Genomic DNA, 115,343 nt, shown 5'->3' on the forward strand with positions numbered 1-115,343 from the left:
AATCCTTTGGTAAATAAAAACCTAATTCACCAGCATGCAGACTGATCCGTTCACGATACTTGATTGGTGCAGGCGATCCCATCACGCAGGCGGCCACATTGATTTCAGGGTGCTGCGTCAATAGCATGCAGGTCGTAATCCCACCCATTGAGATACCGCCGACACCGACTTTTCCCATCACCAAACCAAGGTTCTCGAAATAGTCGACTAGATAGCCAAACTCATATAAATTCGTTTGGATACTATCCCAAAACGTCAGCGAAGGTATCTCTGACGTTTTCGTCTTGCGTTCGCCATGATTGGCCGCATCCGGCAGCAACACTCGAAAATTTTTCGACGCCAGTTTTCGACCTTGCGTCAACACTAATTCCTTGGCCGTTTGCCAGCCATGATAATAAATGATCAACGGCAGCGGTTCATACACTTTATCCTCTGCGACGACCTCCAGCAATGGAATATTGCCCATCGTACGCTTGCGTACAACAACTTTCATTTTTGACCTCCCGTAGTTAACTATTTATCCCTATTATACCGAACAATCCCTGAATACATCTGACTCGCACCTTACTGACGCATTTTTTACTTTAAATTCCATGCAAAAAACCGCCCCTCATAATTGAAGGACGGTTTCCAAAAAGATCTATTTTGCAATAATTGTTTCTAAGCCGACATACATCATGTCTTTGAATGTGTTTTGACGTTCTTCTGAAGTCGTTTCTTCTCCAGTGATCATGTGGTCGCTGACCGTCATAATACCTAATGTTTGAACATTGAATTTTGCGCCTAAATAATACAAAATCGCCGCTTCCATCTCAACGCCCATCACACCATATTCAGCTAATTTGAAGGTTGGTGCTAGATCATCTTTATAGAAAGTGTCTTCTGACAGCACATTTCCCACATGAGTCGTGAAGCCTTTTTCTTTCGCAACTGCATAAGCTTTCATCATCAAATCAAAATCAGCGATCGGTGCAAAATGGAAATCAGGGAAATGTTTTTTCACCATCGATGAGCTAGTCACTGCACCTTGAGCGATGATCAGGTCACGTACATGAACATCCTTCGACAACGCTCCGCACGTTCCCACACGAACCAATTTTTTTACGCCGTAGGATTGGATCAATTCTTGGGCATAGATCCCAGCAGATGGCATCCCCATCCCAGTTCCTTGTACGGAAACACGCTCGCCTTTATAAGTTCCAGTGTATCCCAACATTCCTCGTACATTGTTGTAGCATTTCGCATCTTCTAAAAAGTTCTCCGCGATAAATTTTGCCCGTAATGGATCTCCCGGTAACAAAATCTTATCTGCGATCTCCCCTTGTTTCGCTTCAATATGAACGCTCATTGTATTCCTCCTTATTCCTATTAAAATACTTACTAGATGATTATAACACCGCTAATGTTTCCTTGATCAGTTTCTTGAAGTCTTCTTTGACACGTTCAGTCGTTTCCACCACTTCAGCGTGATTCAAGTTGGCTTGCATACCAGCCGCTAAGTTGGTAATACAAGATATCCCTAAAACTTTTAGCCCACTGTGCGCCGCCACGATAACTTCCGGTACCGTCGACATACCAACAGCATCCGCACCGATCGTCCGTACCATCCGAATTTCCGCAGGTGTCTCATAAGTCGGACCAGTCATGCCAAGATACACGCCTTCTTGTAAGCCAATCGCTAATTTATTCGCAACTTCTCGTGCTTTCTCTTGATATTCTTTCGTATAAGCCGCACTCATATCTGGGAAGCGCGGACCCATATTTTCATCATTTGGTCCAATCAATGGATTGGTTCCCATGAAATTGATATGGTCCGTGATCAACATCAAGTTTCCTGGTTGGAAGCCTTCGTTTACGCCGCCAGCCGCATTCGTTACAACAACTGAATGAATACCCAAGGCAGCCATTACACGAACAGGATAGGTTACAGTTTCCATTGTATTCCCTTCATAATAATGGAAGCGTCCTTGCATCGCTAATACTTTTTTTCCAGCTAGGCTTCCATAAACTAATTGTCCAGCATGCCCAACCACTGTTGATACGGGGAAATGAGGAATCTCATTGTACGGGATCACTACAGGGTTTTCGATTTCTTCAGCTAGTTCGCCAAGGCCTGATCCTAAAATCAATCCAAAAGCGACATCCGCCACCCCTTTGTCTTGGATGTAACTAGCTGTTTGCTGAATTTTGTCTTGTAAGTCTGTCATAAAATCCTCCTATTTTGTATTTTTGAGTATTTACTTTTTTCTTACTTCAAAAGCTTTAAGAAACTTTCGCCATTTTCCGTTGCTGGGACATCAAAGTTTTCCGCAATCGTTGCAGAAATATCTGAATAGTAGCCTTGCGGTAATTTACCTTGTTCAGTCATTTTTTTGCTGTAAACCAAGAAAGGTACATACTCACGAGTATGATCTGTTCCGGTAAAGGTTGGATCGTTTCCGTGGTCGGCAGTGATCATCAATAGATCATCGTCTTGCATCGCGGCCAAAATCTCAGGAATTCGTAAATCAAACTCTTCGATCGCATGCGCATAGCCGACAACATCACGACGATGTCCAAACAATGCATCGAAATCAACTAAGTTCGTGAAGCTCAAACCAGTGAAATCATTCTTCATCACATCTAATAATTTATCAACGCCATCCATGTTGCTCTTCGTGCGAACAGCATCTGTAATTCCTTGTCCGTTGAAAATGTCGTTGATCTTGCCAACTGCAATTACATCTTTCCCATTGTCTTTCAATGAATCCAAGACTGTTTTGCCAAATGGATCAAGGGCATAGTCGTGGCGATTACTTGTACGAGTAAAGTTGCCTGGTTCCCCAAGATAAGGACGAGCAATGATTCGGCCGATCATGTAAGGATCATCTTTGGTAATATCACGAACATACTGACAAATCTTATAAAGTTCTTCTAACGGAATGATCTCTTCATGTGCTGCGATCTGCAATACAGGGTCAGCAGAAGTGTAGATGATCAAATCGCCGGTCTTCATTTGTTCTTCGCCGAAATCTTTGATGACTTCCGTCCCGCTATATGGTTTATTAGCACCCAAGATAATACCGCGGCCAGAAAATTCTGAGATTTGGTCTAGCAAATCTTGCGGAAATCCTTCTGGGAAAACACGGAAAGGTGTTTGGATATTCAATCCAGCAATTTCCCAATGACCAGTCATCGTATCCTTACCAACAGAAACTTCTTCTAATTTTGTGGCATAGCCATCATGATCCGCTACGTCCTTAACACCTTTTAACGGACGAATTGATCCAAGACCAAGTTGTTCCAAATGCGGAATATTCAATCCAGCTTTTTCAGCAATGTGTCCTAACGTATCTGAACCAACATCTCCAAATTTATCAGCATCTGGTGCTTCTCCGATACCAACTGAATCCATTACGACTAAGTGAATGCGCTTAAACATTTCTATTCCCTCTTTCTATTTATTTATATCAAAATAAGTAAGACGAATCCCACTTACATATTTAACAAACTGACTGTCTTGCAAAAATCATCAACTCAGCTCCAGTATATTGGGTTCTTAGTGTTCCGTAAACTGAAAGCCATTATGCCAAATTTAACTCGACGGTAGAGCTCAATGCTAACTCCGTTTAATCAAAATCATTTTTTGTATGCATACGATTACGTTACTCATAATATGTTTGAACAATTGATTCGCAGCTAATTCGTATTAATGGGCTAACTTTTTCAAAAAACGAAAAAGTTAGTCTAATCCTCATTACGCATACCATCCAACTAAACCTCGCGTATTTCTATAAGGTTTAAAGATTTTATTTTTTGCCAGTCTGACTTTGAGCATTGCGAAAAGTTGGACTGGCAGCTAACTCAATATATTAGGAGCTTTTTTCAAAGACCGAAAAAAGCTTTATCTTCGTACGCATACCATTTTTCTAATTATGCTAAAGCATAAAGAAAAACTGGCAAAAAAGGGCGTGACTAAGAACATTGTCCCATAGCCCCACCCTTTAAAAACAAAAGAATTATTTTGATTTGATGTAGTTGACACCATCGGCTTTTGGCGCTGCTGATTTTCCTAAGAAGAGAACCAGTACGACGATAGTCAATACGTATGGTGCTGATTGTAGATACACATCTGGAATTTGTGAGATGATCGGCAGATTTGAACCTGCGATACTCAAGTTTTGGGCGAAGCCGAAGAAGATCGCGGCTCCCATCGCACCTAGCGGATTCCATTTACCGAAGATCATGGCCGCTAATGAGATAAACCCTTGTCCAGCAATAGTTGTTGCTGCAAAACGTCCAGCGATTGATTGCGCGAATACCGCACCACCCATTCCGCCTAAGAAGCCGGAAAGTAAAACACCTGAGTAACGCAACGCGTAAACATTGATCCCTAACGTATCTGCCGCTTGTGGATTTTCACCCACAGAACGCAAGCGTAAACCAAAACGTGTTTTGAAAAGAACAAACCAAGAAATCACAGCGACTAAAATCGCGAAGTACGCTGGTAAACTAGTGTTTTTGAAGAACAGCTCGCCTAATACTGGAATCTTGCTTAGTCCTGGAAAATCAAAATACCCAAATTGTTGTTGGATCGTATCTGTTTGACCTTTTCCGTAAATAACTTTGATCAAAAAGATCGCCAACGGAGGAGCCAACAAGTTCATTACAGTACCACTAATAATATGGTCTGCACGGAAATTGACCGTCGCTACTGCATGCAATAGTGAAAAAGCCATCCCTGCTAAACCGCCGACTAAAACACCTAGCCATGGAGTCATTGCTCCAAACTGATGAGCAAAAGCCAAATTGAAAACAACCGAACTGAAGGCACCGGCGACCATGATTCCTTCTAAACCAACGTTAACAATCCCGCTGCGTTCAGAAAAGACCCCGCCAAGAGCGGTTAATATCAATGGTGCTGAATACACGAGTGTCTGAGCAATAATTGAAGCTAATAAATCCATATTCATTAGACTTTGCCCCCTTTTTCAGATTCATCGTTCGGAGCACTTTCCACTTCTTGAACCTTCGCGATCTCTTTTTTGCCGCCCATAACTTTCGCAAGTCCGACCCGTACGATATAGTTGATCGCTACGAAGAAGATAATCAATGGAATAACACTATTGGCTAACTCACTAGGAATTCCTGAGAACTGCATTCCTTGTCCGCCAAGTTTTAAAATACTGAACAACAGTGCTGACAATAAGATTCCGACCGAGCTGCCGTTTCCTAGCAGCGAAACCGCCATCCCGTCAAACCCGATGCTGACTGAGGAACCTTGAACGAAGTAGTTCATAAATGTTCCAAGTCCGTAAACCACACCGCCAAGTCCAGCCAACGTACCTGAAATGATCATTGAGATGACGATCGTACGCTTACTGCTCATCCCTGCATATTCTGATGCAAAAGGATTCAAACCAACGGAACGGATTTCAAATCCGAGAGTTGTCCGCTTCATCAAGAACCAAACAATCACTAAGAACACAATCGCTAAAATAATCCCCATATTGACCCGTGAACCACCGAATAAATTGGTCAGCCAAGGTTCTCTCAAGGAAGCATTCAAGCCGACACCTTTTGTCACCCCTTTGTTTGAGATGATGTCCGGCGACATTACATGGTTCACGATATGATTGGCTACATACAAGATCACGTAGTTCATCATGATTGTTACGATAACTTCACTTGTTCCAAAGAAGGCCCGCAATAAACCTGGAATTGCAGCAGCTGCTGCTCCAGCCAAAGCTCCGGCAATAATTGCTAATGGTAAAACAACGAATTTTGGTGAATCCGGCATGCTTAAAGCAACCCAGATACTTGCTACCCAACCGCAGAGTGCTTGTCCCGAAAGCCCGACGTTAAAGAAGCCCGCCGAGTTGGCAACAGAGAACCCTAGTGCGGTGAAGATCAATGGCCCTGCACCAACCAAAATTTCTCCGATAGACATTTTGCTTTGGAAAGCCGAGCTGAACATCGCGTTATATCCTTCGATCGGATTAAAACCAAACACGAGCATCAAAACGGCACCAAGAATAAATCCTAAAACAACCGAAATAACCGGTACTAAAATATTTCTAATTTTCTCTGAGCGATCATTCATTTGTCTCACCAGCCTTTGCTAATTCTGCCCGTGCCTCTTCTAAACTATAGCCGGCCATTAATAGCCCAAGCTCATTTTCAGAAGTTTCTTTCGGATCCACGATCCCAACGATCTCGCCCGCGTGAATAACCGCGATACGATCAGAGACATTCAAAATTTCATCTAACTCAAAACTTACTAACAGCACACCTTTTTGTTTGTCACGCTGTTCGACTAAACGCTTATGAATATATTCAATCGCTCCTACATCGAGTCCGCGTGTCGGTTGTGAAACAATTAATAGATCTGGATCACGATCAACTTCTCGTGCGATAATCGCTTTTTGCTGGTTACCACCGGAAAGTGAAGCGGCCGGCGCTTTTTCACTAGTCGTCCGCACATCGTATTCTTCGATCAAACGTTTCGCATAGCGATCAATCTCACCATAATTCAAGATTCCGTTCTTGCTGAACGGCGCATGATAATAAGACTGTAAAGCAATATTTTCTGATAAAGGCAATGGTAGAATCAATCCATATTTATGGCGATCCTCCGGTACATGTCCGACACCAGATTCTGTGATTTGACGCGGCGCATGGCCCGTCACATCCTTGCCGTTAATCGTTACTGTTCCGCTTTCGACCTTGCGTAATCCCGTCAAGGCTTGGATCAATTCCGACTGACCGTTTCCGTCAATGCCGGCGATTCCGACTACTTCACCACGATGAACATCCAGTGTTAAACTCTTAACAGCTTCTAAGCCGCGGCTTTCTTTTACAACTAAATCTTTGATTGATAGAACGACTTCACCTGGCGTTGCTGGTATTTTATCTGTTTTAAATGAAACAGAACGTCCAACCATCATATCGGCTAATTGTTGAGAGCTGACATCTTTCACATCAACTGTCCCAATATATTGTCCGCGTCGAATAACGGAACAACGATCCGCAACTTTTTTGATCTCGTCTAATTTATGAGTGATCAGGATAATTGATTTACCCTCGTTGATCAACCCTTCCATGATCATGATCAATTCGTCGATTTCCTGCGGGGTTAATACGGCAGTCGGTTCATCAAAAATCAGTACATTCGCACCACGGTACAACGTTTTTAGAATTTCAACCCGTTGCTGCATTCCTACTGAGATATCCCGAATATAGGCATCCGGATCAACTTTTAGTCCGTACTCTTGTGATAAACGCTCGATTTCGGCTTTCGCTTTCTTTTGATCCAGCATGCCGCTTTTCTTTGGTTCGCTACCTAAAATAATGTTTTCTGTAACGGTAAAGGCATCAACTAACATGAAATGCTGATGGACCATTCCGATTCCTAATTGATTGGCTCTAGTTGGACTTGAGATATCAACCTTTTGACCGTCCATCAAAATCTCACCAGACGTTGGCTGCAATAAACCTGACAAAACATTCATCAGTGTCGATTTACCGGCACCATTTTCTCCCAAAAGGGCATGAATCTCACCTTTTCGAACTTGTAAATTGATGTTGTCATTCGCTTTAAACGTACCAAATTGCTTGGTGATATTGCGCATCTCAATGACATTTTGTTCTTCTGCCACTTTCTTTTCACATCCTATCGCTTTATAAACCTGACAAAACACTGCAACGCTAAGGGCGTTCTTCCCTTAGGCAAATCGAGCACCGGCTGCGACTTGTCTAAAAAAAGAAAGCTCCTTTTTTTAAAAGAGGACCATAGCCTCTCATTTTAGAGGCTATGGTCACCTGAATTATTTTTTCTCAGGAGTTTCTGGAACTTTGATGTCGCCGTCAGAAACTTGTGTTTTCGCTTCTTTAACAGCTGCTTTTGCATCGTCAGAAAGGAAACCGTCAGTTAGAGAAACACCGCCGTCTTTCAAACCGTAAGATAAGTGTTCGCCACCAGGGAATTTATCTTCTAATGCACGAGTAGAGATATCTTGAACCGCTGCGCCTACACCTTTAAGTGTTGAAGTTAAACAGAAGTTGCTGTCTTTACCGTCTTTAGATTTGTATTTACCTTCTTTTTGTTGGTCGCTATCTACACCGATAACCCAAACTTTGTCTGCTTCATCCGCTTTTTCGTTACGAGCTTTAGCTTCTGAGAAGACCCCTTGACCAGTACCGCCTGAAGCATGATAGATAATGTCGATTCCACCATTGTACATGTTGGCAGCTAGCGCTTTACCTTTGGCTGGATCACCAAATGAAGCCGCATATTGTACATCTACAGAAATGTCTTTGTCTAATTTTTTAGCAGTATCTGCTACGCCTTTTTCAAAACCAGCTTGGAAACGGTCGATTACGGCACCTTCTTCACCACCAACGAAACCTAATTTGTTAGATTTAGTTGTTTCAGCTGCTGCTACACCTGCTAGGTAAGCTGCTTCTTGGTCTTTAAATGTTGCTGAAGCGACATTCTTTTTACCGTCAATAACTGAATCGATGATTACGAAGTTTGTGTCTGCATTTTGATCAGCTGCTGCTGAGATTGGGTCAGCTAATAAGTAACCAATCCCGAAGACTGTCTTAAATCCGTTAGTAACAGCTTGTGAGATATTTTGTTCATATTCAGAAGCATCGTTTGATTGGATATAGTTGTATCCGCCATTGCCTTTTTTGATGTCGTGTTTTTTACCCCAAGCTTGAAGACCTTCCCAAGCTGATTGGTTAAATGAACGGTCATCCACGCCACCAATGTCTGTTACGATTGCAACGCTGTGTTTTGAATCTTCTTTAGCCTCGCCACCTGAAGAATCAGTTGAACCGCCGCCTCCGCCGCAAGCTCCTAATGCTAGCAATGCTGCCATTGCCACGGTACCTAGGCCAAATAATTTTGCTTTTTTCATTTCTGTAAAGCCCCCTAAATATGTTTTTTTCAACAGTCCTGCGACTGAATGAACATGGTTTATAAATCTTTATCAGTGAATGTATATGGCAGTAATCCTTCAACGGTCATCTCTTTGACTACACCGTTGTCACCGACTAAGGTTACTGGCATCGCTGGGTCGCAAAATTCTGCCATGACTTGGCGGCAGGCGCCGCATGGAGAAATTGGTTCGGGTGTATGACCGGCGATTACTAAATGTTTAAAGTCTCTTTCGCCTTCTGAAACAGCTTTGAAAAAGGCTGTGCGTTCCGCACAATTCGTCAAGCCGTAAGAAGCATTTTCAATATTGATGCCTTGATAAGTTTTTCCTTCTTTTGTCACGAGACACGCGCCTACGGGAAAGTTTGAATATGGGACATACGCTTTGTCGAGCGCTTCGACTGCGATATCGATCCATTCTTGTTTATTCAATTAAAGCGCCTCCTGCTTCATGCAAACTTGTCATTTTTTTGACAGATCAGTTTAATAGCCTGTTCCGGAAAGTCCGTTCATAATAGCAACACCTGAGCTGGCACCTAAACGAGTGGCTCCTGCTTCGATCATTGCTTCTGCTTCTTTCGCGTTGTGGATACCGCCGGAAGCTTTAACGCCCATTTCTGGTCCGACTGTTTGACGCATCAAGCGTACGTCATCAACAGTAGCTCCGCCAGTAGAAAAACCAGTTGAAGTTTTAACAAAATCTGCACCGGCTGCTTTCGCAAGTTCACAGGCTTTGATTTTTTCTTCATTCGTTAATAACGATGTTTCGATGATAACTTTAACTAACGCTTTGTCTTTCGCAGCTGCTACGACTGCTTCGATGTCTTTTTGAACCTTTTCGTTATTACCATCTTTTAGTTCACCGATATTGATGACCATATCGACTTCATCCGCACCATTTTGAATCGCGTTCGCTGCTTCAAAAGCTTTCGTTTCAGTTGTATTTGCCCCAAGCGGGAAACCGATAACGGTACACACTGCCACAGGCTCGCCTTGTAATTCTTTTGCTGCCAACGCCACCCAAGTAGGATTTAGGCAAACCGAGTAGAAACGATATTTTTTCGCTTCCTCAATAATTTTCATCACGTCTGCTAATTTCGCATCTGCTTTTAAAATTGTGTGGTCAATCATTCGATTGATTTCCATTCTTTATTCCCCATTTCTTCTATTATAATATATTCTTTCTTGTTATAAAAAAGTTTTAATTACTTATTCTGTAATAACATCGTGGATCAAAATAGGCTCTTCTGGTCTGTCACCAATCGAAATATTTTGATAAAGTAAGTCCTTTACCTCATCAATTTCGTTAGAATTCGCATAAATCGTTAGTAATGACTCGCCTTCCGTTACTTCATCCCCGATTTTCTTGTGGAGCTTGATGCCGACCGCATGATCGATATCATCATCCTTCGTTTTACGACCCGCGCCCAGCAGCATTGCCGCAATGCCGATTTCATTAGCAACTAGTTTTGTTACATGCCCAGAGGCTTTCGCTGGCAGCTCGATTTCATATTTAGCAGTCAAGATTTTATCCGTTTGATCGATCACAGCAGGATCACCGCCTTGGTCTTTGACCATCTCACGGAATTTTTCTAATGCTTTCCCTGAATGCAGAGCTTCTTCCAGCATTGCTCTAGCATCGTCTAATGTGTCAGCTTTTCCAGCTAATACCACCATTTGACTGCCCAGCACATAGCACATTTCAGTTAAATCCGCTGGTCCATTGCCTTTTAACGTATCAATCGCCTCAACGATTTCTAAGCTGTTCCCGATCGCTTCGCCTAAAGGCTCAGACATATCCGAAATGACGGCCATCGTTTGACGGCCTGCAAGTTTTCCGATGCGTACCATTGTTTTGGCTAAACGTTTTGCGTCCTCAATGTCCTTCATAAAGGCACCATCGCCAGTTGTAACATCAAGTACGATCGCATCTGCGCCAGCCGCAATTTTTTTACTCATGATCGAACTAGCAATCAATGGAATCGAATCCACCGTCGCTGTCACATCTCGTAACGCGTAAAGTTTCTTATCTGCTGGAGCCAGATTTCCTGATTGTCCAATCACAGCGACTTTACTCTTGTTCACGATATCGATGAATTCTTGATCAGATAATTCAATTTTAAAGCCGGGGATCGATTCAAATTTATCTAAGGTACCGCCAGTAAATCCAAGTCCACGTCCAGACATTTTTGCTACAGGTACGCCCACACTCGCAACGAGGGGCGCTAAAACCAAAGTCGTCGTATCGCCGACACCGCCAGTTGAATGTTTGTCCACCTTGATTCCATCAATGGAAGATAAATCAATGATGTCTCCTGAATTTGCCATTGCCAAAGTTAAGTGAGAAATCTCTTCATCTGTCATGTCCTGATAAAAAATTGCCATCAACAATGCACTCATTTGATAATCCGGAATACTGTTGGCTGTGTAGCCTTCAATAATAAAATCAATTTCTTCTTTTGATAGGGTTTTTCCATCTCTTTTTTTCTCTATCAAATCTACCATTCTCATAGGTTTTCCTCCAAGCTTCAAAAGATATTATACAATAAAAATGCGAAAGGTAAACCACTTTAGTAAAACAGTTTACTAATCGGAGAAGCGCTTTCTGTTATCGCTGCCATTGTTACTATAACGGGAAGATATCCCGTTGTCAACCCTGACCTGTTTTTTTCACACTCTCACGAATAATTAATTTAGTTTGGAAGATTTTATTCGGAATTCGCTGAGAAGGGAAATTGATCGCATCAACTAAGAATTTTGCAGCAGAAAAACCAATTTCAGTACTTGGCTGAAAGACTGTCGTCAACGGCGGAACCATGTATTTACTGACCTCTAACCCATCAAATCCAACGACCGAAATATCCTCAGGAATTTTTAAACCGGCTTCATAGATTGCTTGATAGCAGCCAATGGCCATCTCGTCATTCCCGCAGAAAATCGCGGTAATTTTTTCATTCTTCAATACTTCCTTCGCGGCGTGGTAGCCGCCGGCAATCGTTAGATCACCAGAACAAATATAACTTTCTTCAAAGGGCAATTGATATTCAAAAATGACTTGCCGATAGGCCTTAACCCGTTCCGTTAATTGGTAATAGCCTTGGCTCTCTTTCAGCATGCCGATATGCCGATGGCCCTTATCTACCAGCATCCGCAGAACCTCTTGTGCCCCTGCATATTCTTCAACCAGCAGTTGTCCCCAGTCACGATCATTCAAGCCGCGGTCAATCAACACGATCGGGTGTTTTCGGTAGAACTCGCTGCCCAGCTTGTGTTCTTCATCTAAATGGTTTGGTGTCGCTAATAGGATTCCGTCAACTGAACGGTGTGACAATTCATTTAAATAACGTTTTTCTTGCTCGATATCATGACGTGAGTTGCACAAAATAATCATATAGCCCAATGGGTTTAAATAACTCTCTACCCCTTCAATTACTTTTGAGAAGAAAAAGTCTGTCACATCCGGCACGATCATCCCGATCGTTTTCGAATGCCGATTGATCAAATTTGCCGCGAAAAAATCCGGTTTATACTGATATTCTTCAACGATCGCTAAGACCTTTTTACGTGTCTGTTCGCTGAAGCGACTGCCCTTATTGTTTAAAATCTGCGATACAGTCGTTACTGAAACACCTGCCATTTCAGCGATTTCTTTGATGGTGATCTTCATCATGGACCCTCTCTCTGCATTTTTTTTAAGTGTAGCAAAGGAAAAATTAGAAAGAAAGCCTTTTTCATCAAAAGGCAAGACTTCTTGCTTGCTCTGTATAAAAAAGAGCGTAGATTATGAGTATACGAACCACAAGGCAGGTGAGAAAAATGCTTGACGTTTTAGGAGCGATCAAAAATCTAACATGGACGACCGAACATCACTTTTTGCATATCAAAAATCAACACGAATTTATACGTATCTGGGCGATTCAATTCGAATTAGCCTACACTGACTTCCGCGTGATTCAAATGGCGTTGCAATTGGATTCTCAAACGGAGCTGCTTCAACGTTTTACGAAAGCTTATGATGCAGTTTATCAATATGAATACGCCTTCGTAAAAGGTGGATTAGATGAATTCAATCAACAATTCGGAGATCAACTAGACAGCTACGACGAAGCTCATCAGACACTATTAACTGTTTTAGACGAGCTGATGAAGCAACAACCCAAATCTACCAAAGAAAATGAATTGATTTAAAGGATTTTTGAAAGAGGAGCGAAAAAGCATGATCAAAGATTATGTGTATGATGAAAAAAATCAATTAGCATTAGACCTTTATGAACCAGAAAAAACCGAGGCGGCCATCATCCTGATCCATGGAGGCGGCTGGTTCCGCGGCGATAAAAATAAGGAAACAGCTTTAGCAGAACGTTTATCAGCGGATGGCTTTCTCGTTGTCGTCCCTAACTATCGCTTAGCTCCAGATCATATTTTTCCAGCTGCAATGGATGATTTACTGAAGGTTTATGATTGGCTGACAGCAAGCGACTATCCATTAAACGGAAAAATCACCGCTCTTGGTTCTTCTGCCGGCGGAAATTTATCGATTGAACTGGCTCTGCAAAAAGGTATTCCAGCAGCTTCTTGGTCGGGTATCATCGATCTTTACGATTGGGTGCAGAAGCATCCAGAAGTCGTTCCTGCTATGAACCAAAAACCTGATTTTGATAAGCAAGCTAGTGGGAAAATCGATCAGGACGGCAGTAATGATGCCTTTTATAAATGGTTTATCCTGAACTATGTAAATCAAGACACAGAACTTTTGAAAAAGGCAGATCCTTTATCCCGTGTCTCAAATAACAGTGGGCCGCTTTTCATCGCCAACTCGCTAAATGAATTGGTCCCTTTATCAGGTATTTATAAATTACAATCCGCTCTAGCCGAAAAAGGCGTACCTAGTGAAACCAAATTGATCACTGGTACTGTTCATGGAGAAGGCTATTCGGATATTGCTTATCAAGCAACCGTTCAATTTTTGAAGGATAATCTATAAAAGATCACCGCAGAAAGTGAATACTTTTCTGCGGTGATCCTTTTTAATAATCTGGTCATTTCCACGCTAAAACACGAACATTAAAAATTTGAAAAAAGACGAAAAAGCAGAAATTTCATTTACTTAATATAATATTAAATATTTGGGTAATATTTTAAGACATAGTTTTCAGCTTTTTGACTCCAAATACCATCCGTTTCCGCTAAGATTTTCCCTAGTTCAGATTGTGCATCCATTTCCGATAATTTTTTCAATTCTGATTGCTTGTGGGTATAGACTAATTTTTTTCCTCCGCCAATCGCTGGTTGATTTAATGTGGTTTCGCCTACCGCATCTAAACCTAGTATGTGAGTAACAACATTCGCTACTTTTACTTGTTTGTCTTCGATTAGTTTGACTGCTTTTCGCATGTCTTCAGTATTCCCACCGGATGTTCCGACAAAATGAGTAAATGAGTAATGGACATCATAAAAGTTTACGTTAGCCGAAAACTCTTTGTCTTGCGGACCTGCGAAGAAATTCAGACACCCGTCCGGATTCAACATTGCTGCCGCATCACTTACCACTGAACCAACAGGAATCATAACGAAGATATCATCGAACCCGCCGTCGACTGTTTCTTTTAACAAACGAACTTGATCTTTCACATCCGCAACATTTATATAAGAAACTTCGATCCCGTTTTGACTTGGATACAGTTTTTCCGCGCGAGCCAATTTTTCTGCATCACGATCTGTTACTACTAATTTCTTCGGTTTGACCGGACCGTGCAAAGCATAATCGATCGCCAATAATCCCATCGGACCAGTACCGCCCATAATTAACAGATTTCCATCTGCTTTGATTCCCATTTTATGTTCATAAGATCCATCTTTCAGATGATAATTTGCTTCAAAGGCACCAATCACACAAGACAATGGTTCGATCAATGAACCTTCAAAATAAGTTTCACCTTTATAAGGAATCAAACAGTCCTGATTCATGACATCTTCCGAGATCACGATGTAAGTCGCATCGCCGCCTGTATAAGGATAGGAATAGCCTGGACAATCCGGACGATCCGGCAATTGCAGATTCGCCTGCAGGACATAACGCTCGCCCTTTTTATATTTGTGCGCCCATTTTCCGCCCACTTCTAACAGCTCGCCACAAAACTCATGACCGATGATGATGGGATTTTCCGCAAGATCGTTTGGCGCTTTTTTGTGGTCCGCTCCTTGATTGGCTAGTTTCCAAGTCGACATACAAATACTGTCGGTAATCACGGATGCTAAAATTTCATTTTCTTTGATCTCAGGTAATTCAAATTCCTCCAAGCGCAAATCTTTCTTACCATATAAACGCACTGCTTTCGTCTTCACTACTACTCCTCCTAAAATATGACTCTATTATTAAGCCAAAATTCCTAACCAATAACCGATGATCCCTACTGCGAACAATACGAAGATCAACACGATTGGGCTGACTTTTTTCTTCAACAAATACATCATCAACAAGGTCAAGCCTAACGCTGGCAATCCTGGTACTAAATCATCCAAAACATTTTGGACTGTTGTGATCACATCTTTGCCGTCTGTGCCGGGTGTTTTTGACACAATCAGCGGAATGTTGATGGTCGTCCATTTGGTAACTAAGACCCCCATAATGAACAAGCCTAAAATCGTCGCGCCCTCGGTCAATTTTTGCAACAAATTACCGGATAGATCTTTGACGATATCCATCCCTTTACTGAACCCATACGTTAAACCAAACCATTTCATCGATAATCGGATCGCGTTGAAGGCCACGAAAAACAAAATCGGTCCCATCACATTGCCAGATAAAGCCAACGATGCTCCTAAGGCCGCAGTTATCGGTCGTAAAGTTCCCCAAACTAACGGATCCCCAACACCTGCCAACGGTCCCATCAATCCAACCTTCAAACTATTGATTGTTCCATCATCGATATCCGCGCCGCTTGCCCGCGCTTCTTCCATCGCCATCGTTACGCCGATCACCGGACCACAAACTGCCGGCGTCGTATTAAAAAAGGTCAAGTGACGCTTCAACGCTTCAGATTGCTCTTCTTTTGTTTTATAAACACGGCGAATCGTTGGGATCATATCCACACAAAACGCCAAAGCATGAATTCGTTCAAAGTTGAAAGATGCTTGCTGGAAATTCGAAAAGACAAATGTCGTCATCAAATCTTTTTTAGTTAATTGCGATTGCGCATAGATATCTTTTTTAGTCTCTACTATTGAAGTATTTTCCATTTACGCTGTCCTCCTAATCTTCTAATTCGTCATCGGCTAATTCGCCGGCAACAACTGCCGCCACATGATTGCTTTGGATTTCATTCTTCTTGAAATTCGGATTCAGCTGCACGTATAACAATGCTGTAATCAAACCAACGATCCCGAAAGCCAGCAAACTGAAATCTAAGTAACCGCCCATGACGAAGCCCAGATAGAAGAACGGCATCAAGTACGCAACACTCATCATATTTAAAACCATCGCATATCCGACCACAACGATGAATCCGCCGGCTACCGCCAAACCACCAGTGATCACATCTGGGATCATGTTCAACATGTTCGTCACCATCTCCGCACTGACGAAAGCGGCCACGATTGTTGCTGGAATCGCAACACGTAATGCTTGGATAAACAAAGCACTAAAATGCAGGAAGATAATTTTATTGAAATTCGCTTTCTCTGCTTCACGATCCGCCGCATGTTGGAACGCGACCGTGATCGTTCGAGCAATAACCGTCAATACTTGCCCAGCTGCTGCAACGGGCAAAGCAATTGCGATACCTGATTGAATATCCTGTTGACCAACCACCACTAAAATCGTTGAGATCACACTTGCCAAAGCCGAATCCGGCGACTGTGCCGCGCCGATATTCATCCAGCCCAATGCGATCAGCTCCAAAGTTCCACCTAAAATAATTCCCGTCTGCACGTCTCCTAAAATCAAGCCGACCATCGTACACGCGATCAACGGTCGATGCGTTTGAAATTCATCCAACACACTGCCCATCCCACACACACATGAAAAAAGAAAAATAAGTACAATCTGTAAAACTGATAATTCCATTTTTGTGTCCTCCTATTTCATATTAAGGTAATCATTTTTAAAAAAAATGAGTTCGATTTTCAAGCCGTATACCATTCCACCATGTTCTTTAACACTTTCTAATGACTTATCTTGTCGTCGTGTTTTTTCACATAATCCAACTGTAAAAAGTGGAACTGCCATCCTATTTCATATTAAGGTAATCATTTTTTGAAAAAATGAGTTCGATCTTCAAGCCGTATGCCATTCCACTAACTTGCTAAAGCAAGAAGTAAATCTGCCATCCAATATTTAAAACCCTGCTTCTTTTAGTTTTTCTTCAAAGTTGCCTTTCGGATCGGTTGCAACGACTCGCAAGTCCAATTCCACTCCTGCAGATTCTAAGTTGCGAAAAGCTTCTGCTTCTGTTTGATCGACTGAGACAGCTTTCGTAATTTGTGTTCGTCCGGTTTTGAATTGCATCCCGCCAATATTGATGGATTTGATCGGTACGTTTAATTGCACCAATTCCAAAACTTCCATTGGGTTGGTGAATAGGTAGAAGACCGTTTCATCCGCATATTTCGGATTGTTATAGACCTTCACCGCTTTTTCTGGGTCGACGATATTCACTTTAATTCCTGGAGGTGCAGCTTGTTTTACTAATGTTTTTCGAATGTCATCATTCGCGACTTCTTTGCTGACGACAATGATTCGTTTCGCGCCAGCTTCCTTCGCCCAAACCGTCGCTACTTGTCCGTGAATCAATCGATCATCCACTCGTGCTAATTTGATTTGCATCTTAAAAATCCTCCTCTTCTTCAATCACTTGCTGTTTAAACGCTTTCACTGTATCGCATGGAATAATTGTTGCATGATTCACAATATCTTGCAGACCACTTCCTAACATACTCGCTACCTCTAAGACGATCGGCAGCGACATTCCCGACACGACCTCGATCTCGCGTTCGGGATTTTTCATAGCGACGGCACAACTAGCATTGTATGGGGTGCCGCAAAACAAATCGGTCAATACAAGATAGGATGCCGTATCGTCATCCATTGCCGCGGTGATTTTTTCCTGGATCGTGTCCAAGCCTTCCTCCTTCAAAAATTCGACGGATTCAAAATCAGGCAGCGCGCCAAAAATCATCTCAGCTGAATTCTTCATCTCATGGGCCAACTTGCCATGAGCCACTAAAATTACTTTGTTCATAAAAACCTCCTAGTTCTTATTAATAAACCGATATCCTACCCTCGGGTTTTACCACCTGCCACATTGACGGTGACGCCATCCACATAACTCGATCGGCCAGAAACAAAATAAGCAACAAGATCAGCGACTTCCCTTAATTTACCGTCACGTCCTAAAGGAATAGTTTTCGTATTGCTGTAGCCAGCACGTAATTGTTCAACAGAGATCCCCCGTGTATAAGCGAGTGCTGTTTCATATTCGATCGTGCGTAAACCCGTTTCTTCCATGATGCCGGGCGCGATTCCTACTACGCGAACCCCTTTTTTTCCTAATTCTTTGGCCCACGAACGGGTAAAACTATTGACCGCGGCTTTGGTTGCCGCATAAACACTCTGACCTTCCGAACCTTCCAAACCGCATTCCGATGACATATTGATGATGACGCCGTATCCCTGTTTGACCATCACACGACCGACCGCTTGTCCCATCAGATAGACACCTTTTTGATTGATCGCGATCATTTTATTAAAAATGTGTTCGTTGATTTGGAACTTGCCTTCTTCTGTCATTTCTTCATCAACGAGTAAAGCTGGTATATTGATCCCCGCGTTATTGACCACGGCATCAATCGTTTGAAATTTCGTAACGGCAGTTTCTACCGTTTGTTCAACTGATTCGGGAGAAGTAACATCTGTTTGACTGAAGAACAAATTTTCGTGAGTAAATGATCCGGCTCTCAAATCTGCATTCACAACATTGATCCCCAAATCGCATAATTCTTTGACAATAGCTGCTCCAATTCCTGATGAGCCTCCTGTAACAATGACCGTTTTCCCTTCTACATCTAACCAATCCATTGCAAACGCTCCTTTTAACATTTGTGATTTTATTTTAACATTTGTTGCACCTTTATATTAACTGCGCAAGAAAACGTTGTCAATAACTTTTTCAACTTTTTTAAAACGAAATCACAAAAGTGCGTAAAATTGACGGACGCAACAAAATTGAATGCCCCCGTTTTTGTTACAAGAATTACTCAAGTAAATAATGAGCTGGCTCCTAATTAAGATCAGCTTGCAGGCCGATCCAATTAGATTTCATTCCCTTTTATTTTGTCGACACGCAAAAAAGGACAAGCTTTTCAACTTGTCCCGCTCACGCTATTTCAGTTTATTCGTAGACTAACTCCATAATTGTTTCTTGCTGTTCTTCTGGAATTTCTTCGTCGCTCAAATAATACTCATAAGAGATTCCGCTGAACTTCCCGCCGATTTTTCTGATCTCTTCCATCATCGCAAAATACGGCTCCGTCATATCGTCGTACTTGCCGACATACAGATTAGACAATGCTTTGTAGGAAGGTAGAAAATAGCAGTCGCTATCTACTTCCGCAGCATTCTTCACTTCTTCCGCGACTGGGAAGCCAACCTCCATTTGAATCGCTTGTTCATCGAGTCCGCCATTTTCATCCATGTTTTTAAAGGATACAAATGGGGTACTTAAAATATTGATATTTTGTGCCTGAATAAATCCTCCTAATTTCATAAAGGTTGGTCCAATCACTTGTGGGATCTCCTCTACTTTGACAGTAAAACTTTGGGAAAGAATCCATTGATCAGGTTTCACGATTTGTTCAAATTGCATGCGTATCTCCTCCTCTTTTCTTTATTCTAACGAACCAAGGTGCCAGAACATGTCATATTAAAAATGATTTTCGTAAAAAGCTGACACATAATTCAATACTTTTTCCCGAATCCAGCTAGGCCCTAAGATTTCAACATTTTTTCCCAAAGGCAATAAAAAGCGATACAAATCATCAAATTCCGCGAAGGTTAATGACGCATCAAAACTACTATCCGCATTGTCTTTCCAATCGAAATCCGCAAACTCCGCATATTTTTTATAGGCGATTCTTTTGCTGAAACGTAATTGGACGGTTAGTTGAGGGAATGTTAACACTTCTTCCGGCAATGGGTAGTCGATTGATTTCTTTAAAAGAACGTCTCTGATTTGTTTGATTGGAAGCAGCGACCACGCTTCTTTTGTCGGTTCCCAAGCTAATAAATACCAGGTTTGATACTTGTACAATATGCGTTTGGGGGCCAATGACAAAAGGCGTGTCTGACCATATTCCGTATGGTAAACGCATGTAATCTCACGATGATTGAATAACGCGTCTTTGATCTGATCGAAGGTCTGGCTGGCAATCTCCGTTTGACTTAGATCGACCTCTAACCATTCGCTCCAATCATAAACCGTCCCCATCTTTTTCAATAAGTCCTCTGTGTCTGCCAAGCCGACGGACTGCAATAGATGCAGCGCTAAAAATAGATCATCCTGCTCCTCTTTTTCAATCAAAGCATTACTAACGTGATAGGATTCATCTAAAAAGATTCCACCGTTTCGTCCCTTATTCGCGTAAACAGGAATCCCCGCCAAACTCAATACATCCACATCTCGATAAATCGTGCGAACAGAAACGTGAAACCGTTCAGCTAATTCTTTGGCGGTCACTTGCTTGCGGCTTAATAGAATCAAAATCGTTTGAAGCAAACGAATAACTTGCATAGCTCCTCCTTCTACAATGAACGGATAAAAAAAGATAGGACGAGCCTATCTTTTCAACACTTCTTGAGCAGTTTCTTCTGTTGTGACCAGCACATTGATGTAACGGCCTTTTAACGCACTAGCGATCGCGTCCGCTTTATCGACGGCTTCCGCTACACCGATTCGGTAAGGTGTCCGTTTCAAATCAGCGATATCGATCCCGATCAAACGATCATCCAAGGTATTGTCGATGTGTTCGCCAGCAATATTGTAAAAGCGCGACACCACGTCTCCCACTACTTTTTTCCCTTCTAAATAAGCCAAAACATCTTCGCCATAGAACTGTTTCCAGCTCTCGCTTGCCTTCAAATTGGGAGAGCCGATCCCTAAGACAGCGATATCGATTTTACGCCAATAATCGATCAATTCTTGATTGAACTCATTTTCCATCAGGGCTTTCTTCAACGCCACTGTTTCAGGAAAGGCAGGCGAATCAATCAGCAACGCTCGGCCATTCAATTTCTTCGATGCTTCATAGGTAATCGTGTTTACATGATAATCACTGATCAACCGACCAGAAGGCCCGCCGATCATCGGTACGCATAAAATATTGTCCACGTCATACTGGGCCAGACCTTCTGGAATCGCGGACATCGTTTCACCCCATGAGAAACCAAAGATCATGTCATCCTTGATAATTTCCGTAAGGTATTCACCGACTCCTTGAGCCAATAATTTATCCTTTTGTGTACGGCTCAAATCCGTTCCGGCTTGAACAATGATCGCTTTTTCTAAATCAAATTTCTCCTGCAGCTCTTTTTCAATGCTGTAGGTTCCCGCCTTATCATAATTGATCGAAATATTGACGATTCCTTCGTTCCGCGAACGCTTCAACAACCGGCTGATCGTGCTGCGATGGATATTTAATTCTTTTGAGATCTGACTTTGATTTTTATCTTCTTGATAATACATCTCGGCAATTCGAACCAATAATTTATCTTCTTCTTTTTGCATAGGTTTGTCCCCTTATTTCTGCTGATGTGCTTATCTTTTCCGCGAGAAAAAATAAGTCGGATGTTCGTACCCTTCAACACAGTTATATCACATTTGTGAAAATTGTGAGTCAATGTGATTATAGCGTTTCTTTGACTCCGCTTGCAAGCCTTTTCGCTTATAAAAAAATCCCAAAAGTTCCAACAGGATACTCTTGGGATAAATCTCTTATTCTTTAATACTGCGGATAATGTAGTAGCCCTTGTCCTTCGCCACGATCTCAGCGTTGCCGAAGACTTCTTCCATCCGGCTTTTCGCGCTGGGAGCGCCTTGTTTCTTTTGAATCACGATAGTCAAAGAACCGCCGACTTTCAATAGAGGTTCCGCCTCGATCAAGATTTGATGCACGACTTTTTTCCCCGCACGAATCGGCGGATTGCTGATGATCGCCGCATACGTCTCTTGATGCAAAGTTTCGTAAATATTCGATTGGTGGATATCTGCTTCGATGCCGTTGCGTTCAGCATTTTCTTGCGCCAATTCTACCGCACGATTATTCACATCGATCATTTCTACTGGACGCTGTGTTTGATGAGCCAATGCCAAGCCAATCGGACCATAGCCGCAACCGACATCTAACAAGGTTCCGTCGGGTAAGTCCTCTGCTTCAAAATGCTCGATCAATACACGCGAGCCGTAATCGACTGTGCCGCGAGAAAAGACTCCGCTATCTGTTACGAATTGAAAATTTTTCCCTGCCAATTCAAACGACCACTGATGAAGATCGTGAGCCGTCTCAGGATTTTCCGAATAATAATGATTTGCCATAAACTTACCCTTCTGCTAATAATTTTTCTTTGATGTCCCGTGCGATCAAAGCCCCTAAGAAATGGTACCCCTCCTCTGAAGGATGGATGCCATCGGCCTTTTGCACGAACTCATTTGGTTTTGGATAGACCGTCATGTGATGGTAAAGATCGATCACATTGACCCCAACTTCGTCCGCGATCTGTTTCGCTTTTTCAGCATAAAGCTGTTGCCGCTCGTTGTCGCCGCTCGGTAAAATTTCTGTATTGATATAGCCTGTCGTCAGCAGGATCACTTTTGACGCGTCAAAGGACTCGATGATTTCTCTGATATTCTCGCCAAAATCTTCAAGCGTATTTTTCTGTTTCAATGAATCATTGGTTCCAAAAGAAATTACCACAAAATCGCCTTCTGCTTCCACTGCATCATCGATTCGAGCCAATCCCTCAGAAGAAGATTCGCCGCGTTTTCCTAACTTCACTAGTCCATAACCGGGAAAATCCATTCCGGTCAGTTCATTGATGATATGCTTATCTAAAATATCACTAGTCTCACCATTCATGACACCAGCCAGCAAGCTGTCGCCAAATAAAACGATTTTTTTCATAGTTATCGCTGCCTCCTCATGCAAAGTTCCCCTCTATCATAGCACGAAATGTCCGATTTATTCAGTCAAATAGCGTGTGCCAAATTCGGCTCGGGCTTTTTGACTGTACCTCTGGACAAATTCTGTTTTTGCATTTGTATAAGCATCTCGGTCGTGTTCATACTTTTCTTTTAGCGACAGTTTCAGAGCCTCGTATTCCCGCGCGACTTCTGGATATTTTCGCAAATAATCTCTAAAGTAGAGTTCATCCCAGTCCCCCAACGGCCTTACATGAAGATGATACACTTTTTCCGCAAATCCAGTAGGCAAATAGCCCTTATTCAAATCCATCGTTTGTTTTACATCATCCTTGATCATTAAAGTCCAGCCCGCTTGCTGCAGCATTATCGAAACTCGATCATGTTCATAACCAGCAGGAAATTCCAGCAAGATGTCCACGATTGGTTTAGCAATCAGTCCTTCTACCGACGTGCTGCCGATATGGCTGATAACTAAAATCTCAAACTCAGAAAACAGCTCTTCTAAATTATGTTTTTCCTCTTCATACCATTCAACATAAACGGGGCTGTGCTCCTTCAAAATGATTGGAAATAATTGCCATAACTCTTCCAAACTCATCTCTTTTAGTTTTTTCATTTTAGCACCTGCTTTTTTGATTTTATCTATCTCTATCATAGACTGTTTCACAGCAAAAAGAAGCAATTTGTTTACAAATTAATCTCTATGAATTTTCTTCGTTCTTAACTTATCTGTGAATATAAAAAGACCATCCTCCAGATTTTTTTCTGTGAAGATGGTCTTGTTTTACTTTATTCGATTTCAACCTTGAATGCTTCCGCTAACTCTCGAACTTGTTCGTGGGTGATTCCTTCGTTCACAGCATTGCGAGTCTCCATGAAAACATGAGCATTCTTTTCAATTGTTTCGATTAGTCCTACGACTTCATCAAAATCATTTCCCGATGCAAACATCCCATGATATGGCCAGATAACGATACGATGATTGCGCATTTTCTTTGCTGTTTCCTCACCGATCGCGCCGTCGCCGCAAACCATCCAAGGAAGCAAGCCAATACCATCTGGAAAAACTAAAACACATTCAGAATTCAAACGCCACAATGTTTCAGTAAAATCCTTTTCGATCAACGGATGCATAAAGGTCATCATAATCGTATATGTTGGATGACAATGAAGTACCAATCGATTATTCTCGTTAGAAGCTAGTCGTTGGCTATGACATTGCAAATGGGCAGATAATTCGCTTGTTGGCAATTTATCTTTCTCAAAGCCCCATAATATTTCTAACTCTGTATCTTTGATACGTACGATTCCAAAGTCTTCTAGTGGATTACGTAAAATTTTGCGAAATACAGCACCGCTTCGAGTGACTAAAAAAGTTCGACCAACCAATCCCTGTGTTGAAAAAGCGATAGGTATCGTACGTTTAACTTGAAAATCTTCTGCATATTCAGCAAGTTGTTTTTCATCTAACAAATAGCTTAAATTTCCAGCATGACATTCACCCCAACCAGACTGCCAAAAATAATGACAGGTTTCCATTGCTTCCTTCAAGAGACTAGAATCCATAAATTTACTCATTTACATTTCTCCATTCAAATGACTTAGATATTCGTGCCCATAATTGAAGATCAGATAAACCGAGGTTGCCCCTGCATCACAAAATCCTAACGAGCGTTCACCTAAAAATTTTGCACGACCAAATGCTGCAGCATATTCTTTAGTCTTTTCAACGCCATCTTTGGCCGCCAGCCGCATTCGTTCAAAAGCAATTGTCAGATCTTCCTCTTCATAAGAATTTAACGCCGCAACAGCAGGTTCAAAAGCATCAATCATAGTTTTGTCACCCAGTTTCGCACCGCCTTTTTGCTTGATTCGTACTAACCCATTAGCCAAATATCGCTTTAGGTTCACCACTGTCAATTGTTCAGCGGCGTCTTCTGTCATAGCTCCTAAAAACATGGCAGAAAAAATAATTCCTGAGGCACCACCCATTGAATTCATCATCGCCATTCCAGCGTTAGTGAACAAGGTTTGAACATTATCTTGCTCTTTTTCCATTTCACTTAATACGCTTTGAAAGCCACGGGCAATTCCAATCCCATGATCACCATCACCTATCTTTCCATCTAGCTCACAAAGATAGCTTTCCTTTTCAATCATTTGTTCAGCGATATAACTGAGCAATCCTTTTGTCTCTGCTAATGATAATTCCTTCATTTACCGACGCCTCCAATATAACGAGAGTAAAAAGGAGTTGCGGCGGGAACATCATACAAGGTTTTTCTTTCATCATCTAACGTCATCAGACTTATTGATGCCCCTGCCATTTCTAATGAAGTACAATACTTCCCTACTACGTTATCGTATACAGTAATTTTTTTATTCGCTAAGTACTCGCGGACTTCTTGATTAATCAAGAACAACTCTAGACTAGTCGTTGCCGCCATTCCATTGACTAAAACAACAACTTCTTCACTTTGTAGCTTTTCCAACCCAAACTCTTCAATCAGATCGTCCATCATATCTTGAACAATTGATTTAGCATCCTTGAAGACCTCCGATTTGATTCCAGGTTCTCCATGAATTCCCATACCATATTCAAACTCATCTTCTGCGATCATAAAATTTCGAGGTTTTCCTGGAATGCTGCAGGCACTCAACGCAATTCCAATCGTTTTAGTATTATCTGTGGCTGCTTGTGCCAACGCCTTAACACTTGCTAAATCATCTCCACGATCTGCCGCAGCGCCCGCGATTTTTGCTATCAATAGAATCCCCGCGACACCTCGTCGTTCCTCTGCCCTCTCTTTCGGTGCAGAAGCAATGTCATCATTAATAATGACCGTGTCGACTTTCAAGCCTTTCATCTCGGCAAATTCAGCTGCGGTATCAAAATTCATTCGATCGCCAGCATAATTCCATACAAGATTTAAAATCCCAGCATCAGAATTTACGCTTTCCATCGCTGCTAGAATTGTTTGAGGATCTGGTGAGGCAAAAACATTTCCCAAAGCCGCTCCAGATAACATTCGATCACCAATCAGTCCAGCTACCATCGGTTCATGACCACTTCCTCCACCTGATACAAGCGAGACCTTTTGTTGGTCAGGTGAACGAAATAGAACGGTCTTATCCGAATGCTTTTGATAATAATTCGGATAGGCCAGCAACATTCCTTCAATACTTTCTTTCACAATTGTATTTGGGTCATTCATTAATTTTTTCACATCAGGCACTCTTATCGCTCCTTATCTCCTTACGACTCACTCGAATGTAGCTTCCCGTCTCTAAAAATCTAGTCAGTGAGCAGGCGATGATCAATGCACACGCCCCAAGGTAAAGATTCCAAGAAACCACACTGACAATTAGGAAAACTACCGATAAAATTGCTAAACCAATAAAACTGATTTTTTTAAGCATTTTCTCATCCCCGCTTTTCTTTATTTTCCTGCTACTTCATAACCTAATTCTTTAGCAATCGCTAAATCCTCTTTTCTGATTGATTTGAAATAGTAGAACGCTAACGGAATAGTTACGACCAATAAAACAATCGCGATCATATTTCCCTCTGAAGAAGCAGCAAAGATCCAACGCAATTCCGAAATATCCATTCCTAACCAACCAAGCATTTGTCCTTTTGGTACAGTTGCTCCACCAGTCGTTTCAGCTAACTTCGTAAAATGAGGAGCAAAATAAGAAGCTACGTATAAATGAACGGGTAAGCCTAATAATGTGCCAATCGCCATCTTCACCATATTCCCCATCGTTAAGTAGAATAACGGCACGATCAAACAAATTTCCATTAAACCTCCAAAAGGTAAAACAATATTTCCTGGTAAAAAGATTGCATAAACAAAAATTACCGGAATCGCCAAGATCATCAGCAACCAATGTTCAGAACGTCCTGCCATAATCGGCCAGTCCAATCCGATGGTAAACTCACGACCTGAAAAACGTTTCTTCATGAACTCTGTCGCACCTTCACTGATTGGAGTCAATGAAGTAGTAAATAACTTAGCTACCATTGGGAACAATGTCAACGCAGTTCCTGCTTGAACGCCTAAGGTCAGAACCTCCGATACATTGTATCCACCAAAAATCCCAATAAAACAACCAACGATAAAGCCCATGATATGATTTTCGCCAAAAATCCCGATCTTATCGCGAATCTTTTGCGCATCAATGTTCACATTTTCTGGTAACAGAATATCCATTAAATGAGTGAACGGATAAAACCAAATACCTGATAAAAACATCGGATGAGGCATTGAGACTCCTGGAATCCCTGTCAGCTTTTCCAAACGGTAACGCGTGAAATCAGCGTTTTTAAATTCCAGAATACATTGAATAATGGCGAAGCCAAATCCAAGAAAAGCATTTCCGCTAACGTATGTTACTAAGAATGCCGTACAAACTTTATTTCCGACATTCCACATATCCACATTTAGACAACTGGTCAATTTGAAAGCCAACATGATAATGTTGATAATTATTTGAATTGGAAACATCAGAAAGGCATATTCCCAAGTCCAAACTAATCCTAAAGCCGGTGCCCAGCCCATATCTAAAGCTTTCAATTGCACCCCTGTATTTTCAACGAACTCTTGAGCCGCCGCGCCAACATTCGCGGTCATGAAATCCATGACCATTCCCATACCAACTAATGCAACCCCTAAAATCAATCCGGCAGAAAAAGCTTTTGGCAGTTTCATGCCCAGAATCACGCCAATGATGGTCAAAATAATGGGTAAAAATACGGGTGCCCCTAAATTGATAATCGTTTGAAATATATCTTTAATGATCTCCATTGGTTCGCTCCTTTTATGCTATTTTTTTAGTTGCTGAATGATCTTCTCCAGCTCTTCTTTCGCGCCCATTCCAGTCAAGAATGGGACTCCGCTGAAAGTCGGCAATGAATACTGCTTTTCTCCAATTGGCGAAATCGAAACATAAAGATCAGCTACTTTTTCATAAGAAGGCAGCGAATTAATATTGATTGCTTCAATTGTGAATTCACCTCTACTGATTCCGGCATCTTCCAACATATTTCCTAATTTCACTGCGACCGTTTGAGAAGTGGCGATCCCACCTCCGCAAGCTACGATGATTGTTTTCATTGTTCATTCTCCTTTTTAATATTAATGACTAAGCCGTCCCATCTAGATATCTAACTATGCTTTTTTATACGTTTAAAAAGAGACCTCTGTCGTACGTACTAATTATTGATTACATGATCAAACACTTCATAAATCTCATTACAAGTATTCGCATTATCCAGCTGGTCCAAAAGTACATCATCCCCCATAATAGAGACAATTTTTTGTAGGGTGTTCAAATGTCGGTTACCATCATTGATTGCCAACATTACGACCATGTCCACCGAAATTGGCGAATCATTTTTACCCATCTCATTGAAAACCACGGGTTTTGCTAATTTGGTCACAACGATACACGGTTTGTTGACGTATTGAGGCTCCGTATGAGGGATCGCGATTTTTAATCGACTTGTCTGCAAGCCTGTAGGAAATTTTTCTTCTCGTTGTCTCAATGCATCGACATAGTTGGGTTTCGCAAAACCATCAGCGATCAACATTTGACCCAATTCTTCAAATAAGGCATCTTGATCTTCATACGTTTTATCTACAAAAATATATTTTTTCGATATTAGCTCCTGCATCCCTTACACTCCTAATCCTCGTATACGATGCAATTCTTGATCACTTTTCCTTCAGCGTGTTCGCGAATTGCGGCTTCAGTTTCTTCAATCGTGTATTCATGTTCAACAAAATCATCAGCAGAAATGGCGCCCATTTTTAATAACTCAAAAGCAGCATTCACATGAATCGGCGTCGTATGGAACACACCTTTGACTGTGATTTGCTCATAGTGCATTCTGGTACAATCGAAAGTCACTTTGGTACCAGATTTTGTGCCGCCGAAGCAAAGAACCTGCCCGCCTGCACGTACCTGATTGAAGGCAATTTCCCAAACCGCTGGCAACCCTGCCGCTTCGATCGCCACATCCACTCCGCGAGAATCTTCTACTAAATCACGAACGGCTTGGACTTGATCAACCTTGGTTATATCAATTAAGTGCCGAGCACCCATTTTTTGTGCTAGTTCCAAACGATTTGGTTTACTATCACAAGCAATCACACGGGCACCCTTTAAATATGCTAATCGGATAAACATCAGACCGATGGGTCCACAGCCATTAACTACAACACTGTCACCTTGTTCAATGTCTACTTGGTCAATTCCATAAACTGCACAAGACAAGGGTTCAGTCAAAGCTGCCTGCTTGTACGCCATTTCATCGGGAAGTAAGAAAGTATTTTCTTCAACAATATTTTTTGGAATCAATTGGTATTCCGCATAAGAACCCAAATTGGATGGTAAATCCACACACATTGACGACTGCCCTTTTTTACACCAGTAGCATTTATGACACGGTGCTGTGTTATGTGCTACCACTCGATCACCTAATTTGAATCTTGTTACACCTTCACCAATTGCCACAATATCTCCGGCAGCCTCATGGCCAATCAAATGTGGTGGATCATAACGATAACCGCGCATAAACATTTTGCAATCTGTTCCGCAAGTCAGCGTTACTTTATTTTTTACAACAATCTCACCATGTCCTGGTTGAGGAACCTCAACTTCTTTTAATCGAATATCTTGCACACCGTAATAAACAATTTGTTTCATCTGATAAAAACCTCCAAAAATTTTGAATTTATTTTTCGAATCGTCATTCGAATAAACTAGCTAGTTATTAACAGATTAGTGGTACTTCCGCAAAATCGAATGAATATCTTCTGTCGTTTTTGCCGTAATAATTTGCTGAACATCAGCATCATTCGCTGATAAGTCCAACAGTTGCAGCATTGCTGATAAATGTGAATTCTTATCTGGCGTTGCTAACAGTAAAATAAGATGAACAAATTGATGTTCAGTGAAACGCACACCCTCTTCGACAATCAATAGGCACATTCCTAATTGATGAACCGCCTGTTCAAAGTTTGCATGAGGAATAGCAACTTCTTTTCCAAATACGATGTGCGGAATATTTTCATGATAATTTGCGATGATCTTAGCCGGATACTCTGGCGAAATACCGCCACTTTCAATCATTGGTGTTGCAGCTAGATTGATCGCTTCTTCCCAGTCAGCTACTCGCTTGATTTTTTTGATGTATTTCTCTGTAACTAATTCCGCTAAGGTCGGATTTTCTTTGGACACCGTTCCTTGTGAGAACTTCTTTTCTGGTTCTTCATAAATATACTGCGTCAAATTCGACAGCAACTGACGTTCATCCAAAACATCCGAATGCTGTTTGATGATATCCATGATTCGTTCGACGCTTAAATGATTGCTATTGATTCCATAAAGCTGGTTCAATATTTTTTCACGGATTTTATTCCGGTTATTTCGTGTGATCACTGGATCAATCGTAATCAATTTCTTATTAGTTTCGACATAAAATGGCGAGATGATCAGATCGTACTCAGTCTCATCCACTCGTTTAAGCTCTCTGATAGACATCGGACTCAAAAAAGTTAGTTCAGGAATCATTTCAGACAACGTGAGGTAGAGAATTCTTGATACCGAAATTCCTTCTGAACAAACGACTGCCGCTCGAAAACGCCTTCGTTTTTCTTCCTTCTTCTTTTTCATTTCACTAGCAAAAATCAAAGTCAGCAAGTACCGCTCATTTTTCGGCAATGGACTGCCAAAGACGTGTTCTATCGGTTCGACACAAGCGGTTACTATTTGATAAATCTCTTTAAATTCTTTATCCGCAGCTTCTTGCAGCAGTGCTTCATCCACTCGCTTCGGCAAATTCAAAGAGTATTTCACGCGATAATAGGCTGGCTTAAGATGCTGAACCAGCATTTTAAGTAAGAATGCCCGATCAAGAAAAACAATACACGCCTGCTTTTCAAATAAATCGATCATTTGATCTAATGCTCTGCGAAATCCTGGGATTTCAGAAGGAATCGTTTCTTCAACAGTTGAGATATCCATTGAGAGAATATTCAGCGTTAAGTAAACCAGTTCCTCTTTAGGGATTTTTTGGTCTTCATCAAACCACTGACAAATTTCTTCGTATTCTTGAGTACTGGTGATTTCTTGCATCTCAGCATTTATTTTTTTGATCTGATGACCGTCATTTATTCTACGTAGAAAGATCGCTATCAATAATGCGATCACGTAATGACGATCCTCTGAATAAACAAAACCTAATTTCCGTTCAATCTGAATTATTTTTTTCGTTATGACTTGAACCTCGTCTTCAATCGCAAGTAAAGCCAAGAGATAAGCCTTTTTCCATTCATCTTCTAATAGTTTGGTCACTGAATCTCTGATCAGCAAACGAATCTTGCTTTCCTGACCTTGAACCACATATCCCTCATTCCGTGAGTAAACCAAATGCATTTTTTTCTTTGCTAAATATTGCTTCAAATTTTTGATATTTTTCAATGCGGTATTTTTACTGATATCTAAATCCACCATGAAATCTTGTAATGACAGCGGCTGTCTTTTGCCAATAATCATCAATAAACTAATCACCAAACGTTCAGATTCAGAAGGAACATAGATTCTTCTGCTTTCCTTTCGAAGCAGGAGCAGAACCTCTGAACAATCAAAATCAGCGATCAACTCACCATTGGATTTCAATACTCGGCTGAACCCATTGTGTTCTAAGTAATCATTCAGCTTCGTTAAGGAATAATCTATTTGACGAGCATTCAAAGGATACTTTTCACTGATTGTTTTAATGAACACTCGACCTTGGTACGAAGATAATTCTTCTAAAATCAAACTGCTTCTAGAATCAAGAAACATTTGCGCTCGCCTCCTTTGTTAACCTCATTATATGATAACGCTTTCCCTAAAGACATCAGCATTGGGCTCAAAAAATAGCGGTACCGGTACAAGAAATGGGCTGATGTCGGATAAAAAGAACAGATCAGATCCTTCAAAGCCCTTATGACTCATAGAAAAATGAATCTTTTTATCAGGATCGAAAAAGGTTGAAATCCATTTTTTTCTGTTTTCTCTTTTTAAATCAACCGTTTTAGATACCCATTCTTTAGAAAACAAAAGTATTTTGCTGCTAAATCTAAGAAATAGATGAAACTGCTCTCCTTATAATGGCTTTTCACCATTTTTTTCGGCTAAAATGATAGATAACGTTTTTTGTCAGGAAATTATTCGGATTTCTTGGGAAGGAAGCACTTTCTAGTCTGTTTTTTATGGTAGAATAAGCGCAGTTATCAAAGGCTGTCCGCTCTTCTTTGCGCAGATTATTTTAAGCCTAGAGGAAGACTATATGGCATGAAAAATGACTACTTAAGTTGAATAAGGAGGTTATCATGAACGAAAGAGGGAACTATTTTCGGATTGCCCGTGACCAGTGGCAAGATTTCTACACACCGGGAAACACACCGTTGACGCAAGCAGAGCTTGATAATATCAAAAGTTTGAATGACCAAATCTCGATGAAAGATGTGGCCGATGTTTATGTACCTTTATGTCACCTGATCCATCTTTATATGAAGGATTTTGAATCGCTAACTTTGAGCAAAGGGTTGTTTCTGCATCGCTATGTAAAGATGCCGCCGTTTATTATCGGGATCGCCGGAAGTGTGGCTGTCGGAAAAAGTACCACCGCTCGTTTATTGCAAACCTTATTGGACCGCTTATTTAAACACCAAACTGTCCAATTGATCACTACTGATGGTTTCTTGTATCCAAATGCTGTTTTAGAAGAACGCGGAATCATGGACCGCAAAGGATTTCCTGAAAGCTATGACATGGAGCACTTGATCGATGTCTTGAATGAAGTGAAATCCGGCAAAGAAAATATTCCGATTCCAAAATATTCGCATGATGTCTATGATATCGTGGATGGCGAATACGAACTGATCGATTCTCCGGATATCTTGATCGTGGAAGGAATCAATACGTTGCAGCTGCCAGCCAATCAGCAAATCTACGTCAGCGACTTCTTTGACCTGTCGATTTTTGTGGACGCTGATCCAAAGCTCGTCGAAAGATGGTATTTGGAACGGTTTGAATCCCTATTGGATACTGCCTTTAAAGATCCGGATAACTACTATTATGACTATGCTGTCGGCGACCGCACAAAGGCGCTGTCTATGGCGGAAGATGTCTGGAAAAATGTCAACTTGAAGAATTTGGAAGAGTATATCTTGCCAACGAGAGGCCGAGCTGATATTATCTTGCACAAGGCAAAACATCATATCATTGATGAAATCTATTTGCGTAAATACTAGCTTATAAAGAAAGCTTGCTTTCTTTTATAATAAAACTTGAAAAGGGGTAATAATTGTGACAAACGTTTCTACCGAAATGACCAACGTAGAAAAAATCATTGTACTTGATTATGGTAGTCAGTATAACCAATTAATCACTCGTCGTATCCGTGAATTCGGTGTTTTCTCAGAACTTATGAGCCACCGCATCACTGCTGAAGAAGTCAAAGCCATGAATCCAAAAGGGATCATCCTATCAGGTGGCCCAAACAGTGTTTATGACGAAGGAGCCTTCTCCATCGATCCTAAAATCTTTGAATTAGGTATTCCAGTCTTAGGTATCTGTTACGGCATGCAGCTGATCACATATAACTTAGGCGGAAAAGTTGAACCTGCGACAAACCGTGAATACGGTCAAGCAACCTTAGAAGTTCTTTCTGACGATGCTGTTCTATTCGCCGGTACTCCAAAAGAACAAACAGTTTGGATGAGTCATGGCGACTTGGTTACACAAGTTCCTGATGGCTTCGAAAGAGTCGGCACCAGCAAAGACTGCCCGATCGCAGCGATCCAAGACACTAACCGCAACTTCTACGGAATCCAATTCCACGCAGAAGTGCGTAACTCAGAATACGGCAATGAACTATTACGTCACTTTGCCCTAGATGTGTGTCAATGCAAAGGCGACTGGAGTATGGATAACTTTATCGATATGCAAGTCGCAAAAATCCGTGAACAAGTCGGCGACAAAAAAGTTTTACTAGGCCTATCAGGCGGCGTGGACTCAAGTGTTGTTGGCGTACTTTTGCAAAAAGCAATTGGCGATCAATTAACTTCGATCTTCGTAGACCACGGTCTTTTACGTAAAAACGAAGGCGAACAAGTGATGGATGCTCTAGGCGGAAAATTCGGCTTGAACATTATTAGAGTCGATGCTAAAGACCGTTTCTTAGATAAATTAGCAGGCGTTTCTGATCCAGAACAAAAACGTAAAATCATCGGAAACGAATTCGTTTACCTATTCGACGATGAAGCTACTAAACTTGCTGGTAAAGAAGGTATCTCATTCTTAGCTCAAGGAACGCTTTATACCGATGTGATCGAATCTGGAACTGAAACAGCCCAAACCATCAAATCACACCATAACGTAGGTGGATTACCAGAAGATATGCAGTTCGAATTGATCGAACCGTTAAATACCCTATTCAAAGATGAAGTTCGCGAATTAGGAACTCAGCTTGGCATGCCTGACTCAATCGTTTGGCGCCAACCATTTCCAGGACCAGGTTTAGGTATCCGCGTCCTTGGTGAAATCACTGAAGAAAAACTTGAGATCGTTCGCGAATCAGATGCGATCTTACGTGAAGAAATCGCCAACGCCGGTCTTGACCGCGATATCTGGCAATACTTCACTGTCTTACCAGGCATCCGTTCAGTCGGTGTTATGGGAGACGGCCGTACTTATGACTACACAGTCGGTATCCGCGCAGTCACTTCAATCGATGGTATGACCGCAGACTTTGCTCGTATCCCATGGGATGTCTTGCAAAAAATCTCAGTCCGTATCGTAAATGAAGTCGCTCATGTTAATCGGATCGTGTACGATATTACGTCTAAGCCACCAGCAACTGTTGAGTGGGAATAAAGAGCCACTATAAATTGAAGTGAGAAAGCCTATTTTACAGCGTTTCTTGGAATGTAAAACGGACAAAAAACACTAAAATTCAAATAGTTCCCTGCCAAAAACCCTGCCAAGAATTTTCTGGCAGGGTTTGGTTGTTTTTATATAAAAAATCGCTATTATGTTAGAAACTTGAATCAGGCGAAAATAAGGAGTTAATACATATAAACCATATTATAAATGATTCCTTAGATTGCAAAAAAACAACAGTAATCAAAAGCGGAATTAGCCGTTTAGGATTCATTTAAATAATTCTAACTGTGGCATACAATTTTTTAGGCGCTCAGTTGCAAGTTTCACATAATCCTCCACTAATTCAATCCCTATATAGTTTCTATTATGTTTCAATGCAACAACTCCGGTAGTTCCTGATCCAAAAAAAGGATCAAGAACTGTATCCCCTTCTTTTGTTGCAGCGAGTAGGCAAGTTTCGACTAATTTTTCTGGAAATACCGCAAAATGAGCTCCTTTATATTTCCCTAATGGTATACTCCATACTGTACGTTTATTTCTTCCAAGAGGATGAAATGCCTGATCCCATCTTCCATCATGCAAATTAGAATTACCAGCATTTTTCCCATTCTCTGGCGTCCCGCCTTTTTTCCCTAAGTGATTTCTTCCGCCTTTCATTTTTGATTTTTCAGTAAATGTCACGTGCTCTTCTCTTATAGCATCTGCATCATAAAAGTAATTCTTTTCGCTTAACGTAAACATAAAAATATACTCATGATCTGTGGTAGGTCGATTTTTCACTGATGACGGCATAGCATTTGGCTTATGCCAAATGACATCACTTCTTAATATCCATCCTTTATTTTGCATTGCAATTGCAAATCTCCACGGTACGCCTTGGAGATTTCCTTTCACATAAGAGTCCCCTAGGTTAACCCAAACTATTCCATCCTTTTTCAGAGCAGGCTTCAAATGTTCAAACACCTGCACTAGATGATTAATATATGAATCAACTTCTTTCTCTCGACCTATCTCGCTTTCCTTTTCCGATAAACTTTTACCATATTTTCTTAAGCCGAAATAAGGTGGACTGGTAATAATAGTCTGGATTGACTCTTTTTCTAAGTTCATTGAATTTTTTATTACATCTCCATGAATAATTCTATTATATTTCACCTTTCAAAACCTTCTCTATATATATATTTATTTGTCGTTGTGAATCGTCATCCAATATAGTCAACTCATTTGGATTCATATCAAAGTGAAAAACAATATCAATATCTTTCAAAATCGATTCAATTTCGGAATTGGCCCAATTTGTAGCTACTATTACAACAGCAATATGTGCATCCGGTACATTTGACTTTATATTTTGTACAGCTGTAATTATGTCTCTAGAAAACAAGTGGGAATGTCCTCCACCTTCAGTTTCCCGAGATTTCACAGGAATAAATAAATTTTTAATTTTATCATCTTTTATAAGATCCGCTGAGACATCAATTGTATCAGACCCAACTGAAATTTGCTTATTCTTAATTTCTACCTTATCATAAATACCATAATCAATATTAATTGAATAGAAATTTTGAAACGCTGTGGCTAGAGCTGCCCGTATATTCGCTTCTAACACATGCCCGCTGATGCTTCTTCTCGACCCTTCCAATCTATCAATAACTACTTCACGAATAGACTCCCATTTGAAATATTTAGCATTCTGCCTATATTCAATAAAAAGAGCTGCTAACGCATCAATTTCTGCTTGAATCTTTTTCAAATCTTTATCTTGCTTTTTCATCCTTGAAATTAATGGAGCTAGTCTTTGTTGTGGTGCGTCTCTTATAATCCAAGCAAAAAAATAGAAACATGCTTTATTATGGGGATAATTTCTTCCTACTCCATCAAAAAGCAAAGGGACTTTTTCCGGATCATCAAAATAGCAATCTTCAATAAGTTGGGAAAGTTGTTTTTTGTCCATAACCATTATATTGTCTTCCAACATTAATGAATTCTTCATCACGTTTTTGGCTCTTCTTTCTATCCAATCGTAGAAAGGCTTTGCCTGATCAGCTAATTTGGACAGTTCAACTAATCGAACATGAGAGATATCTACTTTGTGAACCATTATTTTCTTATTTTTACTTTGAATTACATTTATGGATTTTGTCAATTTTTGACCTCCTTAAAAAAGCTTAAACTACATTGAAGTTATCACTGTTTTCTAATTCTAACAAAGGATTATATCACAATCTAAATATATAGAAAACAATATCTTATACTCCCTCAAGTACACCTAACCGTTATCCTTGAATCAAAGATGCTCACAATGAACCGCTAATTTCCTATTTCTCAAACCAATCATACAACTCATCCCTACTCTTCTCCGCATACAACTTCATCAAAGCCGGACGCATTGCTTGAAAAATCTCAATCAACTCTTTCCCACCAAAAAGCGGCGAAAAAGCTTTCCCTGTAAGATTCAACGACAAAGTTGAAATGATCCTTGCCGTCTCAGCATCATCATCAAGAATATTCACTAACCTTCCAACCAAATATTCTTCTGAAAATTCGATTTTTCCTCTTTTCGCCAGATTACTGATCGAATCTTCAACCAATCTAATAACCTTCTCCTCTTCCCCATACTTAACTTCGCCGCTCATTTCAACATAATCCATTACTTCTTGATAGACAAAAGCTACGGCTTCTCCCTTTTCCTTATCTGATAAGTTTTTCAACTTCTCCGATTCATCAATCTGCTGCGTAACAATTTTACCAATATAGCGATCTAAAATACTTGGAGAGAAATCCGAGAAACAATCATCGATGAATTCTTCCATTGGATAGCCAACTTCATTTTCCCAGCCCGGATTTTTAAAGTCCCCAGTAAAGAATTCTTCCTTGATCTGCTTCACAATATCCGGATATTCCTTAACTAACTCTCCTTGTCCCGTGAGAGTCAGATAGTCCGCAATATATTCTTCTGTCTCCCCAAAGTAAAACCAGCCAACAGACCTCCCGCTGATCTTAGCCACCTTCTCGATCACATCAAGCGGTGCTAAATTATATCCTTGGACATAAGAACTGATTGTCGGCTTCTTCAATCCAAGTCGACTACCAAACTCTGTAAAAGAGATATTCATTTCATCCTTGATCAGCTTTAGTCGTCTCCCGACTTTTTCTTTATTTGGTTGTAACAATCCAAACATTTCTGATCCCTCCTATATGATTTCATATACAGCATACCACACGTATATCGTTTCGTATATATTTTTCCGCAAAAACTATTGACACCGTATTTAAAACCGTATATGATGTAAATGTAGAGGTACCACTACATTTTTTTAAATCGAACGTATATCAAATCGTATATTAGAAAGGAAGAAAAAATATGCCGATCAAAATCAGTGATTTAACCTTACCAAAAGAAAAGTTAGAAAAAGAGTATCAAGTCGTTAGTGTCTCACGATGGCAAAAAGATGGAGAAATTTTGGGATGGAGCTACGAGTGTATCTTACCCAAGCTGCGTTTTGAAAAGATGAGTGTAAAAATTGGAAGCGCTGAACCAGTCGTAACGCTGGATGAACTTGAGAAAAATGGGATCGCGACGGTCACTTTTAACAATCTTTCGATAAAACCTTGGGGACGGGCAAATGGTCAGTTTGTCAGCTATGGATTATCTGCGACGGCAGACTCAGCAGTTTTACTGACAAAACAACCAACAGAGAATCCTAGCAATCATTCAAAAGAGTCACGCAACTAATATCCCTGATCGTTTGTTGGGTGTTTTCGGAATGGGCGGCTGGCGTCAGCCAAAAGCCGTTCATTCCGAAAAAAACCGCACAACAAATGAGCAGTCTAGCAGGGCTGCGTAGCAGTTCTGCTCCTTTACTTGATTTATAGGACAACATCTGTCGAAAAAAGTTGTTCTCGTTCATTGAAAACTAAATAACCTTGAAGTATGTCAGGAGCGATGATGATTGCTAAAAGCTTACAATCAAAAAATCATTGAAACTCCTACGTATACAGAAATTTGGGAATACGAAAAACCGATTGTTTACAAAGTGGATGAAAAGAAAAATGAAGAATATGAACATCAAACACCTGAATGGATCAACAACTTAAATGAGCCCAATAAAAAATATGACGAGCTAACAGCAGAAAAACAATATGACAGCTTAAAAAGAAAACAAAAACACTATAAAAATATGCGCTTTGAAATTGCTCGCTTGATTGATATGAATTTCGACGACAACACAAAATTTCTCACACTCACCTTTAAAGAGAACATTCAAAACATTGAAACCACGAATGATGAATTCAAAAAATTTATTAAACGATTAAACTACCAAACTTATAAAACGAAAAAATCCCAGATCAAGTATTTGGCCACGTGGGAAAAGCAGAAACGCGGTGCTATCCATTACCACATTGTCTTGTTCTCCTTCCCTTTCGTCCCTCATGAACGACTGATGAAAATTTGGGGGCATGGATTGGTTTGGATCAATAAGATCGATGTAGATGCGGTGGAAAATCGCGGAAGATACCTCAGCAAGTATTTTGACAAAGATTTGGACCTCAAAGAGCATAAGAAAAAGGCCTTCTTCAAATCGCAAAATCTCAAAATACCGAAAGAAACAAAAAGACTGACCGAACAAGAATACGATACAAATGGTCAAGAAGTTCTCCACACGAAAAATTATATCCGGCGATCACCAAAATTTTCTGAGGAACTTAATGAATCGGGTGCCCTTGAACAGGTCGTCGAATTTGAAGAGAGTAACGTGAAATATACAAAAATAAAGAAAGATAAGAACACAGAAACTCATTGAATTCATCATTCGTGGTTTCAATGTTCTTGTATTTGAGAGGTGAGTGTTATGAAGTCAACAATATGTAAGGATGATCTATTAAGTTTAGGCTACAAACCTCATACTGCTAAGATGATCGTTCGACAAGCAAAACAGATTATGGTACAAAAAGGGTATCCGTTTTACAACAATAAACGATTGGGCTATGTTCCAAGAGAGGTTGTAGAAGAAATCATAGGCGTTTCTCTTGAAGGAGAGAATCACAGTGCCTAAAACAAAATATGTAGGTGTCTATCGGGATAAAAACGGGAAATATTTTTACCAACTGGAATTGGGAATCGACAAAGCAACTGGCAAGCGAATTCAGAAAAAAGGACGCAAAGATCAAAATGGAAAGCCATTTGAGTCTGCCAGAGAAGCCTATAAAGAGCTAACTCGATTGAAAAATGATTTTATGCTCCAAAATGGTTACATCAATTACAAACTGACTTATGCCCAATTCATGGAACAAAAATATATTCCCTACTATCGGTCAAGTGTTGAACGCAGCACATGGAATTCAAGACAAACTGGTTTGGAACAAATCAAACAGCGTTTTGGAGATATGAAGCTTCGAGAAATCACTGTTGAGGATTGCGAGAATTATCGAATCTGGCTATTGAACGACAGTGGTTACTCTCAATCTTATTGCTCCCTAATGTACGGAATGTTTCGTAAAACATTGGACTATGCAGTGACGTTGAATTTCATGAACGAAAATATTTCCAAACGAACCAAAGCCATATCTAAAGGTAAATCCATTGTTCCTTATTGGACCAAAGAAGAATTTCAAAAAGTTCTAGCAACAATCTTCATTGATGATTTTTACGAACACATGAGCTTCGTGCTAATCTGGTTGTATTATATGACTGGAATTCGTGTCAGTGAAGGTCTAGCACTCCATTGGACTGATGTAGATTTGAAGAGAAAAAAACTGCGTATCCATCATACACTCGACATGAAAAATCAAAACGACTTTATCAGAAAGCCTTATACCAAAACAGAAAGCGGTATGCGCACAATCTCACTGGATGATGATACGGTCAGAATTTTGAAACGCTGGAAAAGCGTCCAAAAGAAACATGGTGTCGAACATTTTATCCTAAGTTACACCGACTTACCTTTATATCGTTCCACCGTTCAGCGAATCATTGAGAGATACGCAAAACTAGCTAACGTTCCTGCCATTCAAGGCAAAGGATTGCGCCACTCTCACGTAAGCTATTTGATCAACGAATTTAACGCAGATATTTTAGTCGTATCACAACGATTGGGCCATTCCAGCCCAGAGATCACTTTGAAACACTACGCTCACCTGTGGAGTAGAAATGATGAAAGTATCGCCGATCAGATGGCTGGCAACATCATTTTCAACTTTGCAAAGGAGTCAAAAGTTGATTTCAATGGTAATCAGGCAGTAAAAATATAACACTGCCAAATCCCTGCCAAGATGGATGTTATCTTTTATGGATGTTGTTAAATCAACGTTTATGGAGGGTTGACTTACATCGAGTGGGAATAAAGTAGTAACCTCACTTGGTTGCAAAATGTTGATTTAACAGCTTTTTAGTTCACTTAGAATGGATAAAAAAGATCTATTTTGATTAGGTTCCCCGCCAAAATCCCGCCAGAGAACTCTGACGGGATTTTTAATTTAGGCTTTCTTTGGTGGAGGTTCCTGTCAAAAAAATCAAGCTAAAAAACATATTTTAGCCTTTGACACATTTTTTATTACACAAAAACATTCACATAACCACTTGAATATTAATTAGAATGTGGCTGAAAACTCTATCAAAATATTATATCCTCTAAAAAACAAATGGAGTGAAAGTCTCGATAACACCAACTCGATAATACGAACTTACCGATGAACAATGGGACCAGATGCACAGGCTCTTTCTAAGTTACCGAACAGGGTAACCTCCTAAGTTAGATAACCACACAGCCTTCAATGTACTTCTTTGAATCGCTCTGAGTGGTACAGTGCCGAAGGAGCGCTAGGGTTCTTGAAAAACGATCTATACTCACTTTTGTAATTGGCGTGACAGCGGAGTACTATTGACTATCTTTCAAGTTCTTCAGATCGAGCTAGGCTTTTAAAACATTAGTATCGATTCATCTTAAATAAAAGCGCATCAACATAGTGCCGGTGCTAAAAAACGCCGTACTAAGCGGAGTAAACCAACGCATAGATATTACCACGGTGGCAAAACAACCAAAATCCATAATTTGGTGCATGGACTAGAAAACCCTCTTGTCTTTCTTTTAACTGAAGGACAAACTCATGATGCAGTTTCAGCAATCAAGCTATTGAAAAACTTTGATCTTTCGAGGATCAACATTCTAGTCGACAAAGCATACGCCACGAAGGGTATTCACCTAAAGAGAACCCTAAGGAACCTTGGGATATCGATTGGAATCTTTAAAAGGAACGTCACCTTGTAGAATGTTTTTACAACAAGATCAAACATTTTCGTCGTATCGCTACACGATATGATAAGTTGGCAAAATCACTTTTGTCTTTTGTTTATGCGGAAGCTATTTTTAAATTGACTCAACAATAAGTTTCTAGACACACCCTAAATAGCCTCAAAAGTTGAACTGTAAATTTAACTTTTGAGGCTATTTAAATTTATATAACTTTTTTTGAAACATTGTGTGTAGAACAATCTAATCAGCAGTTATTTTAAACTATATTTTTTTCGTAAAATGGTTACTGAACCAAAACCTAATAAAATAATCCCTCCAATAACACTAAAAATAGTTGACTTACTTTCTCCTGTCTTAGGAAGAGTATCACCATTATGAGATTTAGTAGCTTTTACAGTATTTTTTTCTATTAAATTATTGTTCACTTTATTACTTAATGAGGTTATTCTAGTTTGATTTTCTGCTACGTTCATTTTACTTGGTGTTTCCGGTGTTTCCGGTGTTTCCGGTGTTTCCGGTGTTTCCGGTGTTTCCGGTGTTTCCGGATCAATTGGAATAGGACATACTTCGTTTTGCCAAATTATTGAAGGTTCTGTTTTAGAAGATTTTATATATTTTGAATCAGCATTCAATTCATCTGACTTCCAAGTTCCTATTACTCTTGCCGATGTTACTTTTAAGTCTTTACTAAAATCCTGCGGAACATCAAATGTTTTACTAAAAATCATACCAAAAGCACTGTAACCTACTATATTTCCAAAATTAATTGTAGCAACATTACCATTAAAAGAAATGTCTAGTGGAACTAAGTAATTAGTATATATATTGTTATTATTTGTTACAGCCGGATAGTATCGATTAATAACCCAGTCCGTTACATTTGTCACTGAGACATTATCATATGGCAAAGTTACAGTTAATACAGCATTATTAATTGCATAGTCTGTTGCAAATACAACTCTCCAATTTTGAGTTTTAGTAGCGTCGTTAGGACCGTTTTGCCAATGCTGAACTTCTAAATTACCTGGTCCATACAAATCTTCATCAGTATTAGAGCTATCAGTACTAGGGTGGTTGTTAGGATTTTTGACTTTTTCAAGATATCCATTGTTAGAATAATCATCTAAGTTAGTATCCATAACACTTTTTGCATTTAAATCAACTTCATCAGTATAAGACTTCGTTATTTTATCACCTATACATTCACCATTACCTCTTGGAATATTTTTTTCGATAATCTCATCAATTTTAGGAACATATCCATTAACCTCTTTGAAGTATGTTAATTTCCCATCATTATCCGTATCTTTATTGATATTGCTATCATTAGTAGGTTCTGAATTCATCTGAACATTCTCATATTTTTTTTCAGCATACGACTTCTGACTTATTTCATTAGAAGTTGCTGCTTCTGAAGTTGCTGCTTCTGAAGTTGCCGTTTCTAAAGTTGCCGTTTCTGAAGTTGCTGCTTCTGAAGTTGCCGTTTCTAAAGTTGCCGTTTCTGAAGTTGCCGTTTCTGAAGTTGCCGTTTCTGAAGTTGCCGTTTCTGAAGTTGCCGTTTCTGAAGCAAAAACTTGTGAAGAAAATAAATTACCTGACATAAGTGATATTAAAAGAACCGCACTGAAACACTGAACTCTTTTAACTTTCATTTTATCCATCCTTTCAAATTTTCTTCATTATATCATAAACCTGTACATCAATTCTAGCTTCCTTCTAGTTCTAAATAAAACGCATTTAGTTAACCCTCTTTTTCTCTTGAAACATTTCTAATGATTTTTTAGTTATGAATTATATTTTGCTTGTATAGACGTAATCTATTCATTTCAACCTGTAAGAAAGCCTTTTATAAATATTAATAAAATACTCATTATTTTTCACTAATGTTTGACTTGCTTCTTTTGCCGTAATCAATTGTGATAAGTTATTGTTGAAATTATCAGGAAAGATAAGCGTACCGCCAAATTTCGATAGTTAAATTTATTCAGAATTTCATACTTATTATTTCCATAATCCTAGGATAGGTGTTTCTTTCGATACTATTTTTTCTTTTAAATTTTGCATGATTTTCTTTAGGATACGGCTGAAAACTCTATCAAAATATGATATTCTCTGAAAAAAATGGAATGAAAGTTTCGATAACACCAACTCGACGATACGAACTTACCGATGAATAATGGGGCCAGATGCATGGGCTCTTTCTAAGCTACCGAACAGAGTAACCTCCTAATGCAATCTGTAACTCTTCCCTATCGTTTTTTGTAGATTAGCTAGTGTCATCTGATGCTTTGTAAAAACATCACAATTATTTTTAATCTGAAGGTGACGAATGAAAATTGTTCCTTCAGTATCAATTGCAACCAATCTGTGTTTATACTTTGTGACATCAATTCCAACATATATCATCGATCTGCACTCCTCTTTGCTTAAAATTACACTATGTTTCACTTACTCTTTTCCTGTGTAACCTTGTGATCACTCAAGCGTCATGAACGTATATCATACACTAACAAACTTATTACCCATTAGACGGCCAGAGTCTAAACAAAACAGTAATCCAGTAAATTCTGGTGGATATCATACTAGTCCACAGTGCTTAACTCAATTATAGTTAAAATAACTTCAGATTAGAATAGAACAACTGAACAATTGAGTACCTTAAATATACAAAAATTGTTATCATTTAGTCACTTCTTTAGACAAAATACTATCGCGTTAGTAACACGGGGGTACCAAACTCATTGAAAATCCCTTTGAGGGTTGCTACGAAAGGCTTCACGAGCACTCTTTAAAGATTTGTTTTTTGTCAAAATTAACTAAATAGTAAACCAAAAGACGTGTGAACGAACCGGCTTTCAGCGGAAGAGCCGAGTTCGTTTACACGTCTTTTTTGTGTTTTCTCAAAAATGAAACTTTTCCGAAATGAGTTGATTGAGATTCAAATAGTTTAAGAATCTCTTACAAGTTAAATTAATTACCTGTGGTTTCGAAAAATTCCTCTACTCAGATTGTAGTAGTAATGGAAGGGTAATCACCCACAAAGAAAATTATGAGAATTTCCACATTTTAGGGACATTGTGACAATTCAAATTGTTCTTATTAGTGAAAGGATGGAAAAAACGTGTGCTTAATTCGCGCCCCTACTCTATTTTGTTTCAACCAACTGAAATAAAAAACTAAATTAAAACCAAAGGAGAAATACACATGTCAAAAAAATTAATGATTCAAAAAGAAACTAGTATCTCACTCAATGATTCAGAAACAATCAATCTGGCTAGTCTACGTTTCGACCTCAAACAATTCAAACTCCCTCAACGTTTTGTTGTAGCCAAAAGCGATATTCAAATGCGGATGGAACGTGAACAAAACCACGTTGGCGAACGTGTGGAAACCGGGTTAATGACACTCACCTTCAAAGTCTATGATCGGGCTTTTGTCGAACTGGTTCTAAATAACGGCGGAACAGAACTGGGCTCCCCGATAACGATTGTGGTTGAGCATCAAGAAGAATTACCAATTTTAGATAACTATGAGGACGGCGAATTAATTCCCATTCGCTTTAATGGCTTAAATATCTATCCCCGAAAAATTCAGAAAAAGTCATTTGTGGGAGAAGGTCAGCCGATGATTGATACGTGGCAATTTGCAGCGTTGAAAATCAGCGCCGATTCCTATCAACTAGGAGAAGTAAATGAACCAAATACTCCGGCAAAGTAATGAATGTCTGATTGATTTTCTACGCTTTTCATTACCGGATGCTTCAATGGAAAAAGTTGCGGACCTATTGGGAATTTCCCTTTCAGACTTCACTTCGGAAAAGAAAGGGAGTCCTTTTCCCACTTATGATTCTCACTATTCCTTTGCAGATATTATCATTCACCAAAGTGACCACCACAACAATCTGTTAGTAAACTTATCTGGTCAAGGTTGTCGCCAATATGAAGAATATATGTCTAGTGTGGAAGGTTGGCATTGGCAGAAGTTCTTAGTCACCATTCTAAAAGCCAAAGGAACCGTTACTCGTGTCGACTTGGCAATGGATTTATTTGATGGCTCCTCTCCTCCTGTGGCTATGCTTCAAAAATACGTGAAGAATGGCCAACTTAGCTCTCAAATTCGCTACTTTCGAGAAGTGAACAGCGGGCAATTACAGAAAGGTGTTCTGACTGGTCATACCCTCTATATTGGCGCTCAACCTCAACTACTGCGGATTTATGATAAAAAGCAAGAAATCCGCGATAAAACGGGTGAAATCGCCCAAGTCAACGAATGGGTCCGCTGGGAATTGGAATTAACCGATCATAAGGCTCGGCAAGCCGTAGAAAAGATTGCAAAGGGAACGCCACTAAACACGGTAATCCGTGGCATTTTTGCTTCCCATTACAGCTTCAAGACCAAACCCAAAGGACCCGTCAATTATCACAACAAAGCTCGCTGGCCGAATATGAAGTGGTGGGACAAATTTGTGGGAAGCATTCCAAAAATCCCCTTACGCGTGGTTCGTGAAAAACCAACTTTTTCCAAAAAGAAATCATGGCTAGAAAATGCCACCTCGAAATCTCTCGCCATGGTCTATGAAGCTTTTCTTCAAGCCTATGGATCTGATCAAGCAGAAGTCTATTTGAGAGAATTATTAGCCAAAGGAAAAGAGAAATTTACGGAAACAGATCAGACCTTTATCGAACAAAAAATACTGGAATTGGAGAATGAAGATTCTTACTAAAGGACGTGAAATTGATGGCACCATTTATCGATAAAAATGAACTAATGGAACAGGGATATCCGAAACATACGGCACAAAATATCATTAGACAATCAAAAGAAATCATGGTACAACGAGGATATCCATTCTATATGAACAAGCGCGTTGGACGTGTGCCAAAAGAAGTTGTTGAATCAATTCTAGGTTGTGAACTAGAGTCGGAGGAAAATAGCAATGGCTAAAACGAAGTATGCAGGAGTTTATGTAGATAAAGAAAATCAGTTTTACTATGAAACAGAGCTAGGTACCGATCGTATAACAGGAAAAAGACTGCGTAAAAAAGGCAGAACGGACCAATCTGGAAAAAAGTTCACGACTGCCCATGCAGCCTACAAAGAATTGATTAGGATAAAGAGAGAATATCATCAAGTCCAAAAATATGCAAACTACCATCTAACCTATGGTGAGTTCATGGATAAGGTCTATATCCCGGCATACAAAACAGATGTTGAAGAAAGTACTTTTTCAGTCCGAAAAAAGACCTTAGAAAATATTCGTGACCGCTTTTCAGACAAACCTTTACGCGAAATCAACATGGAAGATGTACAATCCTATCGAACCTGGCTACTAACTGAAAAGAATTCAGGTGGTGCAGATTATTCACAAAGCTATGCTAGTCTGATTTTCAGTATGTTCAGAAAAAGCTTAGATATGGCTGTGACTATGCAATATCTTGAGAGTAATATTTCAAAACGTGTGAAGGCTATCCCAAAAGGAAAATGCAATGTTGCTTATTGGACAAAAGATGAATTCGAAAAAGTGATTGCAACTATTTGCATCGATGATTTTTACGAGCATTTGTGTTTTGTCATGCTATGGGTGTATTACATGACAGGAGTGCGTGTAAATGAAGGCACGGCTTTGTGGTGGGATGACATTGATTTTAGGAACAAACGTCTTAGAGTCCACCATATGCTAGTTACACGAAGTCGCACAGATTGGGATCGTAATGATTACACGAAGACAGATGATGGCAAGCGCACAATTGTCTTAGATGATGATACTCTTGCAATTCTATCAGCTTGGAAAAAGCGCCAAAGCCAAGTAGGGATTCATGATTTTGTCTTCTCGTATGATGGATTTCCAATGATTAAGTCCACTATTGGAAGAATCATTAAGCGTTATGCAAACTTTGCCGGTGTTCACAAAATCCAAGCAAAGGGATTACGGCATTCTCATGCTTCATTCCTAATCAATGAGTTCAATGTTTCAGTACTAGTCCTTTCCAAACGAATGGGTCATTCAAGCCCAGAAATCACACTAAAGCATTATTCACATATGTGGTCAGGTGCAGATGAAGGTATCGCAAAGGAAATGTCCGGTAGCATCAAGATTCAAACTGCTAAAAAGACAAAGATTGCATTTAACGGGAATCAAACCATAAAAAAATAAGAATAATCTAGTTTCCCGCCAGAATCCCCGCCAAGAAGTATACAAAGTGCTTGAAATAATGATTTAACAGTGTTTCAAGTTCACCTGTGACATTGGAGTGGGAATAGATTAAAAAATCAAATTGAGTGTAGACATATTTTGTTGCGATAAACACTTAAATGCAATGAACCCCACCAAGAATTTTTTTGGTGGGGTTCATTTGTTTATTTTAGTGGTGCTTTTTCTATTCGGAAAAGCTAAGAATTTACGATATTCCTTCCTAATTGGAACCAGAGATTACCCTCTCAGACTGCTACATGTCAATTTTCTTTTAACCCAACGTGATATACTGTATTTCACATTTTTCAAAAAGCGTCTAAGGTTTTCCTGAAATTTTTTTGAAATAATAATTTAGTATTTGCTTGACTTTTCATTTTTAGGGGAGTAATCTAGCAACAATCAATCGAACAACAAAAAGCAAAGATAAGGACATGATTCCATTAGTATCGACTTTCAGAGAGTGAAGCCTTGGCTGCGAGCTTCTAGTGAGATTTTTTGGAATTACTACCTTTGAGAAATCAGCAAAAAACTGATCGCACGATATACGTTATAATATCGCAATGAGCCAAGAAAATACGTAAGATAGATGTGTTTCTTGGGAACATGGGTGGTAACACGTTAACTAAACACGTCCCTTTTTAGGGGCGTGTTTTTTTATATATTTTTTTAACTAAAATAGAGAATGGAGTTGAACAAGTATGTCAAACAATGAAGTTGAAATCGTATTTCCAAATGGAAGCAAAAAAATGGTGGTGGCAGGAACTACATTGTATGAAGTAGCAAAAGAAATAGATGCTGATGCAGTCATTGGAAGTATTGACGGTACTTTGTCAGACTTGCTTTCTCAAATTGATAAACCCAGTCACGTTGCGTTCTATGGAAAAGATAGCCAAGAAGGTCTAGCAGCAATACGCAGGAGTATCGGTTTGGTTTTCAGTCAGGCGATCAAAGAACGTTATAAAAAAGTGTCCATTTCTGAAATACAGCTCGACGAAAATGGCTTTTTTGTCGATATGCGTCTAGATCAATCACTGAGTATTTTAGAATTTAAAGAGATCGAACAAGGCATGAAGAAAATTCAAAAAAACAGCGGACTGATCAAAAAACAGGAAGTGATTGTTCGTGAAGCTAAGGAGATTTTTGCAGACAACGACTTACAAGTAGAACTCTTGAATGCTCTACCAGCAGACGATCAAGTAGCTATTTACCAACTGGGAGACGTGTTCACTTTTTCAAAAGAACCATTTGCACTAGATGTACATCACATAAAGGACTTCAAGCTGTTAAAAGTTTCCGGCGCTTACTGGCAAGGAAATTCAGACAACGAGATGTTGCAGCGAGTGAATGGTGCAGTATTTTCTTCTAAGGAAGATCTAGCTGAATATCTGCATTTCTTAGATGAATCCGAAAAACGCAGTCATCAAAAATTAGGAAAAGAATTGAAGCTGTTTATGTTTTCCGAAGAGGCTCCTGGGATGCCCTTCTATCTATCGAATGGACAAACTGTTCGCAACGAGTTAGAGAAATTCTTGCGGGAATTGCAAACAAGATATGATTACGATGAGGTCAAGACTCCTTTAATAATGAATGAGCGCTTATGGAGACGTTCCGGACATTGGGATCATTATAAGGACAATATGTACTTTACGAAAGTGGATGATCAAGATTACGCGTTGAAGCCAATGAATTGCCCTGGTCACTGCATGATTTATAAAGATGCGGTTCGTTCATATCGTGATTTACCGATTCGAATGGCAGAATTTGGTCAAGTTCATCGCCATGAATTCAGCAGTGCGTTAAATGGTTTGCTTCGAGTTCGTACATTCTGCCAAGATGATGCGCATATCTTCGTTAGTCCCGATCAAATTAAATCCGAAATTTCATTGGCATTAAAAATAATCGATGAAGTTTATAAGGTCTTTGGATTTGAATATTCGGTTGAATTGTCTACTCGTCCCGATGATTTCATGGGAGAGATCGCAATGTGGGATAAAGCGGAAGATTCATTGAAAGAAGTCTTAGACAGCTTGGGCTATAAATACGCGATCAATGAAGGCGACGGTGCTTTCTACGGTCCTAAAATCGATATCCATATCAAGGACGCGTTAAATCGCAGCCATCAATGCGCAACTGTTCAATTGGATTTCCAAATGCCAGAAAAATTCGACCTAAGTTTCATTGATCAAAACAATGAAAAACAACGTCCAGTTATGATTCACCGTGCGGTATTCGGTTCTTTAGATCGTTTCTTTGGTATCTTAATTGAACATTATGCCGGAGCGTTTCCTGTTTGGTTAGCACCAAAACAAGTAGAATTATTATCCGTCGCAGAGAAGCACGGAGACTATGTCGATTCGCTTTATCATGAATTTCAAGAAAAAGGAATTCGAGTATCAAAGGATGTCCGTAATGAAAAATTAGGCAAAAAAATCCGTGAAGCCGAACTACGAAAAGCTCCATATATCTTAGTCATAGGCGATCATGAAATGGATGGAAACGAGTTCTCTGTTAGAAAACGCGGTTCACAACAAATCCAAAAAATGAGCAAAGAAGCCTTCTTCGACCTAGTTGGCAAACAGATAGCTGAAAAAGTGCATAATTTTTAGAGTCTAGCAACAATACAATAGATAATATGTTCGGATTCGACTGAAGAATCTGCCAAGAAAACTCTTGGCAGATTTTTTAGTTATCTAAAGGAAAAAAGAAGTTCTGCTCTTTTTTAGTTTTCGTCTCCCCTCTAACAAAGTATTATTCTTAAAAATTTAGACTTTAGACTTGAATAATTGGCTAGAATACGAAAATATGATTATAGAAAACTTTCCGCGCTCTATGATAGAACCAGGAGAAATCTACAGGAGGTGAGCTTTTTGGGTACCGCGAAAGAGTCATCTAAACAAAGCTATCAGCGTTTAATCAACAAAACCGAGGACTACATCGAGCAGCATCTTGCAGATCCTATATCTTTAAGCGACTTAGCAAAAAATGCTCACTTTTCAGAGTTTCATTTCCATCGGATCTTTAAAAAATATTCTTCAGAGACGTTGAAGGAATTTGTGACAAGATTTAAGTTGGAACGTGCCGCGATCTTTTTATGTGTCACGTCTTCCCTTTCGTTAACCGAGATTGCTTTAAATTATGGTTATACTGATGCGAGTTCTTTTAGTCGCGCGTTTAGAAAGCACTTCGGTCTTAGTCCTTCGAAGTATCGGAAACAGCAAGAAATGACAAGAAACTTTAAAAGGGACATGGAATAATAGAGTCATTCTTAAAGAAGACGGAGGACGTACCAATGATTGAGCCTAAGAGTATTACAACAGAAAATTTGGAAGACTTGAGAATCATCTATATTCGTTTTAGAGGAAGCTATGCAGCATTTAGGAAACAGAGTCGAAAGCTGTTCAACGAACTGTTTGAATTTGCGACAAAGAATGATCTCATCGTCGAAAATGAAACTAAGATGTTAACCATTTACGATGATAATCCATTTATTACGGATGATAAGAATTTGCGCACCAGTGTCGCAATGACTATTCCAAATGATCGACCCGTACAAGAAACTGGCAACATCTGCCTGTCTAGTATTTCAGGAAGATTTGGCGTTGGTCACTTTGAACTATCTGCGAAAGAGTACGGAGATGCTTGGCAGTATATGTATCAAGAATGGCTCTTTAAGGATGATCAGAAAGCGCGCGATGCCGTGCCTTTTGAATTATTCGTTACTGAGCCGCCGAAAAATTTCAAAGACAAAAGCCTCACCGACATTTATATTCCAATAAACTGAAAGGTTCTTTCATCAAAAACCCTGCTAAAAAAATCTTAGCGGGGTTCGTTATTAGTTAAAAAACTTCATCGTAATCCCATTCGGATCAACGACTATCAAGCTGCCATCTTCGGCCTTGGTGTAATCTATCTGTGTTTCCCAATGCTTTTCTAGACGGTCCAGCTCTGCTTGATTTGGTACGGAGAAGCTGAAATAATCCAATCCTAAATCATTTTCTGTCATCGCAGGAATATTTTTTCCTAACCAGACATTGGACCCGATATGGTGATGGTAATCGCCGGTGGCGAAAAATTTGGCTTGATCGCCAAAATTATTTTTCAAAGACAGGCCTAAAACTTCTGTAAAAAATTCCTCTGTTTGCATCAGATCAGCTACTTTTAAGTGGACGTGACCAACAGTCGTTCCCATCGGAAATCCAGTCCACACGCCATCACCAGCAGCGATCACAGCCTCGGCATCCATCTCTAGTGTCACGCCAACGATCTCACCATCTGCACGGATGTCCCACTCACTTTGGGGCTTATCACGGTATACTTCGATGCCATTGCCTTCTGGATCATTTAAATACAGCGCTTCGCTATATCCATGATCACTGGCACCGATCAAGGGAGCTTCAACCTGTAAATAATGGAGCAACGCATTGCCTAAATCTTTTCGACTAGGCAACAGAAAAGCCACATGAAACAACCCTGTTTTTGGTGTTATAGGTAAAGGATTCTGCACTTTATTCAATTCCAATAATACCGTATCCCCAATACCTAGAATACTTTGGGTTGCGCCTTGCTCTAAAACTTGTAACCCAATCACTTCTTGGTAAAAATTGGTCATCTTTTCTAAATTCGCTACTTTCAAAGCTACCTGTCCAATGTGAGCGGCGGCATTTAATTGAAATGCGGGAATAATAACTGTCATGGTAAAACCTCCTGAATGATCTCGATTAATTAATCTCACTATATTACCTTACTATTTGTAAGTAAAATTCCCTGCTTATCTTTTACTGGAATTCTGATTAAATGCTATCGCTTGTTTAATCTATTTTTCGAAAAAGTCACTTAACTTGTCTAAAAAACAATTCTCTCTTATACTTATCAAAAGTAAGTAAAAGAAGGTGCACTCATGGCAGCATTTCACCACATTTCATTATTAACCAAAGATCGGCATGAAAATGTCCGTTTTTATACAGAGATTTTGGGTCTGCGTTTTGTTAAGAATTCGGTCAATCAAGAAAATCATCGGATGCTTCATTACTATTATGGAGATTATCAGGGATCGCCAGGCAGTGTCGTGACTTTTTTTATGGTGCCCTATTTAGGGAATCGCTATGACAACCAGCAGTTTATCTCGACGATCGGTCTGAAGCTTCCGCAGGATAGTTTGGCTTATTGGCAAGATCGCTTAGATCACTATGACATTTCTTATACCACGAATGATCGGCAGTTGCGCTTCTATGATTCAGATCAAGTATCAGTTGTTTTGACTGAGACGGATCTGCCGCCATTGCCATTGGAGCAGCAAATCAAAAATGAGATTCCAGCGGAGAAGCAGATTTTAGGCTTGAACTCTAGTCAGATCCACGTTGGCGATCCAGCTGCGACCAGTGAATTTTTTGAAAAACTTCTCGGCTGGACTACGGTGGATCAGCGTATTCAATTGAATGCGACGGACTTTCTTGATATTTTGCCGACGAAATCAGAGGAAGATAGTCGGATGGGACGAGGCAGTGTGGATCACATTGCGTTTGCTGTTGATAATGATGCAGAGCTGGAAAAGCTGCATCAAAGAGCGAAAGAACAAGGTTGGAACATCGAAAAGCTGGTTTCGCGCGGTTACTTTAAGAGTCTCTACATTCGCGAACCTGGCGGGAATCGGATGGAGTTCGCCACTCTTACACCCGGCTTTACGATCGATGAACCTTTAGAAAGTTTAGGCGAAAGCTTTGCCCTGCCGCCATTCTTGGCTGATCAACGGGCGGAGATCGAAGCCCAGCTTTATCCAGAAAGTTAAACACAAAAGACTTTGCAAACTTGCTTTGAAGCGGCTTCGCAAAGTCTTTTTATGTTATCCAAGAAAAATCAGTACTTCGATGGCAACAAAAATCCCAATCAGCAAGACTTTTCCTAATGGATGATAGGGATTGATCGCCCAGCCGACCCCAAAGGATTTCGGAATGATCAATGGTGCATATTTTCCGCTGACCTTATCATCTTTTGGGATGACTACAAAGAAGCGTATGATCGAAAAGCTGAACACGATGCCTACGATCAGCATCCCCCATAGCTTCTGATTCGGTAAATCCGGTGCCCGACTCACTATAAAAGCGAACAGAACCGTCAGCGAAAGCAGGACTATAAACACCCCATCAAAAATTTTTCTTCGGTTGGTTCGTTTAACAAGTTCTGCATCCTTCTTCATCTTGTCCATGAATCGTTCATCTCCCTTCAACAAATCGTCCAAGGAAATGTTGTAGTAATCGCTGATCGAAAGAATCATCGGAATATCCGGGAAATTTCTCCCTACCTCCCAATTCGAGATCGTCTGTCGTGAGACGTGCAGATGGTCCGCGACCTCCTGTTGGGTCAATCCTAATGACATTCGTTGGGCTTTTAATTTTTCTCCTAGCAATTGAACATTCCCCCTAAATCAAAACTACTTGTTGAAAAGATAAGTTACAAGCAACGTACCAAAGCACCGTCAAAAAGACAAGCTAGATTTACAAGCATCGTTGATTTAACAGCGATACTTGCGGTTAAAAAGCTGTTGCTGTTTTGATTAGTATAACAAGAAATCATTTTATCTCTTGTTCTCTTAAGAGTTCTTTTTGAATCGCTAGAAGCTCTTTGATCCTCTTTTCCTCTGTCAGTTTTCTTTTTACCTTCATTGCTTCTGTGACCTTTTTATTGGGCAGCACCCACATTAAAGGGACGATGGAACCAATGTAGATGAACAAGATCGGAAAGAAAAAGGTCCCGATAATTACCAACACATTGACGGCCAATGCCGCATATATTTTTCTGTCTTTTCCCCATACGGAATAAAAGAGCGTGCCTTCTCTATGGATACTTAATAGGGACATGAAGATTAAATAATACCCAAAATTAAAAATAAAGAACTCAAAAGCGAAAAAAACAGACGGAAATCGTTCTCCCCAGTGATCCCCTAACCAAGAGGCAGCGAAGGGATTAAGTGTGATACCAAAAATCATAAAGACATTTGCCCAAAGGACTTTAAAATCCACATGTTCTGCCAACCTGAATAACTGGTGGTGACTGACCCATGTGACAGCCAATATGAAGAAGCTGACCGTATAAACGAAAAATTTGTCTTCCATCCCCGCTAACGCATGAAGACTGCCGCTGGCTGGCGCATTTAAATCTAAAACCAACAGTGTCATGACAATCGCGATACACGCATCATAAAATGCTTCTACCCTCGATTTTGACATCAGCGTTCCTCCTTTCAAAATAAAAATGACGCATAGCAATTGGAATGGTCCGCCCAATCACTACGCGTCTTACGAATGATTTTCTAAATCTGAGATAGACCGCCATCCATTACTAGATCTGTTCCTGTAATGTAGCTTGAATTGTCACTCAATAGGAACAATGCTCCCTGAGCGATTTCATTCGTCTCGCCGATACGGCCTAGAGGAATCTTATTCGTGATAATGTCTTTTAACCCTTCATCGACTTCACCCGTCTCAACGTTAGATGTCATCGATGTCCGTGTAACCCCCGGACTTAGCGTATTCACCCGAACACCTTTGTCCAAAACGATCTTCTCTCCCCCGATACTGCGGGCTAGACTGCGGATTCCCGCTTTCGTCGCTAGATATAATGGGGTTCCGGGATGACCCAGCGCTTGCGCGGCGGATGAAGTCATCACGATCGAACTACGAGGATTCATCAACGGAAGCAATTTTTGAATTAGAAAGAACGGTGCTTTTATATTTACATTAAATAATTTATCAAAATCAGCAGGTTCAACATCCGAAAGCTCAGGCGATTCGTAAATACCCGCATTCGCAAAGATGCCGTCGATGGTGAGGTTCCGCTCACCCAATTTATCTCCGATGGTCAAAAGCTCTTCGGTATTTTCCATATCCATAAGTACCGTCTGAATTTGTTTAGCAAACTGCGGAAAATCAGCAACCAACTGTTGAAGTTTCTTTTCGCTGCGTCCGATGACGACCACATTCGCGCCATTTTCTAAAAACAATTTAACAGAATCATACCCGATCCCACTTGTTCCTCCAGTAACAACGATAGTCTTATTGCTTAGCATACTGCTCACTCCAATGTAGATCATATTTTTGAAACGAGAGAATAATAACATAGGTTATCCTTCGCGCAAAACGAAATGCTTCTGATTTATCTGTCTAAAATGCCAGCTTTGCGTATGCGCTTTTTTATATCTAAATAACGAAAAACAACTCCTATTGGTTGATGATTTTTTGCATCAAAATCAAGAAATACAAAAAAAGCCAACTTGAAAAAAACAAGTCAGCCTGCATTCTATTCATCATTTTCTGTTCAAGAACTATAGTACATCGAAAATTTCCACGCTTACTTCCTCGTGTTTATTCTCTGGTGAGAACCAAATCTCGTTCCATTTCGCCAGACTCCGCTCAAACCTAGTTCTTTCTTCATAATCCTCACGGGAATGATAGTAAATATCTAAAACAATATATACATCTTCGCCGTCGATTCTTTGAAACATCTCGATTTTATCATTGGTAACCTCTGACTGAAATTCCGGTTCGCTTGCTGACTGAGCAAACTTATCCATCAATTCAGCGAGATCTTCTTTTTTCGTTTTATACGTGAACACTACTTTAATCATAATAGCCCTCTCTCAATCCATTCGATTCTTAATCGGCAAAAACAATACTCCATTCATCGCGGTCAGCTAAAAATTCTGCCGCCAATGCTTGTGCGCCCTCTAAAGTATGACTCGCTGCCCAGCCGCATTGGATCGGATTACTTGCGGGAACCTCGGTGGCGGTCAACACATCTTTCATGGTCAACTCTACCACATCCATGATTTCAGCGATATTATCATGATTTAAAACCGTTAAGTAAAAACCTGTTTGGCAGCCCATCGGCGACCAGTCCACCACATAATCCGCATGGTTACGGATCAATTCAGCCGTTAAATGTTCTAAAGAGTGCAACGGTGCCATTTCCATATGTGCTTGATTCGGTTGCTTTAAGCGAACATCGTATTTCACGATCAAGTCTCCGTTCGCCCCGGTCTTTCTATCAGCTACTCGAATATAAGGTGCTTTCACCTTCGTGTGGTCCAAATTAAAACTCTCAACGTTCATTTTCATCTATACAACCTCCAGATTTTTTGCGTCCACGATCCAAACAAAGCCATTCATCTAGTGATACCTTATTTGAAAGTCCTTCGCGCTACCTATTCTATTAACTCAGTTATCAGGGATATCTTCCTAACAATAATCAATCCAAGCAAATTCACTCTGCGAATAGTTCCTTTCTTTCTAGCTATCCACTTCAGTCATAAAAGCTGGCATTTCCGTCAAACACTCACACCTCCCAAACCTGCTGTTCACCGAACAGTTCGCTCTTTGCCAAGTCATAATGTCCATGACTTAGCAAATCTGAAAAATAGACAGCGACACTTGCTGATTCGCTTCTAAATCTCAGCTCAATACTCTTCCCGCGAATAAATATCCTTTGATAAGTAGCGATCACCCGCATCGGGAAAAATCGTTACGACCCGACTTCCGACCGGCAGCTTCACAACCTCCGCTAGTGCGGCCACCATCGCAGCGCCTGACGAACTGCCGATCAAAGTCCCATGTTCCCGAGCCAGTTTCCGAGTCATAGCAAATCCATCCCCATCACTGATCGTAGCGAATCCGCTAATCGGCAAGCCTTCAAGAAATGCGGGAATAAACTCGACACCGATCCCTTCGATCTCATGACCATGACTCTCACCACCATTAAGGATCGAGCCTTCAGGTTCCACGCCAATCAAGCGAATAGAAGGATCACGTTCCAACAGATAACGAGCGACACCGCTGAAAGTTCCGCCGCTGCCGATTCCTGCAACAAAACTTGTGATATCTCCTCCAAGATCCTCCATTAACTCAGGTGCCAATGACTGATAATAAGCCGCTGGATTGGCAGGATTTTCAAACTGCAAAGGCAAATAGCTGTCAGAAATTTCAGCATGAAGCCTTTTCGCCTCAGCAATCGCACCGCTGATGCCCTCAGATGTTGGTGTGTGTACGATCTTCGCTCCTAGAGCTGTCATCAATGCCTGCTTCTCCAAACTAAACTTTTCCGGTACCACAAAAATAGTCGACAGCCCAGCTTCTAATGCGGCCAAAGCAACACCGATCCCTGTATTGCCAGCAGTCGGTTCAATAATGGTTGTCCCCTCTTTGATCTTGCCCTGAGCCATCCCTTCCTTAATCAAGTAAGTTCCTAAACGATCTTTGATACTGCCTCCCGGATTCAAATATTCCAGCTTGGCGTAAATCGCTGAACCCTCGGGAATTTCCGTAAAATGGTGATGAGTAAAACGCAGCATCGGTGTATGCCCAATGGCCGCCTGAATAGAATCAATGATCATAGTTACGCTCCTCATACGAAAGAATTTATATTTTGAAAAACAAAAAAAGGCGCTGACTATTAATCAGCACCTTGAGATTCCGCTATATCAATACCAAAAATCCCTAAAACTAGGGTATACAGGTATCAAAAACAATCGAAATTTGGGCAGTTAATAGACATGACAAAACGGTATGCTGCTTTTTAGCACCATACAATAACAGCAAGATTCAGTTGAAAATAGTTTGCTGAATGTCATGACTATACCTCCAAAAAATTTTAGAACTAGTACAATGTTTAAAAAAAATTACCATAGATAAAATTCACTGTCAAAGGAAAGACTCCTTGGCATTTGAATAAGAGATAGATCGACATATCGCGATTACGAGAAAAAATGGAAAATTGAATTCCTATTTTTTTCTAATAGTCGTTTTACTGAAAAAAGAAAGGTAAGGCTTCTCCTAAGATTTTAAATACTCAAGTTGCATATTGTAATTTTTTGTCCGTTTTCCTAACTGCTTGTATTTGTATTGAATTAGTCTACTTTTATCATCTTCATGCGTAGATAAAACTAATTGTGTATCTGAAAATTCTTCAGCAAGAATATCTGCGAAAGAATGAGCACTTAGTTCATCAATTGACTGGAGTGGATCATCTATTAAAATCAACTCCAACTGATTTTCTTTTGAATAGACTTTTCGAATAGCTAGTAATAATGATAGAACAACTCCATTCAATTGTCCCATACTTAATATATTAAAAATATCTGTGTCTTTATCCGCTACTTTAAAATAGACTTGAGTATCATTGACCTCTACATCAACCCCTAAACCCAATTGATAATTTTGAATTATTCTGCCACTGAAAATATAGAGCGGGATTCTTATTTTTTTTACGAATGCATTTTGATATTTCTTCAGAGCGCTAGTGTTGCAATTTAGAAGTGCCTCTAATACTGATACATATTTTATTGATTTTTCTTTATGTATCAAACTGTATTTTTCGTTTTTCTCAAGCAAATTCTTTATATCTAGTTGTTTCTTCACATATTTATCTAAATACTTGCTTTGGATATATATCTCTTTTTTTTCAATCATCTCAACTGTAATTTGAGGTTTTTTATTTTCGAAAACCTCTGAACATATGCCTTGATCTTTCCACTCCGCTAACTGTGCTTCTTCTAAGGATTCATCTGATTTTCTTAGTATCGAGAGCGGGTACTCTGTCATTTTTTTTACGAGTTCCTTCACTTCCGCATTGGCGATCGTTTCACTTAAAATGACATGCTGGAAGGCTTTTATCATGTCGCTGTTTGGTGTTTCAAATAGACACGCATCGATCATCGTGGTTGACGTGAATACTTCATGCCCTAATTGCCTCAATCTTTTTTCAAACGATTGTTCATTTAAGGTGTTCTTGGTTAATAGTAAAATCTGACTCATTCAGGTTCCTTCTTTCTATCATTCCATAGTTAAATACTGATGCTCTTTGGGTAATTCCGAAACTCGCCTTTCATTAGGCATTGATAAAAGTAAGCGTTCAATTGATAACCCTCACCCCAAAGCGTCATTACCGCATCTTCTATTCCATAAGCCTCGGACACTTTCTTTCGAATTCTCGCCACAGATGAGGATAGTTGGCTCAGTTTAGAATTTTGATTCTTCGACCGCCAACCGTGGCACAGTTCATCTCTTGCTAATGAAAGGTTTTCCGCCGCCATCAATCGATTAATAATGCCTTTTTCTAATTTGGTGAAATGAATGTCCGAAAAATAGAGCGGAAAAGCTTTCTTCTTAAAATCCGACAATGGTTGGTCGCCATAAAAAGGCTGAACCATCTGACCATTACTAAACTCGATCTGGTTTAAAAGCGTCTTATGGATTAATTTTTCGCGTAGCCTTTCTAAAGATGTGCTGGCTAAAATCCAGTCAAAGATATGCCAGTTGCTCCATTCTGCTGACGCCTCATCTGTAGGTTCTTCACCCACGATTCGTAGTAAACAATCCGTACTGAATTGGTCGCCAAATGCTTTCGCTTCAGTATCTGAGATAGTCTCACTCAAGAAGACCCATTGAAACGACTTCATGAAATGATCCACTCTGCCCGAGTTCTCCCAATTTTCCCAGATAGAAACGGACACCAACACTTCGTAATTCAATTTTTGTAGCTGTTCCTGCAAATAGCTTTCGACCGAAATATTCTTCGTTAAGATCAAGATTCGATTCATTTTCCACCTCTTTTTTATGGAATCCAAGACAACAAATTGATATGTATAAACCGCCCGATCGCTCGAGCGGTCTTGTAGTTAGTTGGTTAATTGTTGCTGAATCATGACGTAAAGACTAATACTCATCACGACCCAAGCAACGGCTAGTAAAAACATTCCCCAATTGGCTAGTAGATACGTCAGTTTCTTTTGTCCTGTCTGCTCACAAAAAGCCAGATCTTTGACTAAGAAAAAGACTGCTAGGAACAAAACAATGACGCCCATTCCCGCCGATAGCCAGACATAATTGTACATAGTTACTCTCTCACTTTCCTATGGTGCAGTGGTCAAAGTCCAATCCATATCTGCTTGATAAGACAATCCAGCTATACCAGAATGCGCCATCAAATCTAACTCCACATTAGCGATATCATATTCCAAATGATAAACGCCTCGATTCGTATTATTGGTCAACGCCACTGTGCTGCTATCGGATGGAATATTGATCGATCCCGTTAAATCCACATAGCTCAAAGACTCGTTATGTTTGTTATAATTTTGAACATCCATCAATACACCATTTCTCAACTTAAGCGTAGTCGTTGTTGGCAATGTTTTTGTTCCACTGGTGAACTGACCAAGCTTCGCTGATAAGCTCCATCCGCCGGTACTCTCATTATCCATGAAACGAATGTACGGATGGTAGCCAGACCGATACGCCGACGCATCCAATCCTTTTGTCTGAGCAAATGGTTTCACTTCGACTTCACCAAATCGGAAATCTGGAATATTAATCAAACCAGCAGTCCCCACAGGTTTCAAGTTCGGTTCATCAGGATCATCGATTCGGACAAAGTTATCTGCCTTCACTGGTGTAGGAATATTTCCTGACACCTCAATTTCCGCTGGCAGCACTTGATTCACTGCGCCGGAAGCCGTTGTTGTAAAAGTAATATCCGCATAGTTATTAACACCACCATTAGGAATCGTGATACCAGAAAGGTTCACACCTGATGCCCAATCTCCTGGATTAACAGTAAAATCCTGAGGGCTTCCACCTGCTGGTGTAACCGTTACTTGAACAGGATTAGATAATCCAGTGGACCAGTTAGACGTAGCTTTTAAAACTAAGTCTTTCAGTGGTGCTCCACCAGTATTTTCTAAACGTGATGACCAAGAAACAGTGTCATTGTTATCAACTATTTGAGGGGTTGGTTTTAAATCCAAACTAGCAGTCGTTTTTGACAATTTATAAATGTATTCTATGCCTACATTCCCAGATATGTTTCCTGTTGTAGGTGTTGTTCTCTTTGTGCCCGCTGGGTCAGTATTATACTTCCACCCAATATATTCCCAAGATTTACCTCCAGCATCAACCTTTGTATCGCCAATAGTATGTGGAATCGTAAATTGTGAATCCTTCTCTATGTCAAGCGGAGTAGTCGAGTCCCAAGCTGGATCGATCTGCATACCTGATTCATCTACGTATTTTTCGATAAGCTTAACACTTAGAGCATAGACAACCGTGATCTGCCCTTCTTGATCAAAATTAGGAACACCTGAATCTGTATAATCCACAGTAATACTTGGTGGATTGCTTTGACTTAAAGTACCTGGTTTTGTTGGCCCTTTGTAGGAGCCTTTCAACAAGTACGTATTTCCACCAGTAGTGTAACTATTCGGCACCGAATTCAATGTATGAGTGTATTGCTCGGCATTCGCATAGGTAAGCTTCCCTTGTGTAAATCCTGCTGGTGGCGTAATAGTTGCACCAGAATCATCAACAAAATTCTCTTTTACTTCATAAGGTATAGCGACAAAATAAATCTTCTTTCCAGCTTTATTTACCGAAGTAGTATGATACGCTCCATAACTGGTAGGAGTGCCTCCGCCCATTTGAATCGAAGCAAACTCAACAGTTGGTCTATTCCAAGATCCTGTTAAATAATTTGATTCTTTCCAACTAAAAGTTCCATTTCCTAAATTATTAAATTTATTATTTGAATCTGATAATGGATAATCCTTATCTTCAGAATTTATTTTTTGCCAAGTACCAGCATACTGGTCGCCAATTGAACGGAATGTCTTTACAGACCCTAGCGTGATAGATTTAATATTTTTTTTTGGTACAATTCGAAGGTTCGTATAGTAAATATAGGAAAAATTACTCCAACCCACAATGGGATAGTCATACCAATTTCCCATATCAAATATTCCATAACTATGATGATAATTTCCATTTAACGGCGTAACAGATATATCCTGAACTCGAACTGTATTCTTTTTTGTTGGATAAGAAGTCTCATCCTCAATATCGACTAATACTATTGCGTCGTTATAAGCTGTTCCATCTTGAAGTCTCATATCAAAATCTAGGGCAAGCTCCTTCTTAAAATCTACAGGAGGTGGGGCCGCTTGCGCTTCTTGTGAAATTCCCATGCTACCTAAAAGTAGTATGAGAAAACCAATCTTCGTAAAATTCTTCTTTAACAATCTCATACCCTCTTCCTCCTATTCTTTCTCAAATAGAAGAAAACAAGGACAACCATTCCCATACCAATCAGAGCAATATTCTTACTGATAAATTCTCCTGTTTGCGGTAAGACTTTTCTGGCAGTATCGGTAATATAATCCCAATAGCCTCCGCCACTGCTTCCACCTCTAGTATTTGTTACCGGCAAAACTTGACCTTTACTGCTAGATTCGACAGTGGCGCTTGAATCTGTTGTAGGGCTGGTGCTACTTGAACTAGTGGTTGAAGTAGTCGTAGTAGTTGTTGGTTCGGTCGAACTGCTTGTACTAGTGGGATCATAAAATCCGACACCAACTGGTGATTGTCCTTCATGACTTGCTGCTAATACCGACGCACAACTGACACTTAGGCAAAATAGCACGGCGGCTACATAAAACCCGATTTTTTTCTTCACTCGTCTCCCTCCTTCGCTTTCTTTCGCTTGATGAGACGTAACATTAAGAACAGCACCAGAATCACAGTCACTGCCAGCACGCCGTAGAATGTCTTCGTCCACCATTCAGGGATAAACACGCGAAAGGCTGTTTGTTTATTCATCTTCTTCGCCATTTCTCTGGTGATGGTGAAATCCTCTTTGAAATCCCAGCTTTTTGTTTCCCCTTTGATTTTCCCAATGAAGGTATAATCACCTGCTGCGACCTCTTGCATCCCCCAATCGATTTGAAAAGGAAAGATTGAGTTCGGTGCTATTTTGACCGGCTTGACGGCATGCTTCGCAATTACCTTATCGCTGCCCTTTTTGGTGATTTTCCCTTCCGCTTCTAAATTCTCCATCGCTTCAGGATGAGGATTTTGGATCAAAGCTTCAAGAACCTTACTGCCATAATCAACTTCCGGTTTTAATGAAGACAATTTCAACTCCGTTTCTCCATAAATCGGCGTATTCGCATCCTCTGTCAAAATCATCCCGATCGCGTACCCAAATGATAGAAACTGATTCGATCATTGATCTGGTTTTCGGGTAAAACAGCCTGAACGGTAAAGCCTGCTCGTTTCTCATTTTCAGTCATTCCTTGCGTTTCACTCGTCTTCTCGGCATAAGCGGTTCCACCGAAAAAGGTCAATGTACCCAGCAAGAGACATAAGATAACTTTCGTCTGTTTCATCAGTACTCCTCTTAATAGAAATAGGTTGAAAATAATTGGCTCATCTTCAACCTATTTTTTCTGTCTAATCTATTTTAAATTGAATCCGTTAATGTCCAGTCCACGGTACCTGTATATTGTTCATCAGCAACTACTTTGTTCATTGGACCTGCTGGGATATTTAAGTTGATAGTGGTAAATTCTCCTTGCCAATAGCCCTCCCCACGGCCATCCGCATCGCCAGGATTCGTTTCTCCAGAGGCGCTCATAATTAACGTACTTGCTTTTTTCAATTCTACTGATGTAGTCATATTATCTGGTGTGTGCGCATCAAAACTAAGAGATGTTGGTGTTGATGTCCATGGATTCGTTGGCGGTGTTGCGGGCGTCAACTTATTGATCCCTTGAGTCATTGTAATTGTTGCCCCATCTAATTTTTTACTCGCGCTAACCGCTAAATCATCCGTTAATTTCGCTTCCAATCTCCACCCAGCAGCACGTTTCCCACGAACATCTCCAACCGCAAAATGTTTGGTAGTCGGATTACTACCTGTAGGTATCGGGGCAGGGACACCCGGATTGCCTTCCAAATTAGTATCAATTGGGATGACAGTTGTTGCAGTAACTACAGTCGTTGGTACCGCTGTTTCTTGGAAGTTGAATTCTTTTGGTACATATAGCAAACCAAAATCACCTACTGGTGGAATAACTGGATCAATGATTGGTGGCCCAATCGGAGGAGTTACTAGTCCTCCTGATTTAAATTTTATTGACCCCGTAGAACTTTGACCGTAAGTCGCCGCATCTGCCGGTAATGCAGTAGTGACCAAGATGCCACCCAGAAAAGCCGTACTTAACAAACCTGTTACTAATTTCTTCTTATTCATCTCTTTCTCTCCTTAAAATAATTTAATTTTGTATATCAAAAATGTACATACGATACATTTGATACTAAAATAAGAACAATAGGTAAAATTTTAAGCTGATTCAAGATTTCTTTTCCAGTTTTGATTAAAACTAGGATTTAGTCTATAAACGTTGTTATAACAACGTTTATCTATAGTAACTGACGGTAGCTGACGGCTTTTGGCTTTGTTTGTGAATTTTACCGAATTCTTTTTTATAATTTTTCGAAAAAAAAATAAATTATTAATTAACAATTTTTAGTAAGCGCTTACTTCAGGAGAGCAAAAAGGAGTACGCCAATAAAGGGAAATTCTTTTAAAAAAACGCTCGCTATTTAATTATGTTGTCTATTAGCGATCTCCATCCGGTAAATAACTTCTATCCGTTGCTCCATCATTGAGTCTGCATAGGTATCTAGAGTTAGCTTTGTCGAAGCGTGTCCCAGCATTGCACTAACAGATAGGATATCGCTTTGTACTTCTAAACAACGTGTCGCAAAGGTATGGCGTAGTTGATGGAAATGAATCTCCTCTAATCCGCATTTCTTTCGTAATTGATGGAAATGATAGGTTAACAACCGTGGTTCCATTGGATGATTGTTTGTGGAGAATACAAATCTCCCTTTGGCTCGTCGTTGGTGTTTTAATAGTTCTCGTCTTAATGATTTACTCATTGGAATTGAACGTGTACCGGAATCGGTCTTGGTAGAACCAATGACTAATTGTGTTTTTTGATCTTTCAGGCTTAATGCGATTCGCTGATAAGTACGATTCACATGGATTAAGTTACGATCAAAATCAATATCGCTCCATTGTAAAGCAGCGATTTCTCCGATCCTAAGTCCTGTATACAATGCTAGATAAGTTGGTAAGCCGTGATCTTTCTTCTCCTTTAATGCCATTTTCTCAAGGTTGGATTGTTCCTTTTTGGTTAATGAGCGAATTTTCTTGTTACTTGCTTTCGGCAATTTAATTGTTAAAAAGGGATTCTCCTTTACCTTATTTTTTTCTTTCGCATAGCTTAGGCATTGGTTCATGACTCGTAAAATTACCTGCATCGTAGAAAGCTGCAATCCTCGTTCAAACCATTCCTTAACGACTCTTTTTCCGATTTCTTCGTTTAACTCATTCAAATAGAAATGCCCAATAAAGGGAAAGACGTAGTTAAACAGTTTATATTGGTAGGAACTATACGTAGAAGGTTTTATCTCTTTTTGTATTTCTTGTAACCAAAGTTTTCCCCATTCCTCTAGAGGAATACAGGCGTCCCCGTAGATTTCTTGCTGTGTGTGATAGTGGGCTTTCAATGAATAGAGTTTGATTCGAACCTCTTGAAAAGCTTTTCCATAGACATAGCCATATTTGATCTGTCCGTTGGTTTTATAGCCCTTTTTGTAGCGACCTTCCCAACGTCCATCCTTTCGTTTGTAAATGTTTTCTCCTCTGCGCATAATTTCTTCCTCCTGACGGCTTAATTGACGGTAAATATCTCGTTACTTTAAACGATTTCAGCTCTAATCCACTTCTTTTTAATGCTATTCTCTGTTAATAGAATATTAAAAATGTCTTTTTTTAATAAATTAAAACTATATATTGATTATTCTTATGCGTTATCATATAATAAAAACAAATCAATTCATTTTTTTATTAGATAATTGTTTTTTAGAAAGAATTTTATTCCTAGTTTTAATCAGACTATGTAATAATTTAAATGAAAATAACATCCATAGCAATCAAATATCACCTAAATAAATGAAGGCATTTTCTCTAAAACGTTGAGAAAATGCCTTTTTTCATGTCGAAAATAGTTTTCATATTTTTTATAAATAAAAATAAGGATTAATTTCCCTATTTTATTTAATAATTCGCAAAAGCCGTTTTTTTGTTTTTCTTTTTTTCAAATAAAAAATAACACCATCTCAAAAAATTTTTTTATCGTATAGTTGTTTTAGAACCACAATTAAGCGCTTTTATGAGGAGGAGTTAAAATGAATGAAATTAGTATTGAGGATATTTTGGATTACAGATGTTGGAATCCGATGTGGGACGCTTTTCTTTCTGTTACGGATATTTATGATCCATTGGAGATTCAGGAGATTATCTGCATTGTTCCCATGCCTGATCGCTCGGGTGTCCTGATCATTTCTGACAGCGGTTTTTATACTACAAACGAAACAGCTCTAAATGCTTTAAAGCAATTCTCTTTCGCTCACTGTCTTCCCGAGTACCCTGTTCTGTCTTCTGTTCTTAAAGATATTGGTGCCTTTGGGAGATACAAATTCCCCTGGGCTTGTCCGAATTTTACCTTGTGTCCATTAGAAGGAGTCAGACAAAGCGTCTGGATCAATCCCCTCAAAATAGAAAATATCTATGAATTGGGCGGTCTTCATTATGCGCAATTGTTGAACGGGATAAAACTGATGGTGCCTGTTCAACGCTACTATGCTCTTTTACGGTCTGAGATTGCTTGTGGAGTTTTGGCAGCGATTCGCCAAGATACCTCTGATCTTTCTAGTCGGCCGATGGACTACTTGAAGATTCCTAACACTTCCTTTGGACGGAGTCTGGTCAAACGTCCCTTACTTAAAAAGTTTGTCACCTGTAAATATGAGATTCATCGCCGCTACCAACGCGCACGCTTTCTTCATTATTTCGAAAAATTAGAAAAAAATCCGCAAGATCTTCATTGGGAAAATTGGCAATAGAACGTACAAATAGCTGGATGACTCGTTCATCCGGCTATTTTTCTATCCTTCAGCCCCTTTAAGAAGCAAAACCTTCACTATACTTCTTTTCGCTGAGACAAGTCAAAGACCAATTTCGATTTTGACTGTCCAACTTCGAACATTCAAAACGAAAACTCAACGTTTCTAAGCCCTAAACATTCGAAATTGAACCGTTGAGATCGAAATTGCGGTTCGCTTTATTTTTTTAAATCCGCTATCTTTTAGTCACCGGCCGGAACAAAAATACAAAATATGGAGGCGTTGAAAAATGATTCAAAAATTAGGCACCAAATTACAAGTCCATTTATCACAACTAGGCGTACAGAAATTAAAGAAAGTCACCTTCCAAAATATCGTCGATGATCCTGACGAAAATGAAATCATCACATTAGGTGAGATCATGAAGGATTTAGACAAAGACGGTACCTTGCTCGATGGCGTGATCGTCACTAGTCAATCGCGAGTAACGAAATCAAGTAACTAATTAGAAAAGAAAAGGAGGAAATAAACGTGAAGAAAATTGTAGCGATCTTTAAAACCAGCGTTGGCCGCTCTCAAACATGGAGCTACGCTGATCCTGGTGAAGGCAAATCAACCGAAGAAATCCGCGGCATTTTAGAAAGATTCACTCTGCTGCATCTATTTGAAAAGGACGGCGAAAAGCTTTTTAACGAAGTCGTCAGCGCCAAGTATGTCGAAACTGTGGAAACAATCATTTTTTAATCAACAGCATTTAAGGAGCCGCGGCGCAGCAGCCGTGCTCCTTCCTTAAAAGGAGGAGGAAAATCTATGAATGAGCAGCTCTTGTCGTGCCGACAATTGTTTAATTTGAAACCAAAGACCTTAGAAACAAGAATCACCAATTTTTATAACCAAACGCAAAATAGCAGTTTAACGATCCAATATATCCTGACGTTACGCGTGAGATATCAGCTCGGTGCGCAAGAGTTTGCTCACATTTTGAAGGATCTTGTCCGCTACCTGTTCATGAATACCAAAGCGACCCGGACTATGAAGCGGTTCTTTTACTACTTCCAAGATTACTTCATGGCACCGGAATGGCGTTCACTGCGTTTACGATTATTCACTGTTAGAAGTTTTGGTGAGAAAGTTATGTCCATCGCCCGTTCCTTAGTCTCAGCTGTCCGTCCTGATGAAACAAACGAACCTTGATAGATACGAATGACCTGCGCAAAGAAAGATAGAGAGGAGAATAGGCAATGGCAAACTTAATCGTGACCTTCCTGAACGGGGAAGGAAAAAATCATGACTGGACGTACAAAGATGTGGACACTACTTTGTCAGGACCAGAGATCAAAGAAGCTTGCGAACTACTGACGAACTTAGATATTTTTGAAAAAGATGGCGTAAAACTATTTGATTCTGTGGTTACTGCCAAGACTGTAACGACCATTGAAACAACGATTTTTGATGATGAGGCGGAGCAACCGATCAGCAAGAAACCAGCTATACCAAAAATGGCGCCTTTTCCACACACAGAACTTGTGGATAATGTGGAAAAGTCTGGGGAAATCTATTTTTACAAAGCGACCCCTGTGGATAAGGTGGGTATAACTCAAGAGCCTTCTTCAGAACCGAGAATTAGCTCCCATTTATTAACAAAAAATGCGACACAAATCGGAGAAATACGCACGATAAATATTGAAGAAAATTCTGCTGAAAGCCCTTCAGATCAACCGCCACCGCAGCAATCCCAAGAATCGGTGAGAACAAAAACCAGTCTGCTCAATTGGTTTCGCAGAAATAAAAATCGGAATAAGGACGACCCGGATATTGGCTCATAAAGCGTGGTTTCCCCATGATTTCCACAGCTAAATTCTGCCTTTCTCTAACGAACTGCGCGTAGGTACCCGCTCACGTCGTCACCCTCCAGATTGATTGGAGAGGAGGTGATGAAAACTTGAGTGAGCTCATACGATATGTCCTCGCGCCACTCTTTGTGGGGCTGATCATTGCCCTCGTCAACCACTGGTTGAGCGGGCATGATCCGTGACGACTGAAACGTAAATACACCTGCGGCCATTTTCGCCGCAGGTGCTTACATATAGAATGTGAACAAAAAAGAGAGCATCTGCCCTCTTTTCTATTTCTCAGCTTATCGTTTTATTAAGGTAGGTTCGATCATGATCTTGTCTTTTCTATTTTCGATAAATTGCCGAAAGGCTTCACGACCGCTCTTCGACAGATGATAATCAATCGTTGAGAGGTTCAGAAGCTTGCTGGCTAGTAGATTGTCCTGCCCAATAATCAGCGGGGTCTTTTTGCCGCGGTAAAAATCATAGATGCCCGCGCTGACTTCATCGCCGTTTGTGAGGATGCCGTCTACTTGATTGTTCTCATAGAAGAATTGACCGGCTCGATAGCCATCTTCATAGGTCCGACAGTTGCGCACGACACTTGATTCATCGAAGGAGTCGAAATTGGCCTTCGCTAACTGTAAAAAGATCTTCGTACTATTGCTGTAGCGTTCGTTTCTGCCTACGGTCATCCCGATCTTTTTGATGTTGTGTTCAAAGAAATAGGCCATCGCATCCATGAAGGCTTGCTCTCGATCAATCGAAACACTCGCTACCTCTTCATCCGGGACCGATTCACAAAAGATCAATGGTCCGTATTGCTGGTATTCAAGTATCTTCTGTAGACTATTTACCTTTGAAGTAATAAAGAGGCCATCGTATTGTTTGGTAGAGAAATCCTCCAAGTAGCTCAGTTCTGTTTCCCGATCATAGTTCGTAGGCAAAAGCGTGACCTTATAATTGTGTTTAAAGGCTTCTTCGGCTATGCCGCTAACTAACTGTTCAAAGTACGGCCGCTGGAGGGATGGAATGATCACCCCGATATTGTAGGTCTTCCCGATGCTTAAATTTCTAGCGATCGAATTCGGACGATAATTCAGCTCTTTGATCAGCTTCAAAATTTCCTGTCTTTTTTCCTCATCCACATAGGGATAATTATTGACGACACGGGAAATCATCGTGGTCGAATATCCTGAAAGCTTGGCCAATTCATTGATCGTTACCATAAACAAACTCCTTATCAAATAAGTGATAGTCTTTTCAGCGCGTTAAAAATACCGTCATCATCGTTCGTATCCGTGACCATATCCGCACATCCCTTTACCTCCTGCGAAGCATTGCCCATCGCCACACCGATTCCTGAAGCTTGCAGCATTTCCCGATCATTCAAGCCATCACCAAAAGAGACAATATCTTCTTTTACAAACCCCATCTGTTCAGCTAACTCCAAGATAGTCGCTGCCTTTGACCCGCCAGTCGGAATGATATCCACCCCTGCTTCATGCCAGCGAACAAAATCAAACTTAGAAAAATGCGGTTCGATCTTCTGATCAACTGTGTGATCATAAAAGGCCAGGACCTGATAAACAAGTTCTTCTTTTTTGTCGTGCAGAGGTGGCAATGATCCGCCGACATAGCTCATAGCCTCACGCATTTTTCTCAAATCAAAACTAGACACACGATGCAATTGATTCAAGGTAACAATGACCGAGTCTACTTCCAGCTGAGAGAACTTGTCCAATAGGCTAAACAGATCATCGGCGGCTAATTCGCTGCCGATGATCTGTTTATGTTCAATGAATCCAATCGCACCGTTGCAGACGATATAATTTTGAAAACCCAGCAGCTGAATAATCGGCTTTGCGTACAATAAACTTCTGCCTGTCGCTACAAACAAGGTATGCCCTTGCTGCTTCAATCGCGTCAATGCTTCAAGTGTGGAGAAAGGGACGTTCTTCTTACTCCCTAACAGTGTACCATCAATATCAAAAACAACCATTTTTTTCTTCATCGTCGAAGCATTCACTCCCTATCCCTACTTTCCTAGCTGAAAACCAGTGCCTCTTTTAAATAAGACACGACATGGTTCCCATAATCAATAAACGTATACCAGTTTCGATCATAAAAAATGGCAAACTTGCTGACGCCCTTCTCCTGCATGACACAAGCATCGTCAATCTCGGACAAATTGATCCGCCGTTCGATGTTCTTAGCAACCATTCCCTTTGGCTTTTCCAGCAGCAGCGTATTTCCCACAATCGCTACTGAAACATAATAATAATCAATGCCCAACATGTCCGTGATTTCTACTACTGAATTCATCTGAAACCCTCCTTTTGTCTTCCTGTTACTTCTAGTCTAATTTATGAAACCCATTGCAATGCAAGGGATTTCATCACACTTTTTTCACTTTGCCTCGAACCATACAAAAACACCTGCGGCTTCTGTCCCGCAGGTGTTGATTATCTATGATTAGTTTTTCTACAATTCTTCTTTCAATTTTATCGGGACATACCGTTGCATTTGTCTATAGCCGAGTCCCTTTTCGATATCCTGCTGATACTTATTTTCCTCATCTAAATAAGGCATGTTGAACATAAAGCTGCGCGTCGTATCAACCTCGAAGTTTGTACTTTCGACCCATTGAAAGATTTTGTCCTGAACTTTTTGGATACTCTCGTCGTCTTCATCAATGCTGACTGCCATCGCATACAAGCCGCCAGAAAAATCGATTAGTTTGAGCGGATGTACATCTGCTTCGCTGACCCCGTCTTTGACTGCGCAGATCATAGTAGCCTTGTCTTCATTTAGCAGCATAAAATCTAAACAATCAAAGATCACCGGACGGTATAAAGGAAAATGCTGCCATAGCTGGAACATATAACCGCCCTTTTTAAAGATGTCTTCAAACGTTTGTTTTCCCGATGTTACCGCTCTAAACGGAGGAATTCTTATAACCATCACGTCTGGAACTTTTTTATCCAACTTATCCGTAATTTCAATCAAGCGATTGATATTCGCCGGTTTTCCAATATAGTCTACATTGACGATTTGTGTCTCTATATCTTTTGCCTTGTCATACAATTGCTTGATATCCGCATTATCAGAAAAATTCATTCGTTCTATTTCCTCGATAAAATCAAGCACAATCGTTTTCAATTCATTCAGTAAAGATACCTCATCATCGATATTCTCTACTTTTTTTCCTAATACTTCTAAAACAACATCAGATCCAGATGCCTTAAAAATCCGCTGAATATCCTTGATACTGATATTCAATTTTCGCAAAATAAGAATTTGCTCGATTCGCCTAACCGCACTTTCGTCGTACATTCTATACGCCGATCCTTCGCTGCGAGTACTGTTCAGTAAACCCATGTCCTCATAATAGCGCAACGCCCGTGCTGTGATATTGTACTTACTGGAAACGTCCCTGATCTTCACTAAATTATTCATCCTTCATCTCCTCTTCCCATGACCTACTGTTATTATGAACTCTTACCCAAAGGAAGAGTCAAGATTTTTTTGGTAATGGGGCTGAAGGGACCTGCTACATTTACGGTGCGACAATCTTCCTCTCCCTTAGATTGTCTCTGCTCAAATTTATAAACCCTGTTGCACTTCAAGTGGGTTCTTTTACGTATCTTAGAGTGAAAGAACTTTGAACACTGCTGATAGGCCATGCTATAATTGAGGCGAGAAAAACCATTCAGCATGTAAGTTTTCTAGCTGAAAGGTGTGAAAGAATGCAAACATATTTACCTACGAATGATCTATTATTCAAGAAGATGCTGACCTCTGAAGATTCCCCGCATATCCTAAAAGCTTTCGTCAAAGACCTGCTGGGCATCGAGTTCCAGACACTTACGCCAAAAGAAACGTATCATATTGACATTTATAAAAAATCGTTTGAAGAAATGGACCTAATGAGAACAGAAGTGGATATTCTAGCCACTGGAGAAGACGGCAGCCATGCGACAATCGAGTGCCAGATTCAGCCGCACGCTTATTTCTGTGAACGCTCGCTCTTTTACTTGGCCGAAGCTTTTTGCAGTCCCTTTGGCAATCTCGAAACAAATGACTTCATCCGAGACAATAATTTTTCCGCCTTGCGCCCGGCCTATGGAATCAATATCGTAGATTTCCATTTATTCGATCAGAAGCAAGATGCCTTACAAATTTTTCGTTTATTGAATGACCAGGCTCATCAATCATTTCTTGGAACCAATAAAAAGGAGCTGCTGATCCTATGCTTCTTCAGCTTAAAAAATAAAAATAGAGAAAAGCAAAGTGCTATCTATCACTGGCAGTACTTCTTAAAGACTGGTAACGTTCACGATCATGCCCCTGACTATATTAAAGAAGCCAAACACAAAGTCGATTATTACACTCTTGGAACGGAGGAAAAAGAAATGATCATGAAAATCGATAAATCAAAAGCCATTAATGATGCCGTGATCTCCACCGCTCGGATGGAAGGAATTGAGAAAGGCCATTTTGAAGTAGCGCTTAACTTAATTAACATGAATTTTCCTATAGAACAAATAGCCAAGGCTACTGACTTGCCTATTGAGGAAATCAAAAAGCTCAAAGATTCCCATGATTAGCTTCATGCACCTAAATTTCGAGTTTGGATTATCCCTTGTTCTTACTTGCTGCTTCTTCTAAAATGAAGGTATCAAAGCAAAGGAGGTTCTTGTTTGACTAACTTGTGTTTATTACTGGTGATTTGCTCTTAACTCAGATGAAAAAATTCATTTAATAAGGAGAGCAAAACAATGAACATTACTATTCGAGAAACAACGTCGGAAGATAACGAAACCATCTATCAAGTCGAAAAGCGTGCCTTTGGAGAATTGGACGAGGCGGATCTGACTGAGAAGCTACTAGCGGATTCCAGCGCAAAACCACTGCTGTCTCTTTTAGCCTACTCTGAAGATAAAGCGGTCGGTCACATCCTTTTTACGAAAGCCGTGATTGTGAATCAAGAACAGCTTTCCGTCATGATCCTTGGTCCATTAGCCGTTGTACCGGATTATCAGAAACAAGGAATTGGCGGTCTGCTGATCAGAGAAGGCCTGCGTCTGTTGAAAGCTAAATAGGTTGAGCTAGTCTTTGTCTTAGGACATATCGACTATTATCCGAAGCATGGTTTCAAACCCGCTTTGCCGCTGGGCTTCCAAGCTCCCTACCCTGTTGAAAAAGGAAAAGAAGATGCGTGGATGGTTCAAGCTTTAGACTCTGATTTTCCAATTGATCAGTATGCTGGAACAGTGCGTTGCTGCGATGCCTTTATGCAGCCGGAATATTGGAGAGAATAGAACGTTCAGACCCTTATACCAAACTTTGGTATAAGGGTTTTTCTTTGCAGATTCGCGGGAATTTGAGTATAACTGAAGAAAATAAACCCTCGCGAAAGTGTGAGAAAGGGAGACCATAAAAAATGTATTCATTAGTTCCCGAAAATATGTATGAAATCGAACAAAAGTTGAACTATCTAAGAGGCGAAGGCAAAGACATTACCGAAGAAGAAGTGATTCGCCAAGCTGTGCTGGATAATGGGCAGCAAATCCTTGATGGCGACCTAGAAGGACCCTATTGGAAACTAAAATGGCAGCCGGAAGATCAGACCCTCGCTGTTTTTGACATCATGAACAAAGAGGTCGGTACCGTCAGCAGCTTGTCGGGGTCATTCATCGAAGACTTCCGTAAAAGTGCGCCGAATGTGATCCGTCAGCTTGCAGAAGAAATTCAAAAAATCGTTAATAATAATTAATACGCAAAAACCAGCTAGAGCGATTATCTAGCTGGTTTTTTGTGTCTCTTTTATCCATTATTCGAACGAACAAATACAGCGACTACCACGACTGAGATGACGGTGAATAGTGCCATCAGCCAAATCTCCGTTTGAAAGTTGTTCGTAATTGAGACGATCAAGGACAAACCGATTGGTCCGCCTATTTGATGCATCGTATTGGTCACACCGCTGGCGATACCCGCCAGTTCGGGCGGCGCTTCATGGACACCCGCTGAGGTAACTGGTGCCAAAATCAAGCCCTGACCTAAACCAAGTATCAGCATCGGAATAAGAATGGCGCCCCAATAGCCATTTGCTGTGTTTGAAAATGCAAGCAGGATTAAACCTGCCGCCAAAATAATCTCCCCAACCAATAAAATCTTATTATTGCCAAATCGAGCCGTTAATCGCGGCAGCTGCATCGCTACGATAAAGTTCACGATCGTAAGCGGCAAGAAAGCCATCCCAGATTGTAAGGCAGAAAAGCCGTACTGACTCTGCATCATCTGCGGTAAAAAGAACCAAAACGGCAGCATCGCCATCATGAATAAAAGGCGCGCCACATATGCGCCGGAGCGTATTCTATTTTTAAATAGTGATAAAGGCAAAAGCGGGAAAGACGTGCTTCGTTCATGCATAATGAACAGTCCTAGAATAATGATCCCCGCAAGGACGAATAGCCCCTTTCCTTCAGTGAAACCATAGATAACTCCAATCAAGCCTACGATTGATAGAAGACTTCCGAGGTAATCGATCGTTTCTTTTTTCCTTTCAGAGTTCTCCACAAATCGTAAAGTTAGGAAGAACAAGATCAACGTAAAAGGTACATTAATCAGAAAACCTGCTCGCCAAGAAATGAGACTCGTCAAGCCACCGCCTACTAATAAGCCCACACTCGAACCGATCCCAGCCGTTGCGCCATAGTACGAAATGGCCCGTTGCCGCATATTATTTTTATAAGCATCCATGATCAAGGCTAAGGTCGTTGGCGCAATAATGGAGCTGCCGATCCCTTGCACAGCCCGCATCGCGATGACCATCTCCGGTGTTTGAGACAATCCGATGATCAATGAGCTGACCCCAAAAATAATCAGTCCCACTAAAAAGATGCGTTTTCTCCCTAATAAATCTGAGAGGCGCCCGCTTAAAAGTAAAAAGCCGCCAAATGTCAGCGTGTAGGCACTAGATACCCACGAAAGCGCGGCGGCAGATAGCCCTAAACTCTCTCCAATCTGTACGGAGCTCGTAAAAATAATCGAGTTATCCATTAATATCAAAAAATACGCGAGCAATGTGATCGGTAAGATCATACCAAATTTCTGTTTATTCAAATTGTTTAACTTCTTTCTATTTCGTTCATTGTCCGATTTTTTTTAACCATGCAGCTATTTCCCGCGAGACTTCTGTTTTTCTTTGCCCTTCAATATCCAGCAAGACGCCATCCGTTTCTCTGCCGCCTTCCACTGAAAAACCTTCAAGGGTTCTCGCTCCCTTAACGCCAGTCCTGATCTGTTCAAAACTTGATCCTGCGCCATAACCGCCATTGGTGTTAAACGGGATCACTGTTTTCCCAGTAAAATCATGGCGATCCATGAAGGTGACCACTGCTTGCGGCAACGCCATATTCCAAGTAGGAACGCCAATGAAGATCCGATCATAGCTTTCAAAATCAGGAATAGCTGTCTTTAGCTCTGGCAGTACAGCTTCATTTTGTTCTCGTTCATTCTGCGCGACTTCTTGTCGGTAGTTTGAAGGCCGCTCCTGTTTCGTTTCGATCTGTGCTAAATCACCGCCTACTTTGGCTTGGATCAATTCCGCGACGACTTTAGTGTTTCCAGTTCGTGAATAGTACACGATCAATGTTTTTGTTTTTTTCATGTCTAACGCTTCCTTTTCTCCCCTTGATTGGCTGATAAAAATCCCGCCAACGGCTGCCGCGATCGCTAGTAATATCAAGATGCGTTTCTTGTTAATCGTATGTATTTCCCCGCTTTCAGAGTCCCTTCCGTTCACAAAAAAGGCCATAGCACAGCGCAAAGAACTGCTATGCCACAGCCTAGTCATTCATCAGCCAACATCCATCAGAGAAATCAATAAAAATCTGGTTTTGCTTTGTTTTCTGATCCGGGTTCCCATAAACCAATGCTGGCTTTGAGATCATTCCGTTTGCCAGTGATATTATCCACGACAAATTGTGCGATCGCCCGTCTCGTAATCTGAGCACCTAAAAAGGGTTCACCTTTTGGACTTGCGACATAATCACTTCGGGTGCCGTTGTATAACCAAGTCATCCGCATATAGGTGTACGCCAGATCACTTGCTTCTAGAGCTTCAATCCCGCGATTATGAGCGATGCTTCCGCCCATCATTCGACTATTCCAAGCGGCGAAAGGTTCAGCGACTTCGCCGTAGACACTTAACACACCTGCTTGGATAATGCGCTTCACACCCGTTTTGTGCATCGCCTCTATCACAACTTCGGTAATCTTTTTATTATCAAAATTCATGTAAACAACGTCTTGATGCGCCATTGCTTTTACTAAATTGGCTAAATTTCCGGCATCGCCAGTCACCTTCGTTACATTTTCATAGGGTAAGCTGTCGGCGTTCCGACCGAAGAGTGTCAGTTTCAGATCCGATTGCTCTTGTAATAGCGGAATCAACACCTCTGGAATTTGTCCGCCTGCGCCAATGATCAGTACGTTCATTTTACGTTTCCCTCTTTCAAATCCTGCGACTTATTTCTCGGTATCTAGCATCCGATTCATGAACCACTCTACTTGTTGCGGTGCATCATGATCGAAGAAAGCTGATTCCTTCATATCCAAGCTTGCGATTTTCTCAATGTCTTCCTTCGTTAATTCGAAATCAAAGACATCAATATTTTCCGCCATCCGTTCAGGTCGAACGGATTTCGCCAAAGCGACGATTCCCCGTTGCATCAACCAGCGAAGAACGACTTGCCCAACTGATTTGCCATATTGTGCGCCGATTTCTGCTAAAACTGGATTGGTGAATAATTCATGATGTCCTTCCGCAAATGGTGCCCATGCTTCTATTTGCACACCGTATTTTTCATGCCATTCTTGGTCTTCGATTCGTTGATTCCAAGGATTTACTTCGATTTGGTTGATTTGCGGTTTTACTTCATTCAAGCCGACGAACTCAATCATTTTCGCTGATTTGAAATTGGATACGCCGATTGCTCGTAATTTTCCGGCTTTTTGTGCAGCAACCATCGCTCTCCACGCGCCATAAGTATCGCCATAAGGTTGGTGAATCAAGTAAAGATCCAAATAATCCAAGCCCATTACAGTTAATGATTGTTCAATAGTTTCAGCGGCCTTAGCTTCAGGTGCTTGTAAGATAAACAGTTTAGACGTGACAAAAAGTTCTTCACGGGTAACGAGACCTTCATCGATTGCTCGTTTGATTCCTTCCCCGGTTTCCTTCTCGTTGCCATAGACAGATGCGGTATCGATCAATCGATAACCTGCTTGAATCGCTTGATAAACGGCTTCTGCTGTTTCAGCTAACGGAATTTGATACACTCCGAATCCTAGCTGCGGCATTTCTACACCATTGTTCAATTTGATTGTTTGCATTTATTTTTCCTCCTCTAACTTGATTACATGACCTATCCTAAACCTTGGAGTCCACTCTATAGCAACTAAAAAGTTTTATTTTTTCTTTCCCATAATTTTTCTACTTTATCTGGTGTCATCTCGCCTGCCTTAAATTTCGCGATATGATCGTCATAGGTTTCGATTTTATAAGCCAGTAATTCTCTGACATCTTGGATTTCAGCCATTTTCTGATCCAGCTCTTCCAATTGATCGGACAAAATTTGTTTTTGAGCTTCTTCAACACTTTCTTTTCCCCGCAATTGCGCCAGCTGTGCAAATTCAATCAGGGATTCAACCGATAACCCGGCACCGCGCAAGCTCTTCGCCAAATAAATCCAATTTAAATCATTGGTCGTATACTCCCGATAACCGCTGGCATTTCTGCCGACTGGCGGTATGACTCCGACCCGTTCGTAATAACGTAACGTATCCACGGATAAATCAAACATTTCTGCTGCTTTTTTAATGTTCATCGATCCTGCCTCCTCGTCTATATAAATCATCATAAACCATGGAGTGAACTCTAAGGCAAGAAACTTTGCTCAAAAAATATTGGGAATAATCTACAAAAATAGCCGAAACCTGAGTACTCAAGGTTTCGGCTATTTTGCTGTATTTGTATTATCTATTTTTTTACTTTAATTGAGCAAAAATATAGTTCCCATAAATTGAGAGAAACGGATCAATCTCTCCCACTTTTGAGAAATCAATAAAGGTTTGGCCTTTGTATAATTTTTCCAATGTAAAAAAACCGTTTTTTTCCTTCTTAGAAAGCAATTTTAGCCCTTCACTAATCGAGTCATTGACTTCTAGACCTAGATCGGCCGCAAATAATAGAAAGCGAAAAATGCTATAGAAGTAGCGAAATGGATAAGTTAATTTTTGATACTTCTTCTCCTCTAAAAAAAGCTGATGTTGATAGAAATAATCAATTCCTCTTTGAATAGCGGCTTTTACTTTAGACTTTAGAGCTTCATCTTTTGTCGACGCTAAAAATGATCGCAGGCCTTCAAGAACACAGATGGTTGAATGTGGATCGCCCTCATTTTGATCATACCAAGTAAAACCGCCATCCGATTTTTGTTTTTGTAAAATCGAGGCAACAAGCGGCTCCAGTTTTTCATATTCAGGAAGAAAATAGCTAGCATAATTTAGAATCATCCCATCCACACAGATATCACTCTTCATATCCGATTTCGCTAAGTTCAAACCACCCTCTGGCAACTGGCATTCTTCAAACATACTATACAAAATATTTCTACAAGCAGAAGTATCCGGGGAAACTCCGCAATCTTTTAATTGCAACAACGTGTAATGGGTCGAAGTCCATTTAGGTTGATAGTAATACTTTCCCCAATGACCATCAGATTTTTGTTGAGACAACAAGTACTTTCCGTACCCTTCTAGAGTGATTCGCTTTTGAAGTTCAACATCAGGATGCTGCTTCAAATATTTTGTATACAAATATTGAATACTGATATCTTGATCAGACACCCACGTAGAAAAATTATCCATTTCGCCAAGCTCCTCTCCTGCTTAAACATCATTTCTTTTATTATCTCAAATTGAGCGCGATAAAAGCCATAATAGTTCTGCTATTAATTTCTATATATTCCAATTCGCCAAAACGTCATGCAGACGTTCTTATGCTAGACTAATAATCAAAGCCGACCTCCCCGTTTTGGAGGTCTCACTATTTATTGAATCAATGAGGTGAACAGAATGGGAATGCAAGTAAGCTTTTTCGTCGAAGATCAGCCCGGCGGCGGTTATTTTGAGAAAGTACAAGCGAGTTTTTTTGAGGAAGAGGAAAAAATCGAGAGCTATTATCCGAAAGAAAACCTTGATGAAATCCTTGATGCCGCACTATTACGGATCTTACGCAATGTATTCGATACATTAGAAAAGATCGGTGAGGTCGAAGATTATCTGCAATTTTTAGATTTCAAGATTGAGAATATCTATGACTCCGCCTTTGTCAGCAAACATTTTCTTCTATATAAAAACCCTGAAGTTGAAAAACTGCTGGATCATGTATTGATGGAAGTTGCTGACCCGCTATCCGAAGGTTATTTCGAATCAATGATCGATTATTTAGAAACGAATATCGATGATGAAGTATTTGTCGACTTCCGTTTAAACGGAGAAGAATTATTGCTGGAGGTTCAAAGCCAAGGGAAAAAAGTCAGTCAGATCGAACCCTTAAAACAATTAGTGATCGACTACGACGAATCCTTTGACCGCGTGGCGACAGAATTTTTGGAGAGTTTCATTTGATTTCAGGCATTAAAAATAAGCCTTCTGACATCCGAAAACAGGTTGTCAGAAAGCTTTTTCTAATTGATTTCATATGTTTTTCTGGCTGCTAACTATTTAGCGTCTCGTACCATTTTTGCACCGCTTCTCCATGCCTGACCAACTTTTTCACCAATCGCATAATACCCATTTTGGAATTGATCAAATGCAAAAGCATTCAATTTAGTAGGATCAATCTCGCCTTTTTCGTTCAGCACTTCTTCATCAGCCAGGACATTGAGCACTTCACCGATTACCCGATATCCGAATTCGTCATCTTGAATTTTTACAACCTTGCACTCCAATGTGAGCGGGAATTCCTCTACCACCGGAGCATCTACCTTGTCGCTCTTTACAGCATGCAATCCGCTGCGTTCGAATTTATCGACGATCTTATTTCCCGAAACCATTCCAAAAAAATCGGCTTCTTCCAGATGCGGAATATCTGCAATGCTAAGGGTAAACGCGCCTCTTTGCCGAATGTTCTCTGCCGTTTTATGGGTTTTCGTAATATTGAGCGCGACCATGTTCTCCCCGCACATCCCACCCCAAGCCATATTCATTACATTTACAACGTCGTCCTCACCATAAGTGGAAATCATCAAAACAGGCATAGGAAACAGATACGGGTGTACGCCAAGTTCTTTTTTCATACCAAAACTCCTCCTTATAAAATCGTTCTAGACATCGTTCATCTATATTGTTATGGTATTAACAAACTAGATGATAATCAAGTACCGATATTTTTGTAAGTAACTTACCCAGAAGAAAGCAAGGTGTTTATATGAGTAACAAATGTATTCGTGATGCCAAGTTCGAAGAAACAGGTTTCAGCTATACAATGTCGCTGATCGAAGGCAAATACAAGATGACTATCCTGTATTGTTTAGAGGAATATACTGTTGTCCGTTTCAATGAGCTTCAGCGCTATCTCAAAATTATTTCAGATAAAACACTGAGCCAAAAGTTAAAAGAATTACAAGCCGATGGATTAATCAAAAAAGTCATCTACCCACAAATCCCGCCTAAAGTAGAGTACTCCCTAACAGAACGGGGAAAATCGCTTATGGGTGTGTTGGATCAAATGTGTATCTGGGGCGAGAATAATCGGGTGGAATCTTTATAAAAAAAGTTTTCGATCATGACGATTTGATTTCTTCGTCTTTATACTATTTGTTAATGATAACTAAGCTTTTTTATAACCAATAATATATATATTTCTTTTCAATTAATTATAATAAACAATAACTAGTGTTTGATTTTCTAATTTTCTATCGACATGCTATGCTTAATATGTATTAAAGTTCGGGCCCGTTCTTGATACCATTAAACCTAAAAGGAGCATATATCATGCCAAAATGGACTGCTAGATTGACCGTTATTAATACTACGAATCAAGACTTAAAATTGGCTAGTAAATACATTTACAATGGAAATTCAATCGTATCCTTTCCAGAAATCATCCCTGCAAAAAATGAAGGCGTTTACGAAATATTTACTCCATCAGGGAAACCCTTAGGTCCTGAATTCAAGATCAGCTTAGTCGCGCAAGGAACAGACAAACAGAATTCATTGGGCTCTTTTGAATTCCATGTAGATATTCCTTATTGGTCTTCTAGAAATACTCTTCAATACCATTGCAATCGCGATTTGACTTGCCAAGTATCCCCTAGCACCATCTATGACAGTGATCATAATTACAATGGGGAAGTAAAAATCGGTGCTCGTGTGACCAATGACGCGGAAAATAAAAAAATACTCAGTGAAAAAGTTAGTTCATAAATAAAACGAAAGAGTGCTGCGGCACTCTTTTTTGCATGATTTCTGTCTTTCATTTAAGCCAGACATTTATACTACTCGGATTCACCCGCAACCTCTTGGGGTAAAAGTTCTGCTGGGCAATACCAAGTCAGACAGTTGATCGATCCTCCTAACGTGGAAAGTTCGCTGACATCCACTGAATGAATCGTCTTTTCAGTATATTTTGACACCGTATCGATGATTTGCTGATCTGATTTAAGACCATATTTCGGTACATAGATATCGTTTTCGGTTTCCATCATATTGATATAGAGACCCTTGGCTGATGGGATCGTTTCATCGTATTGGCCTTCTGCTTGATAATTGGATGGCAGATCTATGATTTTTATTTCAGGCGCGGCCTGTTTGATTTGCTGCCTCACCGTCTCCTTGCCTTCAAAATCACCGATAAATAGGACATTGGATTGAATAAAATGAACCTGACCATCCGCATGGCCCAATACATCATCAGGCTCTTCCTCTATCAAAATGACTTTGTCGACGTTCAATAATTCCTTGAGTTTATTGACTAATGACTCTTGGCTGTACTCAGGATTATCCTTCAAAATCCGCTTGGTAATAATCACCGTTTTCTTCCCATTGTAAATAAAGTTTCCGCCATCTAACACGATATCAGATTGTTCATAGTCAAACTCGTTTTCCTTAAGCCAATCTTGAAAACGGGCTTGGATCTTTTTACTTTGTTTCTTAGGAAGATAATCAGGCGAGTAATTGAATTTCACCAACCGGTCAGTGACTACTGGGGCAACATCCCTGATCCAGATATCCCCATAACCAATTTTGGTGCTGTTCATATCTTTTCTGAATTGCTTTATATCCTTCATAAATGGTTTGTAGTACGTATCCATGCGATCTGGATAACCGGTAAAAATCGTTTCCCGAGTATTGGCGCAGCCTGTAATTGGAAAAAATAGACCACCCATAAAAAACAGTGTCAGTATTTTTTTCATCTTGGAACACTCCTCTCATTTCGTAGCTAGTATACATGCCCTTTTAGTTATAATAATTAATAAAAAATATAACCCCGCCGCGACAATAGAAACTGCCTCTTGACAGGTTTCGAATATATTTTATTTAAATTATTTATATAAAAATCTCCGAGAACAATTATTCGCTTTTAAAAAAAGAAAGTAGTAGAATCAATTTAACTTATTAAAAGTAAGTGTTTTACGAAGAGTTGAGGAGGTCATTCATCGTGAAAAAAATCGGCTTTTTGAGTTTTGGTCATTGGATGGACCAAGGGTCAATTGTTAAAACAGCAAAAGATTCGTATTTGCAATCGATTGAGTTAGCGGTCGAAGCAGAAAAGATCGGGATCGACGGCGCCTATTACCGCGTGCATCATTTTGCGGATCAAATTGGTTCCCCATTCCCATTACTTTCAGCGATCGGCGCAAAAACCAGCAAGATCGAGATCGGGACTGGTTTGATCGATATGCGTTACGAAAATCCTTATATGATGGCGGAAAATGCTGGTCTGACAGATATTATTACTCAAGGAAGAGTGCAGTTGGGCGTGGGCCGTGGTTCACCCGAACAAGTACTAGATGGCTGGAAATATTTTGGCTATGACTACAGCGAGGATGAAATCAAAGATATCACTCGTGAACGGACATTGGAATTCTTGAAACTGATCGAAGGCGGACGTTTCGCTGAACAAAATCCGCAACCAATGTTTCCGCAAGCACCTGGGAAACTACGTTTGGAACCCTATTCAGAAGGATTGCGTCAACGTATCTGGTGGGGAGCTGGTTCAACCCAAACAGCGGTCTGGGCGGCTCAACATGGAATGAACTTGCAGTCATCGACTTTGGTGAACTACGAAACGAACGAACCGTTCCATGTCCAACAAGCGAAACAATTACGCGCCTATAAAGAAGCGTGGAAGGAAGCCGGTCACGACTTCGAACCGCGGACTTTGGTAACCCGTTCGATCCAACCAATCACTTCCGACTTGGATCGTCAATTGTTCGGGCATCAAGGCGACGATGCCAACTACGATCAAGTTGGTTTCCTAGCATATCATCAAAACCCAACGATCTTCGGCAAAACCTTTGCCGGCGAACCAGATAAGATCGTCAAAGAATTAGCGGAAGACGAAGCAATCAAAGAAGCGGATACCGTATTAGTCACGATTCCGAATACTTTGGGTGTAGAGTACAATATGCATCTACTTGAAAGCATCGTAAAAGATGTCGCCCCTGATTTGGGCTGGAGATAGATACTAGAAGAATCAAGCTAACCTGCACACAGGTTAGCTTTTCTTTTTGACCGCTCCGGATTATTTCCCACGAATAATATGATAGAATTTATAAAAAATAGCAGATTTGAATCGAAGGGTCGTGGAAAAATGGGGACTGAACAACTCGTTACTGACAGATTGATTTTGCGGAAGTTGACTGTCAATGACAGCCGCCAGATGTTCAACAATTGGGCGTCTGATCCGGCAGCGACAAAATACCTGCCTTGGAAACCGTATCAAAAGCTGGAAGACGTTTCTGCTTATTTGAAAACTATCGAACATGAGTATCAGACTAACGATACTTTTTGCTGGGGAATTGAGCTTAAGGGGTCGCGACAATTGATCGGTTCAATTTCTGTCGTGGACGATTATAAAGAGATCCAGACAATGGCGATCGGGTATGTAATTGGACAAAATTGGTGGCATCAAGGCTACACTTCTGAAGCATTATCAGCCATAATCGATTTTTTATTCGAGACAACATCGGTTAATCGACTGGAAGCTTTCCATGATGCTGAAAATAAAAACTCTGGATTGGTTTTGACTAAATGCGGCTTTGTTTTTGAAGGGGTGCTTAGACAAAGAGGCAAAAATAATCGCGGCGTCGTTGATCAATGCATCTACTCTCTTCTTCGTCAGTAACGAAAAGAAGCTGATCTGAGAAAAATCAGATCAGCTTCTTTTTTAGTTTATTTTACAATTGAAACATAACCCGTGCTTACGGTATTCGCTACTTTATAGTATCGATCTGGATAATCCTCATCATCCATGATAAATACAGCAAGAGCCATATCAGTATGGCCAGACATGATGATATTCATATAGTGCCCACCTTTTGTATAGTCATTCGCTCGGCCAGCTTCTCGTTCATTTTCAATGTATTGATTGAACATCTGCTGAGCAATTAACTGCGCAAGGAGTGCAGAGTTGCCATTGACCGCGGATTTCTCAATGTATACATAAGTATTATTTTCGCTAAAGAATCCCATCTTTTGAGAACCCACTTCCCGCTCTACCACATAGGTTCCATCACTAGCCAAATTACTTGGACGGGTATGAGAGAATTTATACATGACTTCGACTGCCCGTTCCGCAATTTCGCGATAAGCCGCTTCATCCTTGGTATTGCTGACTAGTTTCTCTTTATATTTGGTCTGTTCTTCCTGAACTAGTCTCTCAAAATGCTTCGCTACTTCTTTTGAAAACTCAACATTGACCAAGTTATCCGCCTGTTCCACGGTCACTCTGGTATTGTCGGTTACTATCTGTTCCTTGATTGTTTTGAGTTCAGCATCATCCGCGGATTTGATTGCTTCAATGATTGGATCTACGATTTTTTTATAGGTAACAGTCGTCGTATACGTCGTGATTGTATCACCATTCGATAATCTTTCGACCGTCTTCACCGGTTGCGATTCGGAAACTTTTTCATAGCCTGTCAGATCAGTTAATTCTTTTCCTGACTGATCAACGTTTTTAACTACTTCTTCATCTTTGTTCACTATTTTGTGGTATGTCATTGTTGTCGTATACGTCGTGATTGTGTCGCCATTCGCTAAGGTTTCGATCGTCTTTTCTGGCACTGATTCGGCGATCTTGAAATAGCCGTCTAAATTAGTCAGGACATTGCCGACTTCATCGATGTTGTTGATCACCTTCTCATCTTTGTTCACTATTTTGTGATACGTTACTGTTGTCGTATACGTCGTGATCGTGTCGCCATTCGGTAATGTTTCAATCGTCTTTTCTGGGGCTGATTCGTTGATTTTGAAATAGCCTTCTAAATTAGTCAAAGGATTTCCGGCTTCATCGACATTGTTGATCACTTCTTTATCTTTGTTCACTATTTTGTGGTACGTCACTGTTGTCGTATATGTCGTGATTGTATCGCCGTTTGGTAGTATTTCGACCGTCTTTTCTGGTGCTGATTCAGAGACTTTCACATAGCCAGTGGTATCAGTTATTGTATTTCCTTCGTCATCCATCAGAATTGTGACATGCATATCCACATTAGCAGGAATATGCGGCAACTTATTTTTAACCTCTGTGGCTGTACCGTTTGCTTTATCGACATGCTGATTGGTATCCGCTGCGGAATCTTCTGCCTGTTTTCCTTCTGTTTCGACAGTTTTCGCCTCATCTGTAACTCCTTGAATGAGCTGATCTAACTCAGCAATACGATTGTCGAGAGCTTGGATTTTATTTGCTAAACTGCTAATCTGCTTCTCCAATGCAGTGATGCGATCATTGTATTGAGACAGCTCTGCTTGAATTTTTTTCGCTTCATCACTAGTTGCTGCGGTTGATGACTGAGGCAAATTGGCTAATTCTTGTTGTGCTGCTGTTAGAGTGAGCTGCGCCTGTCCAATTGCGCGCTCAATCGATGCTTTTTCAGCGACACCAGAATTCAACGTGGCCTCTGCCGTGCTATAAGCGGCTTGTGCAGTATTAACGCTTTGCTGTGCAGCGGCTACTTGTGCTCCGTACGCATTCAACTCTCCTTGCGCTGCGGCAAGCTGTTGGTTCAATTGTTCCAGCTGTGCTTGGATGGTCACATCACTTCCTGCTTGGCTCTGCAAAGTGGATATCTGTGCGCTGACATCATTCACCCGATGCTGCGCGGTTGCTTGATTTGCACTCGCTGAATTGATTGCTGTTTGCGCTGTCGTTAATACAGTTTGTGCGGATTGTTGAGCTGTTGCAGCATATCTTGCACAGTCACCTTTGGAATCACTTGAGACAAATAGGCAGCAATCGTTTGAAGTTCCTCACCTATTTGTTCCTCCATAACGCCAGGCACACCATAAATAAAATATAACCCATTCTGCGTATTCTTCGTTATTCTCGTTCGAAAATCTGGGCCTTTGATAATACTTGAAACAACCCCAGTTTGATCCGATAGATGCATATCTTCAAGCATCAATGATTGTTCCTTTTTTGATATTCCTTGGTACGTGAAAGGCTCATTTGCCACATCAATCACTAAAGAGCCTTCAAACATGCTGTCGCCTGGTAAACCAATCACACGTTTGACAAACATCCCTTCTTCCTTATCAATTGAAAAAGCAACAATGTCGTAACGTTGAACCTGACTTTTTTTCTTTACTAGAACTTGATCCTCTTCGGTCAACGTTGGGATCATGGAAGTGCCTGAAATCGTATGAACACTATAGTGCTTTTGTAATTGCCCTCTCATAACAAGCAGCATCGTTACAGATAAAATGATTAGAAGTACGACAGTTAAGAGTAATGTTCTCCTATCATTCGGCGGATCCTCAGCGTGACCATAGCGCTTATTTGCCATGAGTGATGGCACCCCTTTATTTTGCTTTAATATACGTAACTAGATCGGATTTCGCTAAGTTTGCATCAATAACCCGATAGGAAATCACAGTACCTCCATAAACATTGCCTTCAGAGATCAAGATTCCCTCTGGTCGAACGACCTCAACAAAGGCAACATGTCCATAACGCGGATCTGATCCTGCTGTACCCGGTGTGAAGGATATCAACCAGCCCGCCTTTGGCTCACGACTGATTTCATAGCCTAATGCTTTCCCTTTTGTTCCCCATTCACCGCCGTTGCCCATAAAGTCATCCACGCTCTTTCCTAACTGTTTAACTCGGTTAAAGGCGTACCATGTACATTGTCCAACTGGATACAAGCCAGAGGTGTTGTAATTGACCCCGTTATAATCTGGGTAACGCATCAAGGAACGATATTCTTCTGGAATCTCTTCTTTTCCTTTAACAAAGACTCCTGAAGACTGGTCAATCTTCACTTGATCGTATTGCGTCAAGTTATAGACCGCAATGATCGAATTTAATTTTCTATCATAAGAAGTATCTGTGGCGTAGGTTCCAGTCAATGCATGCGTTGACCGCAAATAATTTTTAGCTGTGGACCGCCATGTTTTTTGATAGTAGCCATCATTACCGGAAATTCCTCCACGCAGTAATTGAACATAATCCCCAAGTGAGGCTGCATAATTTGGATACTTGCGGAAGGAAGAGTTAATGGAATACAGCTCGCCATTTCCACGATCTTCTTGAGTCGCCATCGAAACAGCCTGCCCTTGATAAGTTCCTTTCACCCCGAAAAGGTTATAGTTTGGCGGCAATGATAAACCGCTGCTTCCCGAACCACTTTCCAGCAACGCTTGTGCGATCATCACTGAAGCAAAGACATCATATTCTTGACCCAATTTACGCGCGTCTTCCGCAATTTTTGAAATAAAGTTCTTTGACCCTTCGTTTTCAGTAAAATTAATCGAGGCAGGATATTCCGCTAAAATCGTTTGACCATACTCTGTCAGGGTAACGTTAGGCAACGCTTGAACCAATAGATCTTCCTCTATATCCATCGGCTGAAGAACGACTTGCCGCTGCTTTTCTTTTTTGTCTAGTTCTTTCTCTTCTTTATCTAAACTCTTATCAGCCTTTTTAGCTTCATCATCTTCCTTAGTTTCTGCTTCTGTTGATTCTGATGAAACATCTGTTTCCACATCATCCACAGTCAAATAGTAATCTTTACCGACATATACACCGACGATTTCAAGCTGATCCTTTTTTTTCTGATAGAGTACGCTGCCGACACTGATTTCTTCTTTCGGTTTCTCGGGCGTTCCTGTGATCTCAGCCGCAAAAAGATCGCTATAAAGTTTAGCCGCTAATTGTTCTACATTGAAGTCTTGTTCTTGTTCAATTCCAAGCTTTTTGATACCGTCGTAAATCAAAGCCGCATGGGCTTTATTTTCAAAGCTTGAAAGCAGCGGCAACTCGAAACCCTTCAGATCTGATTGTGCAACTTCAGTAGTTTTTAAATCACTTGGCAGCTGCAAGGTACTCGTTTCTGAAAAAGCATCTGGTGTTGTTTGATTAATAGCCGCACTAGCCTCAACCTTGGGATCACTTGGTGCCGGCGGTGTAGGTGTACTCTGTGCTGGATTTTGAACTGAACCTGGTGCTGGTGTAGACGGAGCTGGCGTACTTGGTTGCGGTTGCTCCTGGTCAGAACTTGGCTGCGTCGAAGAACTGTTCGTTGTTCCCGTTGCCCCTCCACTAGTTGAACTGGTAGTACTCCCCGGCGTACTGCTAGAAGTAGAAGTTTCACTTGTAGAAGTACTTGGTTTGGTAGTGCTAGATGTTTGACTCGTTGAAGTCTCACTGCTTGAATTTGATGATTCTTTTGTTGAACTATCGCTTGTTGAACTTTCACTCTTCGGTGGCTCAACTGTGCTGCTCCCTGCTGGTACTTCCGTTACCGATTCCTTCGGCGTATTCGCCACTGGCGGTTGCACCGTCGGAGTTTCTGCCGCAGTGGATGGTTCCGCTGATGGAGCATCTGGCACAGGAGCTTCAGGAGCCGCTGATGGTTCTATTGGTGTTTCTGGTGTGGGCGTGACAGGTTCCGGAGCAGTTGGCTCAGCAACTGAACTTTCTGGTACCGTTGTCTCTACGACAGAAGATTCTTGCAGTAATTCATCTGCTTTCAATGCCCCGCTGCGCAGGCTAGCTACTCCCCAACAAAATACTGCTACCCCGCAAATTACCATAACAATCTTTTTCATGAATATTTCCCCTTCTTTCTATCTTGGATCAAGCAAAGTATTAAAAAATACTAGGGGCAACCAATGACTTGAAAAAAAATCAAGGATGCTGACAACAATCCGCATCCTTGATTCATTCTTCGATAATGATGCATCCATCACTTAAAAATTATCCAATGAATGCTGATCATTCTTCGCCGCTCATTGCTAAAATTTATAAGTAGCATCTGATAAGTCACAATATTTCACTGACTCACGGCTTTTTGGCTTCTCACAATAAGGAGAGACGCTAATCAACATGATCGATGACTGATACCCATCAACCTTCTACATGTTGTCAGTAATAAAATTACAATGACCGGATTTCTTATGTATTTTTGTTTTTTTATGAATCGTTTATGATAATTTTGCTCATTGCAAATGATCGTTACTTAACCTCTTTACAACAACCGCAGAAAAATCTAGAAACACCTTCATTGCGCGCACCATTGGTTACACATATTATTTTACCTGCATTTATAAGGAATGTCCCAGCCATTTTTAAAATATAAAATTTAATTTTTGGATAAAAATAAGCATTGACGCTATTTGTATCCGCTTCCAAATTTGCCGTTGCCTAAGTCTAGCTGATTCCACAATTATTAAGAGTGATAATATCAGAAAAATTCTTTTTTTGTTTTTTTTATTCACTTTTTGGATAATTACTTTTAAAGTGTTGAGCCTGCAAAAAAAAGGAAACATCGGCTATAAAGGCCGATGTTTCTGTCAATGAACAATACTATTTTCTTTTTTGGTTCGTAATTTCTGAACTGTGGAATGTTCCTGTAAAATCTCGGCTAATTCCAGTAGATTCTTGATACACAGATCTGCGCCCTGTTGGTAGAAAATTTCGGCCGTTTGTTGGTTTAGAAGCTCCATTTCTTCTTTTGAAAGCTGTTTGTATTCTTCCAAAGATAACCCCATCACTGAACTGCCTTCTGTCACTGCGATGCTCAGAACACCCGCATTTTTACCTTCTTGAATATCAGAAATGGTATCTCCAACTTTGATGACCTCTTCCATCGAGTGATTTTGAAAGTAACGCATATTATCAAAAATCATAAAGGGATACGGCCGTCCTAATGAATCTACATCATCTGGTGTAACAACATAATCTGGATGGTAGCCCTCTACTTTGGCAGTTTCAAAAACAACGGCCATCATATCCTTGGTATAGCCAGTTGTTGAACCAATATTATAGCCCAGCTGCTTGATCTTTTTCATTGCTTGTTTGGTTTCCGGCTTAAGGTGACTGTTTTCTGCTAGATCCGCAAACAAGTATTTTTCAAAATCTTGATAGATACCTAATACATCCGCTTCAACTGAAGGTCGGCCATACAGATTAAACCATTGCCTTTTAACTTTATCAAGTGCAAGCAGTTGCTTGATATGATCGATTTTAAGCATCCCCATCGGCTTTCGAATTTCCTCATACGTAAGCTCAATGTTTTTATTCTCAAAAGCCTTCTTAAACGCTGCGACGGGAGCCATACAACCAAAGTCGACAGTCGTTCCCGCCCAATCTAAAATTATCGTATTAACTGACATTCGCTACCTCCGTATATTTCTCAATGACTTCGACTAACTGATCGATATCTGCTGGATAAATATCACCGATATTTCCAATTCGAAAACAATCAACCGTACTGATTTTTCCCGGATAGATTACAAAACCATTTTGTTTTAGATGATGATAAAACGTGTCGAAATCAAATGCTAATTGCTCTGGGTAAAGGAAAGAAGTAATAAATGGCCCCTGATGCTGCTTGATAAATGGCTGGAACCCTAATTCTGCCATTTTTTGCCGCAACAGCCGATTATTGGTCAAATACCTCACATAACGCTGGTAGATGCCACCTTCTTTATCCAATTCCTTCAATGCTTGATGAAAAGCTAAGACTATATGCGTTGGTGAGGTAAAACGCCACTTCCCATCTTTTTCCATCGTTTCATATTGATCATAAAGATCTAATGAGACAGTTCGTGCAAAATCTCGACGTTTCTCCAGCTGATCCCGTTTCGCCAAAGTAAAGGAGAACCCGGGAACTCCCTGGATACACTTGTTCGAACTTGATATCAGAAAATCAATCGATAACGCGGAAACATCGATCGGAATGCCGCCAAAACTAGACATTGCGTCAACAATAAATAGTAGTTCATTATCCTTGACCAGCTTAGCGATCTCATCTAATTCGTTTAAAATACCTGAAGTCGTTTCACTGTGAACCATTGCGATAGCAGTAATTGATGAATCATTCTCAAGAATTTCCGCTACATCTGCTGCCCGTGGAATCTCATCCTCAGCAACTTCATAGACCGTGTAAGTTAAGTTATGCCGCTCACTCATACTGACTATTCGACGGCCGTACGCTCCATTCACACAAATCAGTATATGATCCTCCGGTCCGAGCATTGAACTCAAAACAGCTTCAACACCAAATGATCCACTGCCTTGCATCAAAATCGTTGTATATTCTGCATCCGATACTCCTGCTAAAGACAACAATTCTTGTCGAATCTCTTGGGTAATGGTTTTGTATTCCTGATCCCATGTACAATGGTCAACCATCATCGCCTGTTTAACTGATTTGGTCGTTGTCAACGGTCCAGGTGTTAATAATTTATAGTCCATACTGCACTCCTTAATCAACCAATTTTTGATGCTTCTCAAGTAATTCTGCTGTTAATTCATCCGGGAATACTTTCTGATCCTTCGCTACTTGTTCTGTATCGACTGTTTCTCCCTCATACAATGCACTAGGATAAATTTTTAATAGATCTTCCCGTCCTTTTTCTAAGATCAGATTCACCATTTTTTCTGCTTCTGGGTTAGTCTTTTCACCCTTATCAATCACAGCCAGTGATTCTGTCAATGTGTAAGTCTCTTCTGAAGGTTCAATAAAATCAATCGGCAGTCCGTCCTGTTTATCTTTGACTGCCTGATGTCGTAGTCCAAAACCAATTGCTACTTCGCCTAAACGAACCTTTTTCAATGGACCGGAGCCAGAGCTTTCCAAATGATCACCGGCATTCTTATAAATTCCTTGTAGAATCGTTTTTGCTTCGTCTTGCCCATAGTTATCAACTAATGCTTGGAACAGCAGCCACGCTGTAGAAGATTGTTTAATATCTGAGATCGACAAAGCATCCTTATATTTCGGATCGGCTAAATCTTTTAAACTCGTTGGAACCGACAATTTCATTTCCTTCATTACATCGGTATTGTAAAAAATCGTCCCTTCTTGAACCGTGAAAGGTGCGGCATAGTCTGGTATTTTCGTCAATGGATCGACAGACAAATCCAACTTTTTGAACATCTTATCTTTTTTCTGAGCACTATTTAAATAGAAGGTGCTCATCGTCACTAAGTCGGCTTCAATGTCTTTTCCCTCTGCCAGAAGTTTGCCGCCTAACTCAGAAGTTCCAAAGGATTGCAGTGTGTATTTCCCTTTATATCCATTTTTATCCAAGACATTTTTAATCACTTCAACTGGTTCTTCGTCAGCATTGGTATAAATCGTAACCTTCTCATTCGCCGCGCTGCCCTTGCTGCAGCCACCTAATAATAGAAGGAACAGCAGACCCCCAATTACCGTGATTAATTTCTTTTTGTTCATTCATCATTCTCCTTTTTCATATTAATGTACTTATTTTTCCACGGAAAAATTACTCTGATTTTCAAGCCGTATACCATTCCTCTATACTCTTTTTCTCCTAATAGAGGGGACTTTGGCATTTAGTACCTTTTTTGGCTGTCTAACTTGGAAAAGAGGAACTGGCATCCTTTTTCATATTCATATATTCATTTTTCTATGCTTTTTTCCTATGAATCGTCGTTACCTTGGCATTTAATCCTTTTTTCGCCTGTCTGGTTGAGAAACGCGAAAATGACATCTTTTTAATGAGCTGTGTGAGTCCCTGCATGATTAAATTGATGAGTAGTAAAAACAACGAAAGCATAAATATGTCGTTAAACCGGCCAAAGTGCTGTAATTCTTTTAGTTTGGCGGTAATAACCATCGTGTTAGCACTGGTTAAGAAAATCACAGCGCTGATCGTAACCATCGAATTGAAAAAGTAATAAGCAAAAATATCTACGATCGTCACTTTAGAATTTGGGATCAAAATTCGCCAAACCGTTTTTAGCCAACTATCTCCCATCAACTTAGCGGTACTCTCCCAATTTAAGTTCATTTTTTGTAGTGCCTCTTTCGCCATTTGATAAGGCGTTGAGAAGTAATGAATAATTGTTACGATGACTAAGATCATCAGGGTGTTATGCAGCTGACTACCGCTGAACAGTAATAAGTAAGCAACACCGAGAACCATTCCTGGAATCGAATTTGTGATCGTCGCGATGCTGTCGATGATTTGATTTATCTTATAAATTTTATGTTCTCTGGAAGTCAGTATCGCTGCTGAATAAGCGATACTTGTTCCAAGTCCGGCCGTTAATAACGCCATCATAAGAGAATTTTTCAAAGTTGAAACCAAGCTATCATCTTGAATGAAACGAGCAAAATTATTTAATGTTGGACTCAATTCATATGGCCAATTAGTCACCATAGGGATAATAATCAAGACCGCAAATACTCCTAAAATGAAAAGAGATAAGCTGACAAAAAGCAGTTTGAAACACCAATCTCTGACAGTATTTTTTTTGATTACTACTTGTCGCGGCCGCTCGTAGCGCACTACTTTTTTTTGTAAATGATTCAAAGTCAAGATGCTGATGATTGACGGCAGTAACATCGTTAGAGCGACCAAGGAGCCAAATTGGAAGTTAGGGATCGTCCCCATGAATCCTTCATATAATAATGTTGTGATAAATGGTGTTTGTCCGCCCACCGCACTGGGAATCCCGAAATCGGTAAAGGACATGAAGAATCCCTGCAAAAAAGCGACTGCCAAAACCCGTGTCAATGGATTCAAGATCGTTTTATAAAGCGATCGATACCAACTATCTCCCATCAAGCGAGAAACAATGAATAGTTGCGTATCCAAATATTTCATCGAATTATTGATCAAGATGTAGATCGGCGGCAGCGTATAAATGATAAAACCTAATAAAATACCGATGGACCCATAGATGTGAAACAGTTCCTGTTGAAAAATCTTGCTCCACAAGCCTTGTTTACCAAAGGCATAAATTAGGACAAATCCATAAGTAATTGTTGGCAAAAGCATCGGAAATTGCAGAATACTCTCGTTTATCTTCAAAAATCTCCGATTAATCCGTGTAAAGTTATTTCCGTAAGCCAAGAAAAAGCCTAAAACTGTTGAGCAGCTAGTCGCCGCTAATGAATAGTTCAAACTATTAGTAAATGAACTGCGCCAGCTTTGATTGAAGATATGCAGACTGTCTCCACCCGTTTGAGAAAAGGCTGTAATGACAATTTGAATGATCGGATATGCCAAAAATAAAAAGAAGAAAGCCAGTACAGCCCAGCTGATTATTTTTTTTAATGAAAAAGTGATGCTCATGAGGCTGCTCTTTTCATTGATTGTTGAAAAATCTGTTGGATATTTTGTTGCTTGATCGCTAATTGATTGACGATAAACTCTTCAACGAAATTACATGAAGCCTGACTCATAATCTCAATCGGAGAACTGCATTGAGCAATTTTTCCTTCATCGAGAACCACGATTTTATCAGACATCGTCAATGCTTCTTCCGGATCATGGGTAACGATCACAATAGTCAGATGCAGTTTCCGAGCGATTTCTTGGATCTTTGCCTTAATTGATTCCTTAATTACGCCATCTAAAGCACTCAACGGCTCGTCTAACAAAAGTAATTGGGGCTTCATCACTAGCGTCCGTCCAAGTGCGACCCGTTGTTTTTGTCCACCAGACAGCTGATGAATTGGTTTATTTAAATGTTTTTCCAAATCTAATAATTGGATTAGTTCATCTACTTCAGATTCAGTTGAACACTCCTTTTTATTGCGTAATCCATAAGTTAAATTCTGATAAGCAGTCAAATTAGGGAACAGCGCATAATCCTGAAATACAATATTGAATGGACGTTTTTCCATCAAAGTATGGGTAATGTTGCTTCCGTTAAAGAATATTTCTCCCCCGCTGGGTTCTTCCAAACCTAAAATTAAATTCAGCAGAGTCGTTTTGCCGGAACCGGATTGTCCAAGTATAGAGACGATTTCGCCAGATGCTATTTCCAAATTGATATTTTGCAGTACTGTCGTCTCTTGAAATTTTTTGGTGATGTTTTCGAGTTTTAACACGTTTATCTCTCCTTTTTCCACTACATACTATTCCATTTCTTTAATGGCTTTTTTTTCATGTATAATTCTTCTGCTGCTTTATTTGTAAAAAGTACAACTGGCACCCTCTGATAAAAAGTATAGCGATGCAGTGTAAAGACACCGTCAAGTTCCTGCAAAGATAAAATAAAGATTGTTGTTTTTATGTAAAGAGTGTAAATTTTTGCACATTGACACTTAAAGAAAAGTACTGAATGGCACTGTACCAGCAATAAATTTCTTTCTAACCAAAAAACGTTGCACCCGCAACGTTTTTCTTTTATACTATTCTATGTTTGTTTAATCTGGATTTTGATAATTATCAGGGAGGAAAAGGGAAGTGGATTCTTTTGTTAAAATGATCAACCGTATTGCACGGCTTTCTGCTTTATACCGCGAAAAAGAATTTAAGCGATTTGGATTGGGTGAAATGCACCATGCCTATATTCTAGGTGTCTGTGCCGAACCAGGTATTTCCCAAGAGGAGTTAGCTTGTAAAATATTTATCAACAAAAGTAATGTCGCACGACAGTTAGCTCAGTTGGAGCAAAAAGGGTTTATCACTCGGCAAAGCGATCAAAATGACGCACGTCGCTTGAGAATATTTCCAACAGCCAAATCTTTAGCCATAGAAGCAGAAATCCGTTCGATCCTAGCAGACTGGAATCAGTCATTATTAGCAGAGATACCAAAAGAGCAACAAGAAGCTGTATTGTCTGGCTTACAAACAATTATGGAAAAAGCCGAAACAAATATGTGCAGCAAGAAATGATATACGGCTTGAAAATGACTAAATAAGGAGCAAAAATGAAATTAATTATTAACTACTTGAAACCCTATCGTTCTCGCGTCACGTTAGCGGTTATTATTAAATTCCTAGGAACTATGATGGAATTAGTTCTTCCGTGGAACTTGGCTTATATTCTAGACCAAGTCATTCCACAAAAAAATCCGCAAAAGATTCTTTTTTGGGGTGGTGTAATGTTGGTGGCTTCCGCCTTTGCTCTATGGGCAAATATCGTCGCCAATCGGATGGTCTCACGTATCGCGAAAGACACGACACAGCATATTCGCGGTGATCTCTTTCATAAAATCACCTATTTAGATACGACACAGATTGAAGAAGTCGGAGTTTCGTCATTAGTTTCACGTGTAACATCTGATACCTATAATATTCATTTAACACTAGGCGTCATGATGCGAATGGGGATTCGCGCACCGATTCTTTTAGTTGGCGGAATTTTGATCACTACTACATTAGATCCGATTTTGACTTTAGTTTTGGTCGCAGTAATGCCGATCATTTTTGTAATGGTGACACACATCTCTAAAAAGGGTGTCCCTCTTTTCGGCAAACTTCAAAAGCAAGTCGATCAACTAGTTTTGGCTGTACGCGAAAATGTGACGGGCTCACGAGTCATCAAGGCTTTATCAAAGGAAGCTTTTGAGCGTCAGCGCTTTGAACATGTCAATCAATCTTTAGTAAACGCAGAAACAACTGCGAATGTTACGCTGGCCGCCTCACCAGCCCTTTTGGATTTATTCTTGAACTTAGGATTAACACTCGTCATCGTAGTCAGTGCTTATCGAGTTAATGCAGGTTTAACACAACCGGGAGTGATTGTGGCTTTCTTGACTTACTTTACAATTATTTTGAATGCGATGCTTTCAATCACACGAATTTTTGTCTTGTACTCACGCGGATTGGCTTCTGCCAATCGGATCAACGAGGTAATACGAAAGAAACCTTCGTTAGTTCCAGGTTCATTGAACCAACGAAAAGAGACTGCGACCAAATTGGTTTTTGATGATGTCACATTCGCCTATCCTGATGGTGGTCCCGCCATCGAGCATATCAGCTTTAGTGTAAGTGCAGGAGAGACGTTAGGTATTATGGGAGCGACTGGCAGCGGAAAAACTACGATTGCTAGTTTAATCCTACGCCTATATGATCGAACCTCTGGTCAGATTTTACTAGACGGACAAGAGATTAAACATTACTCACTCGATGCCTTGCATCAGAAAATCGGAGCTGTTTTGCAAAAAGATGTTCTTTTTGCCGATACGATTCGAGAGAATATCTTGTTTGGCCGTTCATTCTCAGAAGAACAACTTCAACAGGCAATCGATGATGCGCAGGCACGAGAATTTATCGACAAACTGGCGGAGGGGCTGGAACATCGTTTAGAAGCTAAAGGTCAAAACCTCAGCGGCGGACAAAAACAACGTGTTCTTCTTGCTCGGGCATTAATCGGACAACCCGATCTGTTGATTTTAGATGATTCTTCCAGTGCGTTGGATTACCATACCGATGCAAATTTGCGAAGAGCCTTACGGACACATTTCGCAGCTACAACAAAAATCCTGATTGCACAACGGATCAGTTCAATTCAACACGCCGATAAAATTCTGCTATTGGATAAAGGAGAGATGATCGGCTATGGTACTCATGAAGAACTATTAGCCGCAAACTCAACCTACCAAGAAATTTATCAAGGACAGACGGGAGAACAAGCCATTGAAGAATAATAACAGTAAAAATTCACGCAAAGGCACGTTGCTTCGTTTATGGGGATACCTCTATCAATTCAAATGGCTGCTATTTTTGGCTGTAATTCTAACTATTGTCAGTAATTTATTTGCTCTGGTCGGGCCGCTGCTATCTGGTTACGCTATTGATGCGATCCAAATTGGCAAAGGCAACGTCGTCTTTCAAAAAGTCTTCTTCTATTGTAGTTTGATGGCGGGCTTCTATTTGGCCTCTGCGATTTTAAGTTACGGCATCAGCCGTCTGATGATCTATTTGAGTCAGAAAATCGCCTTTCGCTTGCGGAAAGATCTTTTCAATAAAATCGTTTCTCTGCCAGTCGGCTATTTTGACCAACATCAAACGGGCGATATCGTTAACCTTATGAGCTATGATATTGATACCATCAATACATCGCTGGCGAGTGATTCAGTCCAAGTATTGAGCAGTTTGGTCACGATAATTGGTTCCTTTATAATGATGCTGGTGATTTCGCCTTTGATGGTGACGATCTTTTTAGTTACGGTCCCAGCATCGATTTTACTAACTCGCTTCTTAACGACTAAGTTCCAACCATTATTTCGGAAACGTTCAGCAAAGCTTGGTGAACTGAATGGCTTGACGGAGGAACTTTTATCGGGGGAACAAACGACCAAAGTTTATCATCAAGAAGAGACGATGATCACTCGTTTTGGGCAAAAAAACAAAGAAGCTATGGATGCCTACTACAACGCGGAATACTACGGCAGTATGACCGGACCATCCGTCAATTTTATCAACAATGTTTCACTTTCATTAATCAGTGTCCTAGGCGCTTTCTTGTTTCTTTTTGGCCACCTAACGCTAGGAAAGCTTTCCTCATTTGTCCTTTATTCACGGAAATTTTCGGGACCAATCAATGAATTGGCTAATATTTTCAGCGACCTGCAATCTTCTATTGCGGCGGCTGAACGGATCTTCAAATTATTAGATGAAGAACCAGAAGTCCAAGATGTCTCAAATGCTTATACTTTCGAAAAAGCCCGTGGGGATATTCGTTTCGATCATGTCGCTTTCAGTTATCAAAAAGAGCAGCCTGTTATCAGAGATTTGTCTTTTGATATTTCCGCCGGTAATGTCGTTGCGATCGTTGGTCCAACTGGAGCTGGAAAAACTACGATTGTCAATTTATTGATGCGTTTTTACGATCCTGACAGCGGTGCAATCTACTTGGATGGGCAAAATATCAAAGAAGCGACACGCAGCAGTCTAAGAAAGCAATATGCGATGGTCCTACAGGATACTTGGCTCTTTACCGGAAGCATCTTTGAAAACCTGACTTATGGTAATGAAGAAGCCACTTTGGAAGACGTCATCAAAGCGACTAAGGCCGCTCATATCCATGATTTCATCACGCAATTGCCAAAAGGTTATGATACTGTGATGACTGAAGACGGCTTGGCCATTTCTCAAGGACAAAAACAATTGCTGACGATTGCTCGAGCTATGCTGCTAAACGCCGAACTACTGATTCTTGATGAAGCAACCTCAAACGTCGACACGCAAACGGAATTGCAGATTCAAGAAGCCATGAGCAAATTGATGGTAAACAAAACCTCCTTCATTATTGCTCATCGCCTATCAACCATTCGCGAAGCCGACTTGATCTTAGTGGTCAACGACGGTAATATCGTCGAGCAAGGGACGCACGAAGAATTATTGGCTCAACAAGGTCGCTATTATCAACTGCATCAAGCACAATTTGAGAATTAAAAAACCGCAGCTCTACGAGAATCTCGTGAAGCTGCGATTTTTATTTGTTTTCTTCTGCAATCTGTTGGACAACTTCAGCAAATCGTTCTTGTTCATTGATCCATGGATTGTGACCTGAATGTTCAAACCAGATGATCTCCTTACTGGGCGCCTCCAACTTTTTATAATAGTCCTCAGCCAAGCTCAACGGTGCATTAAGATCGTGTCTTCCTAATAAAAAATAAATCGGAACGTCCAGCTTTCCGTACTCCTTTCGTAAATCTGTTTCATAAAGCTGCGGATATACATGATTGAAGGTTTGGAGAATCCCCCGTAGATAATTCACCTTATCAAGCAAACCATATTCTTTTGCTGAAAGATCGCGCAGTGTTTGAAAACCCGCGTTCTGAATCTCAGGATTTCGTGCCATAACCTGGCTGAGATAATTGAGATAAGTCGCACTTTTGGTTGTAACCGAGTTGCCATAGTAAGGCGGCTTCCCGTTCTGAATCAATTTATCAATAATCTTTTGATCATCATTTTCCTTTGCCAACTTCATCGCTAAATCATAGTCGATTCGCTCTGTCTCCTCAAAAGCCACCATCTGTCCGGTCCCCATAAAAGCATGGTACAATTCAGGCTGCTGCTTCACCATAAAAATACCTAGAGCACTTCCCCAAGACTCACCGATAAGATAGATTTTCTCCTGCTTAAACTCCTTTAAGAGTGAGCGGACGAGCGCCGTCCCATCCTCAACGTAAATTTCCGGCGTCAATTGTTTTTTTGATACAGCCGAATAAGATTTGCCTGATCCAGGCTGTTCCCAATTGACGACAACAAAATTTTTCTCCAGATCTGAAAGTTCATAACGGGTTGCTGCTAATTGAGACCCTCCCGGACCGCCTGCCAAAAATAAAAGTACCGGTTTGTTGCGGGATTCGCCCCGGAGACTAATCCATTCTTTTCGACCATTCAAGCGAACTTCCCTCAGTTCCGCGATACTGTCTTGTTTAGCAATTTTTGGTGTTGTCGCAGTGACTTGAGTGATAACGATTAAAATAATACCCAAAACTAAAAAGCCGAACATCCCAAATACACCCTTTCTGACTCCTTTTGTAGCGAATGCTGCGTCCTTTCCTCGTAAACGTTTAAACATGAAAAGTAAAAACTTAATCAAAAATACCAAACTGAACAACAAGAGTACTAAGACAATCAAGATAAATATACCCAGAACCAACATAATAACCCCTCCTTCATTTTTGACCACCGTTCAACAATTTCATCATAACAACTTTTTGAACGGCGGTCAACTTCTTGTGATATACTATTTTGGGAGGTTGTTTACCATGAATAAACGAGAATTGATCTTGGATGCCTTGCAGGAATTACTTTATGAAGGAACAGCCGGCACCGCTTCCGTTCAAGATATTGCCAGTAAAGCTGGAATCGCAAAAGGCGGTCTCTATTACTATTTCAAGAGCAAAGAAGAAGTTCTTGACGCTTTAGTTGAACGCCAATACAGCAACGTCATCGAAACTTGCCGAATAAAGTTGGCTGCGGTAAACGTAGCAGCTTCTGAAAAAATAAAATTATTACTTTACTTTTATCGCAGCACTGCTGTAGATCAGAGTATCGATGTTGCCTTGCATGAACCGCAAAATGCAGCTATCCACCAAAAATCGATGGCTTTTATTATGCGGCAGCTGGCGCCAATTGTTGCCGATATTTTGCAACAAGGAGTGGCTGAAAAAATCTTTGTCTGCGATCAGCCAGAACAGATGGCGGAAATTTTATTGTCACCGATTATTTTTCTGCTCGATCCCGGATTGTTCACTTGGACCGATCATGAAGTCCAGCTGAAATTAAAAGCCTTAGCACACATGCTTGAAGCTAGTCTCCAAGCACCCGCAGATTCATTTGCCTTTCTTTATGAAAATTGGACACAGCAAAGCTTAAAATAGAAAAAAGTTGAAGGCGGAGGCCTTCAACTTTTTTAACTGTTCAGCATATTTTCTACTATCTCTTTACCCAGAAAAGTTTTTTCACCTAGTTCATTAACGGTTAATCCATCTGCGGCCAATCGTTTCACCATAACTGTCAAATCTTCACCGACTTGAATAACATGTTTATCCGGATCATAAAAGCAAGCAACCTGTTGCCCCCATGGCATCGTTGCGACGTCTCGCAAAAATTCCAGCTCTTCTCCTTTAGTCCGCTCGATGAATCCGTCAAAATCCTTCGCCTCAAAATAGAATTCTACCGTGTTGTTCTGATAGTTGAATACCTCTTTATCACAACCAGTAAAACGAATCCACGACTCTTCCGTCTGCAGCGAAAGTCCTCCATTGAAGGTCACATTCTCACCAAAATCAGAAACAATATCCACTTCTAAAATTTTTCGATAGAACGCTTTTGACCGTTCCATATCTTTTACTACCAGCATAGGTCCTCGATACTCCATCCCGTTCCTCCATTCTTTTAAAGCGTTTACATTATTGTTTACTATATCACAAAAGAGTTGTTTAGTGCTTAGTAAATTTATCTCATCATTTTACTAGCTATTAATCCAACAGTTTAGTGAACTCATTTTTCACATTAATAGAAAAAATCTTGAAGCCTTTTCGGACCTCAAGATTTTTATGTTTTATTTTGCTTCTGCGCAGGTCAGTTTTTTACCTGTCATCTCTTCATAATCAGTAACCATAATTTCCCACGCCTTCGCGATGTCTTCATCTAAACCAAACAACCCGCTGCGTCCAACGATATAAATATCTGGATCGGCAGCATCAATGCGTTTGAATGATTTGCGGTTAGATGAGCCATCCATTTCGATGACATATTTATAACCTTTTTCTTCTCGCAATGCTCGTAGATCAACGATTTTGTCTAATGTACTCTCAATAAAACGTTGTCCTGCAAAACCTGGATCGATCGTCATAATCGTGATTTTATCGACGAGTTCGATATAAGGAAAAATCGTTTCGATCGGTGTTTCTGGATTTAATACGATCCCAGCTTTCAGCCCGGCATCATGGATTTGATCAATCAAGCGAAAAGCCAAGCCATCTAATACTTCCGCGTGCATACAGATCCATTCACACTGCAAATCAATCAATTGCTGAACCCAAAAACTTGGGTCGGTTACCATTAAATGAGCGGACATCGGCAACGTCGTAATCTTGCGTAATTCTTCAATAAACCACGGAGATAAAGTAATGTTCGGCACATAATGACCATCCATTATATCGATATGGTATGAATCCACCTGATTATTTAAAAAGGTGATTTGTTCTTTAAACTTATCTAAATCCATCGTCATTAGTGATGGAGAAAATTCTACTTTTTTCATGTGTCGTCACACTTTCCTAAAAAATTTGAATGTCTTCTAAATTAATATCATCTTCTTCTTTTTCTACTTGCATCGCTGCATCTTCTTCAGTCACATTTTTCTTAATAACTGCCAATACAACTGCCGTTACGACTACATTGACTAAAATCGCGATCACACCCGCCCAAGGTCGGGACATCGTTGGAATCATCAACACACCGCCGAAAGGCACTGTCGCATCTGCTCCTAGGATCATCGTCGTTGCTCCGCCAGCAAAGCCGCCGATAGCAGTCGCTACAACACCGCGGACAATATCATTCATGACTAGCGGAATGACACCTTCAACGATATTGATAACACCCATTGGTACTGCTGATTTTAGCGTTTCAACTTCTAATTTCGTGTAAATATTTTTGCCGAATAATTTTGCGATGAAGAAAGCCAAACCAAAACCGATTGGAGTTGCGGTATTAACTAGCTGTAAAGCAGTAATCGGACCGTTCAAGCCCTCTGCCTGCATCGTTAACACAAAAGCAAAAACAGTTTTGTTGATTGGACCACCGTAGTCAACACCACTCAATAGACCAATGACACCGCCAAATACTAGTAATGAAGAGTTGCCTAATCCGTCTAAGAAGTTGGTCAATAATGATGTTAATGCTGCAATTGGTGCACCGATAATATATACCATAATCAATCCGCCGATAATTGATGTTAAGAATGGAATGATCAGCGTTGGCATTAAACCTTTTGCCCAATTTGGTAATTTAACATATTTTAAAATGGCTAATACTAAATAACCGGCTAAGTAACCGCCTAAAATTCCGCCGATAAAACCAGCACCGATAGCATTTGCTGTCAAACCAACGATAAATCCTGGAGCAATCCCTGGTTTGCCGCCGATTGAATACGAGATTCCCGTCGCGATAACAACCGGTAACAAGCCTAAACCTTTGCCGCCCATCGTTGCTAGAGCATCCCAGATCGTAAACTTCCCTTGCACTAATGCATCCTGACTTGAACCGCCAAAGGCCATTCCGATGGCGATCAAGAACCCAGCACCGCAGACGATCGGAATCAAATAAGAAATCGCCGTCAATAAGTGCCCTTTAAGATTTAACTCTTTAATTTTTTTCATTTTTCTTCCTCCATTTAACTAAGCGAATGCTTCAACAACATCTTCTGGCTTTTTCGCCTGCAACAGATTGCCAACTACTTCATCGTTTCCTAGTTTTCTGGCAAACAACGACAGCAATTTCAAATGATTCGTCGCACCGTCATTGTCATTTCCTACTGCAAAGAGAATGATTCCCTTCACACCTTTGCCATCTAAACTTTCCCACGGAATTTCCTCTTGATTAATACCGATCGCCACACCAACTTTATTGACGTAGGCACTTTTTCCATGAGGGATCGCGATATAATTTCCAATACCCGTTTGACCTTCCGCCTCACGAGCATAAATGTCTTTGATAAATCCTTCTACTTCAGAAATATAGCCATTATTTAATAATTGATTTGCTAAATCATTCAACGCATCATCTTTCGTCTTAGCAGTCATATTGGTTTTAACAATGTCTACATCCACGATGTCCTTTACTTCCATTTGAACCCCTCCTGCTTCTTACTGCTGTTCATAATATTTATCGATTCAGCTAAACTTTTTGTGCAACAACCTCTTGAGCCTTTTCAATCAATTTATTTGGCGACTTCACGGCGATCTCTGTCGGCACTTGGATGATTCGTTTCCCAGCAAATCGTTCTCTGCCGGAAATCTTTACATCAACGGCAAGAATCACGATATCTGCTTGATCAATTTCCTCTTGCGTCAATTCGTTTTCGATTCCGATCGTTCCTTGTGTTTCTACTTTCATTTCACAACCCGCTTTTTTTGCGGCATTTTCTAATTTTTCTTGGGCGATGTATGTATGGGCGATCCCTACTGTACACGCTGCTACTCCAACGATTTTCATATTGGTTCCTCCTAATTTTTTTCTTCTAATATTCGATAAAAGTCTTCTTCGCTTTCAATATTCAGTAATAATTCTAAAAATTCGTCATCGGCTAATCGCCGGGTGAATTGTGCGATTCTTTTCTTCTTTTCTTGGCTCTCATTGCTTTTCAATAGAATCGTGATGACCAGTTGAACAGCTGGTGTTTCTTCATCCAAATCTACTGGATCTTTTAAACGAATCAATAAGACTTGGCTGTGTTCAATCTTGGAACTTTCTAAATGAGGCAAAATCACATGTTCTGCAATCATCGTATTGCCGACCTTTTCTCGATTCTTCAATAAATCTATCAATACGTCTGATTCCGCCTTATTGGCAAAATCTGCAATAAACCGTTGAAGCTGCTCTTTATCGGTTAACGTTTGGTCTAAAAAGACTTGAAAAAACTCAGCGTTCATCATAGATCGCCTCGATTCTCTTTTGCAGCCTGTTCTGATCGTCTCGTGTAAACATCGCGCTTACCAGCAACGATGGAATCGGGATCGTATCACTGACACTGATCGTCGTCAAAATCAGATCAATCCCAGGATATTTTTCCGTAAAACGCTGCGCGTCCCGTGAAGCAACCACATCAACAATCTCTAATTCAGGAAATTTTTTCTCGATCTTAACCCGTAACAGTTCCGAAGTCCCGACACCGGTCGTACACATGATCACGGTACGAATCGGCAATTGATTGGTCTCAATGATGCGGGCGAAATACAAGGTGATAAAACCATTTTCGTCATCATTAATCGTTGGTAATGTAAAATCCTGGCTCACTTCAGCTGAAACATTCGTGACATCCGTAAAAATTGTTTCGTACGTCATTTTGATCTGATCCAATAAACTATTTTTTATATGGATACCATGCTCCAATCGATTGATCATCGGTTTGATATGATTTGCTAAATCAAGAAAAATCGAATCTCCTTTGATTGGAATATTCAAACGTTGACTCATGCCATTTAGATACGTATTTGTGATTTCAACCACTTTTGAAGAAAATTTCGTCACCTTACTCAAGGAGCCTTGCATCCGTGAGGAGCTTAGGTACTGATAAAGATAATAGACTTCTGACGTCGGCAGACTGCTGTGCAGATAATTTTCGACATTTCCAATCGCCGCTTGAGCAACTTGGTAAAGGGCTGTATCCTGTTGCAATCGTTCTTGTTCTTTCTTAGAAAGCGGACTCATTTCTTCATTCGGTAACTGATGAACTTTTCGTAAACGACTGATCAAAATATACAAATGAGAGAAAATATTGACATTATACGGATAAGGAATCGTCATTTCCAATTGTTTTTCGATTAGTTTCAGTTGGTCTAAGATAAATAGAACATCATAGTGGTTAAAATTTAATTCCGAATTATTTTTCAGCTCATCGATCTCAATAATATTATGCATCTGAATCAAATCAGCAATTGCGCGGCGAATATTGGCCTCTTTTCCTAATGCCGCTAATGTCCGCTGCTTTCGTTCCAGTCTCAGATCGTATTGCTGCAAATGCTCCGCAATGAGCTGCTCATCGCTGAAGATGACTGACTCGCCAACATAGTATTCTTCAAACAAGTCATACACATTCTTTGCGTTAGGTGATGACAGCAATAGTTCCTCCGTCACACGATTTCTACGCTCTTGTGGTGAATATTGACTTCGTTGACTGGGTTGAAAATTCGTTTGGCTGATGTATTTTTCGTAATTTAATTTGTAGCCTCGCCCCTTTTCTGACTGAATCAATCCATCGCCATGTGTTTCATTGATCTTCTTGATTAAGCGATATATCGTTTTTTGCGAAGTTCCTAGGTGCTCCGCCAATTCGTCGGATGTCATGTAGTCATGTCGTTTCGTTAGAAGTAGTAACAGCCTTTGTTCACGATCTTTCTTTGTTCCCATGGCTATCAACCTCCCCTTCTTGTTTTTATCATAACCTGTCAGAAAGAAAACGCTTCACTCGTTTTTGACCGTTGCAACGGACAAAAAATAAAGCTTCTCACATTTATTATAGTCGGGAAGCGTTCATAAAGCGGAAAAAATTTGGATAATTCATAAAATTTAATCCCGTTTGTTTTTATCTTCCAGCTTAATAATGTGAACAAAATCAAAAAACAGTATTGGTATTCAACGCAAATATCATTCCGCTGATCTTACTAAAGCAGGAGGTAGAACTGGCAAAAAAAACGTGAGACAAAAATCGTCTCACGTTCATTTACCCACTATTTAATTACCATCCGCCTGAAGCGCCACCACCACCGGATGAACCGCCGCCGAATGACCCCCAAGAAGAGCCGCCGCCTGATCCGCTATCATTATCGGACCAGTTATTAGAATTATAGTTTGATGCCAAGTAAGCTGTTGTCAAAACATCACCATTACCAGAATACAAGGTATCGCCAATTAAGATACGTCCGAACATTTTCTTTTCAGCAGAAGGGTTTCGCAACAATCGTCCTTGAATGATTGCCCGGTTGATTCCTCTGACCGACAAGCCAATCAGCAAACCACTTAACAAAATGTGATAAAGCTCCGTATGTTTAACTGCTCGTTGTAATTCTTCATCACCCGCAACTGCAGCTGTCTCTGATTGATATTTTTTGTAATTTTCTTTTAGGAAGACACGCGCCCGCAAAAGATTCACTACTAATAACAGGCTGACAAAAAGAAGCAGACCTAAGACAACTGCACCCGTCCAGTGAAAGAACATCAACTTTGTTCGCTGACTCGAAACATTTTTGATTTGCGAGTCCACCAGAGCCGTTTTAGTATTCATGATAGCGAACACTTCATCTAAGACTTGGTTGACTCCCTTATCGTAATTTTCGTCTTTAAAGTCATCAACTACATCATCATTATTGATGATATCGTCCGCTTTACCATCAGGAATCAAGCCTTCCAAGCCATATCCGACCTCTAAACGAAATTCTCGTTCATCCAAAGCAATCAAATATAAAACACCATTGTTTTCGGTCTTGTCACCAATTCCCAATTGATTGAAAATCTTATTCGCATAAGATTCGATATCTTCCCCGCGAGGCAATTCTGGAATTGTAACAATTTGAAATTGTGCACCGTTAGTACTTGCTGCCAATTGCTTATTCAACTGATAAATCTTTTGTTTCGTTTTCTGACTCAGCATCTTAGCATTATCAGAAACAAAGATATTATTTTTATTGATCGTTAAATGACCATCCGTATCTTTTATCGCCACATCGTAATTATTGGCCTGCTTCGGATATTCCTTCAGGTTTGCCAAATTGTCATTCAGGGTCGTTTTAAAAGATTGACTGACCGTAACTTTCTTACCAGACAAAATGTCTTCTCGATCTTGACTTAACTTTGTCAGCTGTTGATCATAGGCAGCCTTCTTATCCCCATAGCCGTTACTTGTAAAAAGATTAAACAATCCAAATCCGCTAACCAACATGACGATTACTAATATTAGGGAAAAGAACCCGTTGCGTTTGCGTAACTTGCGATAATTCTCAACAACCTCTTGCTGGATTCGTTCCCCTGAAGTACGCTGTTCCCTTTTCATTTTCTCTCACCCATTCTTATTCAAAGCTGACGTCTGGTACTTCTTTAGCTTTGTCATCAGCTTTAAAGTTGGCTTTTTTATCGAAGCCCAGCACTTTCGCCGCCATATTTTTAGGGAAGCGAACCAAACTTTGGTTATAATCATTGACTTGTTCTATATAATTTTTCCGTTCAACTGAAATACGATTTTCGGTACCTTCTAGTTGCACCATCAGTGTTTTAACATTTTCATTCGAAGCAAGAGTTGGGTAGTTTTCTTGAATGACATTCACCATTGTCCCCAAACTTTGTTCGATTTGATTGTTGGCCGCATTTTTTTCTGCCGGTGTTTTTGCGCTATTGTAGGATTTACGCGCATCAGTGATTTCTTTAACGATTTTTTCTTCATGATTCATGCTGCCTTTGACGCTGTTCACTAAATTTGGAATCAAATCTGCCCGACGCTGCATCACATTTTCAACTTGCGACCATTTTGCATCCACATCATTCTCCGCTGAAGCTAATGAGTTATATGTCGTCATCAGGTAAGCTCCAATTGCTAGAGCGATTACGACAAGTCCAACAATGATACCTGAACCTTTTCTTTTCATTTTTATCCCAACCTTTTTTTGATTTTTTTATTCTATGTGATTGAGCTAATTATATCATTCGGGGAAACCTACACCTCAGACTTTCGACTGATTTTTCAATTAGGTGGTTGACAAAAAAATCTATTGTTTTTTTTCCTTCATATATAGAAAAGAAAAAAGCCTTCAAACTTTTTATTGTAAAAGTTCAAAAGCTTTTGGATTTAACTGAAATAGACGGGTCTAGCTTCAATATATCCTCGATATCCTTGTGGCTCCAATTGAATGCGCGGCGCATCATTTTCAGCCCACTGACAATTATTTTCGTTAGGATCATACTGATCAATCTGATTAATTACAGCATTGATTGCCTCGTCAAATCGTTTCTCGTCATACGGATCTCCCTGAAACAACAACATCATACATGCTGGCAGATCGATTATCTCAAATCCTGCAGGGATGATTCCTTGATAATCGAATGGAACCTCAACTCCTTGCGCATACCTTGATGTTCCTTCCGAGCGCATACTTTCAGGCAGCCACAGACCTATAGGTTCATACAGAGCTTCCTTAATACTAGCAAGAATACCCCACACGTCACAACCAGCCTCACGGGCATACTCAATATACGTTTCAGCCTTTTCTCCGCGTAGTAAAATCAGCTTGCGAGCCGGAAAATTAATTAATCGTACATGTAGATTTTTCGATACTGGTAATAATTCATCATGCTCCTCGCCCATTAAATAGTAGCTTTCAACAGGATAGGGGGTAAACAACGGGATTGGCGGTGTCTTTTTTTGATAGGTTTTGGGAGTAACACCAAACTGCTTTCGAAAGGCGCGAGTAAATCCCTCATGGGAGTCAAAAACAAAATCTAAAGCCACATCAATCACACGTAATTGCTCATCACGTAAAACCAAAGCTGCTTTTGATAGTCGTAATTTGCGAATGTATTCAAAGGGAGATTTATTCGTATACTCCTTAAACATTTTGGCGCAGTGCCAGGGTGAATAGCCTGCTTGCTGGGCTAAAGCATGCAAAGTAATCTCTTCTTCTAAATAATCATCAATATAATCCTGCATCCGAGTGACCGCTGCCGCATGCTCCAAATTTGCCATAATATCCCTCCGCTTATCTTTCATACTATGTAAAAATCGGCTCGTTAACTTTTGGCTCTTTTTTCATTTAAGCTCCACTAAGAATCACAAGGAAGGTCAAGAAATGCTTTCGAAGACCGCCTATACTTATGTTATCAACTAAAAGGAGTGTTGCAAAGTGGAAATCATTAAAAAAAGTTTAGTACGTCATATGGAAAAATTATGTCAGGAAATCGGGCCGCGAGCAACTGGTTCAGCTGGAAATAAAGCAGCGGTCGAGTACGCAGCAGAAACATTTAAAACGTTGGGCTATGATGTTTGGTTGCAGGAATTTCCTTGTATGGATTGGCAAAATGATGGCGCAGAGTTGATCGTGGATGGTCGAGCTGTGGAAGTGGACGCAGCAGAATATGCGATGCCGTGTGAAGTAAGTGGCGAACTGGTTTGTGTACAATCGATCCAAGAATTAAAAACAGCGGATTTAACCGATAAGATTTGTGTGCTGTATGGTGAATTATGTAAGGAACCAATCATGCCGAAAAGTATGATTTTTTGGAACCCTGAAGAACATCAAGCGATTATTCGGGAACTGGAGCAAAAACAACCTTTGGCCGTCATTACAGTAAGCTTTCTCAAAGATGTACCCGTGCCCATCATTCAAGACGGCGACTTTAATGTTCCATGTGGAACAGTCAAAGGAGAATGTTTATCCTTACTATTAAATAAGAAAAACGCCAGTCTCAGTCTGCGGACTGAACGTAAACCTGCTGTCGGAGCAAACGTGATCGCTACTTTGGGTACTGGAAAAAAACTTGCTTATTCTGCTCACATCGATACTAAACCAACGACTCCAGGAGCATTGGACGATGGGTCAGGTGTCGCAGTACTGCTAACTTTGGCGGAACAATTAGCTCAGACAAAACTGGAGAATCAACTTGAATTCGTCCTGTTCAACGGAGAAGACTACTATTCAATGCCGGGAGAAATGACTTTTATGAATCAGTCACTAAGTCAACCAACAGAATATGACTTTGCCTTTAATGTCGATGGTGCTGGTATGCAAAATAGTACCATTTCTTATTCACTTTACGAATGTAACGAACAATTAGATGCGCAGTTAGAAGGCTTTTCAGCAGATTATCCAACCGTTGAAAAGGTTGACCCTTGGCCAATGGGAGACCATATGCTATTTGCCGGAGTAGGAATTCCAGCCGTTGCTATCGCTTCGACGCAAATGCATTTATTGATGGAAGCGGTCATGCACACACTAAAAGATAATTTATCGATTGTAGACTTTCAACGTTTAGAAGAAGCCGTCCTATTTTTAACTGAGTTGACTCATTCCTTGAAACAATAATCATTCGTTGGAACCATCGAAAGACTGTCTGCCGATTTCCGACAGATAGTTTTTCGGTGTGAACATTTTTCTGCACTTTACGTTATCGGCCCTTTTAATGAATAGGTAAACAAAGGGACAGAAAGCAGCATTTTATTAGCTCTGGTTTCTGCCCTCTAATTTTTTATTGCTTACTCCATTCACAAATATACTCGGCACATTTTTCAATATCATCAGACACGCTGGTTTTTCGTCGGATCAAATAAAAATTTCGTTTGAAACTTTCATCGAGTCTTTGATGAGAAATCCCTTCCACCGCCCGCTCTGAAATCAAGGAGCAGCCAAAGCCCTGCTTCAGCAAACCGACAATCACCTCATTGTTTTGAATCTCCATAACAGGCCCTTCGATATCCTTTTCTTCCAAAAATCGTTTCGTATAATAATAGACCCCAGAAGTATTTTCCCGAACTAGCCATGGCCCCTTTTCTGTATCTCCAGCCAAGACGAGTTGATCTTCCATCAACGGAATGCGTTTGATATTTGGTGCAGACAAGGGTTTTTCAATAAACCCGATGTCCACTGTATGGTGCTCCACCGCCTGTAATACTTCCAAAGAGTTCATCATCTGGACACTAAACCGAATTTGCGGAAATTTCTGATGCAATTGGATCAAAAGCGCTGGTAAAACATAATTCGCAAATGTATGGGAGGCACCAATCACACAACGAACAATCTGTTGCTGATTGGTTTGAACTGCTTGATATAAATTATCCCAATCGTCCATTAAATCGACGACCCGTTCATATAGGATCTCCGCTTGCGGCGTTACCAAGACTTCTTTTCTGCCGCTGCGAATAAATAATTGTGTACCGAATTCATTTTCCAATTGTTTGATCTGAGAAGAAACCGTCGGCTGGGAAATGAATAGAATTTCCGAAGCCTTAGAAAAATTTTTGGTTTCATATACCACTTTGAAGGTTTCTAACCATTTAAATATCGTAATCACTTCCATTATCTTTTTCTATCTAAGGTATTATATCAATAAATTATAATAATGAAAGATGTTGGTTATAATTTAGTTCATGAGTGGCGATTCTCTCTAGACGATGAGTCGCTAATAGTCTGATTACCGCCCATAAAACAAACATCTTACTATCAAATAAATTATTTATTAAGAAAGGAGACACACTATGTTTACTACCACGTTAAACAAAATAAAACCGATTTTACCGGGACTGTTGTTGTCGCTGGCCGTCGCGATTTGCGGAAAATTATTAGCATTGCTCATGCCCAAATTAGGAGGGGCCACCTTGGCGATTCTGTTAGGAATTATTTTGGGCAACACCTTGTTTAAACAACCCGTTTTAGCAGCTGGGACAAAATTTTCCGAAAGTCGTTTATTGGAGTATTCCGTCGTCTTGCTTGGTTTTACAGTAACCTTCCAAACGATTGGTGAAATGGGGATTAAG

General features: G+C 40.3%; 122 protein-coding genes (2 of these 122 cut by a window edge). 37 read left to right on the forward strand and 85 right to left on the reverse strand.

Annotation, left to right across the window (positions count from 1 at the left end; translation table 11 throughout):
- The 12 genes from PGP85_RS11275 to PGP85_RS11330 form a co-directional block, all read right to left on the reverse strand.
- On the reverse strand, positions 1–493 hold the 5' portion of the coding sequence (locus PGP85_RS11275; protein WP_270327525.1) for an alpha/beta fold hydrolase. Its footprint begins 248 nt before the window's first position; only the first 493 of its 741 coding nucleotides appear in the window; its start codon is at positions 491–493; its stop codon lies off the left edge, out of view.
- A 147-nt stretch (positions 494–640) separates the two neighbouring features.
- A complete protein-coding gene (gene deoD / locus PGP85_RS11280; RefSeq protein WP_010741201.1) occupies positions 641–1,348 on the reverse strand; it encodes a purine-nucleoside phosphorylase in 708 nt (235 codons plus the stop codon).
- A 40-nt stretch (positions 1,349–1,388) separates the two neighbouring features.
- Positions 1,389–2,207: a purine-nucleoside phosphorylase gene (locus PGP85_RS11285; protein WP_270327527.1), complete on the reverse strand. Its 819-nt coding sequence runs from the start codon at positions 2,205–2,207 to the stop codon at positions 1,389–1,391.
- A gap of 41 nt (positions 2,208–2,248) precedes the next feature.
- The gene (gene deoB, locus PGP85_RS11290) at positions 2,249–3,421 is read right to left on the reverse strand and encodes a phosphopentomutase (RefSeq protein WP_270327528.1); all 1,173 of its coding nucleotides are present in this window, start codon (positions 3,419–3,421) and stop codon (positions 2,249–2,251) included.
- Between the two features lie 577 nt (positions 3,422–3,998).
- Positions 3,999–4,952: an ABC transporter permease gene (locus PGP85_RS11295; protein ID WP_010741204.1), complete on the reverse strand. Its 954-nt coding sequence runs from the start codon at positions 4,950–4,952 to the stop codon at positions 3,999–4,001.
- A complete protein-coding gene (locus PGP85_RS11300; RefSeq protein ID WP_270327530.1) occupies positions 4,952–6,082 on the reverse strand; it encodes an ABC transporter permease in 1,131 nt (376 codons plus the stop codon). Before PGP85_RS11300 ends, PGP85_RS11295 begins: the two co-directional genes overlap by 1 nt.
- Positions 6,075–7,610 (reverse strand): ABC transporter ATP-binding protein, encoded by a 1,536-nt coding sequence (locus tag PGP85_RS11305; RefSeq protein ID WP_371198722.1) that lies wholly within the window; start codon positions 7,608–7,610, stop codon positions 6,075–6,077. Before PGP85_RS11305 ends, PGP85_RS11300 begins: the two co-directional genes overlap by 8 nt.
- A gap of 195 nt (positions 7,611–7,805) precedes the next feature.
- Positions 7,806–8,903: a BMP family lipoprotein gene (locus PGP85_RS11310; protein ID WP_270327531.1), complete on the reverse strand. Its 1,098-nt coding sequence runs from the start codon at positions 8,901–8,903 to the stop codon at positions 7,806–7,808.
- Between the two features lie 59 nt (positions 8,904–8,962).
- A complete protein-coding gene (locus PGP85_RS11315) occupies positions 8,963–9,355 on the reverse strand; it encodes a cytidine deaminase (protein WP_010741208.1) in 393 nt (130 codons plus the stop codon).
- A 51-nt stretch (positions 9,356–9,406) separates the two neighbouring features.
- Positions 9,407–10,069: a deoxyribose-phosphate aldolase gene (gene deoC, locus PGP85_RS11320; protein WP_010741209.1), complete on the reverse strand. Its 663-nt coding sequence runs from the start codon at positions 10,067–10,069 to the stop codon at positions 9,407–9,409.
- Positions 10,070–10,132: 63 nt separating this feature from the next.
- Positions 10,133–11,434 carry a pyrimidine-nucleoside phosphorylase gene (locus tag PGP85_RS11325; RefSeq protein WP_090405279.1) on the reverse strand — a complete coding sequence of 434 codons (1,302 nt, stop codon included), beginning with the start codon at positions 11,432–11,434 and terminating at the stop codon, positions 10,133–10,135.
- A gap of 139 nt (positions 11,435–11,573) precedes the next feature.
- On the reverse strand, positions 11,574–12,590 hold the full coding sequence (locus PGP85_RS11330; RefSeq protein WP_010741211.1) for a LacI family DNA-binding transcriptional regulator: 1,017 nt from the start codon (positions 12,588–12,590) through the stop codon (positions 11,574–11,576).
- Between the two features lie 149 nt (positions 12,591–12,739).
- On the opposite strand from PGP85_RS11330, the gene PGP85_RS11335 reads away from it, so the two are divergent.
- Positions 12,740–13,111: a hypothetical protein gene (locus tag PGP85_RS11335; protein WP_270327534.1), complete on the forward strand. Its 372-nt coding sequence runs from the start codon at positions 12,740–12,742 to the stop codon at positions 13,109–13,111.
- A gap of 28 nt (positions 13,112–13,139) precedes the next feature.
- Entirely contained in the window at positions 13,140–13,907 is a 768-nt protein-coding gene (locus PGP85_RS11340; protein WP_270327536.1) for an alpha/beta hydrolase, read from the forward strand.
- Positions 13,908–14,041: 134 nt separating this feature from the next.
- On the opposite strand, the gene PGP85_RS11345 is transcribed toward PGP85_RS11340, so the two are convergent.
- The 21 genes from PGP85_RS11345 to PGP85_RS11445 all read right to left on the reverse strand — a co-directional run bounded on the left by PGP85_RS11345 (position 14,042) and on the right by PGP85_RS11445 (position 32,226).
- Entirely contained in the window at positions 14,042–15,268 is a 1,227-nt protein-coding gene (locus PGP85_RS11345; protein ID WP_270327538.1) for a zinc-binding dehydrogenase, read from the reverse strand.
- 30 nt (positions 15,269–15,298) lie between these two features.
- Positions 15,299–16,162 (reverse strand): PTS system mannose/fructose/sorbose family transporter subunit IID, encoded by an 864-nt coding sequence (locus PGP85_RS11350; protein ID WP_010741215.1) that lies wholly within the window; start codon positions 16,160–16,162, stop codon positions 15,299–15,301.
- A gap of 13 nt (positions 16,163–16,175) precedes the next feature.
- The gene (locus PGP85_RS11355) at positions 16,176–16,988 is read right to left on the reverse strand and encodes a PTS mannose/fructose/sorbose transporter subunit IIC (RefSeq protein WP_090405293.1); all 813 of its coding nucleotides are present in this window, start codon (positions 16,986–16,988) and stop codon (positions 16,176–16,178) included.
- A gap of 270 nt (positions 16,989–17,258) precedes the next feature.
- Positions 17,259–17,747, reverse strand: coding sequence for a PTS system mannose/fructose/N-acetylgalactosamine-transporter subunit IIB (locus PGP85_RS11360; protein ID WP_010741217.1), 489 nt, complete (start codon positions 17,745–17,747; stop codon positions 17,259–17,261).
- A gap of 1 nt (position 17,748) precedes the next feature.
- Complete coding sequence (locus tag PGP85_RS11365; RefSeq protein WP_270327541.1) at positions 17,749–18,162, reverse strand: PTS sugar transporter subunit IIA; 414 nt, start codon at positions 18,160–18,162, stop codon at positions 17,749–17,751.
- Between the two features lie 35 nt (positions 18,163–18,197).
- Positions 18,198–18,998 (reverse strand): SDR family oxidoreductase, encoded by an 801-nt coding sequence (locus PGP85_RS11370; RefSeq protein ID WP_034709688.1) that lies wholly within the window; start codon positions 18,996–18,998, stop codon positions 18,198–18,200.
- A 313-nt stretch (positions 18,999–19,311) separates the two neighbouring features.
- A complete protein-coding gene (locus PGP85_RS11375) occupies positions 19,312–19,785 on the reverse strand; it encodes a hypothetical protein (protein ID WP_178981235.1) in 474 nt (157 codons plus the stop codon).
- A gap of 57 nt (positions 19,786–19,842) precedes the next feature.
- Positions 19,843–20,709, reverse strand: a complete 867-nt coding sequence (locus PGP85_RS11380; RefSeq protein ID WP_270327544.1) for a helix-turn-helix transcriptional regulator — start codon at positions 20,707–20,709, stop codon at positions 19,843–19,845.
- 45 nt (positions 20,710–20,754) lie between these two features.
- Positions 20,755–21,702 carry a sugar-binding transcriptional regulator gene (locus PGP85_RS11385; RefSeq protein ID WP_010741223.1) on the reverse strand — a complete coding sequence of 316 codons (948 nt, stop codon included), beginning with the start codon at positions 21,700–21,702 and terminating at the stop codon, positions 20,755–20,757.
- A 207-nt stretch (positions 21,703–21,909) separates the two neighbouring features.
- Complete coding sequence (locus PGP85_RS11390; RefSeq protein ID WP_270327545.1) at positions 21,910–22,509, reverse strand: class I SAM-dependent methyltransferase; 600 nt, start codon at positions 22,507–22,509, stop codon at positions 21,910–21,912.
- Positions 22,510–22,513: 4 nt separating this feature from the next.
- Positions 22,514–23,095 carry an SGNH/GDSL hydrolase family protein gene (locus PGP85_RS11395; protein ID WP_270327546.1) on the reverse strand — a complete coding sequence of 194 codons (582 nt, stop codon included), beginning with the start codon at positions 23,093–23,095 and terminating at the stop codon, positions 22,514–22,516.
- A gap of 57 nt (positions 23,096–23,152) precedes the next feature.
- On the reverse strand, positions 23,153–23,731 hold the full coding sequence (locus PGP85_RS11400; RefSeq protein WP_270327547.1) for a GrpB family protein: 579 nt from the start codon (positions 23,729–23,731) through the stop codon (positions 23,153–23,155).
- Between the two features lie 173 nt (positions 23,732–23,904).
- Positions 23,905–24,693 (reverse strand): rhamnulose-1-phosphate aldolase, encoded by a 789-nt coding sequence (gene rhaD, locus PGP85_RS11405; protein ID WP_270327551.1) that lies wholly within the window; start codon positions 24,691–24,693, stop codon positions 23,905–23,907.
- Positions 24,694–25,332, reverse strand: a complete 639-nt coding sequence (dhaL, locus tag PGP85_RS11410) for a dihydroxyacetone kinase subunit DhaL (protein WP_270327554.1) — start codon at positions 25,330–25,332, stop codon at positions 24,694–24,696.
- Positions 25,329–26,351 carry a dihydroxyacetone kinase subunit DhaK gene (locus tag PGP85_RS11415; protein WP_270327556.1) on the reverse strand — a complete coding sequence of 341 codons (1,023 nt, stop codon included), beginning with the start codon at positions 26,349–26,351 and terminating at the stop codon, positions 25,329–25,331. Before PGP85_RS11415 ends, dhaL begins: the two co-directional genes overlap by 4 nt.
- A 204-nt stretch (positions 26,352–26,555) precedes the next feature.
- The gene (locus tag PGP85_RS11420; RefSeq protein ID WP_251866633.1) at positions 26,556–27,923 is read right to left on the reverse strand and encodes a PTS galactitol transporter subunit IIC; all 1,368 of its coding nucleotides are present in this window, start codon (positions 27,921–27,923) and stop codon (positions 26,556–26,558) included.
- Between the two features lie 18 nt (positions 27,924–27,941).
- Positions 27,942–28,232 (reverse strand): PTS sugar transporter subunit IIB, encoded by a 291-nt coding sequence (locus PGP85_RS11425; RefSeq protein WP_178981214.1) that lies wholly within the window; start codon positions 28,230–28,232, stop codon positions 27,942–27,944.
- A gap of 98 nt (positions 28,233–28,330) precedes the next feature.
- Positions 28,331–28,792 (reverse strand): PTS sugar transporter subunit IIA, encoded by a 462-nt coding sequence (locus PGP85_RS11430; protein WP_270327560.1) that lies wholly within the window; start codon positions 28,790–28,792, stop codon positions 28,331–28,333.
- Positions 28,793–28,803: 11 nt separating this feature from the next.
- The gene (locus PGP85_RS11435) at positions 28,804–29,826 is read right to left on the reverse strand and encodes a zinc-binding dehydrogenase (protein ID WP_270327562.1); all 1,023 of its coding nucleotides are present in this window, start codon (positions 29,824–29,826) and stop codon (positions 28,804–28,806) included.
- 75 nt (positions 29,827–29,901) lie between these two features.
- Entirely contained in the window at positions 29,902–31,968 is a 2,067-nt protein-coding gene (locus PGP85_RS11440) for a BglG family transcription antiterminator (RefSeq protein WP_270327564.1), read from the reverse strand.
- A 27-nt stretch (positions 31,969–31,995) separates the two neighbouring features.
- Positions 31,996–32,226, reverse strand: a complete 231-nt coding sequence (locus PGP85_RS11445) for a hypothetical protein (protein WP_270327565.1) — start codon at positions 32,224–32,226, stop codon at positions 31,996–31,998.
- Between the two features lie 272 nt (positions 32,227–32,498).
- On the opposite strand from PGP85_RS11445, the gene coaA reads away from it, so the two are divergent.
- Entirely contained in the window at positions 32,499–33,422 is a 924-nt protein-coding gene (gene coaA / locus PGP85_RS11450; RefSeq protein ID WP_010741227.1) for a type I pantothenate kinase, read from the forward strand.
- 55 nt (positions 33,423–33,477) lie between these two features.
- Positions 33,478–35,046, forward strand: coding sequence for a glutamine-hydrolyzing GMP synthase (guaA, locus tag PGP85_RS11455; protein ID WP_010741228.1), 1,569 nt, complete (start codon positions 33,478–33,480; stop codon positions 35,044–35,046).
- Positions 35,047–35,322: 276 nt separating this feature from the next.
- Here guaA and PGP85_RS11460 read toward each other — a convergent pair whose 3' ends face one another.
- The 3 genes from PGP85_RS11460 to PGP85_RS11470 all read right to left on the reverse strand — a co-directional run bounded on the left by PGP85_RS11460 (position 35,323) and on the right by PGP85_RS11470 (position 38,237).
- Positions 35,323–36,210: a DNA-methyltransferase gene (locus tag PGP85_RS11460; protein WP_270327567.1), complete on the reverse strand. Its 888-nt coding sequence runs from the start codon at positions 36,208–36,210 to the stop codon at positions 35,323–35,325.
- Entirely contained in the window at positions 36,200–37,201 is a 1,002-nt protein-coding gene (locus PGP85_RS11465) for a hypothetical protein (protein WP_179957297.1), read from the reverse strand. Before PGP85_RS11465 ends, PGP85_RS11460 begins: the two co-directional genes overlap by 11 nt.
- A 172-nt stretch (positions 37,202–37,373) precedes the next feature.
- Positions 37,374–38,237, reverse strand: a complete 864-nt coding sequence (locus PGP85_RS11470; RefSeq protein WP_173103907.1) for a helix-turn-helix domain-containing protein — start codon at positions 38,235–38,237, stop codon at positions 37,374–37,376.
- A gap of 182 nt (positions 38,238–38,419) precedes the next feature.
- Between PGP85_RS11470 and PGP85_RS11475 the strand changes: the two genes are divergently transcribed.
- The 5 genes from PGP85_RS11475 to PGP85_RS11495 all read left to right on the forward strand — a co-directional run bounded on the left by PGP85_RS11475 (position 38,420) and on the right by PGP85_RS11495 (position 42,323).
- Positions 38,420–38,791: a hypothetical protein gene (locus PGP85_RS11475; protein ID WP_173103908.1), complete on the forward strand. Its 372-nt coding sequence runs from the start codon at positions 38,420–38,422 to the stop codon at positions 38,789–38,791.
- Positions 38,792–39,008: 217 nt separating this feature from the next.
- Positions 39,009–39,860, forward strand: coding sequence for a rolling circle replication-associated protein (locus PGP85_RS11480; protein WP_173103909.1), 852 nt, complete (start codon positions 39,009–39,011; stop codon positions 39,858–39,860).
- Positions 39,861–39,908: 48 nt separating this feature from the next.
- Positions 39,909–40,112: a DUF3173 domain-containing protein gene (locus tag PGP85_RS11485; protein WP_173103910.1), complete on the forward strand. Its 204-nt coding sequence runs from the start codon at positions 39,909–39,911 to the stop codon at positions 40,110–40,112.
- Positions 40,105–41,307: a tyrosine-type recombinase/integrase gene (locus PGP85_RS11490; RefSeq protein ID WP_197745899.1), complete on the forward strand. Its 1,203-nt coding sequence runs from the start codon at positions 40,105–40,107 to the stop codon at positions 41,305–41,307. The genes PGP85_RS11485 and PGP85_RS11490 overlap by 8 nt, the downstream gene beginning before the upstream one ends.
- A gap of 695 nt (positions 41,308–42,002) precedes the next feature.
- Positions 42,003–42,323: a transposase gene (locus tag PGP85_RS11495; RefSeq protein WP_122975126.1), complete on the forward strand. Its 321-nt coding sequence runs from the start codon at positions 42,003–42,005 to the stop codon at positions 42,321–42,323.
- Between the two features lie 236 nt (positions 42,324–42,559).
- Here the strand turns inward: PGP85_RS11495 and PGP85_RS11500 are convergent, their stop codons facing one another.
- Positions 42,560–43,960 (reverse strand): LPXTG cell wall anchor domain-containing protein, encoded by a 1,401-nt coding sequence (locus PGP85_RS11500; RefSeq protein ID WP_270327568.1) that lies wholly within the window; start codon positions 43,958–43,960, stop codon positions 42,560–42,562.
- A 1,552-nt stretch (positions 43,961–45,512) separates the two neighbouring features.
- Between PGP85_RS11500 and PGP85_RS11505 the strand changes: the two genes are divergently transcribed.
- From PGP85_RS11505 to PGP85_RS11535, 7 genes are all read left to right on the forward strand, one after another.
- The gene (locus PGP85_RS11505; RefSeq protein ID WP_010745211.1) at positions 45,513–46,025 is read left to right on the forward strand and encodes a hypothetical protein; all 513 of its coding nucleotides are present in this window, start codon (positions 45,513–45,515) and stop codon (positions 46,023–46,025) included.
- Entirely contained in the window at positions 46,000–47,031 is a 1,032-nt protein-coding gene (locus PGP85_RS11510) for a replication initiation factor domain-containing protein (protein WP_016630571.1), read from the forward strand. The genes PGP85_RS11505 and PGP85_RS11510 overlap by 26 nt, the downstream gene beginning before the upstream one ends.
- A gap of 14 nt (positions 47,032–47,045) precedes the next feature.
- Complete coding sequence (locus PGP85_RS11515) at positions 47,046–47,252, forward strand: DUF3173 domain-containing protein (protein WP_016630572.1); 207 nt, start codon at positions 47,046–47,048, stop codon at positions 47,250–47,252.
- Positions 47,245–48,462, forward strand: a complete 1,218-nt coding sequence (locus tag PGP85_RS11520; RefSeq protein ID WP_016630573.1) for a tyrosine-type recombinase/integrase — start codon at positions 47,245–47,247, stop codon at positions 48,460–48,462. The genes PGP85_RS11515 and PGP85_RS11520 overlap by 8 nt, the downstream gene beginning before the upstream one ends.
- Before the next feature lie 737 nt (positions 48,463–49,199).
- A complete protein-coding gene (gene thrS, locus PGP85_RS11525) occupies positions 49,200–51,107 on the forward strand; it encodes a threonine--tRNA ligase (protein ID WP_270327570.1) in 1,908 nt (635 codons plus the stop codon).
- A gap of 261 nt (positions 51,108–51,368) precedes the next feature.
- A complete protein-coding gene (locus PGP85_RS11530; protein ID WP_270327572.1) occupies positions 51,369–51,755 on the forward strand; it encodes a helix-turn-helix domain-containing protein in 387 nt (128 codons plus the stop codon).
- 35 nt (positions 51,756–51,790) lie between these two features.
- Positions 51,791–52,282, forward strand: a complete 492-nt coding sequence (locus PGP85_RS11535; RefSeq protein WP_270327574.1) for an AraC family transcriptional regulator — start codon at positions 51,791–51,793, stop codon at positions 52,280–52,282.
- Positions 52,283–52,333: 51 nt separating this feature from the next.
- Here PGP85_RS11535 and PGP85_RS11540 read toward each other — a convergent pair whose 3' ends face one another.
- Entirely contained in the window at positions 52,334–53,194 is an 861-nt protein-coding gene (locus tag PGP85_RS11540) for a VOC family protein (RefSeq protein ID WP_270327576.1), read from the reverse strand.
- A gap of 204 nt (positions 53,195–53,398) precedes the next feature.
- Here PGP85_RS11540 and PGP85_RS11545 point away from each other — a divergent pair, with 204 nt between their 5' ends.
- The gene (locus tag PGP85_RS11545; protein ID WP_270327577.1) at positions 53,399–54,286 is read left to right on the forward strand and encodes a VOC family protein; all 888 of its coding nucleotides are present in this window, start codon (positions 53,399–53,401) and stop codon (positions 54,284–54,286) included.
- A 54-nt stretch (positions 54,287–54,340) separates the two neighbouring features.
- On the opposite strand, the gene PGP85_RS11550 is transcribed toward PGP85_RS11545, so the two are convergent.
- The 15 genes from PGP85_RS11550 to PGP85_RS11620 all read right to left on the reverse strand — a co-directional run bounded on the left by PGP85_RS11550 (position 54,341) and on the right by PGP85_RS11620 (position 67,040).
- The gene (locus PGP85_RS11550; RefSeq protein ID WP_270327578.1) at positions 54,341–54,904 is read right to left on the reverse strand and encodes a helix-turn-helix domain-containing protein; all 564 of its coding nucleotides are present in this window, start codon (positions 54,902–54,904) and stop codon (positions 54,341–54,343) included.
- A 163-nt stretch (positions 54,905–55,067) separates the two neighbouring features.
- A complete protein-coding gene (locus PGP85_RS11555) occupies positions 55,068–55,724 on the reverse strand; it encodes a TMEM175 family protein (RefSeq protein ID WP_270327579.1) in 657 nt (218 codons plus the stop codon).
- Positions 55,725–55,807: 83 nt separating this feature from the next.
- Complete coding sequence (locus tag PGP85_RS11560) at positions 55,808–56,563, reverse strand: SDR family NAD(P)-dependent oxidoreductase (RefSeq protein ID WP_270327580.1); 756 nt, start codon at positions 56,561–56,563, stop codon at positions 55,808–55,810.
- A gap of 255 nt (positions 56,564–56,818) precedes the next feature.
- Positions 56,819–57,121, reverse strand: coding sequence for a hypothetical protein (locus PGP85_RS11565; protein WP_270327582.1), 303 nt, complete (start codon positions 57,119–57,121; stop codon positions 56,819–56,821).
- A gap of 28 nt (positions 57,122–57,149) precedes the next feature.
- Positions 57,150–57,611: an S-ribosylhomocysteine lyase gene (locus PGP85_RS11570; protein WP_270327584.1), complete on the reverse strand. Its 462-nt coding sequence runs from the start codon at positions 57,609–57,611 to the stop codon at positions 57,150–57,152.
- Positions 57,612–57,949: 338 nt separating this feature from the next.
- On the reverse strand, positions 57,950–58,882 hold the full coding sequence (locus PGP85_RS11575; RefSeq protein ID WP_270327587.1) for a PLP-dependent cysteine synthase family protein: 933 nt from the start codon (positions 58,880–58,882) through the stop codon (positions 57,950–57,952).
- Between the two features lie 439 nt (positions 58,883–59,321).
- A complete protein-coding gene (locus PGP85_RS11580; protein WP_270327589.1) occupies positions 59,322–60,302 on the reverse strand; it encodes a hypothetical protein in 981 nt (326 codons plus the stop codon).
- Between the two features lie 29 nt (positions 60,303–60,331).
- Positions 60,332–61,087: a winged helix-turn-helix domain-containing protein gene (locus tag PGP85_RS11585; RefSeq protein ID WP_270327592.1), complete on the reverse strand. Its 756-nt coding sequence runs from the start codon at positions 61,085–61,087 to the stop codon at positions 60,332–60,334.
- A gap of 78 nt (positions 61,088–61,165) precedes the next feature.
- A complete protein-coding gene (locus PGP85_RS11590) occupies positions 61,166–61,381 on the reverse strand; it encodes a hypothetical protein (protein ID WP_010741521.1) in 216 nt (71 codons plus the stop codon).
- Positions 61,382–61,399: 18 nt separating this feature from the next.
- The gene (locus tag PGP85_RS11595) at positions 61,400–63,565 is read right to left on the reverse strand and encodes a WxL domain-containing protein (RefSeq protein WP_270327594.1); all 2,166 of its coding nucleotides are present in this window, start codon (positions 63,563–63,565) and stop codon (positions 61,400–61,402) included.
- A complete protein-coding gene (locus PGP85_RS11600) occupies positions 63,562–63,993 on the reverse strand; it encodes an LPXTG cell wall anchor domain-containing protein (protein WP_270327596.1) in 432 nt (143 codons plus the stop codon). The genes PGP85_RS11595 and PGP85_RS11600 overlap by 4 nt, the downstream gene beginning before the upstream one ends.
- Complete coding sequence (locus tag PGP85_RS11605) at positions 63,990–64,505, reverse strand: DUF3324 domain-containing protein (RefSeq protein ID WP_270327598.1); 516 nt, start codon at positions 64,503–64,505, stop codon at positions 63,990–63,992. The genes PGP85_RS11600 and PGP85_RS11605 overlap by 4 nt, the downstream gene beginning before the upstream one ends.
- The gene (locus tag PGP85_RS11610) at positions 64,502–64,705 is read right to left on the reverse strand and encodes a hypothetical protein (protein ID WP_270327601.1); all 204 of its coding nucleotides are present in this window, start codon (positions 64,703–64,705) and stop codon (positions 64,502–64,504) included. The genes PGP85_RS11605 and PGP85_RS11610 overlap by 4 nt, the downstream gene beginning before the upstream one ends.
- Positions 64,706–64,779: 74 nt before the next feature.
- Positions 64,780–65,571 (reverse strand): WxL domain-containing protein, encoded by a 792-nt coding sequence (locus PGP85_RS11615; RefSeq protein WP_270327604.1) that lies wholly within the window; start codon positions 65,569–65,571, stop codon positions 64,780–64,782.
- A 353-nt stretch (positions 65,572–65,924) separates the two neighbouring features.
- A complete protein-coding gene (locus PGP85_RS11620; RefSeq protein ID WP_270327606.1) occupies positions 65,925–67,040 on the reverse strand; it encodes a tyrosine-type recombinase/integrase in 1,116 nt (371 codons plus the stop codon).
- A 537-nt stretch (positions 67,041–67,577) separates the two neighbouring features.
- Between PGP85_RS11620 and PGP85_RS11625 the strand changes: the two genes are divergently transcribed.
- The 6 genes from PGP85_RS11625 (at position 67,578) to PGP85_RS11650 (ending at position 70,329) form a co-directional block, all read left to right on the forward strand.
- Entirely contained in the window at positions 67,578–68,294 is a 717-nt protein-coding gene (locus PGP85_RS11625; RefSeq protein WP_270327608.1) for a hypothetical protein, read from the forward strand.
- A 289-nt stretch (positions 68,295–68,583) separates the two neighbouring features.
- Entirely contained in the window at positions 68,584–68,799 is a 216-nt protein-coding gene (locus PGP85_RS11630; protein WP_010741246.1) for a hypothetical protein, read from the forward strand.
- Positions 68,800–68,825: 26 nt separating this feature from the next.
- Positions 68,826–69,038 carry a DUF2922 family protein gene (locus PGP85_RS11635; RefSeq protein WP_010741247.1) on the forward strand — a complete coding sequence of 71 codons (213 nt, stop codon included), beginning with the start codon at positions 68,826–68,828 and terminating at the stop codon, positions 69,036–69,038.
- 66 nt (positions 69,039–69,104) lie between these two features.
- Positions 69,105–69,488: a hypothetical protein gene (locus tag PGP85_RS11640; protein ID WP_010741248.1), complete on the forward strand. Its 384-nt coding sequence runs from the start codon at positions 69,105–69,107 to the stop codon at positions 69,486–69,488.
- A 47-nt stretch (positions 69,489–69,535) separates the two neighbouring features.
- Positions 69,536–70,120 (forward strand): DUF2922 family protein, encoded by a 585-nt coding sequence (locus PGP85_RS11645; protein ID WP_270327610.1) that lies wholly within the window; start codon positions 69,536–69,538, stop codon positions 70,118–70,120.
- Positions 70,121–70,236: 116 nt separating this feature from the next.
- Complete coding sequence (locus tag PGP85_RS11650) at positions 70,237–70,329, forward strand: type I toxin-antitoxin system Fst family toxin (protein ID WP_178981148.1); 93 nt, start codon at positions 70,237–70,239, stop codon at positions 70,327–70,329.
- A gap of 102 nt (positions 70,330–70,431) precedes the next feature.
- On the opposite strand, the gene PGP85_RS11655 is transcribed toward PGP85_RS11650, so the two are convergent.
- The 4 genes from PGP85_RS11655 to PGP85_RS11670 all read right to left on the reverse strand — a co-directional run bounded on the left by PGP85_RS11655 (position 70,432) and on the right by PGP85_RS11670 (position 73,588).
- Positions 70,432–71,358 carry a LacI family DNA-binding transcriptional regulator gene (locus PGP85_RS11655; RefSeq protein ID WP_270327616.1) on the reverse strand — a complete coding sequence of 309 codons (927 nt, stop codon included), beginning with the start codon at positions 71,356–71,358 and terminating at the stop codon, positions 70,432–70,434.
- Positions 71,359–71,372: 14 nt separating this feature from the next.
- Positions 71,373–72,143, reverse strand: a complete 771-nt coding sequence (locus tag PGP85_RS11660) for an HAD family hydrolase (protein WP_270327618.1) — start codon at positions 72,141–72,143, stop codon at positions 71,373–71,375.
- A 32-nt stretch (positions 72,144–72,175) separates the two neighbouring features.
- Positions 72,176–72,454 (reverse strand): hypothetical protein, encoded by a 279-nt coding sequence (locus PGP85_RS11665; protein WP_270327620.1) that lies wholly within the window; start codon positions 72,452–72,454, stop codon positions 72,176–72,178.
- A 159-nt stretch (positions 72,455–72,613) separates the two neighbouring features.
- Positions 72,614–73,588: a MerR family transcriptional regulator gene (locus tag PGP85_RS11670; RefSeq protein WP_270327621.1), complete on the reverse strand. Its 975-nt coding sequence runs from the start codon at positions 73,586–73,588 to the stop codon at positions 72,614–72,616.
- 290 nt (positions 73,589–73,878) lie between these two features.
- Here PGP85_RS11670 and PGP85_RS11675 point away from each other — a divergent pair, with 290 nt between their 5' ends.
- From PGP85_RS11675 to PGP85_RS11685, 3 genes are all read left to right on the forward strand, one after another.
- Positions 73,879–74,739 (forward strand): Rpn family recombination-promoting nuclease/putative transposase, encoded by an 861-nt coding sequence (locus tag PGP85_RS11675; protein ID WP_270327622.1) that lies wholly within the window; start codon positions 73,879–73,881, stop codon positions 74,737–74,739.
- Between the two features lie 171 nt (positions 74,740–74,910).
- Positions 74,911–75,234, forward strand: coding sequence for a GNAT family N-acetyltransferase (locus tag PGP85_RS11680; protein WP_270327623.1), 324 nt, complete (start codon positions 74,911–74,913; stop codon positions 75,232–75,234).
- A gap of 341 nt (positions 75,235–75,575) precedes the next feature.
- Positions 75,576–75,908 carry a hypothetical protein gene (locus PGP85_RS11685; RefSeq protein WP_178981136.1) on the forward strand — a complete coding sequence of 111 codons (333 nt, stop codon included), beginning with the start codon at positions 75,576–75,578 and terminating at the stop codon, positions 75,906–75,908.
- A 50-nt stretch (positions 75,909–75,958) separates the two neighbouring features.
- Here PGP85_RS11685 and PGP85_RS11690 read toward each other — a convergent pair whose 3' ends face one another.
- The 6 genes from PGP85_RS11690 to PGP85_RS11715 all read right to left on the reverse strand — a co-directional run bounded on the left by PGP85_RS11690 (position 75,959) and on the right by PGP85_RS11715 (position 81,070).
- The gene (locus PGP85_RS11690) at positions 75,959–77,260 is read right to left on the reverse strand and encodes an MFS transporter (RefSeq protein ID WP_270327627.1); all 1,302 of its coding nucleotides are present in this window, start codon (positions 77,258–77,260) and stop codon (positions 75,959–75,961) included.
- Positions 77,261–77,285: 25 nt separating this feature from the next.
- Entirely contained in the window at positions 77,286–77,993 is a 708-nt protein-coding gene (locus tag PGP85_RS11695) for a flavodoxin family protein (RefSeq protein WP_270327628.1), read from the reverse strand.
- A 26-nt stretch (positions 77,994–78,019) separates the two neighbouring features.
- Positions 78,020–78,637 (reverse strand): NAD(P)H-binding protein, encoded by a 618-nt coding sequence (locus PGP85_RS11700; RefSeq protein ID WP_270327629.1) that lies wholly within the window; start codon positions 78,635–78,637, stop codon positions 78,020–78,022.
- A gap of 30 nt (positions 78,638–78,667) precedes the next feature.
- Positions 78,668–79,534, reverse strand: a complete 867-nt coding sequence (locus PGP85_RS11705; RefSeq protein WP_010741260.1) for an aldo/keto reductase — start codon at positions 79,532–79,534, stop codon at positions 78,668–78,670.
- 65 nt (positions 79,535–79,599) lie between these two features.
- Positions 79,600–80,028 carry a MerR family transcriptional regulator gene (locus tag PGP85_RS11710; RefSeq protein WP_270327631.1) on the reverse strand — a complete coding sequence of 143 codons (429 nt, stop codon included), beginning with the start codon at positions 80,026–80,028 and terminating at the stop codon, positions 79,600–79,602.
- 160 nt (positions 80,029–80,188) lie between these two features.
- The gene (locus tag PGP85_RS11715) at positions 80,189–81,070 is read right to left on the reverse strand and encodes a prenyltransferase/squalene oxidase repeat-containing protein (protein WP_270327633.1); all 882 of its coding nucleotides are present in this window, start codon (positions 81,068–81,070) and stop codon (positions 80,189–80,191) included.
- A gap of 207 nt (positions 81,071–81,277) precedes the next feature.
- On the opposite strand from PGP85_RS11715, the gene PGP85_RS11720 reads away from it, so the two are divergent.
- Positions 81,278–81,832, forward strand: coding sequence for a hypothetical protein (locus PGP85_RS11720; protein WP_010741263.1), 555 nt, complete (start codon positions 81,278–81,280; stop codon positions 81,830–81,832).
- Positions 81,833–81,924: 92 nt separating this feature from the next.
- Here the strand turns inward: PGP85_RS11720 and PGP85_RS11725 are convergent, their stop codons facing one another.
- Positions 81,925–82,503: a flavin reductase family protein gene (locus PGP85_RS11725; RefSeq protein WP_270327635.1), complete on the reverse strand. Its 579-nt coding sequence runs from the start codon at positions 82,501–82,503 to the stop codon at positions 81,925–81,927.
- A gap of 131 nt (positions 82,504–82,634) precedes the next feature.
- Between PGP85_RS11725 and PGP85_RS11730 the strand changes: the two genes are divergently transcribed.
- Complete coding sequence (locus tag PGP85_RS11730; RefSeq protein ID WP_010741265.1) at positions 82,635–82,976, forward strand: winged helix-turn-helix transcriptional regulator; 342 nt, start codon at positions 82,635–82,637, stop codon at positions 82,974–82,976.
- Positions 82,977–83,200: 224 nt separating this feature from the next.
- Positions 83,201–83,632, forward strand: coding sequence for a hypothetical protein (locus PGP85_RS11735; RefSeq protein WP_010741266.1), 432 nt, complete (start codon positions 83,201–83,203; stop codon positions 83,630–83,632).
- A 71-nt stretch (positions 83,633–83,703) separates the two neighbouring features.
- Here PGP85_RS11735 and PGP85_RS11740 read toward each other — a convergent pair whose 3' ends face one another.
- Positions 83,704–84,621: an agmatine deiminase family protein gene (locus PGP85_RS11740; RefSeq protein WP_270327637.1), complete on the reverse strand. Its 918-nt coding sequence runs from the start codon at positions 84,619–84,621 to the stop codon at positions 83,704–83,706.
- Between the two features lie 245 nt (positions 84,622–84,866).
- Between PGP85_RS11740 and PGP85_RS11745 the strand changes: the two genes are divergently transcribed.
- Positions 84,867–85,892, forward strand: a complete 1,026-nt coding sequence (locus PGP85_RS11745) for an LLM class flavin-dependent oxidoreductase (protein WP_270327639.1) — start codon at positions 84,867–84,869, stop codon at positions 85,890–85,892.
- A 129-nt stretch (positions 85,893–86,021) separates the two neighbouring features.
- The gene (locus PGP85_RS11750; RefSeq protein WP_270327641.1) at positions 86,022–86,555 is read left to right on the forward strand and encodes a GNAT family N-acetyltransferase; all 534 of its coding nucleotides are present in this window, start codon (positions 86,022–86,024) and stop codon (positions 86,553–86,555) included.
- A 47-nt stretch (positions 86,556–86,602) separates the two neighbouring features.
- Here the strand turns inward: PGP85_RS11750 and PGP85_RS11755 are convergent, their stop codons facing one another.
- From PGP85_RS11755 to PGP85_RS11790, 8 genes are all read right to left on the reverse strand, one after another.
- Positions 86,603–88,468, reverse strand: a complete 1,866-nt coding sequence (locus PGP85_RS11755; protein ID WP_270327642.1) for a hypothetical protein — start codon at positions 88,466–88,468, stop codon at positions 86,603–86,605.
- A gap of 113 nt (positions 88,469–88,581) precedes the next feature.
- Entirely contained in the window at positions 88,582–89,217 is a 636-nt protein-coding gene (gene lepB, locus PGP85_RS11760; protein ID WP_270327644.1) for a signal peptidase I, read from the reverse strand.
- 16 nt (positions 89,218–89,233) lie between these two features.
- Positions 89,234–91,483, reverse strand: coding sequence for a glucosaminidase domain-containing protein (locus PGP85_RS11765; protein ID WP_270327647.1), 2,250 nt, complete (start codon positions 91,481–91,483; stop codon positions 89,234–89,236).
- A gap of 744 nt (positions 91,484–92,227) precedes the next feature.
- Positions 92,228–93,049 (reverse strand): phosphonoacetaldehyde hydrolase, encoded by an 822-nt coding sequence (gene phnX / locus PGP85_RS11770; RefSeq protein ID WP_010741323.1) that lies wholly within the window; start codon positions 93,047–93,049, stop codon positions 92,228–92,230.
- The gene (gene phnW, locus PGP85_RS11775; protein ID WP_010741324.1) at positions 93,039–94,133 is read right to left on the reverse strand and encodes a 2-aminoethylphosphonate--pyruvate transaminase; all 1,095 of its coding nucleotides are present in this window, start codon (positions 94,131–94,133) and stop codon (positions 93,039–93,041) included. Before phnW ends, phnX begins: the two co-directional genes overlap by 11 nt.
- 10 nt (positions 94,134–94,143) lie before the next feature.
- On the reverse strand, positions 94,144–95,118 hold the full coding sequence (locus PGP85_RS11780; RefSeq protein ID WP_270327650.1) for an extracellular solute-binding protein: 975 nt from the start codon (positions 95,116–95,118) through the stop codon (positions 94,144–94,146).
- A 193-nt stretch (positions 95,119–95,311) separates the two neighbouring features.
- The gene (locus PGP85_RS11785) at positions 95,312–96,985 is read right to left on the reverse strand and encodes an ABC transporter permease subunit (RefSeq protein ID WP_010741326.1); all 1,674 of its coding nucleotides are present in this window, start codon (positions 96,983–96,985) and stop codon (positions 95,312–95,314) included.
- Complete coding sequence (locus PGP85_RS11790) at positions 96,982–97,746, reverse strand: ABC transporter ATP-binding protein (protein ID WP_010741327.1); 765 nt, start codon at positions 97,744–97,746, stop codon at positions 96,982–96,984. Before PGP85_RS11790 ends, PGP85_RS11785 begins: the two co-directional genes overlap by 4 nt.
- A gap of 358 nt (positions 97,747–98,104) precedes the next feature.
- On the opposite strand from PGP85_RS11790, the gene PGP85_RS11795 reads away from it, so the two are divergent.
- Genes PGP85_RS11795 through PGP85_RS11805 form a run of 3 tightly spaced genes read left to right on the forward strand, consistent with a single transcriptional unit; the run spans position 98,105 to position 102,043 of the window.
- Entirely contained in the window at positions 98,105–98,536 is a 432-nt protein-coding gene (locus PGP85_RS11795; protein ID WP_010741328.1) for a MarR family winged helix-turn-helix transcriptional regulator, read from the forward strand.
- Between the two features lie 35 nt (positions 98,537–98,571).
- Complete coding sequence (locus tag PGP85_RS11800; protein ID WP_010741329.1) at positions 98,572–100,293, forward strand: ABC transporter ATP-binding protein; 1,722 nt, start codon at positions 98,572–98,574, stop codon at positions 100,291–100,293.
- A complete protein-coding gene (locus PGP85_RS11805; RefSeq protein WP_270327652.1) occupies positions 100,283–102,043 on the forward strand; it encodes an ABC transporter ATP-binding protein in 1,761 nt (586 codons plus the stop codon). The genes PGP85_RS11800 and PGP85_RS11805 overlap by 11 nt, the downstream gene beginning before the upstream one ends.
- A 40-nt stretch (positions 102,044–102,083) precedes the next feature.
- Here the strand turns inward: PGP85_RS11805 and PGP85_RS11810 are convergent, their stop codons facing one another.
- Positions 102,084–103,262 carry an alpha/beta fold hydrolase gene (locus PGP85_RS11810; protein ID WP_010741331.1) on the reverse strand — a complete coding sequence of 393 codons (1,179 nt, stop codon included), beginning with the start codon at positions 103,260–103,262 and terminating at the stop codon, positions 102,084–102,086.
- Between the two features lie 106 nt (positions 103,263–103,368).
- Between PGP85_RS11810 and PGP85_RS11815 the strand changes: the two genes are divergently transcribed.
- Positions 103,369–103,983: a TetR/AcrR family transcriptional regulator gene (locus tag PGP85_RS11815; RefSeq protein WP_010741332.1), complete on the forward strand. Its 615-nt coding sequence runs from the start codon at positions 103,369–103,371 to the stop codon at positions 103,981–103,983.
- A 32-nt stretch (positions 103,984–104,015) separates the two neighbouring features.
- Here PGP85_RS11815 and PGP85_RS11820 read toward each other — a convergent pair whose 3' ends face one another.
- The 10 genes from PGP85_RS11820 to PGP85_RS11865 all read right to left on the reverse strand — a co-directional run bounded on the left by PGP85_RS11820 (position 104,016) and on the right by PGP85_RS11865 (position 112,559).
- Positions 104,016–104,483 (reverse strand): VOC family protein, encoded by a 468-nt coding sequence (locus tag PGP85_RS11820; RefSeq protein WP_010741333.1) that lies wholly within the window; start codon positions 104,481–104,483, stop codon positions 104,016–104,018.
- Between the two features lie 183 nt (positions 104,484–104,666).
- Positions 104,667–105,371, reverse strand: coding sequence for a D-allulose 6-phosphate 3-epimerase (gene alsE / locus PGP85_RS11825; protein ID WP_010741334.1), 705 nt, complete (start codon positions 105,369–105,371; stop codon positions 104,667–104,669).
- A gap of 16 nt (positions 105,372–105,387) precedes the next feature.
- Positions 105,388–106,488, reverse strand: coding sequence for a PTS fructose transporter subunit IIC (locus tag PGP85_RS11830; RefSeq protein ID WP_010741335.1), 1,101 nt, complete (start codon positions 106,486–106,488; stop codon positions 105,388–105,390).
- Between the two features lie 18 nt (positions 106,489–106,506).
- Entirely contained in the window at positions 106,507–106,956 is a 450-nt protein-coding gene (locus PGP85_RS11835) for a PTS sugar transporter subunit IIA (RefSeq protein WP_010741336.1), read from the reverse strand.
- Positions 106,957–107,005: 49 nt separating this feature from the next.
- A complete protein-coding gene (locus PGP85_RS11840; RefSeq protein WP_010741337.1) occupies positions 107,006–107,323 on the reverse strand; it encodes a PTS fructose transporter subunit IIB in 318 nt (105 codons plus the stop codon).
- 11 nt (positions 107,324–107,334) lie between these two features.
- A complete protein-coding gene (locus tag PGP85_RS11845; RefSeq protein ID WP_010741338.1) occupies positions 107,335–107,763 on the reverse strand; it encodes a PTS sugar transporter subunit IIA in 429 nt (142 codons plus the stop codon).
- The gene (locus PGP85_RS11850; RefSeq protein WP_090404359.1) at positions 107,750–109,237 is read right to left on the reverse strand and encodes a BglG family transcription antiterminator; all 1,488 of its coding nucleotides are present in this window, start codon (positions 109,235–109,237) and stop codon (positions 107,750–107,752) included. Before PGP85_RS11850 ends, PGP85_RS11845 begins: the two co-directional genes overlap by 14 nt.
- Before the next feature lie 328 nt (positions 109,238–109,565).
- A complete protein-coding gene (locus PGP85_RS11855) occupies positions 109,566–110,876 on the reverse strand; it encodes a TPM domain-containing protein (protein WP_270327657.1) in 1,311 nt (436 codons plus the stop codon).
- A gap of 16 nt (positions 110,877–110,892) precedes the next feature.
- Positions 110,893–111,465: a LemA family protein gene (locus PGP85_RS11860; protein ID WP_010741341.1), complete on the reverse strand. Its 573-nt coding sequence runs from the start codon at positions 111,463–111,465 to the stop codon at positions 110,893–110,895.
- Positions 111,466–111,665: 200 nt separating this feature from the next.
- Positions 111,666–112,559 carry a helix-turn-helix transcriptional regulator gene (locus PGP85_RS11865; RefSeq protein ID WP_270327660.1) on the reverse strand — a complete coding sequence of 298 codons (894 nt, stop codon included), beginning with the start codon at positions 112,557–112,559 and terminating at the stop codon, positions 111,666–111,668.
- Positions 112,560–112,716: 157 nt separating this feature from the next.
- Between PGP85_RS11865 and PGP85_RS11870 the strand changes: the two genes are divergently transcribed.
- Positions 112,717–113,895 (forward strand): M28 family metallopeptidase, encoded by a 1,179-nt coding sequence (locus PGP85_RS11870; RefSeq protein ID WP_270327662.1) that lies wholly within the window; start codon positions 112,717–112,719, stop codon positions 113,893–113,895.
- A gap of 163 nt (positions 113,896–114,058) precedes the next feature.
- Here the strand turns inward: PGP85_RS11870 and PGP85_RS11875 are convergent, their stop codons facing one another.
- The gene (locus PGP85_RS11875; RefSeq protein ID WP_010741344.1) at positions 114,059–114,886 is read right to left on the reverse strand and encodes a LysR family transcriptional regulator; all 828 of its coding nucleotides are present in this window, start codon (positions 114,884–114,886) and stop codon (positions 114,059–114,061) included.
- Positions 114,887–115,064: 178 nt separating this feature from the next.
- On the opposite strand from PGP85_RS11875, the gene PGP85_RS11880 reads away from it, so the two are divergent.
- A protein-coding gene (locus PGP85_RS11880) for a YeiH family protein (protein ID WP_010741345.1) crosses the window boundary here: on the forward strand, positions 115,065–115,343 show its start. Its footprint extends 729 nt past the window's final position; only the first 279 of its 1,008 coding nucleotides appear in the window; it begins with the start codon at positions 115,065–115,067; its stop codon lies off the right edge, out of view.

This window comes from Enterococcus malodoratus (assembly GCF_027659535.1).
GTDB classification, from domain to species: domain Bacteria; phylum Bacillota; class Bacilli; order Lactobacillales; family Enterococcaceae; genus Enterococcus_A; species Enterococcus_A malodoratus.

Coding starts and splice junctions, on each gene's coding strand:
- deoD (WP_010741201.1), bottom strand. CDS start 1,348: ATGAGCGTTCATATTGAAGCGAAACAAGGGGAGATCGCAGATAAGATT.
- PGP85_RS11285 (WP_270327527.1), bottom strand. CDS start 2,207: ATGACAGACTTACAAGACAAAATTCAGCAAACAGCTAGTTACATCCAA.
- deoB (WP_270327528.1), bottom strand. CDS start 3,421: ATGTTTAAGCGCATTCACTTAGTCGTAATGGATTCAGTTGGTATCGGA.
- PGP85_RS11295 (WP_010741204.1), bottom strand. CDS start 4,952: ATGAATATGGATTTATTAGCTTCAATTATTGCTCAGACACTCGTGTAT.
- PGP85_RS11300 (WP_270327530.1), bottom strand. CDS start 6,082: ATGAATGATCGCTCAGAGAAAATTAGAAATATTTTAGTACCGGTTATT.
- PGP85_RS11305 (WP_371198722.1), bottom strand. CDS start 7,610: ATGCGCAATATCACCAAGCAATTTGGTACGTTTAAAGCGAATGACAAC.
- PGP85_RS11310 (WP_270327531.1), bottom strand. CDS start 8,903: ATGAAAAAAGCAAAATTATTTGGCCTAGGTACCGTGGCAATGGCAGCA.
- deoC (WP_010741209.1), bottom strand. CDS start 10,069: ATGGAAATCAATCGAATGATTGACCACACAATTTTAAAAGCAGATGCG.
- PGP85_RS11325 (WP_090405279.1), bottom strand. CDS start 11,434: ATGAGAATGGTAGATTTGATAGAGAAAAAAAGAGATGGAAAAACCCTA.
- PGP85_RS11330 (WP_010741211.1), bottom strand. CDS start 12,590: ATGAAGATCACCATCAAAGAAATCGCTGAAATGGCAGGTGTTTCAGTA.
- PGP85_RS11335 (WP_270327534.1), top strand. CDS start 12,740: ATGCTTGACGTTTTAGGAGCGATCAAAAATCTAACATGGACGACCGAA.
- PGP85_RS11340 (WP_270327536.1), top strand. CDS start 13,140: ATGATCAAAGATTATGTGTATGATGAAAAAAATCAATTAGCATTAGAC.
- PGP85_RS11350 (WP_010741215.1), bottom strand. CDS start 16,162: ATGGAAAATACTTCAATAGTAGAGACTAAAAAAGATATCTATGCGCAA.
- PGP85_RS11355 (WP_090405293.1), bottom strand. CDS start 16,988: ATGGAATTATCAGTTTTACAGATTGTACTTATTTTTCTTTTTTCATGT.
- PGP85_RS11360 (WP_010741217.1), bottom strand. CDS start 17,747: ATGCAAATCAAATTAGCACGAGTGGATGATCGATTGATTCACGGACAA.
- PGP85_RS11365 (WP_270327541.1), bottom strand. CDS start 18,162: ATGAACAAAGTAATTTTAGTGGCTCATGGCAAGTTGGCCCATGAGATG.
- PGP85_RS11370 (WP_034709688.1), bottom strand. CDS start 18,998: ATGGATTGGTTAGATGTAGAAGGGAAAACGGTCATTGTTACAGGAGGC.
- PGP85_RS11375 (WP_178981235.1), bottom strand. CDS start 19,785: ATGCAATTTGAACAAATCGTGAAACCTGATCAATGGATTCTTTCCCAA.
- PGP85_RS11380 (WP_270327544.1), bottom strand. CDS start 20,709: ATGCAAGTTATTCGTTTGCTTCAAACGATTTTGATTCTATTAAGCCGC.
- PGP85_RS11385 (WP_010741223.1), bottom strand. CDS start 21,702: ATGCAAAAAGAAGAAGATAAATTATTGGTTCGAATTGCCGAGATGTAT.
- PGP85_RS11390 (WP_270327545.1), bottom strand. CDS start 22,509: ATGGCAAATCATTATTATTCGGAAAATCCTGAGACGGCTCACGATCTT.
- PGP85_RS11395 (WP_270327546.1), bottom strand. CDS start 23,095: ATGAAAAAAATCGTTTTATTTGGCGACAGCTTGCTGGCTGGTGTCATG.
- PGP85_RS11400 (WP_270327547.1), bottom strand. CDS start 23,731: ATGAAAAAACTAAAAGAGATGAGTTTGGAAGAGTTATGGCAATTATTT.
- rhaD (WP_270327551.1), bottom strand. CDS start 24,693: ATGAGTAAATTTATGGATTCTAGTCTCTTGAAGGAAGCAATGGAAACC.
- dhaL (WP_270327554.1), bottom strand. CDS start 25,332: ATGAAGGAATTATCATTAGCAGAGACAAAAGGATTGCTCAGTTATATC.
- PGP85_RS11420 (WP_251866633.1), bottom strand. CDS start 27,923: ATGGAGATCATTAAAGATATATTTCAAACGATTATCAATTTAGGGGCA.
- PGP85_RS11425 (WP_178981214.1), bottom strand. CDS start 28,232: ATGAAAACAATCATCGTAGCTTGCGGAGGTGGGATCGCCACTTCTCAA.
- PGP85_RS11430 (WP_270327560.1), bottom strand. CDS start 28,792: ATGCAGGAGCTAATATCGAAAAAATATATTTTTGTAGATAAAACGTAT.
- PGP85_RS11435 (WP_270327562.1), bottom strand. CDS start 29,826: ATGAAACAAATTGTTTATTACGGTGTGCAAGATATTCGATTAAAAGAA.
- PGP85_RS11440 (WP_270327564.1), bottom strand. CDS start 31,968: ATGTTTCTTGATTCTAGAAGCAGTTTGATTTTAGAAGAATTATCTTCG.
- coaA (WP_010741227.1), top strand. CDS start 32,499: ATGAACGAAAGAGGGAACTATTTTCGGATTGCCCGTGACCAGTGGCAA.
- PGP85_RS11470 (WP_173103907.1), bottom strand. CDS start 38,237: ATGTTTGGATTGTTACAACCAAATAAAGAAAAAGTCGGGAGACGACTA.
- PGP85_RS11475 (WP_173103908.1), top strand. CDS start 38,420: ATGCCGATCAAAATCAGTGATTTAACCTTACCAAAAGAAAAGTTAGAA.
- PGP85_RS11485 (WP_173103910.1), top strand. CDS start 39,909: ATGAAGTCAACAATATGTAAGGATGATCTATTAAGTTTAGGCTACAAA.
- PGP85_RS11500 (WP_270327568.1), bottom strand. CDS start 43,960: ATGAAAGTTAAAAGAGTTCAGTGTTTCAGTGCGGTTCTTTTAATATCA.
- PGP85_RS11505 (WP_010745211.1), top strand. CDS start 45,513: ATGTCAAAAAAATTAATGATTCAAAAAGAAACTAGTATCTCACTCAAT.
- PGP85_RS11510 (WP_016630571.1), top strand. CDS start 46,000: ATGAACCAAATACTCCGGCAAAGTAATGAATGTCTGATTGATTTTCTA.
- PGP85_RS11515 (WP_016630572.1), top strand. CDS start 47,046: ATGGCACCATTTATCGATAAAAATGAACTAATGGAACAGGGATATCCG.
- PGP85_RS11520 (WP_016630573.1), top strand. CDS start 47,245: ATGGCTAAAACGAAGTATGCAGGAGTTTATGTAGATAAAGAAAATCAG.
- thrS (WP_270327570.1), top strand. CDS start 49,200: ATGTCAAACAATGAAGTTGAAATCGTATTTCCAAATGGAAGCAAAAAA.
- PGP85_RS11535 (WP_270327574.1), top strand. CDS start 51,791: ATGATTGAGCCTAAGAGTATTACAACAGAAAATTTGGAAGACTTGAGA.
- PGP85_RS11540 (WP_270327576.1), bottom strand. CDS start 53,194: ATGACAGTTATTATTCCCGCATTTCAATTAAATGCCGCCGCTCACATT.
- PGP85_RS11545 (WP_270327577.1), top strand. CDS start 53,399: ATGGCAGCATTTCACCACATTTCATTATTAACCAAAGATCGGCATGAA.
- PGP85_RS11555 (WP_270327579.1), bottom strand. CDS start 55,724: ATGTCAAAATCGAGGGTAGAAGCATTTTATGATGCGTGTATCGCGATT.
- PGP85_RS11560 (WP_270327580.1), bottom strand. CDS start 56,563: ATGCTAAGCAATAAGACTATCGTTGTTACTGGAGGAACAAGTGGGATC.
- PGP85_RS11565 (WP_270327582.1), bottom strand. CDS start 57,121: ATGATTAAAGTAGTGTTCACGTATAAAACGAAAAAAGAAGATCTCGCT.
- PGP85_RS11570 (WP_270327584.1), bottom strand. CDS start 57,611: ATGAAAATGAACGTTGAGAGTTTTAATTTGGACCACACGAAGGTGAAA.
- PGP85_RS11575 (WP_270327587.1), bottom strand. CDS start 58,882: ATGATCATTGATTCTATTCAGGCGGCCATTGGGCATACACCGATGCTG.
- PGP85_RS11580 (WP_270327589.1), bottom strand. CDS start 60,302: ATGAGTCAGATTTTACTATTAACCAAGAACACCTTAAATGAACAATCG.
- PGP85_RS11585 (WP_270327592.1), bottom strand. CDS start 61,087: ATGAATCGAATCTTGATCTTAACGAAGAATATTTCGGTCGAAAGCTAT.
- PGP85_RS11590 (WP_010741521.1), bottom strand. CDS start 61,381: ATGTACAATTATGTCTGGCTATCGGCGGGAATGGGCGTCATTGTTTTG.
- PGP85_RS11595 (WP_270327594.1), bottom strand. CDS start 63,565: ATGAGATTGTTAAAGAAGAATTTTACGAAGATTGGTTTTCTCATACTA.
- PGP85_RS11605 (WP_270327598.1), bottom strand. CDS start 64,505: ATGATTTTGACAGAGGATGCGAATACGCCGATTTATGGAGAAACGGAG.
- PGP85_RS11610 (WP_270327601.1), bottom strand. CDS start 64,705: ATGAAACAGACGAAAGTTATCTTATGTCTCTTGCTGGGTACATTGACC.
- PGP85_RS11615 (WP_270327604.1), bottom strand. CDS start 65,571: ATGAATAAGAAGAAATTAGTAACAGGTTTGTTAAGTACGGCTTTTCTG.
- PGP85_RS11620 (WP_270327606.1), bottom strand. CDS start 67,040: ATGCGCAGAGGAGAAAACATTTACAAACGAAAGGATGGACGTTGGGAA.
- PGP85_RS11625 (WP_270327608.1), top strand. CDS start 67,578: ATGAATGAAATTAGTATTGAGGATATTTTGGATTACAGATGTTGGAAT.
- PGP85_RS11630 (WP_010741246.1), top strand. CDS start 68,584: ATGATTCAAAAATTAGGCACCAAATTACAAGTCCATTTATCACAACTA.
- PGP85_RS11640 (WP_010741248.1), top strand. CDS start 69,105: ATGAATGAGCAGCTCTTGTCGTGCCGACAATTGTTTAATTTGAAACCA.
- PGP85_RS11645 (WP_270327610.1), top strand. CDS start 69,536: ATGGCAAACTTAATCGTGACCTTCCTGAACGGGGAAGGAAAAAATCAT.
- PGP85_RS11655 (WP_270327616.1), bottom strand. CDS start 71,358: ATGGTAACGATCAATGAATTGGCCAAGCTTTCAGGATATTCGACCACG.
- PGP85_RS11660 (WP_270327618.1), bottom strand. CDS start 72,143: ATGAAGAAAAAAATGGTTGTTTTTGATATTGATGGTACACTGTTAGGG.
- PGP85_RS11665 (WP_270327620.1), bottom strand. CDS start 72,454: ATGAATTCAGTAGTAGAAATCACGGACATGTTGGGCATTGATTATTAT.
- PGP85_RS11670 (WP_270327621.1), bottom strand. CDS start 73,588: ATGAATAATTTAGTGAAGATCAGGGACGTTTCCAGTAAGTACAATATC.
- PGP85_RS11675 (WP_270327622.1), top strand. CDS start 73,879: ATGCAAACATATTTACCTACGAATGATCTATTATTCAAGAAGATGCTG.
- PGP85_RS11680 (WP_270327623.1), top strand. CDS start 74,911: ATGAACATTACTATTCGAGAAACAACGTCGGAAGATAACGAAACCATC.
- PGP85_RS11685 (WP_178981136.1), top strand. CDS start 75,576: ATGTATTCATTAGTTCCCGAAAATATGTATGAAATCGAACAAAAGTTG.
- PGP85_RS11695 (WP_270327628.1), bottom strand. CDS start 77,993: ATGACTAGGCTGTGGCATAGCAGTTCTTTGCGCTGTGCTATGGCCTTT.
- PGP85_RS11700 (WP_270327629.1), bottom strand. CDS start 78,637: ATGAACGTACTGATCATTGGCGCAGGCGGACAAATTCCAGAGGTGTTG.
- PGP85_RS11705 (WP_010741260.1), bottom strand. CDS start 79,534: ATGCAAACAATCAAATTGAACAATGGTGTAGAAATGCCGCAGCTAGGA.
- PGP85_RS11710 (WP_270327631.1), bottom strand. CDS start 80,028: ATGAACATTAAAAAAGCAGCAGAAATGTTTGATTTATCCGTGGATACG.
- PGP85_RS11715 (WP_270327633.1), bottom strand. CDS start 81,070: ATGGATAATTTTTCTACGTGGGTGTCTGATCAAGATATCAGTATTCAA.
- PGP85_RS11720 (WP_010741263.1), top strand. CDS start 81,278: ATGGGAATGCAAGTAAGCTTTTTCGTCGAAGATCAGCCCGGCGGCGGT.
- PGP85_RS11725 (WP_270327635.1), bottom strand. CDS start 82,503: ATGAAAAAAGAACTTGGCGTACACCCGTATCTGTTTCCTATGCCTGTT.
- PGP85_RS11730 (WP_010741265.1), top strand. CDS start 82,635: ATGAGTAACAAATGTATTCGTGATGCCAAGTTCGAAGAAACAGGTTTC.
- PGP85_RS11735 (WP_010741266.1), top strand. CDS start 83,201: ATGCCAAAATGGACTGCTAGATTGACCGTTATTAATACTACGAATCAA.
- PGP85_RS11740 (WP_270327637.1), bottom strand. CDS start 84,621: ATGAAAAAAATACTGACACTGTTTTTTATGGGTGGTCTATTTTTTCCA.
- PGP85_RS11750 (WP_270327641.1), top strand. CDS start 86,022: ATGGGGACTGAACAACTCGTTACTGACAGATTGATTTTGCGGAAGTTG.
- lepB (WP_270327644.1), bottom strand. CDS start 89,217: ATGGCAAATAAGCGCTATGGTCACGCTGAGGATCCGCCGAATGATAGG.
- PGP85_RS11765 (WP_270327647.1), bottom strand. CDS start 91,483: ATGAAAAAGATTGTTATGGTAATTTGCGGGGTAGCAGTATTTTGTTGG.
- phnX (WP_010741323.1), bottom strand. CDS start 93,049: ATGTCAGTTAATACGATAATTTTAGATTGGGCGGGAACGACTGTCGAC.
- phnW (WP_010741324.1), bottom strand. CDS start 94,133: ATGGACTATAAATTATTAACACCTGGACCGTTGACAACGACCAAATCA.
- PGP85_RS11780 (WP_270327650.1), bottom strand. CDS start 95,118: ATGAACAAAAAGAAATTAATCACGGTAATTGGGGGTCTGCTGTTCCTT.
- PGP85_RS11785 (WP_010741326.1), bottom strand. CDS start 96,985: ATGAGCATCACTTTTTCATTAAAAAAAATAATCAGCTGGGCTGTACTG.
- PGP85_RS11800 (WP_010741329.1), top strand. CDS start 98,572: ATGAAATTAATTATTAACTACTTGAAACCCTATCGTTCTCGCGTCACG.
- PGP85_RS11810 (WP_010741331.1), bottom strand. CDS start 103,262: ATGTTGGTTCTGGGTATATTTATCTTGATTGTCTTAGTACTCTTGTTG.
- PGP85_RS11815 (WP_010741332.1), top strand. CDS start 103,369: ATGAATAAACGAGAATTGATCTTGGATGCCTTGCAGGAATTACTTTAT.
- PGP85_RS11820 (WP_010741333.1), bottom strand. CDS start 104,483: ATGGAGTATCGAGGACCTATGCTGGTAGTAAAAGATATGGAACGGTCA.
- alsE (WP_010741334.1), bottom strand. CDS start 105,371: ATGAAAAAAGTAGAATTTTCTCCATCACTAATGACGATGGATTTAGAT.
- PGP85_RS11830 (WP_010741335.1), bottom strand. CDS start 106,488: ATGAAAAAAATTAAAGAGTTAAATCTTAAAGGGCACTTATTGACGGCG.
- PGP85_RS11835 (WP_010741336.1), bottom strand. CDS start 106,956: ATGGAAGTAAAGGACATCGTGGATGTAGACATTGTTAAAACCAATATG.
- PGP85_RS11840 (WP_010741337.1), bottom strand. CDS start 107,323: ATGAAAATCGTTGGAGTAGCAGCGTGTACAGTAGGGATCGCCCATACA.
- PGP85_RS11845 (WP_010741338.1), bottom strand. CDS start 107,763: ATGATGAACGCTGAGTTTTTTCAAGTCTTTTTAGACCAAACGTTAACC.
- PGP85_RS11850 (WP_090404359.1), bottom strand. CDS start 109,237: ATGGGAACAAAGAAAGATCGTGAACAAAGGCTGTTACTACTTCTAACG.
- PGP85_RS11855 (WP_270327657.1), bottom strand. CDS start 110,876: ATGAAAAGGGAACAGCGTACTTCAGGGGAACGAATCCAGCAAGAGGTT.
- PGP85_RS11860 (WP_010741341.1), bottom strand. CDS start 111,465: ATGAAAAGAAAAGGTTCAGGTATCATTGTTGGACTTGTCGTAATCGCT.
- PGP85_RS11865 (WP_270327660.1), bottom strand. CDS start 112,559: ATGGCAAATTTGGAGCATGCGGCAGCGGTCACTCGGATGCAGGATTAT.
- PGP85_RS11875 (WP_010741344.1), bottom strand. CDS start 114,886: ATGGAAGTGATTACGATATTTAAATGGTTAGAAACCTTCAAAGTGGTA.